Genomic DNA, 115343 nt, shown 5'->3' on the forward strand with positions numbered 1-115343 from the left:
GACTGTTAGAAGGTGTTTTACCAACTATTTTTGACCATTAGATCTGATAAAATTTCAATAATTTTTTTGTTTAACATTTGCCAAAAATCCTGTCTATCCAAAATTTGGTCTGAAGTTCAAAACGAGCATCTGTGGACTATCGACTGTGAACTGATTCCTTATTTCACTCTCTTCCCATGCTTGATCACCATATCTACATTTTGGAGTAAGCTGATGTAGCGCAAAACATCCCCGCGAACAGCGATGATATCGGCATATTTTCCTTCACTGATGGTCCCGTAATCTTGGTCAACGCGCATTGAAACTGCCGGCCAATAAGTAGCGGCTTTGATGGTCAGCATCGGGTCAAATCCAAATTCATTGACCCACACATCCAACTCATTCCATGTACTTTGGCTATGAAATTTCATGGGAATACCCGAATCTGTTCCGATCATCATGACCACCCCGGCATCTTTGAGTTGGTTGATTTTTTTCTCCAATGTCGGCTTGCGAACAGGTGTCAACTGAAAATATGGCATCCTTCCAGGATACCGCAAGGAAGCCCTGATATCTCTAATGATCGAGTCTGGCAAATCCAGGTGCCAAGAGGGGTCATCAAGCTTTTCGGGATTATTGCGCATATACTCGTAGTTGTAAAGACCTTCCACAGTAGGTGTCCAAAACAAAGGTCCCATGTTCATCTTGGCAGTCCGCTCTTTGATCATGGCTATGATGTCCTCAGGATATTCTGGAGCAGAGGAAAGTCCTGTATGTTCAAAACAATCAATCCCGATTTTCAATCCAACCCTGATTTCGTCAGGCCGATGCGAATGCCCAACGACAGGTTTGCCATATTTATGCGCTTCATCAACTACTGCTTTGGCTTCCTCAAAAGTCATCTCGTCCTGATCGATCAGCTTGATGACATCGACACCTGCATCAACCAGTATTTTGACTTTGTTCCGTGCGTCCTGAACCCCATTTACTCCCCATCGGAATTCCTCTGTTCTTGGATATGGCTTTTTTTGAATAAAAGGTCCTGACACATACACTGTCGGCCCGGGGATTTCTCCTTTATTGATCCTGTCTCTGACATTGATACTGGCTTCAAGTGGTGCTCCAAGTTCACGGGCACTTGTGACTCCCGCCATCAGCAATTGGTGTGCTGAAGACGGCATGATGACAGACTCAAAGATATCGATATAGGTACTGTCCCAATGGGTATAATTGCTGTGCCCGTTGAGCATCAGGTGCACATGCATGTCCCAAAGTCCGGGAAGGACTGACATTCCTTCAGTGGAAATCACCTCGGCTCCGCTTGGAATCGCCAAGGTTCCCACCTGCCCGATTTCTTTGATCCGGTCATTTTCGATAATGATCACCGAATTTCGGAGAGGCGGACCACCAAAGCCGTCAATCATAGTTCCTCCGACGAGGGCTTTGATATTTTGAGATTGGACAGCAAAGGAAACAAAAAGCAAAAGGGTTACAGCCCATTTGGCTTTATTCGAAATCATTGTTCTCATTCTAAATTCGGATAGGTTGACGTTTAAAATTTAGAGAATAAAATCGGTTTAAAAATTGCCAACCATGTAAATGAAATGAAGGCCTTGGTAGTCAGTTTTAAGTTTTTCCCCATCTTTGTTGATAGACTCCCAAAAATTATGAGCAAAGGAAAACTGTTTTTGATCCCAACTGTCCTTGCAGAAAACACTGCTGACAAGGTCATCAGCCCCCAGGTAAAAGAAACTGTGAAGAATCTAAGTTATTTTTTGGTTGAAAATGTCCGTACAGCAAGACGGTATATCAGCAGTCTTAGACTTGGAATTACCATTGAGGATTTAAAATTTGAAATTCTCGATAAAAGCACCAAAGGCGCTGAATTGGAGAGAATTATGAAACCTTTGTTTTCAGGACAGGATGTTGGGGTAATGTCAGAAGCTGGCTGTCCAGGGATCGCGGATCCGGGTTCGGCAGCAGCAGCCTACGCCCATGCCAAGGGTATAAAAGTTGTTCCGCTTTCTGGGCCAAGTTCAATGTTTTTGGCTTTGATGGGTTCAGGATTCAACGGACAGTCATTTGCATTTCATGGTTATTTGCCAATCGAGAAGAAGGACAGGATTCTTGCGATTAAAAACCTGGAAACTGAATCTGCAAAAAACAACAGGACTCAGATCTTTATGGAAACGCCTTTTCGCAACAATCACCTCATGGAAGATTTAAAGAATACACTTAATCCAGATACGAAGTTATGTATTGCAAAAAATGTGACAGGTCCAGATGAAATGATCCTAACCAAACCTGTTTCGGAGTGGAGAAAATCCCAACTGGACCTGCACAAAATTCCTGTAGTGTTTGTTCTTTACGCTGGAAATTAAGGTTCTATCAACACCCTATAGGAGTCGTAAAGTGTCAAAATATCTTCTACATATGACACAGCTAGGTGTCCTTTAGCATATCCGCTTCTGACAACGGGGTCTTTGTAGTATTGTGGGTCAGACTTTAAAGTCAGGTAATGGGCAACATTCTTCCAGCTTTTGTTATTGCCGCCATACTTTAATGTTAGGTTCCATGCATCAAGAACGTGACCATGACCGACATTGTAAGAGGAAAGGATAAACTTGATCCTTTCATTGCTTTCGGGCACTTTTTCCTTCCAAAACTTATCTAGGTATTTAAGGTAGTTTACCCCTCCCATTAAGCTTTGAACAGGGTCGTTGGGATTTTCAACGCCAAAGCGCTCCAAGGTTACCGGCATCAACTGCAACAAGCCTGTGGCACCTGCATAGGAGGTGGCTGTTGTATCAAACCCCGACTCTTTATACACCAACGAGGCTAACATTCTCCAATCCCAACCTAGGTTTTCTGCTCCCTTTTTGATCAGGTCATCGTATTGGGAGATTTTATTGCCACCTAGTGAAGAAAAAGAACTGTTTGCCCTGAAATAATGATTTTTAGAATTTTGAAAATACTTGGCATACAAAGTCCTGATATATCCGGATTTATTTTTTTTCTCAATCCACTGATTGACTTCATTTTCAAGATTTGGTGCATTTTTTCTGATTGCCCAAGCAACATCGGCCTTGGAACTGATCTCCACATCTATATCAAGGTCATTGTAATAGGTTTCATTTACCATGGCGACTACCTTATCCACCACAGTGAATTCGATTTCCCCCTTGTTTACTTTATTTACAAGGAAATCACTGCTTCCTTTTTCCTCCAATACAGAAAGTGTAATCCCAAGGTCATTTTGAAGAGAACATAATTGTGATTTAAAAATAGCGTCTTTTTGGATGTATACTACCTTTCCATTCAAATCCTTTGGGTCTTTTACTTTGGAAGGGCCATCCTTTTGGACCAGGACAGTACCCATACTTCCAATCGGTGCAGTGAATGAAGCAAATTTTTTCCTGTCCTCGTTGACAGCAAGGTTCATTGCAACGATGTCTGCCTTTCCCTTGTTTAATAAATAAAATGCTTCTTCTATATCCGATTTGACAATGAGATGAAGTCTCACTCCAAGAGAAGATGCCAAGGACTTCAGCATTTCAAACTCATAACCCATCCTTCTCCCCCTGTAGATATAATAACTGGTGGAAGAATTATCGACAACAGCCCTGATGTAGCCTCTTTTTATGATTTCATCCAAATCCAACTGAACGGGATTATCCCAAAAACTAACCTCTGTCTCGGTTCTTTCAAATAGGGTACATTGAAACCCAAAAATCGTAAATATTATCAAAAACAGTAAATTGATTCCTGTCTTCTTCATTCCATTTGTGTCCCTTTCAGGACTTTGGTTTATACAAAGATCGTTCAAAGCAAATTACATACCAAATTTATTGCGTTATGAAATACATTTTTTTGCATAAAAAAACACCAATGAAAAATCATTGGTGTCATATAACTCTGATTTTCAATTATTTATATTCAAATCGATTAATCAATGGTTAATTGAAAATTTTCTTTCCCTTCTTGGAAAAAAATCCTTCCGGAAAGCCTCATCAACTCAATTTCCATTTCTTTGATGTTAAATATTGCCGTCAACAACCTGTTTTCTGCAGTCAATAAATTGAGCTGTGCATCCCTGAATTGAAGGTAGTCGGAAATACCTAACCTGAACCTTTCCAAAGCAATGTCGGCATTCTCTGTGGCTACCTTATAATTGACGTATTCAATCTCTAGGAGCTCTTTATTGGTAAGGTAAGTATTGTAGGCCCGTTGGATATCTGAATTCATCATGATCTCCATATCCTTTACTGCAAGTTCAGCATTCAGTTTTTGGACTTTGGCATTTTGGATTCTTCTATTGACCGTAAAACCTGTGAATATATTCAAAGACAGTGTGGCTCCATAATTAAATCCTTGCCTCTGGTTTTGAAGCAAGAACCCCGCCTCTGATTTGAGTGTGTTGTTATTGTATGCACCGTTTAGGTTAATGGTAGGAAGTCTCAATGCCTGTGTTTCCTTAAGCGCAAGAAATGCATCATTTTCTTGTCTTTGGGCCAAAAGGAACAGTTTGTTGTTCATGGCAGCATTTTCCATTAGCTCTTCCAATCCCAAATGTGTTTCAATCACAATCGTATCATTGACCACAAAATTGGTAGAAGGGGGTAAGGCCAACAATTCATTGATATTGATTTTGGCATTTTTTATAATCAATTCCTGATTGGTCAACAAGGACGAATCAGCATTGTAATCGACCTGCGCTGTAAGGAAATCACTCCTACCGGCGCCACCAAGTTCATACCTTGCCTTGGCAATATCCAATCTGGCCTGAGAGAGATCAAGTGTCGTTCTCAACACATTGTAACGCTGAGATTCGAGTACCAACCTAAAGTACGCATTTGAAATTGCGGCAACAGTGTTTTCTACCAAAACTTTTGCTTGGAGATCACTCATATCGGCCATGACTCCCAATCTCTTGAGGGTATAAATTGTTTCAGGCCGAAAACCGTAAAAACCAACAATTGAATAGTTTTCGGTATTGGATTTTGCACCATCAATCCTGGTAGGATTATCGGGATTGGTAACAAAAGTCTGCTCAACATCCTCGTTACTGAAAGATCGGATGGCATTGGCATCTATGACTGGCATAAAGAAACTTCCAATACCAATTTTTACGTCCCTTTCGGCAATCACCACATTGTTTGCAGCTATCTTGATCCCATAATTCTTCTCCAGACCCATCAAAACTGCTTTTTCCAAATCAAGTATTTCTCCATCTTGTGCAAACAGAGAAAACGTTGCCCAAGTACTGAGCACCAATAATAAAAGTAACTTTCTCATTAGACTCTTGCTAATCTTCCTTTCTTGGATGTTAAATAGGTATAAATGGCCGGGATAATAAATAGTGTCAGTATCGTTGAAAATGCCAATCCACCGATGACAGCAACTCCCATAGGAACCCTGCTTTCTGCACCTGCTCCAAGAGCCAAGGCTATCGGCAGGATACCCAAAATAGTGGACAAACTCGTCATCAAAATCGGTCTGAACCTGGCAGCAGATGCTCCAATGATTGATTCATCTATAGACATACCTTGAGCTTTTCGCTGGTTGGCAAATTCCACGATCAAGATTCCATTTTTAGTCACTAAACCTATGAGCATGATGATACCTATCTGGCTGAAAATATTTAATGTAAAATCAAATATCCATAAGGAGAACAAGGCACCAAACAATGCCAATGGTACGGTGAACATAATCGTGAGCGGATCCATGAAACTTTCAAACTGAGCAGAAAGGACCAGATAAATCAACACCAATGCAAAAAGGAATGCGAAGATCAAACTGTTTGAACTCTCCCTGAATTCCTTGGAAAGACCCGATACATCAGTGCTGTAAGTATCGTCTAAGACCTCTCCAGCTATTCTGTCCATTTCATCAAGACCAGCTCCTATGGTATATCCATCAGCCAATCCCGCAGAAACAGTTGCACTTACAAATCTGTTGAAACGGTATAATTGTGGCGGAGTACTTTTTTCTTTGATGGTGACCAAGTTGTCCAGTTGGATCAGTTGGCCATTATCAGCCCTTACATAAAGCATTCTCAAATTGATAGGTTCATTCCTGTCAGCGAGCTGCATTTCACCTACTACCTGATATTGTTTCCCATTCATGATAAAGTAGGCAAACCTTTGACCTGAGTAGGATAGTTGAAGCGTCCTGGCTATTTCCTGAACAGAAACACCTACATTTCTTGCCTTTTCTCTATTGATTTCAACTTCGATTTCAGGTTTTGTAAACTTCAGGTTGATATCGGAAAAACTGAATACAGGACTCTGACCGGCTTTTTCCATAAAAGTGGGAATGACTTCTTTCAATTTTTCCAAGGTTGGAGCTTGGATGACGTATTGCACAGGCAATCCACCTCTCCTGTCACCGATTGATTGCGGTTGGGTGACAAAAGCCCGTACTGCTGTATATTTTTTGATCATTCCGGATACCTGACCAAAAACTTCCATTTGGCTTCTCTCTCTATCTGCTGCATCAACCAAAATCAATCTAAGAAAACCCGAATTGGTACTAGAGGTTCCAAAACCCGGTGAGGTGACTGTTGTAATTCCTGCTCTTTCTTCTTCAGGAATCTGATTCATAAAATCAGCTGTCATTTCATCGAGGACTTTGTCCATGTATCCAAACGTCGCTCCTTCAGGACCGGAAATATTGACCCTCATTTCACCCCTATCCTCCACAGGTGCCAATTCAGTAGGGATAACTTTGAAGAAATAATAAATCCCAAACACCATGACGATGATAACGGCAAATGCACTCCATCTCACTTTCATGAACTTATCCAATGCGCCTTCATAAAGATTGTTAAGCCAGACAAAGAAGGGCTCTGTCCAATTGTAAAAGGCATTATGCTTTTCTCTTTTTTTCAAAAGCTTGGCACTTAGCATTGGGGTCATGGTCAATGCGACAAACGAGGAAATAATGACCGCTCCTGCTACCACGATTCCAAATTCCCTAAAGAGTCTACCGGTAGTACCTGTCAAGAAAATAACAGGAAGGAATACCGCTGCAAGGGCAACTGTGGTGGCAATAACTGCAAAGAAAATCTCCTCAGAACCTTTTGCTGCTGCCGTATCGGGATTTTCGCCCTTTTCAATTCTGGAATAAATATTTTCAAGTACGACAATGGCGTCATCTACGACAAGTCCGATAGATAATACAATACCCAAAAGTGTGAGCACATTGATGGAGAAATCCATCAAATACATAATAAAAAACACCCCAATCAACGAAATGGGAATGGTCAAAACCGGAATGAAAGTTGTCCTCCAATCTCTCAGAAACAAGAATATAATCGACACCACAAGTATGAAGGCAATAAAAATAGTTTCCTGAACCTCTTTGATAGAGCTTCTGATAAAAGTGGTGGAATCAAAACCAATATCGACCCTGATATCACTTGGCAAATCTTTCTTGATAGTTTCAAGTCTTTTGTAAAACTCATCTACGATCTCAATATTATTGGATCCGGGAAGCGGTACCAACACTACCCCAACCATGGGCACACCGTCTCTTTTGAGTACAGTCCGTTCGTTTAAAGCCGACATCTCAGCAGCTCCAATATCTTGAAATCTGACGATGTTGTTTTGGTCCTCTTTGATGATCAAGGAATTAAATTCTTGAGGCGTGCTCAGCCTGCTTTTAGTCCTGACAGAAAGTTCGATGGCCTCTCCTTCAATTCTTCCGGAAGGCAATTCGACGTTTTCGCTCTGAACCTTATTCAGTACATCAAGTGGTGTCACACCATAGGAAGCCATTTTTAAGGGATCCATCCGGAGACGGATTGCATACCTTTTTTCTCCCCAAATCTGTACGGTACTCACTCCGGGAATGGTCTGTAACCTTTCCTTAAAAATATTGGAAGCAATATCCGATAGGTCCAATAGGTTTCTTGTCGCACTCTGTACAGCCAAAAAGACAATCGGCTGTGAATCAGAATCCGCCTTGGAAACTACCGGAGGTTCGGTATCTGGAGGTAAGTTTCTTTGGGCACCCGAAACCTTATCTCTAACGTCATTGGCAGCAGCTTCAAGGTCAGCTCCTACATCAAATTCCACAGTAATATTACTTGTACCATCATTACTTGTTGAAGTCAGCGATTTGATACCGGCGATACCGTTGATGGCTTCTTCTAAAGGCTCGGTGATCTGGGCTTCAATAACATCTGCATTGGCACCTACATAAGTCGTCCTTACATTGATAATTGGTGGATCGACGCTTGGAAACTCCCTAATACCCAAGAAACTGATCCCAATAATCCCAAATAGCATTATTGTTAATGACATTACTATGGCAAGAACAGGTCTGCTGATACTGATACTTGATAAACTAGCCATCTTCTAATTGATTTTAGTGTAAGTGACAGGCATTCCTGTTCTCACTTGCAATACTCCGGTGCTCAATACCAAGTCACCTTCTTTCAATCCATCAACAATCTGTACAAAACTCTCCGTACGTGTTCCGATAGATACCTTTCTTTCCTCAATTTTACTTTCTTGGTTGACAATAAACACTTTATATCCTGCAAGTTCAGGAATGACAGATTCCGCAGGAACCATCAATGCATTTTCTTCAACACCGAGGATATATTTGATCCTTACAAACATTCCCGGCAAAAACTTACGCTCTCGGTTTGGGCTTTGCGCTCTGATTTTTAAGGTTCGTGTTCCGGTGTCAATTGTAGGCTCAAAGGCAAATACCGTTCCTTCAACATCCTTTCCTTCTGATTCATTGGAAAAGATAATTTTTGAACCGACGCTCACTTGGTTTGCATAGCGCTCAGGAATGGAAAACTCGATTTTGATCGGGTCAATATTGACAATATTTGCTATGACATCTGATGGTCCGATGACACTTCCTTCTGAAATCATCCTCAAACCCAAAACCCCGTCAAAAGGAGCTCGGATCACTGTTTTTGTCAACTGTGCCTCTACCAATTTGATGTCTGAAAGGTTGGTATTGAACTGGTTAAGGACAATATCGTATTCTTCCTGACTGATTGCCTCCTTGGCCAGAAGTTGCTTTTGCCTGTTTTCCTGACTTTGGAAAAGCTTCCTGGTGAAGTCAAGTCTTTGGTATTGGGCATTCAGTTCATCGTCATTGAGATAAATAAGCGGTGTTCCTTTTTTTACAAACTGCCCTTCATTGAAGGAAATCTTTTTTACCAAGCCTGATATTTCGGCCCTTAAGTTTACACTCTCATTGGGAATAATGGTACCCGTGACGCTGAGGTTGTTCTCCAGTCTTTCCGGACGGATTTCAACTACATTGACCGGGATGGGCTGACCAGACCCCTGCGGTCCACCTGGCTGGGAGGAAGAGGCTACCTCTTTGGTATTTCCCATAATCTGATCCCACCTTGGGTAAATAAAAATCACTGCCAATACTAGTATTATGGCTATAATTAAAACGGTTTTGGTTTGTTTTTTCATTCTATTTAATCTGAAAATCCATTTAAGGCTGGTTGTTGATTTCTTAGAAACTGGAGCGACAATTGATTAAAAACTTCCGGCTGTTCGACATTGACTACATGGCCGCATGATTTGACAATATTGAGAATAGAAAGTTTATGCTCTTTAACGATTTTTTTTACTGCTTCGAGAAACATAATATCCTCCTCACCCATGACGTAAAGCGTAGGGATCGAAAGGTCTTTTTCTTTGAAAAATTTCAACAGGGGATTGATGTCCTTGGTCAATTTAAACCACCTGATAAATTCCTTTTGGCAAAGTCTTTTTGCCTCATTGATGAACAAATTTCGGGACTCGGCATGGTGCCTTCTTGGCATTATGATCCAGGCAAACAAGCTATATAGCCACATGTAAGGAACCACGCTTTTGAATGTATTGCCTAAAGTCACCAGAATTTGAGAGGTGAAGTTCAGCCTAGTAATAGCTCCTGCCATGATCAGGGACTTTACCCGGCGGGGTTCCATTTCTGCCAATTGCCTTGCCAAAATAGTCCCTAAAGAAACTCCCATTACATGTGCCGGTGGCAAATTAAGATGATCAAGGACTTCAATGATGTCTTTTGTCACCGCCGGAAAGGTGTATTCTTCCTTCCAGATATTTCTTATGGATTCAGCGGATTTACCATGGCCTCGCAGGTCAATGAGCAAAAGATTGAATTCCTGTTTGAATTCCCTGATTTGTTTGTGCCAAATTGAGGACGAGCCTCCGGCCCCATGAATGAATACCACCCATTCGTTACTGGTAGAATGCCTGTAAGTTTTGTAATACAACATACTGTTTTTCATCTTGACCAAGTAATAACCGAACAGGTTGAATTAAGTTCCGAACCCGAAAGCTAAGGCCATTATTTGGCGTAAAAAACAAAATAAACACGGATGGCTATTGAAGTCGATTAATGGTTAATTCGACTAAGAACCCGGACCAAGGTGTTTTTTGCCTTGGCCCTATTGCTGATTGGCATCACAATTATATTCAATGAAAACTGGAAAAAGCCAATGATTGGTAAAAACCAATTTATTCGTCTTTTCTTTTCTGAAAAATCTACAAAATTGTATCAACCTTTCTTAAGCTCAAAATTGATTCTATTTAGAGCTTTCTTCTGATAAAATCTGTCATCAGGGAATACAAATGCCATGATGTATTGCCTCCCGAAATCCCGTGATTCCGGTTGGGATAATACATCGTTTCAAACTGTTTGTCAGCTTTGATTAATGCATCGACAAGATCTACTGCATTTTGGTAATGCACATTGTCATCTCCTGTTCCATGAATAAGCAGCAGATTTCCCTTCAGTTTGTCCACATGGGTGATCGGGCTGTTGTCATCATATCCGGCGGCATTTTGCTGAGGCGTCTGGAGATACCGCTCTGTATAAATAGTGTCATAATACCGCCAAGTCGTCACAGGAGCGACCGCAATGGCTGCTTTGAAAACATCATTTCCTTTCATCAATGCAAGAGAGGACATATAGCCTCCATATGACCAACCCCAGATTCCTATCCTCGATTTATCAATAAAGGGAAGTGAACCTAAGTACTTGGCTCCGGCGATTTGGTCCTCAGTTTCCAGTTTACCAAGATTCGCATAGGTAGAATGCTTGAAGTCTCTGCCTCGCGCACCTGTTCCTCTGTTGTCTACACAAGCCACAATGTATCCTTCTGCGGCAAGATGATGATGCCAAAAGTCCCTTGTTCCACCCCATGCATTAGTCACATTTTGGGAACCTGGTCCTCCATACACATACATCAGGACAGGATATTTCTTGTTTGGATCAAAATCCGCCGGCTTGATCATATACCCATTCAATGGAGTACCATCCACTGTATTGAAACTGAAAAACTCCTTACCTGACATTGCAAAAGTCGATAGCTTTGATTTTAGCTCCTGATTATCTTCGAGAACTTTGAGAAGTTTACCGGATGCTTCGTTCAAAGTCACTTTTAGCGGGGTTGTCGAATTTGAAAAATTGGCTATGAAATATTTGAAATCTTTACTCATGTTGACTGAATAAGTACCTTTTTCAGGAGTCAGGATTTTTTTGTTTTTACCATCTAAGCTGATTACATAGAGATTTCTCTCCAGTGGTGACGCCTCGGTTGAGATATAGTAGATTTTTTTTCCTTTCTCGTCTACGCCGACCAGATTGGTCACTTCCCATCTGCCTGAGGTAATCTGCCGGATGAGGTTACCTTGGTTATCATGATGGTAAATATGTTTGAATCCATCATGTTCGGAAGTCCTTATAAAACCTTTATTATCTTCCAAAAACCTCAGGTCATCATTGTAATTGAGATCGACGTAAGTCTCTGATTTTTCTTCCAGGACGACTTTGCTCTGACCTGTTTGAGCATCGGCATATAATAAGTCAATCTGGTTTTGCAATCTATTCACCCTCAAAAATGCCAATGTATTAGCTTCCCCAGTCCAATATATCCTAGGCAGATAAATGTCTGTCTCGGTGCCGGTATCGGCTTTCACTGTTTTTTTACTGGTAAGGTCATAAAAATGGATACTGACTTTGGCATTGGATTCACCTGCCTTTGGGTACTTGAATTTGTAATCCTGAGGGTATAATTTACCCCAAAGCTGCATGTTGAATTCAGGAACTTCAGACTCGTCAAATCGGATAAAAGCAATTTTTTGCCCATCTGGTGACCAAGCAAAAGCCTTTGACATCGAGAATTCCTCTTCATAAACCCAATCTGCTGCGCCATTGATCACGTGGTTCCAATTTCCGTCGTCGGTGATTTGGGTAAGTTGGTCTGAAGACAATTCTATGACAAAAAGATTATTGTCTTTGACAAAAGCGACTTTGTCATTTTCCGGAGAAAGTGTGGCGTACATGATTTTTTCACCATTGAGGAGCTTTTGAGCAGTGCCTTTTTCTAGATCAACTACATGATAAATTCCCTTGCTTGACCTCCTGTAGATACTTTCTACATCAGAAGCGATCAGTGCTTTTGATTCATCGGCATTAAAAGAATAAGTTGAAAAATTCACCCCTAATGATTCTCCATCAATCAATATTGCCGTTTCCTCACCTGTGGCTACATTGACCTTCACCACTTTTGGACCTGCCTGACCCCTTTGAAGCTTGCTGTAAAATTGGCCATCTTTCATCCAATTGATCCCCTGAACTGACTTTTGGGAAAAGGTATTGTTCTTAAAAACATCCTCTAGGGTGACTTTTTGTTGGGCAAATGTCTCAAAGTTACAAACCAGGAAAAATGCCAAAAAAGAAACCAACTTAATTCTCATCATAAATTTCTATGTCTATTGTGGGGTTTAAAAGTATAAAAAAGCGACATAACCGGAAAAAAATTTTACGTTACCGGGAGGACCAAACTGAAGATTTGAAATCGGATCAAGCAAAAAATCAGAGAATTTCTCTGCTGCCGTTTACCCTACCCCTGTATTTTACACCGTTTTCTACAATCAATATTTCTCCTCCTCTTCCGTCTTTTATACTTGAATCCACTCCAATGACCCTACCATCAAAAAGTGGAGTGATGGCTTCGAGCGAGGTATGGCCAACAACGATATGCTTTGATTCAAAAAAGGCCAGTATATCATCCAGATTTTTATTGGAAACAGAGAATTCAATAAAATAGCCACGATACCAAATAGGCCCTTCTTCGCCGGTCAAAAATCTAATGAGGCTTTTGGTGTTCCGGCTTGCGGTAGGTTGTGGAGACAGGACCTCTTCAAAAAACACCTTATTTACTTTTTCAACATTTAATTTCCGCTTAAGAAATTGTGGAGAAATCCCAGCATGGGTAATGAGAAAATCATCAATTTTTATAATTGCAGGCCTTTTTTTCAACCAATTTCCCAATACTGAATTATCCGAATATAATTCAGCAGGATTTATCCCCATGATCTTTGATGCGGCGACATATTTTTCATTCAAGTATCTAAAATCACCTGTCTTTACCATCAATTCATGGTTCCCCAATAAAAAATGAACTTTCCCCCCGGACTTTTCAGCCTGATATGCGAGTTTATAAGCAAGCCAAAGAACCTCTGTCACCATATCTCCACGTCCTAGTATGTCACCGTTGATGACCAAGTGGGCTTTGCCAAATGCCCAATTCATGTTTCCATCGATGATCCCGTGGTTTTTCAAAAGTTCGACCATCAAGGGATATTGTCCATGGATATCAGAGATTACCGCGAAGTTGGGTATGTTTTCATATTCCTGATCAAAATTAGGAACAGATCCCATGGTTTTTTGAAATATTTCAGGACTTAACCCAAAACCAAATTCTCTTTCTAAGAAGTCGGTGCTGAGGTTTTCTGCGGTTCTCATTTCCCCATTTTTTACCCACTTGGCTTTAAACTGGTCCCCCTGAAGGTAAATATAGGGTCCCTCTGAAATGGTGGTTTTTCCTTCTTGGGCAAATATGATTTTTGGAAATGCAAAGCATAATAGGATCAGAATCCAAATCTTATAAAACATTTTATGAAGACTTAGTTTGGAATAATTTGCTGTTTCCATCAATTAACATATTTGCAATGAAAAGCGAAGATTGAATATAACATTTATTAGCCAAATTCACCGAATACAAAAAATCTCAATCCACAATTTTGACTCCTATTTTTTTATGCCAAGCAATGATTAATGCAGATTGATTTTTACTTTTACATGCCATGAAGAAAAAAATTGCCTTAGTGACCGGAGGATTTACCGGAGAATCTGTCATATCCTTAAAAAGCGCAGCGGTGGTTGAAAAAACTCTAGACCGAAGCTTATATGATATCTTCAAGATCATAATCTATCCGGGAAATTGGTATCATGAAACAGCCGCGGGTGAAAAAATTCCCGTCGACCTCAATGATTTTTCCATCATTCTCCAAGATCAAAAAATAAAATTTGACGGGGTATTCAATATCCTTCACGGTTCACCGGGAGAAGATGGAAAGTTGGCTGGATATTTTGACATGATTGGCTTACCCTACACCACCTGTGACGCGCTGACCTCTGCCATCACGATGAACAAAGGCTACACCAAAGCAATAGTACAAGACATTGATGAATTGTTTGTTGCAAGGTCTATCCAATTGTTTGACAACAATTCGGAAAATATCACCCGCATTTTGAAAGAGCTAAGGTTGCCACTATTTATCAAGCCAAACAACGGAGGTTCAAGTATCGGAATGAGCAAAGTCAAAGAACCGAATGAACTTCAAGAAGCTTTGGATAAGGCATTTGCAGAGGATTCGCAGGTATTGGTAGAAGAATTTGTTTCAGGAAGGGAATTTTCGATTGGTGTATATCGGTCAAGAGGGATCACTACTGTCCTTCCTGCTACAGAGATCATCAGCAGTAAGGAATTTTTTGATTTTGAGGCCAAATATTCACCTGGAGTTTGCGAAGAAATTACCCCAGGAAGAATGACTACGGAAGAAGTGGAAAGGGTAAACCGGATCATCGAAAAAGTATATCAAAAATTGAACTGCAAAGGGGCAGTCAGGATTGATTATTTTCTGGAATCTGAAACAGGTAAGTTTTATTTCATTGAAATCAATACGGTTCCGGGTCAGACAGAAACCAGCCTGATCTCCCAGCAAGTGCGTGCATTAGGAATCGATGTCAAGGATTTTTACAATGCGCTGATCGAGGAAATGTTTTCCTGAACTTCCTTTTGGAACTCAAAAACGGATCTGAAAACCAACAAAATCAGGGATGGTGTAATAGGTCAGCCCATCATCAAAGTAAATGGGATCTGGCTTTTTTTCCGAAAAATTATACAAATCCACTGCTTCCCTTGTCAGATTTCTACTGCTTCTCCTATAAAATCCTGAAGCAATCCCAATTCCTACAGTGGCAATCGCCAATGGTAACAAAAGATTGTTTCTCGTTGAATAGGATGCTGATTGAGGAGGAATGAAACTCAAAGCAATTACCCCCATGGAAGTTAAAAATGCACCTCCATCCAGCAATTTGCCGGTTTTCTGCTTTTTCAAGGCCATTTGATATGTCTCAAATGCTTCGGGTTGGGTCTGCATCAATCGGTACACTTCCTCTTTGTTCAGCACTTTGGGTCCATCCAAAATATCGATTCTATCCCCCAAAAAAGTTTGCCTGTAATCAATCCTTAAAAAGGGCTCCTGACCATATACTTCGGAAACAAGACATACCAAAAGCAAAGCAAAGGATAATTTTTTCATAAGTTCAGAAATTGAGGGTTAAGCCTGCAGCCAAGGGCGATAGTTTAAATTGGAGGGAGGGTCGGTCACCAATTCCCCTTACTGCTTTATAGTTATAAATTTCAATCGCATCGGAAGTTTCCCTTTTGCCATTTCTTTTCATAGGAAATGCAATGGTCGTAATTGTCGCTGCTCCCAACATCATTCCTCCCGAAATAAGCACTCGCTGTTGGGTAAAATCGCCTGAAAACAAATATACCAGAGAACCTGCAGCCAAAATCCATCCTCCCAATCTAAGGGTTTCACCGACTGCCATTTTTTGATTGGCTTTGGAAAATGCCTCAGCATCCTCAGGAAAAGCACCCATAATTTTTTCGATTTCTGAGGCCTTTACCTTTTCGCCATCTGCAAGGTAAACATGGTTACCGAATAAATTCTCCCGATAAGAAATCCTTGGATTGTTTTGGGCTTGGATATTATTGTTAACAAATAATAATAGGAGAAAAACTGAGATTGATTTCATGGGTGAAACTTCTAAGAATAACAGCATCAACGAATAGACTCAAATTAAGTTTGGCCGAAAAACGGGAAATTTCACCCATCATCCAACAAAAAAAAGCGGCCCTAAAGCCGCTTCTTCCTATATTCCAAACTCTTTTTTGATCTTATCCACAAAATCAAGCTTTTCCCAGGTAAACAATTCCACCTCTAGGGTTTTTGCCTCCCCATACGGGTTTTTAAAGGTTTTGAAAACTTTTTCATATTCCCTTCCCATGTGGCCATATGCAGCGGTTTCTTCATATATCGGATTTCGAAGCTTCAATCTTTGTTCTATAGCATAAGGTCTCATGTCAAAGATGCCCTCGATTTTTTTGGCAATTTCCCCATCGCTCATACCTACTTTGGAAGTTCCGTAGGTGTTCACATAGATCCCCATTGGTTTGGCTACACCGATGGCGTAAGATACCTGCACCAAAACCTCCTCCGCTACACCCGCTGCCACCATATTTTTGGCAATATGTCTAGTGGCATAAGCTGCCGAACGGTCGACTTTGGATGGGTCTTTTCCAGAAAAAGCACCGCCTCCATGTGCACCTTTCCCTCCATAGGTATCCACGATAATCTTCCTTCCGGTCAATCCGGTATCTCCGTGTGGGCCTCCGATGACAAACTTCCCTGTTGGGTTAATATGGTAGATAATCTGATCGGTGAACAAAGCCTGAATCTCAGGCTTCAACTGCGATTTTACTCTAGGAATCAAGATTTTGATCATGTCTTCCTTGATCTTAGCCAACATTGCAGGTTCCTCATCAAAGTCATCATGCTGGGTCGAAACTACGATGGCATCGATGCGCAAAGGCTGGTTATCATCTCCATATTCGATAGTGACCTGGGATTTGGCATCTGGTCGTAGGTAAGCAATTTCTTTGTTTTCCCTTCTAAGTGCTGCCAATTCCTTCAATATCCTATGCGAAAGATCAAGTGCCAAAGGCATGAAATTATCTGTTTCTTTAGTAGCATAGCCAAACATCATTCCTTGGTCCCCGGCACCCTGTTCTTCAGGATTTGCTCTTTCCACTCCCTGATTGATATCGGGAGACTGCTCGTGGATTGCTGAAAGAACTCCGCATGAGTTTCCGTCAAACATGTATTCACCTTTGGTATAACCGATTCTGTTGATGACGTCTCGAGCTATTTTTTGAACATCAAGATAGATTTCCGATTTTACTTCCCCTGCAAGCACAACCTGACCTGTAGTCACCAATGTTTCACAAGCAACTTTAGAATTTGGGTCGAATGCTAAAAAATTATCGATCAAGGCGTCCGAAATCTGATCAGCAACTTTGTCAGGATGACCTTCAGACACAGATTCGGATGTAAATAAATATGGCATATGGGAAAATATTTAAAGCGTTTTCAATTGGGTCGTAAAAATAAGGTTTCATAGGGAAATAAAAAATCGGAAACGGGCGGTTATGGCTATTGAAAGGTAAGATTATCCAAATGAACCTAAATTATCCCAATTTCAGCTTTTAATATCATTTAGAATGAATTGGAAGTTAGAAAAGAACAATTTTTAATTTTTTGGGACAAATAAGAATAAAGGTATAGAGCTGAACATAGAGAGCCAATTTCAATAAAATTGGATGATCGATCCTCAATCTTCCTGTTTTTCCATCCCTCAATCCCGTTGGAATCCTTAACTTTGCCCAATACAACCAATTCCCAAATTCTCAATGAACGAAAGGTATATGCAAAGGGGCGTATCTGCCTCCAAAGAAGATGTACATCAGGCCATTTCCAAATTGGACAAAGGACTTTTTCCAAAGGCTTTCTGCAAAATAGTGGAAGACACTCTTGGCAATGACCCTGACTTTTGCAACATCATGCATGCTGACGGGGCGGGTACAAAATCCTCCTTGGCTTACATGTATTGGAAAGAAACAGGGGATCTGAGTGTATGGAAAGGCATCGCCCAAGATGCCATCATCATGAATACCGATGACCTGCTTTGTGTCGGTGCAGTCAACAACATCTTGGTATCATCGACGATCGGGAGAAACAAGAATCTGATTCCCGGTGAGGTAATTTCAGCCATCATCAACGGTACCGAGGAAGTCTTGCAGATGCTCCGTGACCACGGTGTGAATGTGGTCCTGACAGGAGGGGAAACGGCAGATGTAGGGGATCTTGTCCGAACGGTAATCGTAGACAGTACGGTGACTTGTAGGATGAAAAGGGAAGATGTCATCTCCAATGACAAAATCCGGCCCGGAGATGTGGTGGTGGGATTGGCCTCCTTTGGGCATGCTACGTATGAAGATTTTTATAACGGCGGAATGGGAAGCAACGGCCTAACTTCCGCAAGGCACGATGTTTTCAACAAACTATTGAAAAGCAAATATCCTGAGAGTTTTGATCCTTCTGTCCCTGCCGATTTGGTCTATACCGGTAAATATAACCTGACAGATCCTGCTCCCGGGCTTTCAGTTGATATGGGTAAATTGGTCCTTTCTCCTACCCGTACCTATGCGCCTATCATGGTCGATGTGTTGAAATACTTAAGGCCAAACATCCATGGCATAGTACATTGCAGCGGAGGAGCGCAGACTAAGGTTCTACATTTTGTAGACAATGTGCATGTGGTCAAAGACAATCTGTTTGATACCCCGCCACTTTTCAAAATCATCCAGGAAGAAAGCGGTACAGACTGGAAAGAAATGTACAAAGTATTCAACATGGGACACAGAATGGAGGTTTATCTTGAAGAAAGGTATGCCGAAGAGGTAATAGACATCGCCGAAGGATTGGGTGTTGAAGCCAAAATTATAGGCCGGGTTTTACCACATGATGGTAAAAAAGTAACCGTGCAAGGTACCCATGGCACTTTTGAATATTAAATAAAAAAAAGCAAGTTAAAAAAATATCCCTTTACAATATGCCAAGACCAATCGCCCAAAGGATTTTCAGAGTTTTTGGTTGGACTTTTGGTATTGTTGTGTTTTTAGCTTTGGCTACTTTGACGAGGATAGATTGGCGTGATTTCAAAGAGATGGAGTATTATCAGGAGACTGTAGCCCGCCTTGATTCCCTGAATTTTGAATCTTCAGAAGGCGAAATATGGCTTGCAGGCTGGTCATCTGTCAATGCAACACCTACTTCTCCGGCAAAATTGGTAGGATATAAACCAAGGGGAAGGTATGAGTTTGTGCTGGACAGCAGTTTTGTCAAAGCGATGGTCATTAGTAACGGAAAATCTACTGTCGCATTTTTGAATTTCGAATTAATGATCGTTCATCCTTACCTACAGGGAAGAATCAATCAGGCAATCAGTGATTCAGGATTGGCATTGGACTATGTATATTTTACCGCAACCCATACTCACAGTGGTATTGGCGGACATATTCCGGGGCTTATTGGAAAATTGGCTTTTGGAGGCTATGATGATAAAATCGTCAAATTCCTGGAAGCCAAAACCTTGGAAGGATTAAAATCGGCCATGGCTAGCAGAGACACTGTGGAAGTTTACTTTAGGAAAACCAAAGCGGATACACTTGTCGCCAACAGGCTGATCGCAGAAGACCCAATCGATCCCTATATCAGGCAATTGATATTCGAAAAGCGAAATGGGAAAAAAGGAACAATCCTGACATACAGTGCCCATCCGACTATTTTGAATTCAAAATTCATGGGTTTATCAGGAGATTATCCCAACTACCTGACCAAATTAATGGAGAAAGGAGAATATGACTTTTCGCTTTTTGCGGCGGGTACAGTAGGAAGCCATCGGCCTGTAGCCACTGGAAATCAAACAAATGATGTCGAATCATATGCCTTGGCACTAAACAGAAATCTTTCTGAAAATATCCATGAAGTATTTCCTGTAGAGGAGCCAAACCTCAAGGTTGGAAATTTGCCGGTTGGCCTCAGAAAAGCGCATTTTAGGATCAGTGAAAAAGTCCGCATCCGGCCTTGGATTTTTAATTCAGTATTTGGTGATACCAATGCCCATTTTGACATCGTGCAAATCGGAAAAACATTGTTTATCAGTTCAAGCGGTGAAATTTCAGGAGTTTTTATGAAGGAATGGGAAGACTATGCCACAGAAAAAGGATTTCATCTCATCATCACATGTTTTAATGGAGGCTATATCGGATATATCACACCGGATAAATATTACAATTATCCGCTATATGAAGTCCGGGACATGAATTGGTTCGGTCCTTATAACGGCGCTTACTTTGATGAAATGATCAGGAAAATGATCGATAAAGCAGCAGAGTAAAAATCAAAATCTATCTGTCCTTACAATAAAAGCAACAAAAACGGCAACAGAAACAATGCTTCTGATTTTCTTCTGATCTGATCTTTGCTTTGGTTTTTGGAGAAAAATAAAATCAGGTGATAACCGATAATCAGTCCCAAAATCATGGATGAGATGTGATAATAGGATGGGAGAATCGCGGAAAAGACTACCAAGACACCGATCCCTGTTAATCCCAAAACTATGATGAGATTCTTTAAAGCGGTTTTTGGGATCAATACCAGCACAGATCCAAAGCCATCTTTTTGATCTACTTCGGCATCCTGATAAGAAAGCATCAAGAGATTGACGAGTGCTGCCAAGAAATAAACAAATGCAAAAACATAGACGCTGATATCGATCAATTCAAAATCAACTTTTGCAATTGGAGCAAATGAAATACCCAAGACGTAAATCAAAGCTGTGGAAATTTCTTTCAACCAAGAATATTTTGGTCCAGCAATTTTCAAGAATCCCATCCAAAACACCGTTACCACTCCTAGCAATATTCCAAGGGTACGGATAAATTCCATTTCTGTCAGCCTAAAAAAAAGGAACGCCCCTATCAGGATACAGCAAATGACCAAAGCGGATAGTACCCGATGATATTTTTGGTGAAGTTGATGCCTAGGGGATTGGGGTTTGCCGATAGCACCCCGGGCATCCATCAGGTGATCTAAAGTATAAATACTCCAAACTGCCAGTCCCAGAAGAAAGTAGACTGATCCTGCAATATTGACTTCTAAAAGGTCCGAAAAAAACAGCATCCCGGCCATTGCACCGAAAACCACATCCAGAGAAAGAAGATTGATATAAAGCAATATTTTCCTAAAAATCTCCATTTGGCTTTAAAGATATCCTCTTGTCATAATTTTCTTTCCAAAAGATCTTAAAGAATCAAAACTTTTTAAATTGAAAGAAAAATCCAACCTATGAAAAATCTGCTTTTCCTTTCAATCCTATTGCTTTCAATCGGTATTTCTGCTACAGCTCAATCCAAAATCAAAGTTGCATGTGTTGGAAATAGCATCACCCAAGGTCCCGGAAGAGACAATCCTGACAGTTATCCACTTCAGATGCAAAAAATTCTTGGTGACAAATATGATGTTAAAAACTTTGGTGTAAGCGGAAGGACCTTACTCAAGAAAGGAGATTATCCTTTTTGGAACGAGCCCCAATTTGAGGAAACCAAGTCATTTGCGCCGGATATCCTAGTCATCAAGCTAGGAACTAACGATTCAAAACCTCAAAACTGGAAATTCAAAGCGGAATTTACTGCTGATTTTATTGAAATGATTGAGACCTTCAAAAAATCAATGCCAAAAACAGGCAAGGTCTACATTTGTCTACCTGTTCCGGTATTTCAAGGAAATTTTGATATCAACGGTGATGTAATTCTAAACGAAATGCGGCCGATGCTTTTGGAAATTGCCAAGAAAACAAAATCAGAAATCATTGATTTATATACCCCACTTTTGGACAAATCACCACTTCTTCCTGACGGAATCCACCCAAATAAAGAAGGGCTTGGAATCATGGCGGCAGAAGTTGCCAAAGCAATCAAATAAAATCACGCAAAACTTTCTCGTTAAGCGAAAACAAAAACCCTCCCTTAAATTCATCCAAGGGAGGGTTTTATATTTTCATCAATCTTTCGAATGGAAGATTTTAGGGGGGTTAGAATTTTTAATCCATTCCTAGGAACTCCACTTCAAACATCAATACGGAGTTTGCAGGAACACCCGGAATCGTTCCGCTGTCTCGGTAAGCCCAAGGAGAAGGTATGATCAGCACTCCTTTGGACCCACTTGTCATTTGCCTGAAGCCAAGGTTAAATCCTTGGATTGTCTCGGATGTACCAAGGGTAAACTGGAAAATTCTATAAGTCCTCGAGGGATCATACACGTCATTTTCTCTCGCTACATCCTCAAGGTTGGTATCGAATACCGTTCCGTCCAATAATTTGCCTGTGTAGTTGGTATAAACCAACATACCTGCTGCAGGCTTTGCCCCTGTCCCTTCTTCCTGAACAATAATGACAACCCCCGTAGGGTCATGGATTCTGTAAAGACTATCAATAGGAGCAGTCCTCAAGAAGTCATCGATTTTAACCCTATCTATAGCAAGGTTTCCTTCGCTATCATACACAGGTCCACCAAAAGGACTGGGCGTACCACAAGATGCTACAAGCAACACGGCAACAAGAAAGGATAAAACAATTCTAAAATTTTTCATTTATCAGTCGTCTGCCAGAGGATTATCCTTGATATCTACCAATTCAATTTCGAAAATTAATGGGGAATTTGGAGGAATGATGGCGTTTGCTTGAGATCCGTAACCATATAATGATGGGAAAATCACTGATGCTTTGTCACCTTTTTCAATGTTGAAAACACCATATTCAAAACCCGGAATTACCATACCCAAACCGATTATAAATTCCAATGGCTCATAAGTCCGATTCGCATCATAGACGTTATTCGCTTTGGCAATCGATTCGATAGAGGTGTCAAATACCAAGTTGCTAAGCAATTTTCCTGTGTAATTCACAAACACCGTGTCTCCTACAGAAACCTTATCTCCACTTCCTGACAATTCAGTCCAGTATATCCTGATTCCTGTCCCCCCATCTATTTCCTCCTTGACAGAAGCAATTGGGTTTTGCGTTATGTATTTTTCAATTTTCTGAATATCCTGGTCAAAAATAATCTGGGCATTTTCCTCGTCAGAAACACAAGAGGAAAATATCCAAACCAATGATAATAATAACGCGCCTGCTTTTTTCATATGTTTATTTTTGTACGTCTGTGATTTCTACGTCGAAGATCAGTACAGAGTTTGCTTTAATTGGACCACCTGAATCTCTATCTCCATAAGCAAGAGTAGAAGGAATAAAGAACTTAGCTTTGTCCCCTTTCTTCAATAGTGCAAGACCTTCGTCCCATCCCGGGATTACCCTTCCTTGACCTACGGAAACTTCCAAAGGACCATAGCCACCTTGCGCATCTCTTTGCTCATTATAGGTATTGTTAGCTTGGGCAATTTCTTTGATACTTGAATCAAATAGTGTCCCGTCCAATAAGTACCCCGCATAATGAACAAAAGCCAAGTCTCCTGACTCTATTTCAGGACCGGTTCCTTCTTTTTCAATGACGTAGTAAAGACCTGATTCTGTCTTGGTAGCTTGAATATTTTTTTCAGCAAGATAATCCTCAATGATTTTGGTATCAATTTCCAACTGCTTCACTGCATTTTCAGCCTGCTTCTTCATTTGAGCTTCCTGAAGTGCATTGAAATAAGCTTCAACGCCCTGTTGGTCAGTGATATCTACAACTCCAATCTGGATTTTTACATTTTTCTCTTTATCAAGGAAGAAAGGCATATTCTGCTCTCCAAATACCTTCATAGAATTAGCTTCAAAAGCAATACTGTCTCCCTTTTTGAGACTTAGAAAAATCTCATCCATTCCACTTTCCTTTGGTAAGGAGTCATTGAAAAGAATATAACCTGGCATGTTTTGATCATATGTAGAGATAAATGTGGAGTCTTTATCCGTTTTTACAATAAGATTGTAAAGGATATACTCCCCGTTTTTGGGAGCAACATCTCCCTCTTTGATGTAAGTATACTCGATGCCATCAGAGGTTGTCTGTTTTTTCTTACAAGACATCAAGCCGGTAGCCAACACCATCACTATGGCGGGCAATAAGTAGAGATTAATTTTTTTCATGAAGGAGTTCAGATTGAATAAATAGGGAATTATAGTTTTCTTTTATGAGTGTTTCGAATTTTTCTGTTGTTTCTAGCAGGGTCAGTTGAGATTTTCCTCCTGAGGCATTTTTATGTCCTCCCCCATCAAAGTAAGATGCTGCGAATTTATTTACTGCAATATCCTCGGTGGACCTAAAAGAGATTTTGATGCCATCTTCGCGCTCTGTAAAAAGTGCTGCAATCTTGATGCCATCTAATGACAATGCATAATTGACCAAGCCTTCAGTATCTCCGGTTTGGGAGGAATATTTTCTAAGATCTTTTTTGCTGATTGCAAAGTAGGCTGTTTGCAAATCCTGCATAATGGTCAACCTTCGTGTTATTGCAAATCCGATAAATTTCAACCTGTTGACACTATTGGTATCATAAATCAGTCTGGAAATTTTGGAATTGTCTGCTCCTATCCCAATCAACTCCGCCGTGATCAAATGGACGTTTTTGGTGGTATTCGGATGCCTAAAACCACCGGTATCCGTCATGATCCCCGCATAGAGGCATTCTGCAATATCTTTGTCAATCAAATCTCGGTGCCCAATCGCCACAATCAATTCATAGATCAATTCGCAGGTGGCTGCAGCAGAAGTGCTCCAATACCTGAAATCAGCAAAATCCTTAGGATCTTGGTGGTGGTCGATATTTACTTTATAGGCATTGGAACTTTCAACCCATGACTGCATATCCTGCATTCTCTTGGGACAAGAGAAATCCAAACAAAAAATCATAGTGGCTTTTTGGATGATTCCAATAGCTTCTGCTCTTTTGGACCTATCCTCAAAATTTATCACATCTTCATTTCCCTTCATCCAATGAAGAAAAGACGGATAATCAGAAGGAGTAATCACCTGAACCTCATGCCCCAGCTTAATTAGGAAGTTTGACATTGCCAGACAAGATCCCAATGCATCTGCATCAGGCTTGTGGTGGGTGGTAATGACTACTTTCTGGGGTGAGGAAATTATATGTTTAAATGACTCTAATTCTCGCATTTGATTGCTTTTGTACACTCCCCTAAAGGAACATAGTCCGCAAAGGTCAGGATAATTTTTGAAAAATCCCAATGACACTAAAAGCCTAAATCTGAATCAGATAATATAGATTTTACAAGCATTATTCGGAGATTCAATGAATTCCTGTATTTTTGCAGCCACATTTAAACCTACAAAAATAATTACAATGGCAGGTAAAAGAACTTTCACAATGATCAAGCCGGACGCATTTGGTGCCGGCAATTCCGGAGCAATTTTAAAAATGATTGAGGGGGCAGGATTCAAAATTGTAGCGCTTAAAGCGACACAACTGACACCTGAATTGGCCGGAAAATTTTATGAAGTACACAAGGAAAGACCGTTCTATGCGGATCTTTGCAAGTATATGTCCTCAGGACCTATCATTGCCGCAATATTGGAAAAAGAAAATGCTGTAGAAGACTTCAGAACATTGATCGGTGCCACTAATCCTGCCAATGCTGCAGAGGGAACCATCAGAAAAATGTTTGCGACTTCGATAGAAGCCAATGCCGTACACGGTTCTGACTCAGACGAAAATGCCCAAATTGAAGGGAATTTTTATTTCAGCCAATTTGAAAGAGTTCTTTGATTCTTTTGCATTTGAGCAAAACGAGTGAATCAAATTACTTCTTAAAAGATAAAGGCCTTCAGAAATCTGAAGGCCTTTATCTTTTCATGCTATTGGAAAACCGTTTTTACCATTCCCAAAGTCCATTCTCAAAATCAAGCAGTTTGTACTCAAATTCCAAAGAATTCAAGAATGCCTGCAATTCGGGATTAGGATGACTTGAATTTACCAAATCCGCAACATAGGCATTATCCGGATTGGTATACCTTCTAACTACTGATCTGAACAATCTCTGATCAAAAACCTGATCATACGTTAAGTTTTTTGCAGTGTTTTGGAAGATCAACCATTTTGCCTCAGGATGGTCTTTGAAGTGATAGTAGAAATCTTTGAACCTAACATATCCTATTGTCTTTTGACCGGCATTTGCATTGGTTTGGGATGGCATTACCAATTCGATGTATTTGACGTCAAATTTGATTTGAGAATGGTGCTTGTCAAATACAAAATCCTCCATAAAATCCAGGTAATATAATTGCTTCACGAAGATACTGTCTCCATTTGCAGCCAACCAGAAATTAGATTGGAAGTCAGAAATGGATAGTGGCTGTGTGAATTTGTCATCTGCAAATACTTCAAGCGCATTGTCTTCAACAATAGCCTTATATATCTGATTGACGATTCCATCATTTTTGGTGTCACCTGAACCATACAATGGCTGGTTGTATTTTTCCCTGAGGTCTATCCTTCTCCAAACAGAGATTTGATACATCTTATCATCTTCCCGGATAGGGTGTGCAGAAAAAACCGTATCCATTTTGAACTGTCTGTCGCCAGTTCCGGATGGGGTCACACTTGTAGCCTGTGCATTGGCGTCAACTCCGAATGCAGTAAGACCAAGTGCAAAAAGGCCAATGATTTTTGAATAAAGTTTCATATTTACTTAGTTTATGATCATGCCAAAGGCATCATCGATCATTTATTTAATTGCCATCCTGATAATTTCAGGCTGGTTATTTGTTATTTTATTGCCTCTGAAGTTAGTTCGGGTTACTTGGGTAACACGGATTACCAATGCATCTCCACTTTTTGCTGATGCCAAGAGGTTTCTGATGGCAACATTTTTACCATTGATAGCAACTTTCTCACGAGGAACCTCATTTCTTAAAAGAATGACTTCACCACCTGTTACTTCAAAGTTAGCGTCTTTAGCCATGGTTCTACCAAAGTTTGCTTCAGGAATAGCTTCTACTATCAAAGAAGATGGTCCCGGTGCAGGATAGGCCTGACTCAAATCTATTGGTCCTCTTCCATCGAATAACCTTACAGTTGGCGCCGGAACCGGTTTAATATCATACGATACATCGCCGATTTTATTGCCTCCACTGCTAACTCCAATCAACACTTTTCCTGAACCACCTGGAATTACTGTCAGCTGGCCAGGCTTGCTTCCTTGGATAGAAGAACCATTAGATACAGTGAAACTTGGTGCGTAGCTATTTCCCAAAGCAGGAACATCAATCAACAACTCGTTGGCGCAATCCGCATAAAGCTGATTGACTACTTCCGAAGTAACTTTGATGACCGGTTGTGCTACGAAATACTCATATTCAACAGGAAGTATTTTGTCTTCACCGCCCACATTGGTCACGATTTCACCTTTCAAAATTCTCTTTGAAAGTCCTCTATCATCATATTGAGAAGCAGGAGTAGCAGTAAATTCAATTTTACCGAATCCGTTTTCTACTGTCACAGTCCTTCCGTCAATAGTCATTTGAGGAGCATCTGAAGAAGAAGAGGAAGCGATGAACATATCTGCCTGGAACTTGGTGCCGGCCGCAACTACGTTTGATTGGGCTGCAATCCTCGCTTCAACAATATCCGCTTTGTAATAGAACGAACCGATTGAAGCTGTGATTGCTCCCAAAGATTCACTTTCAATATTCAAAACTTCATTCTGATACTGCGAAATCAATGCCATAACGGCACCAACAGGAGACTTGACAAAGTTTAAGAACACGAAATTCTTATTTCTGACTTCTTTGTCATTTTGAAATATTTCGATGTCTTTGGCATCTTTGGCGATATCGCCAAAAGTCAATTCAATTCCTGCTTTTTTAAGGATTTCAGATATTTGCTTTGGATAGGCATTTAACCTCTCCTGCATTTCAAATCCCTTTTTGTTGTTATTGAAAATATTGCCAGGGATATCGGTGTTTTTCAAAGCAGAGTTACTGAACTGACCTTGATCATCCTTCGCATTGGAAGTAGTCAAAAGTTCCTGCTTCAGCTCCTCAAGGTAAGCATATACCTCAGAGGTTGCCTTGCGGACTTCCTTTGCTGCATCTACCTTGGGTACATCTTTTTCGTTATTTCCCTGATTCTCTACTGTCGAAGCAATAGAAGAGACCGTAAATTCATTTTTATTGATGAAGTTTTTGGAAGTTCTTTCCAATCCATCATTTAACAACACAAACTTTTGGAGTATCTGGTTGCTTACCTGTAATGCCAACAATGCTGTCAATACAAGGTACATCATACCGATCATCCGCTGCCTTGGTGTTTCTTTTCCTCCAGCCATATTATTTTTCTAAAAGTTTAAACATTTATAAAAACAGGCTTAACCTTTCATGGCTGATAGCATGCCACCGTATACCTTATTCAAAGAACTTACGTTTGAATTGAGTTTTGCCAATTCATTTTTGAATTGCTCAGTTTCTTTTCCTGCCTCGTTCAATCCTTCCATAGCAGTAGATATATTGGAATAGAACTTATTCAGTGTTTTAAGGTGTGATTGGGCATCCAAAAGTTCCATTTCATACACATTGTTCAATGCAGAAAGGTTTTTGGTAACCGTCACCACTTGACTGTGGTACTCTTTTGCATCTGCAGACGCAGAAGAAAGCTCGGTCAACGCCATGGCAGTTTTTCCATAAGACTGGTTGATGTCAACCAAAGTCTTGGAAGCTGTTTTTACATTGCTCGCATATTCATTGGTAGCAACTGCTGCATCAGCAATCGTTCCCATTTTTTCAGCTGAGGTTGCAAGGTTTTGGATTCCCTTGCCCAAGCTATCAAACAATTCAGGTCCAATTTTAGCATTGGACAACATTTCGTCAAATTTCTGGCTAAGATTGTCTTTTGGCTCTTTTTTGGTGGATTTGCGTTCAGCAGGCTCTTCACCGGCTAATTCAGGATAAACTTTTGACCAGTCTACCTCTTCATGTTTGGGCTCAAATGCGGATAAGAAAAATATTGCGGCTTCTGTGGTAAGACCCACACCGATCATCAAACTGGCACCCTGCCAGTCGAGGATTTTGAACATAGCTCCTAAGATAACTACGGCGGCTCCGATACCATAAATTTTCGGCATGATATCCCCGTAGAATGTGTTCATGAATGATTTGTTTTTTGTTGCCATTTTTTTTTAAAAATTTAGAGGTGAGTGAGTGATTAAGATGTTATTCGATTTACTTTTTTCTTCTTCTGTTGTTGCTGATATCCATTGAACCTGATCTACCCAAATAGGTCATCGCAGTTCTGAATCCGATATGTGCTGTTTTCACATCCTGGAATTCATAGGTTCTTGTACTTGTTTCAAGGTAATGAGCGATGTCTTTCCAAGAACCGCCACGTACCACTTTCCTTTTTTCATTAGGATCATCATATCTAGGGTCCAAATCCCAAGTGACAGATCCACTGACTGCATTATAGGAATCCAATACCCATTCTGCTACGTTTCCTGACATGTTGTATAAGCCGAAGCCATTTGGTGCAAAAACATCTACTGGCGCAGTATATGCAAATCCATCATCAATGTAATTACCTCTTCCAGGCTTGAAGTTAGCCATCAAGCAACCTCTTTTGTTTTTGAGATATGGGCCTCCCCAAGGATACTTGGCTACTTCTTTTCCGCCTTTGGCTGCATATTCCCACTCCGCTTCTGATGGTAACCTAAAAGGAGGATAATCAAAATCCGCTTTGTCGTTTGCATTCAAGTGGTACGTTCTCCACTGACAGTACATATTGGCCTGCTCCCAGCTGACACCTACCACAGGGTAATTGTCAAAAGCAGGGTGGTCAAAATAAAACTCCATCAAAGGATCACCATAGTGGTAAGTGAAACTTGTGTTCCAGACTGTCGTATCAGGAAGTACAGCGTTCAGGTCAAAAGTCGGCGCGTCTTTCAAAGTTGTCGGAGTACTGTAAGTGTACTCACCTAACCTGACGGCTTCGATGAACTGTCTGTATTTGTTGTTGGATACTTCATACTTATCCATATAAAATTCGGAGATAGTAATCTGCTTGTTCAACGATGATTGTGAGAAGGCTATATCTTCATCAGCCTGTCCCATCCAAAAAGTCCCGGCTTTGACCGGAACCATTTCTTGAGGAAGGATTTGTTGCCAGATTACCCTCTTGGGAACACCCGTAACTTCACCCCTTCTATTGTCTTTTTCACTGGCAGATCCTTTCTTGCCCAAAAGTCCGCAACTCGGTAGTACTACCACTACCAAAACCGCTAAAATTATGCTCAAAACGCGTGTCTTCATTTTTTTAGACATAAATTACATTAAACCATTTATCAAATTCATGCCACTTTTTGGATAAGCAACAAGAGCGAAAATTAAAGTAAATTCTTAGAAATACACAAATTTAATTGCTGAATTTCCAATAATTTTTTTTTTAGAACCTAAATCTCGGAGTACGTTGGATTGTTCTTTGGAACTCCCGGGTAACATCCGGAAGAACATAGGATAACATGAATTCATGACTCGTCGGAGACTTGGCTTCTATACCTCCGACTACCAAATCAAATGCATATCCTATCCTTAGTGAATTATCTCTAAGTAAACTGTAACCCATCAGTAAGGATACTGATTCTTCACCTCTGAAAGCCAATCCACCACTTACCTTTTGATTGTATGTGGCTATAACGCTGACATCATAAGAAAAATTATTGAAGGAGACTGTTTTCAACAATACACTTGGCTCAAAATTCCATTGCGCAAAGGTCTTTATCCTATATCCGGCTAATAAATAGGAATGGTTTTTCAATTGGTTTTCAAAAGAACCCTCTCCAAAATCAAAAGCCGGTTCATTTAGATGACGGCTGCTTATGCCTACATAATATTTAGTCCTATCATATATGGCTCCTGCCCCAAAATTGAAGTTCATTTGGGTCTCGCTTCCCGTGGCAGGCAGTTTTGGATCTGGATTGACCAAACTCAATTCATCAAAACGAATCGTTGTCGCAAAAACTCCTCCCATTAATCCTAAACTCAAAACACCCCTTCTTAGTTTTTTGTGATATCCTACAGAAATATTGGCTTCCTGATTGGTGCTTGGGCCGATATTGTCATTTACAAAATTTAAGCCAACTCCTAGTTTGAGTTTGTCTATAGAACCAGAGGCTGTCACCAATTGAGTTATTGGGGCCGGTCCGTTAGTGCCTGAATAGTTCAGCCATTGTGACCTATGAAGAGCAGAAAACCTATATCCGGATTCTTTACCGGCAAAAGCAGGGTTAAAATATGCCCCGTTGTACATGTACTGCGTAAACTGCGCGTCTTGTTGACCATTGACGCTTGAAGCAAAAAAACTACCTATCCAAATCAACAGTAGGTATTTCAATATCGTAAAATTACGTTTAACCATGTATCAATAAAACTGATGAAGTAAACTCTATTCTACACAATTAAACTCAATTTTGCCATAAAAGATTAGCATCATCACAAATTATTTGCCTTTTTTATGTAAAGTTCGAGTGCCCCAGTCATACTTGGGGCATTTGGCATTGGAGCTTCAATATCAAGAATTAAATTTTGGTCCCTTACTTCTTTGGCTGTAGTGGGTCCAAAAGCAGCAATCCTTGTGTTATTTTGTTTGAAATCAGGAAAATTCTGCTTCAAAGATTTGATTCCCGAAGGAGAGAAAAAAGCAAGAATGTCATATTTGATATCTCTAAGGTCTGACAAGTCAGCTGCTACCGTGTGGTATATAATGGCCTCAGTGTAGGAGATATTGTTTTTGGCCATGTACTCTGGAATTTCGTCCTTCCGGATATCAGAACATGGGAACAGGTATTTCTCCGATTTATGCTTCTTGAAGTAGTCAAATAAATCTGAAGCTGTTTTTTGACCAACATAAAGCTTTCGCTTTCTGATTACAATATACTTTTGGAGATAATGTGCTGTTTGGTCCGAAATACAGAAATATTTCATATCTGCAGGCATCTCCACTTTCAATTCCTTGCAGATCGTAAAAAAATGGTCGATAGCATTACGGCTTGTGAAAATAATGGCAGTATGCTTTAAAATATCAATCTTTTGTCTTCTGAAATCCTTGACTGATACCGGCTCAACTTGGATAAAAGGCCTGAAATCTATTTTTAAATTATACTTTTCAGCTAATTGAAAATATGGTGATTTCTCATCTGTCGGCTTCGGCTGGGAAACTAAGATGCTTTTTACTTGGTTTAATCTGTCCTTAGTAGATTTAGTCGTCATATTTCACTTCAGCATTTGAACTTTTCCACTTGATTTTACCCGATAATTACCTTTGAAAGGATTAAAAAGGGGACTATTTCCGCGCTGCAAATGTAAACAAATAAATGGTAATTTTTAAAAGACACTCTATTTGACATAATCAGAAACAACATGAACACACCAACCATGTAGATCCAAAAAAAGGCATAAAGCAAATATTTTATCGTAATATCCAATTCGAAGAAGTCATTCAAAACAATTATGCTGACAATGAAGGCCATAACAAATATTGTTATGGAAATAATCCTTAGCATATAAAAAAAATGGGGGACTACTATTTTTTTCAAATCAAACACAAATCCCAAAAATCTTAATAAAGTAAACTTCAAAACTGCTATCAGGATAAGAATGGAAGACCCCAAAAGCCAACTCAGGAAATGTTGGTTGAGATCTCCACTGACTATAAACTGCAAACTTTCATTCCCAACTGCTTTAACACATAGCATCAGCAGTAAAAAAGCCATCATATTCATCAGCAATAAATAAAAGATGACATCCAATGAAAAAAACTTCTGAACAGAATTTGATTCAGAAAAATCCTCCGCCGAGAAAACCGAGGTTGGCATAAGTATCAACTTAAGTACCAAAGGGTAAATCAGCTTATAGACTGAAATCAAAAAGAGGATCCCTATAACTGCGAAAAAGAAAAAATCATTAAAATTATCAACATCTCTTTTCTCCGGAAGCAATTTTTCTGAATCTTCAGTTTTTGATTTGAAAACTTCATTTTCAAAAAATCCTTTTTCTACAGAAACATCACTTGAATTAATACCTGCTTTGATTATTGTCAGCATGGTCCCTGTAGAATCAGACCCGGATGTAAAATTTTTCATCCCTTCCAAAGGAATTATAAATACCGTATCAGTTGCTGTTTGGAACCATAGCTTATCTTCCAAAAACATGGTGGATTTACCGGGAAATGCAAATCTGAAGGTACTGTTAGGAAAAGTTTCCAAATCCAGTTTAACCTGGATTTTTGTATTCGATTTACGAAGGGTTTCAGGATACATTTCCTGGATTGCAGGATTATAATTTTCCAAAACCTGGGAACTACCAACGAAAGAAATTCCGATAAAAAGAAAAATAAGGAAAGCCCTCACATATGCTATATTCATCTGTTAGAATCTACTGGTATATCCAAAGTGAATTTTAGAAAGATTGAGTGAAAATTCTTGGTCATTGGAGCTGCCAAGTCCATAAATGAAATTAAAAACCCCATTTCCTGTCTCTAAACTGAAGCCCATCCCAGCAGAAAAGGTGTTATCAGTCCCAAAATTCTGAACGCTATTCTCCAATCTTCCCATATCGGCAAAAATCATAAAATAAGAGTAGGTATCAAAATAAAACCTCGGCTCAAAATTGAGATAAAGGTATTTGTCTGCAAAAAAGAAATTCTCATTGAATCCCCGGATGCTTTGTAGACCACCAATCCGGTACAAATCATTTAAGAGTAGATTTTTATTTTCTACAGTTCCACCTGCCAATCTGGTGAAAATTCCCCAACGAGGAGAGAGATAAAAATGCTTTTCAATCTTTGCCTCCATATAATATTGAAGGGTTTTTAGAACAATGCCTTCATATAGTTCAGGTGGTAGCCCAGTATTCTGCAAAATGTTTTTATTCCCTATGGCAAATTCCAGTTGGGCTAAAGCACCTCTTCTGGGAAAAAAGACATCATCAAGCCATATATGTCTGTAATTGAGTCCATAATTATTAAACCTGAAATCACCTGCCTCCGGCAATTCAGAACTTTCTTGGAGTCCAAATACCGCTAACAAATCTCCAGCCTGACGCCTTGTAAAGAAACTGAAATACCCGTCAGAATTGAACCTGTAGCCAAAATTGAGCCTGAAATCTCTGTTTAAAAATGTGGTGTCTTCTTTCAACAGGGAAAAGGAAAAACTAGCATCGATGTTTGAGCCCAAAAGCAAAGGTTCAAAACCTGAAATTTTCAAGGTTTGGGAAAGTTGGTTAAACCGCTGCCAATGCAATTCATAATTCCGGCCCGTTCCTGCGATATTATACAAAGCAATATCAAACTGCCCTGTGACCAAAAGTTTGCCCCCCTCATTTTCATTGGGCAAAAAGCCAATAATCCCATCGATGGAATTGATTTTCCTGTCTGAAATCGGCAGGTACAAGGTAGCTTCCTCATTCTGAAAGCTAAGCTCAGGTTCTCCGGACCATTTCAGGTAAGGAAGTCCACGGATTTGCCGGATTCCATCATCAATTTTCCTTTGGGAAAATGCCTGCCCCGGTACAATTTGTAAAAACCTAGAAAGAAACTCAGGCTTTGATTTGGTGTCCCCTGTGATTTTTAAGGTATCAAAAGTAATTCTTGGCCCTGAATCCAAAGCCAGTGCTCCTGAAAATCCTTTTCCGATCCTTTCCATGCTGTCTATTTTGATAGCAGCAAAGGGATAACCCCTGTTCTCGGATTCTTTCAAAAGAGATTCAAAAAGTCTTGAAACCTGCCTGTAATCAAATGGCTTTCCTGAAAACCTCTTCATATCAACTCCAGTTTTGACAAGTAAAACAGGATCGACATTGCCTTGTCTTAATGTCACCCATTCAAACCTGTCTCCGGTATTCACCCTCAGCCAAAGTGAATCCACTGTGGATTTTACCTTGGATTCTTGAGGTGCCAAATATCCCAAACTGTATAGCTCTTGGTATTTCCCTTTGATGAAGTTTGAAAGTGATACCGAATCTCTAAATACCTGATCTTCCTGAACAGACAGTGCTCCCACCAATTCCCAACGGAGCCATTTTCCTCCTTGGGAGTATCCGGGAGAAGAAAATGTACAAAATAATAGAAACAGGAAAATGAGGATTCTTTTCACCTTTGACAGGGAGGTTTGAGTATCTTTGAGGGCTAAAAGTAAATAAATTGTCCGGTATCTACATCCATATTCCTTTTTGTAAGCAGGCTTGTCACTATTGTGATTTTCACTTCAGTACCAGCAAAGTCCTGATCGAGGAGATGGTGGATTCCATTTGTACTGAACTCGTACTGAGGAAAGACTTTTTGCCAAAAAAAACTCCCGTCAGAACGGTTTATTTTGGTGGAGGTACGCCTTCATTGCTTTCTAAAACCCATTTGGAAAAGATTTTGGAAACAATCACCAAGTGGTATTCTTTGGATTTGGAAGAAGTGACGTTAGAGGCAAACCCCGATGACCTCAGTATTTCAAATCTCCAAAACTGGAAAGCTTTGGGAATTGACAGGTTGAGCATCGGAATACAGACCTTCGATCCAGAAATTTTAAAATTCTACAACCGCGCGCACAACGCCGAAGAATCATTAAAAGCCATTGAATCTGCTAAGTCCACAGGATTTGAAAAATTATCAGTGGATTTGATTTATGGGTTTCCATCGAGCAATCATGATGTCTGGAAAAAAGACCTAGAGATCGCATTGTCCCAAAACCCAGGTCACATCAGCAGCTATTGCCTGACCTTGGAGCCAAAGACCGCTTTGGGGAATTGGCACAAAAAAGGAAAGTACCAAGCTGCCTCGGAGGATTTTGCTGCCGAACAGTTTGAAATCCTCATGCAGTCCATGGAAGATTCCGGCTATATCCAATACGAGATTTCTAACTTTGGGAAGCTGGGACAGTTTGCCCTCCATAATACCAATTATTGGCTTGGTGTTCCCTATCTGGGAATTGGTCCGAGTGCTCATTCTTTTGACGGCAAAAGCCGGGGATCGAATATTGCCCACAATGCCCAATACATTAATAAACTGAAAACCGGAGAAAGCATTTACGCCAAAGAAATCCTCAGTGACGAAGATGCTGCCAACGATTACATTCTCACTTCTCTGAGAACCATCTGGGGAACTGACATTAATTATTTGAAAAACTCTTCGTGTTACGATCTGGCATTTTTGAAGCTTGATACCATCAAGATGCTGATGCAGGAAAAACTCATTCTGGAAGAAACCAACAAAATCATCCTGACCAAAAAAGGAAGATTGTTGGCAGACAGCATTGCTGAATCTCTTTTTTTACCTTAAATAAAATTACCTTTGGAAATGATGGAAAAGTACGGCAACAATGGAGGAAGGAAGAAAGAAGCGACACCGCTGAAGGAGGCTTTTGATGATTTGCTGAAAGCTTACCGACTCAAAGATAAGTTTGACGAAAGGTTGCTGTTGCAGGCCTGGCCGGAAATGATGGGCAAAATGGTAGCCTCCCGCACCACAGGCCTATATATCAAGGAAAAGAAACTTTTTGTAAAAATCAGCTCCGGACCTGTCAAGAACGAGCTGAAAATGAACCGGACCAAAGTCATGGACTTGATTGAGGCCAAGTTTGGCAAAGGTGTGATTGATGAAGTTGTGTTTCTTTGAAAATCAATCCTGCTGCGCAAAAACCTTCTTCATCAGGTCTGAAGTCCTTCCCAAGGGATTATCGCGGATATTTTTTTCTTCTTCGGCAATCAGCACAAATAGACCATCTATTGCCTTTTGGGTCACATAAGCATTCAGGTCAGGATTGACTTTTTGCTTGGTAAGCGGGATTTTATTGTAGGAATTGGCTAGGTCTCCATAGTACTTTGTAGCACCCACCTCATCCAAGGAAGCTTGTATTTTCGGTTTGAAGAGTTCCACCAATTGGGCATTGGTTGTCCTTTTCAAATAATCTGTGGCAGCTGTGGCATCTCCTTTCAAGATTCCGAGCGCATCCTGGATATTCATTTGCTTGATGGCATTCACAAAAATCGGCTTTGCCTCGATCGCCGCACTTTCCGCACCACGGTTGATGGCAAGCAAGGCCCTGTCCACTTCGCTGCCAAGCCCCATGTTTCGGAGGGTCTTTTCTACTTTTTGGGCATCCTCAGGAAGCAATATCTTGATCATTTCATTTTTGAAATAGCCATCAGTCTTGGATGCCAAGTCAGTTCCCTTCACTATTCCCTGCTCGAGCGCCTCTTTCAATCCCGCAGCAATTTCATCCTGAGACAATGGGATCTGTCCGGAGGTGACATCTTTGATCAGTTTGTTGATTTGGGCGGAGGAGCAACTGTACATAAAAACAAAAAGTACCAGAAAAGAAATCTTGTAAAATCGCATAGGGTTTTTAACATTTATTTAGACTTATGGCATTTAACGCTTTCAGGAAAATTAAGTTTGTTTCAGTATTATTGTGTTCAAATTCCAAGAATGCTTAAAATCCCTACTCCAAATATCGGTAAAATAAGTATTTTGGTGGCCATCCTGACTTGGTTGGCTTTGCTTTTTGTGGACATTACCAGGATTTTCCAATCTGTCAATCAGATGGATCACAGCCTAGCCCCTGAGATTTCCTACGTGCTCGAAATTCTTTTTTTTATCCTTGTTTATATTTTTTACAACCATTCGATCAACAAAAATGAAAACATTGATTTCCTAAACCTGATCTGGAGAGGGGTTTCCACAGGTCTTTTGGCCACTATCATTTCCTTATCCATCAGTATTTTTTACATGATGCTTGGGGGGAGTAAATTAGGTTCCGATCCTTTGTTGAGCAATTTCTTTTACCATGTCAATTTTGCATTTGTTTCCCTTTTTCTGATTTCCTGTTCTTTGCTCTGGAAACATTTGATCCTATACCAAAAAACCAAAAAGGTTGTGCAGCAATGGCAGGCTTTTGAGGTTTTGTTGCTGATGTGTATGTTTTTTGTTTTCTTCAATGGAAACAATTTTGATTACAGCTTCATCTTTGGATTGGTATTTTTGACCATTTTCTCGGCCTCTCTTTCTATCAACTTGAAATGGATTCCTTATTTGACATTCAAAGAAAAGTGGAAGTCCATCCTGTTTCTGGTGATTATTCTGATCTGCACCATTTACCTTTTCTCAAAGTTTGGGTTCTACAGCGAAAGTGAAATCGCATTTGTAAACCTTAACATCAATCTTTTTTTGATGGGTCTTTTTGCCTTTGTGGCTATCTATACTCTTTTCAGCTTTTTGGTCACGCTATTTAATCTTCCTACCTCCTCCGTTTTTGAGCAAAAACTGGTGGAAGCCATCAATTTTCAGCGACTCAGTCAATCCATTAAACCGGGGCAGGACGAAAACCAGGTCTTGGATATATTGATTGACTCCAGTATGAGTGCCTCCTACGCCGATGGAGGTTGGCTGGAGATCTTGGACAAAGACCAAATCCCCCAATTGATCCAAAAAAGATTCATTGATGAAGAAGTCCGACAGGAAATCATCACATTGTTTCAAACCGTTAAGCCATTTTCGGAGTTTGACTGGACTCAGGATGACAATGACACCAAGAAATTTTATGGAAAAATTCCACACAATATCTTTAAATCTGCCTTTTTGATTCCGCTTGTAGTCAATAAAAAAACAATCGGCCGGATGTACCTGGTCAAAGAAGTGAGAGACGGGTTCAACAAAGAAATGATCAACATCATCACCACATTTGTAGGACAGGCTTCTATTTCAGTAGAAAACTACAGGCTCTTAAATGAAGCCATCAAAACAGAAAGGTATAAAGAAGAGTTAAAAATTGCCCAAAGGGTGCAGCGTAGTCTGTTGCCCAAGGAGCTGCATCATAATGAAAAATTTGAAATTTGTGGATTTTCTGTGGCTGCTGATGAGGTCGGAGGTGATTATTATGAAACCAAAAACCTAGATGAGGGCGTTTTTTCCATCATCATCGGGGATGTTTCCGGAAAGGGTACCTCTGCGGCCTTCAACATGTCGCAGATGAAAGGCATATTCCACAGCTTGGTTCAGCTCAAACCCAGTCCAGGGGAATTTTTGTTTAAAGCAAATACTGCCCTGAGCCAATGCTTGGAAAGAAACCACTTTATCACCACCTCCTATTTTCTCTTGGATACCAACCGACAAACCATCAAATACAGCCGAGCAGGCCATTGTCCCACCTTATTCTATGACCATAGCGAAGACAAAGCCAGCTATCTGAGTGCAGAGGGATTGGGCCTTGGGATAGTGAGGAGTCCAAATTACAGGAAATACATCCATGAGTCGGAATTCCACTATGACAAGGAAGACATCCTTGTGTTGTATACCGATGGAATTATTGAAGCCAAGAATAAAAAAGGGGTAGAATTTGGCTATGACAACCTCAAAGCTGCATTGATGCAACATAAAAATCTGAGTGCGGAATTGATTCAGAAAAGGATTATCGATCAAGTATATCAATTTGTAGGGGAGGGTGGCATACCAGATGATGACTTTTCCATCATGGTAATCAAGTTCAACTCATAACCAATCGTTTACAAACCCGTAATTAACAAGATGCTGAACGTAGAAAAATATTTAGAAAGTGGTAGTAGGGTCCTGGTATTGACAGGAGAGATCGATGCAAGCAACTCGGTCGAATTGGATGCCGCTATCAGCGAAGTAGTGCAGGAGGGAGCAAAAAATATTTTGATAGATTGTTCCGGACTGGAGTATATCTCTTCTGCCGGATTGGGCGTATTCATGTCCTATCTTGATGAATTTGAAGAAAACAATGTCAAAATGGTCATTTTTGGCTTAAAGGATAAAGTCTTCCAGGTTTTTCATATTCTTGGATTAGACCAATTGATCAGTATCAGACCCACAAAAGAACAAGCCTTGGAGGGTTAATTATGAATTCCCAATTAAGATTATATTGTGATACCTCCCAATTGTCTGAACTGAGACAGTTCCTTGAGGAGATTTTGGATGAAACCACGCTGTCAGAAATCGAGCAGCATCAGGTAATCTTGGCTGTGGAAGAAGTATGTGCCAATCTGATTATCCACTCCCACGATTGTAATTCCAAAGAATTCATTGACCTCAATGTAATTTCTACCCAAAGTCTCGTAGTTTTTGAAATACTGGATTTTGGCAAAGGATTCAATATCCTCGAATACCAGGAACCCGAAATCTCACAGGTGATCAAATCCAAGAGAAAAGGAGGACTTGGCATCATGTTGGTAAAAAGGATTATGGATAAAATTGAATTTGAATCCCTTGGAAATAAAAATATCTGCAGGTTATTTAAAATTTTGAAATCCAAATAATTGTTAATTGGGATATCTTAATCGTCCATACGCCCCAAATTTTTCAATTTAATTTGTAACATTGCACTTGTTTTCCGGCATTTTGTCTATGATTAATATAAGTCGATTTCTTTTCCTAATCCTGATTCTAGGGTTTTCATGCAGCCCAAAATCTACTGTCACGAAAGTAGAAACTCAGGAAGTGCTCCCTTCTCCCTTATTATCTATTGGGGACAATGCAGTATTCGGAGATGAATTTTTGCACATGCTTACCAAAAACAGGGAATTTAAAAATCCTGATAGCAAAATATCGGTGGAAGAATTTCAGGAAAATCTGGATCTTTTTATCAATTACAAGCTTAAAGTCAAAGAGGCAGAAAGCATGGGATTGGATAAAACTGAGGAGTTTTCAAGAGAATTCGAAGTTTTCAAAGATGATCTTACCCAGCCGTTTTTGATTAAAAATTCCCTTCAGGAAGGTGAACTGATGAAGGCATATAACAGGATGAAAGAGGTGGTCAAAGCCAGCCATATTTTGTTACAGTTTCCGCCTAATGCCAGTCAGGCAGATACTATTTCTGTTTTGAGAATGGCGTTGAAGCTGAAAGAGGAAGCTGAAAACGGCGCTGACTTCAATGAATTGGCATTTGAGCATTCTGATGACCCATCCGCCAAAGACAATAAGGGAAATCTTGGATACTTTACCGCATTACAGATGGTTTCTTCTTTTGAGGATGCGGCCTATTCCATGCAGGTGGGTCAGATTTCAGATCCTATTTTGACCAATTTCGGTTACCATATCATCAGACTTGAGGACCGTCAGCCCAATCCGGGCGAGGTAAAAGTTTCCCATATTTTGGTAAGGTCTCAAGGAAACGACCCGATCACGGAAGAGCGTATATTAAGAAAGGTAAGTGAAATCTATTCCGAACTGCAAAAACCTGAAAGTTCATGGGAGGAAATCTGTCAGCTTTATTCAGAAGATACCGGCACCAAAAACTCCGGAGGCTCACTGCCATGGATTGGCTTGGGTTCGGTCATTCCTGAATTTGAAAGGGCAGCGTTTTCGCTTCAGGAAGAGGGGGAGATTTCCCCTCCGGTGAAGACACCTTTTGGCTATCATATCATCCGGCTTGAAGGCAAAAAACCCCTTGCAAGCTACGAGGAGATGGAATCCTCCATCAAGTCCAGGATTCTGAGAGACAGTAGGTCTACTTTGATCCAATCGCAGGTCGTGGCTATCCAAAAATCAAAGTATGGTTTTGTGGAAAATGAAATCCTTGTGGATTCCATCAGTGGCATTTTCGCTTCCACTCCAAGACAGGAAATTGCCAAAACCATTGAATCCAAAAATCTCTCCGATTCAGTATTGTTCAATATAAACAGTACACCAAATACCGTCAAGGGGCTCTTGGAATTTATTGCAGAAGACCGTCAGGTGGTCAGAACCAATCCACAGAATTACTTCAAAACATGGTTTGACAAGTTTGTAGAGGTCAAGCTTCAGGAGGCTGAAATCACCGACTTGATGACAAACAATGAAGAATACAGACTATTGATCCAGGAATACAGAGACGGCATCCTTCTTTTTTCTCTTATGAATGAGCAGGTTTGGCAAAAAGCCATCGAAGACAGCTTGGGCCAAGTAAGCTTTTATCAGGAAAACATTAACAGATACCAATGGAATGATCGGGTGCAAGCTTTGATCCTAACTATGGGAAAAGAAGAAAGCATTCCTTCAGTCAGGAGATTTTTGGCTGACAAAAAATACCAGCCCAATCTCGTCGACCGTTTGGAAAACACCTTCTTAATAAACAACCCTTTGGCTTTTACTGTATCAGAAGGGATCTTTGAATGGCAGCAGCATCCCATCCTGAAAAACGCAGACATGAGCAAAAATTTTCAGGAATTGAGGATTGAGGGAAAAGCCTACATGTTGGTATTGGGAGAAAAGGTTTTGCCCGGACCCAAGAAATTTGAAGAAACGAGGGGGAAGGTTATCCAAGATTACCAGGAATTCCTTGACAAAAAACTTATTTCTTCCTTAAAGGAGAAATACGCTGTCCAAATCAATGAGGAAGAGAAACAAAAAATATTTGACCTTGCAGTGCAGAAGTAGTCTTTTGGCGATACTCCTTTTGTTGTTGACAGGGGCATGTGATTTCTTTCGATTCAAATCAGAAACTGAAGCCGGAGCAGACCTTGTAATAGCAACTGTGGGCAATCAAAACCTGCTTCGGTCTGAACTTTCGTTTATCAAGGCCGAAAGCAAATCCGAGGAGGACAGTGCCAATATCGCAAGTAGGTATGTTCAGTCTTGGATAAGAAAACAACTCCTCATCAAAGAAGCCGGCAAATCAATGGCCTTTGATGAAGCAGAAATCAACCGTAAACTTTTGGATTACAAGTATGCCTTGATGGTCTACGAATTCGAAAAGAAGTATGTGGAGGAAAACCTGAACAATAACATCAGTCAGCAGGAAATTGAAGATTATTATCAGGTAAACAAAGTCAATTTCAGCTTAAAAGAAATAATTGTCCGGGTGAATTTTGTGAAGACCGAGAAAGAATCTTCGCAAAACAAACAGCTGGAGCGGATGCTCAGGTCACAGAATCAAAAAGATTCAGATACCTTTAAAGCATTGGCTGCCAATTCCGGCGCCAATTATTTTCTCGAAGATTCTACCTGGATCAAGCTTGATGACATCATCGTAAATACCCCTTTGGCCAATCATCCCAATAAGGTAGAACTGGTTAGAAACAATAAGCTTATAATCACAGATGATGACCGGTACAGGTATTATTTTAAAATATTGGAATACAAATTGCAGGATCAAGTTCCGCCCTTGGAATTTGTCCGAGATGAAATTACCAAAATTCTGATCAACAAAAGAAGGATTGAACTCGTCGATCAATTACAGAAGGAAGTTTATAACCGAGCACTTGAAAAAAATGAATTTAAAATATATGAGTAGATTGAATTATTTCCTGGCCATTTGTTTTTTGAATCTGATCACTTTTCAGTCTTTCTCACAGGCAGAAGAAAAAAAAGAAACAGCAGCTCCCTCAGGTCAGGTAATCGATAAGATAGTAGCCAAAGTAAACAATTATATCCTTTTGGAATCCGAAATCCAAAAGTCCTATATAGAAGCGATCTCCCAATCCCAACAGGATGTACAACCTCCGACGAGATGTGAGGTTTTTGAATCTTTGCTGATCAGTAAACTGATGGTCGCAAAGGCAGAGATAGACTCTGTGATGGTGACAGATGCAGAAGTTATGTTTCAGGCAGACCAAAGGTTTGCAATGGTAATGCAACAGTTTGGGGGAGATGAAAATATGTTGGCTGAGGTCTATGGTAAAACCGCAGACCAACTGAAAACAGAAATCCACGATCTCCTCAAGGAGCAGCTGCTTGTCCAAAAAATGCAGGCAAAAATCACAGAGGGCCTTTCTATATCTCCGGCTGATGTCAGAAAATTTTTCAATGAAATTCCTAGAGATTCATTGCCGTTTTTTTCTGCAGAGGTGATGGTAGGCCAAATCGTCAAAAAACCTGAGGTAAACCAAAAGGTAAAAAACGAAATCACTGAGCTGCTTCGGGGGCTCAAAAATCAGATCATGGACGGAAAAGCTGATTTTCAAACCCTCGCCAAGCAATATTCCCAAGATCCGGGGTCAGCACCTTTGGGTGGTGAATTGGGATTTTTCAGAAGAGGAGAATTGGCTCCTGAATACGAAGCAACCGCGCTTGGACTCGAAGTCCTTGAAATCAGTGATCCTGTCGAAACTGCCTTTGGCTTTCACATGATCCAACTTTTGGAAAGAAGGGGAAATACCTTTAATACAAGACATATTCTAATCCGTCCGGAACCTTCTGATCAGGACATTGTGGATGCCGAAAGGTTTTTGGACAGCATCAGAACGGCTATAATTGATGGAAAAATTGAATTTGCAAAAGCTGCGAAAGAAAATTCCGATGACCGTGCAACTTCTGACAATGGCGGTTTCTTTGTGGACCCAAACAACAATTCAAGCAGGCTTACTTTGAGAACCCTTGATGACCCTGTTTTGTATTTTACCCTCGATAGCATGAAAGTAGGTTCCATCACACCGCCGATCCGGTTCGAAACCGAAAGAGAAGGTGTTCAAGTCAGGATTCTCTTCTACAAAGAGAGATTTCCTGCACACCGTGCGAATCTTGAGGATGATTATGAGAAAATGAAAGCTGCAGCAAGGAGGAGAAAAGAAGAGGCATTGCTCAGTAGGTGGTTTATCACCGCCAAAGAAGATGTCTTTATTGATATTGATCCTGCCTATGACCGTTGCGATGTCTTGAGCAAAAAATAAATCGTGATTATGAAAGAAAAGAGCTTCCAAAAAATGGAAGCTCTTTTTTTAGCTACACTTTTTCCAATGCCTGTTGGATATCCCAAATGATATCGGAATGGTGTTCAACACCAATGGATAATCTTACCAGATTATCGCTGATCCCAAGTAATTTTCGGTCTTCTTCTGATACATCACTGTGAGTCATGGTTGCAGGATGTTCTGCGAGTGACTCTGTACTTCCCAATGAAACTGCTAATTTCATCAGTTTGAGGTTATTCAAAAACAGGAATGCTTCCTTTTCCCCTCCTTTTATATCAAATGACAACATGGCCCCCGCGCAGGTCTGTTGCTTTTTAAAAATATCGTATTGAGGATCACCGGGTTCCAAATGTCCCAAATAGTACACCATTTCCACTTTAGGATGTGATTTTAAGTAATCTGCCACTTCTACTGCATTGCTTGCCTGCTTGGTCATCCTCACCTTAAGGGTCTCTAAGCTCCTCATCAAAAGCCATCCTGTCCATGGCCCTGCCATATTGCCAAGGAATGTTCTCAGGGTTCTTACCCTTTTCATATGCTTTGAGTTTCCTAAAACCGCTCCTGCAATCAGGTCTGAATGCCCACCGATATATTTGGTAGCAGAATACACTATTAAATCCACTCCGTGCTTCAAAGGATGTTGCCAAAGAGGCCCCATGTAGGTATTGTCTACACAGACCACTACTTCTTTGTCTGGATTTGACAATTGGTCTGCGACCTCTCTGCAGACTGAAAGGTCAAAAAGTGCATTGGTGGGATTGGCAGGAGTCTCCACATAGACCATTTTAACTTTGTCGCTTAAACCCCTTTTTGACACCTCTTCCAGAATTTGGGATGAGGACTGCCCTGCGGTAAATCCAAGACCCCTGATGCCATACTTTGGAAGTACTTTATTGATAAAATGGTCTGTCCCCCCATAGACAGGTTTGCTGTATATTAAAGTATCTCCGGGCCTCAAAAATTCTAACATCACCGTAGAGATTGCAGACATTCCACTCTCGAATACCGCACACTCTTCCGCCTGATCCCAAAGACAAAGGCGCTCCTCCAAAATCTGAAGATCAGGGTTATTGAGTCTGCTGTAGATCAATCCCAACTCCTCGTTGGGTTCTTTCTCTCTTTTGCCATAAGCCACCTGAAAAAAGGCTTTGCCCTCTTCGGCGGTTTTAAATACAAAAGTACTTGTTTGGAAAATGGGACATTTTACTGCCCCCTCTGACAATTCAGGTTTGTACCCATGAGTCATCATCAGACTCTCAGGCTGGAAATATCTCTCTTGCATTACATTTGGGTTTATGCAGGCAAATGACAATAAATTATTGATGATTGTCAATAGAGATAAAAAAATATAATTCTGATTTTATAAATAAAACTTTATAATCATTCCTATAAAAAGGAATAAAAATCTGAAATATTTAAAATAAAAAAATATAAATTTGTTTAGCTCGTATTTTGAAGTCTTGCGGTTACTTAATATAGGGAAAAATTACCTCACCAAAACTTTGTGCTTGAACTCCTTTTCGCGGCCCCTGATGGTAATTATATATAAACCTTTTGGCAGGGCTCTGAAAACAACTGTTTCCAAACCCATTTCCGGTTTGATTTCCTCAACCTCTTTCCCCATCACATCTGCTATCTGAATGCGGCTTACCCCATTGATGCCTTCAAAAGAAACCCATACATCTCCTTGAGATGGATTTGGATAGACTTTTGTCCTGGTATTTGAAGGTTCTGATCCTATGCTCGTGATGAAGTTTACATTTACCTCCAATGAAGTCACAGGACCGGAATTGCAACTGTTCATTGCCGTAACAGATACTGTAAAATCACCCTGTTTTTCCCAAAATACTGTTATTTTATTAGTCCCTTGACCTGACAGAATCTTGGCGGCATTGCCACTGATCTGCCACTGGAAATTAATGTCGGGCATATTGGTCACTTCATAGGTCTCCTCTGTCAGACCGACCCTGTCAGGACCTTGGATTTCAGAAGTTTGGCTTGGTGGGGAAATGACCTGTATGGGTTTTGAGAAGAAAGTACCTTCCCCGCATGGATTGGTAGGTTTGATTCTCAGTTCTTTCTGACCAGCTTCTGTCCACTGTACCGTTATTTTAGCCGTCCCCTGCCCTTGCGTAATCGTACCTCCGGTAAGTTCCCATATGAAAACAGTTCCGGGAACATCATTGACCTCATAATCCACTGAACCCTCCAAACAAACTACACCTTCACCCTGAATTTCGGTGATGTTTTTGGGTGTGGTTGACACCAAGACCTCAAGTCCTTTGGTTCCGCCATTTCCGCAGTTGTTTTTGCCCCTCACCAAAACTGCATTTCTTCCGGGGGTATCCCACCTGACTACAATCCTGCTGGTACCTTGTCCTTCCAAAATCGTTCCGCCATCCACTCTCCATTCAAAAACAGCATCAACATCTGTATTTTGAACCTGATAAACCTGCTGACTGATACAAATATTGCCTTCACCAAAAATCACTGTAGGCGTCTCGGGTACCTGACAGCTATAATTGAATAAAGTGCCGTTTTCACCGACAGCGAATCCGCTGCTCAAATCTCCAAAGCTTATCCCTGAGAAATCCTGAAAAGTGCCCGTAGGCATATTTGTCCATGTCAATCCCCCGTCACGGGTCCACATCATCAATCCTTTTTCTCCAGCAATAAAACCCACCGACTCATCAAGAAAATCTACTGCAGTAAGGTTTTTTGCTTCGGACACATTTACTTTGGTCCAAGAGATTCCCCTATTGGATGTCTTCAATACTGTTCCGTTATTTCCGACAACAACTACGGAATTTTGATCAAGAATATCCAAATCAATGAGGTCTTCCGTTGTCGGCACATTGACTTTTTGCCATTGTAGGCCATCTTCAGTCCTTGCCAAGAATCCATTTTGGCCTATCACCAATCCGGTCAACATATCGAAAAAGGTAAGGTCCCGAAGCTTCTCGGTAGTTCCTGCCACTGTCATTTTCTCCCATGTCACTCCCGAATCTATGGTCCTTGCCATAAATCCATCATCGCCTACTGCATAACCTGAGGTATTGTTGAAGAAATGGAGACCATATATGGTGTTTTCCATAGGAAGATTGAGGGATGTCCAATTGGCACCGGAATTGGCTGTTCTAAGCGCTACGCCGTTGTCTCCTGCGATATAGCCAAAAGGATTTGTCGTAAAAGCAATGTCATGAAATGCTCCGGAAACAGGCCTTGACCTGTTGGTCAGTGTGGCACCTCCATTGGTAGTAACCAAAAACAATCCTTTTTCCCCAACAATATAGCCCAAAGTGGCGGTCCTGAACTGGGTAGCTTTATAATCCACATCAAGTCCGGATTGTCTTGTTGCCCAGCTGGAACCCGAATTTGTAGAGGAAATGATGGCGCCATTGTTACCCACAGCATAAACAATATTGGATGACTTCCTGAAACTTACCCCGTAATACGTTTGAATATTGGCAATATTGATTCCATCAAAAGTGGTACCTCCATTGGCTGTTCTGAGCACTGTGCCGTTTTCCCCCAAAATCACCCCGATATTGGGATTGGCTTTGTTGAAAGACAAGGCGGTCAGGTTTCGTTCCGTTCCGCTCGTGACAAGATTCCAAGTGGATCCTGCATCTATTGTCTTGAGGATGGTTCCTGCCTGTCCTACCGTATATCCTATTTTTGGAGAAGTAAAATAAATGTCATTCAATGCGGCGGATTGTCCTGTATTTTGGATTGACCAATTGTTACCGGAATTGAATGTCCTGACGATTTTACCATCAGCTGTGGCTACATAGCCGGTATCTTGGTTGGCAAAAAACAAGCGGTTAAGATCTACTGTGGTACCGACAGATTGCTTTGCCCAACTTTGGCCTCCGTTTGTAGAACGGTATACTTCACCGCCATCCCCGACAGCATATGCCCGTGTCTGGGTCAAAAACTTTACACTGCGCAGGGTTTTGTCAGTCCCGACATTGATCAATTGCCAGTTGGCACCACCATCCGTGGTCCGAAAAATTTCCCCCAGTTCACCCACCATCAATCCTAGGGTTTCATTGAAAAAATCTACCCCCCACATTTTGTTTTTGCTCGGAGGTTCCTGTTCTGTCCAGCTCAAGCCGCCATCTATTGTTTTGAGGATTACTTGGTTGCCGGAAACATAGCCAGTTTCTTCAGTCGCCCAAGAAATTCCTGTCAGTTGGTTTCCGCGGCTACCTACTCTTTTCCATGTCTGGGAATAACAAAAAGAATGGATAAGTATAAAAATCAGAAGAGTTATGAAGCGATTTGTCATCAATTTAGGTGATTCAAGAGATACAAAAATAGGAGATAAAACCAAAAATGAAAGGTTTCGGAATGGTCTGAGAAAGATGAAACCTGTCTGTTTAGTAGTTTTGGAGCACAAACAACAATAAACTTTTTACTAACTCATCTTTTAACCTTATTTTTATACTTTGGAATTATAAAAAAAATGAAAAAAATATTGGGTTTTTTATTGGCAATCATCTTTTTATCATCCTGTGGATCAAATGAAAGGGTGAGCAAAGAGGTTTTTGAAGAAGTGAACAAAAGCATGGAGGTCAAGAAACTCAATGAGGTGGACATCCTTCAAGCGGGAATGGAATGGGGCGATGAAATCAGTACAGAGGCCCAGCAACAATTGGTCAGTGCCTTACAAAAGGCTATAGAAGAAAAAGGGGTTCCCGGGGCCATCGAATTTTGCAATGTACAGGCCTTCCCGATCCTTCAAGAAGTGGGTACAAAATACGGAGTTACTGTCCGCCGGGCATCCAATAAATATCGGAATCCGGCAGATAAACCCACTGAGGAGGAAAAGGGGATTTTGGAGGCTTATGAATACAATGCCGAAAACGAACTTCCCCTTGACCCAAGCATTCAGAAATTTGAAAACGGTGAGGTCTATTTGTATACCAAAGCCATCAAAATCCCGAATGGCATGTGTCTTAATTGCCATGGTGAACCAGGAACTGAAATCAGTGCCGAAACGCAAAAGGCCCTTGCAGAATTGTATCCCGAAGACAAGGCTACAGGACACAAAATCGGAGACCTGAGAGGGATGTGGAGCATCCGGATTCCAAAGAAAGAAGTTGTCAAGAAAATGTAATTGCTTCTATTGTGAGCGGTATGCTATTAGGCCGATTAACTTGTATTCACGGGTGAAAAAAAAGACACTAGACACAGGACGGGAGACGAAAGTAAGAAGTCAGAAATAGAAAGTCGGAAGTCTACCGCCTGTCGTCGGGCAGGGATGTAAGGGATAGCTGAGTTTGCTTCTTTGAAATATAATAGGTAATCCATTTAATGACATCGTTGCCCATCCATATAAGCCTCTCATATCATGAAAAAATTCCAAAATCCTATATTTTTTAAAAATTTGACTGTTGCCTTTTTTTTGACTTTTATTTTTGGCTTCCAACATCTATTTGCCGAGACAAAAAAGCAACATGTCCTGATCGTACTTGCCCATCCCAATCCAGGAAGTTTCAACCATGCCATTTCCAAAACTGTGGAAGAAAGGTTGGTTCACAACGGTCATCAAGTCCGGGTTAGGGATCTTTATAAGATGGAATTCCAACCCGTACTTTCGCTCGAAGAGTGGAAGCGCTACGAATCACAAGCTGGGGAGACCCCTGCCGATGTCCAAGTGGAACAGACCGAAATCCAATGGGCGGATCACCTGATTCTGATTTATCCGACTTGGTGGTGGTCACCGCCGGCGATGATGAAAGGATATTTGGACCGGATATTTACGCCTGTATTTGCATTTGAAGCTGATGTGGAAGGAATCAGAGGAAAATTGAAAGACAAAAAAGTCAGTATCATTCAAACCACCGGTGCTGATGAAACATTTATCAAAGAAAACGGCATGGATGAATCCGTCAGGAAATTAATGGGGATCGGGATTTTTGGGTTTTGCGGCATGCAGGTCGCGCATCATGAGTTTTTGATGGGGATATCAGGGAAATCTTACGATGAACTCAAAGTTGTACTGACAGAGGTAGATGCAATGGTGAGTGAGTGGTTTTAACTAGTCCATAGTCGACAGTCCATGGTCAATAGTCTATGGTAGTCCACGGTCGACAGACCACGGTCAACAGCAAAAGGTCGTTCAATTGAAACACCCTCAATTGGTTAGAGAAGCCATTGCGATGTAATATTCCTCTCCCATTTTTTTTACCAGGAAATACAACTAATCCGGTATTTATATATATTTAACTCTTAAGGGATAGAACTAGGATTCCTCTCCAACACGGTGAAAACACGGTATAAACACGGTCAAAGTGTAAGGGGACTACTAAGGAGGGGTAAGGGAAGGTGTACTTTGATATAACGGAGCTATGGCTAAACTCGTAAGTTGGACCAAGTTTGTAGGTACTCTTGGTGGGATTACATTTTACCTGATGAACGGGAGTTATTTTGCCCGGCAGGCAAGACAAAAAAACAAGAAAAGGTATTGGTTGAGCAGGTTTTTTGTTGGAACCAAAAAGATGAATGATGAATTTGGAAGGGCTTCCACGCTCAGCTCATCATTCAGAAACTTGGCCCATCCTCTTTTGTATCAAATGGATACAGGTTATTTACATTCCCAACTCAGTGGGGCGTTTAGAAAAATTATGCTGACTGACGGCAAACATGGGCCGGGAAAAAGAACCCTTCTTGGTGGAGATGTCAGTCTATTTCGAGGAAAGGAATTTGCCAAGCAAGCCAAACTTCAAAACCTCTTGGGCCAAATGCCGACGATCCAATTAGACCAAGAAGCCGGTATGGTGAAACTTGATTTCTCTCAGGTAGGCTTTCTCAATCCCAAGGCCATACCTGCAGGGGCAAGTCATTTTCAAGTCAAGATTGGGCTTGTCCAAGTCCCCGAGAAACCAAAATTTAAGGGAAAATCCTTCCAAAGTAAATGAATTAAAGTTAAAAATAAATGAATGGGTTAGTATGACAAATTCCAAAATTCCAATTTAAAGGAATGAAAAGTCTAGGTCTTAGATTGGTTTGAATACAAATAAAAAAACACAAGATTGATTGGCAATAAATTAAACCACTGTTTTCTTAAATCAGTAGTTTTTTTATTCTCTTATCTACAATTAGAATATCCTGAGATCTACAAATCTCACTTTTTAGCCCTAGGTATTGGTCTACAAGAAATTCTCCTTTTGAGTTTGGGGATTTTTAAATTAAATTGTTAAATCACTAAATAACCACCGCCCACATGTTCAAAATCTCCTTCTTCCTAGCACTTACATCCTTTACAAGTTGGACACTGGAATGGGCACTCTATGAAATGAGGGAGCCAGTTAAAGTGAATTAAAAAGTTAAAACTAGAATTGACTATGTCAGCTTCAATTAAACCTGAAATTTTGAGAAAAAGAATCAGAATCCAAATACTAAGCTTGCTGCTTTTTATTGGTCTTGCACAGTCTGTTTTTTCCCAAAAACTCTATTGGATCAGAGCAGAAGGAGGAGAAAGAAACGAATATGTTTTTTTTAGAAAAGAATTTCAGTTACAAAATGAGGCCCAGCGGGCAGAAATTCACCTGTATGTTGATTCAAGGTATAATTTATATGTCAACGGACACTATTTGGGATTCGGTCCGGTAAGGTCCTATCATGCCCATCCTTATTTTGATACCTATGATTTATTGCCCTTTTTGAAAAAAGGAAAAAATGTCATTACTGTCTTGGCTATGAATAATGGAATGGAGACCTTCCAACTTTTTGATAATAAAGGAGCGGCGCTGTTTTGGGGAGAGATTCTTGCCGGGTCAGAAAAAATCAGTCTTGATATCAAGTCTTGGAAAGCAAAAAAATCTGCCGGCTATGACCAAACTACCCCAAGATTTTCTTTTGCCAAAGGTCCTATAGAAAGTTGGGATGTAAGCAAAGATAAGGGTTGGAATACCGCAGGAACTTCTTCCGACGGTTGGCAAACCCCGGTACCCGTTGCCAATCATGCCAATTGGGGGCAAATGGCCCCAAGACCAATACCTTACCTCACCAAGGAAGATGTCAGAGCTTTGAGAGTAATGGGTGCTTATCCACTCAAAAATGAAGAAGATATTTACACATTCAGGGTGCCAGCTCCTGATTTGGATATAGAAGAATATTCAATTGGTCATCCGGGCTTGGCCTACACCTATATTTATTCTCCCAAAAAACAAAAAGTAAATGCCGGCTTATGGTGGGGAGAGTATTTTTTGAATGGAAATAAGATCAATCCCAAAAAAACCGAAAATGTGAGCTATCATCGTCAGGAGTTTGATTTGGAGCTCAATCCTGGATGGAATGAATTATTGGTTCGGAATAAAGTCATCTGGGGAACTTGGGATTTTTACCTTTCAATTCCTTCAAATCTCGGTCTTGCGGTTTCTCCTTCAAAAAAAATGGATGATGCTGATTGGTTTCATTCCTTCGTGCCTTTGGAATCTGCCTTGGAAAAAGAAATTGACAAACTTGATTTGAAAATTGGCATTGAAAAAGCAAAAGAAAACTTTCCTAATCAATGGCGATCCCATAATCGGCAAGAAAACACCAATCCGGCAAAGGATTTGGCCTGGATGGAGGCCGATTTGGCAAAACCGCTTTTCCCTTCTAGTGCATTTTTAGAGCCCCTTATATTCGAAGAAAATCCAACCGGAATTTGTTTTTTCTTTGATATGGGGGAAATGCAACTGGGACAGTTTTTTGTAGAGGGGGATTTTCCAGAGGGGAGCATGATCGACATTGGTTTTTCGGAAGAACTCAATCAGGAAGGTTTGCCTTGGTTATATAAAAGGCACCAAGTGGGTGCAGGATTGAGATTTGTGGCAGACGGTGATCAAAAAAGGTATCAATCCTTCAAGCCCTACGGCGCCCGCTACCTGAAAGTCACCGTCAGAAATAATCAGACTCCCTTTCGACTGGAAAATATCGGAATGATCCGGCAAGTGTATCCTTTCGAAACTTTAGGTTCGTTTTCTTCTTCAGACCCTTTGCTTGACCGAATTTGGGAAGCCTCTTGGCGGACATTACTGCTCTGCGCTGAAGATTCTTACACGGATACACCATTCCGGGAAAGAGGGCTCTATGCGGGAGATATGATACCGCAAATGGCAATAACCCAGGCAGTAAGCGGAGATTTACGTTTGGTTAAACATTCCTTAAACCTATTTCAGGACATGTATCGGCCTCAAATGTGGGAGGGTGCTGCCAACAGGCATGAGGATTATGTTTTTTCTTCCCTGATTGCCTTGGATGAATACGCCAAACTTTCCGGAGATTGGGATTTCGTAAAGGAGCATTATAAAAACTATAAATCATTGATCGGTCAATATCAAAACCGATATGAAAATGGATTGGTCAAAACAGACAATGTTTTCATTGAGTGGACCACAATCAATAAAAAAGATGCAGTGATGACTGCCTTCGAAGCGCTTTATTATTACAGTTTGCAAAGATTAGCGGAATGGGCAAATCATTTTGGTTTCCAACAGGATAAAGAAGCCTATATTCAAGAAGCGACTTTACTAAAGGAAAATGTTAATTCCAAGCTTTGGGATTCCTCTCAACAAAATTATGTTGACGGAATCAAAGCAGGTTCAATCTTGGAAGAAAAACATATCACTTCCACGATTTGGCCTACACTGATGGGGGTCACTGAACCGAAAGATCAAGAAGTAATAATTGATTGGTTGAAAGAAGAAATCTTGGATATAGGACAGGATACTAGAAAAGAAAAAATATCTCCATACAGTTCCTTCTACCTTTTTGCCTTGCTGTATAAGTTTGAGCAATCCGAGTCAGTGGAAAATTTTATCCGAAAGCATTGGGGACCTATGGCTCTGCACAATGACAGACCTACCATTTGGGAAAATTTTGATGTGGTAAATTCTGATATCGGTACTTCCAGTCACGCCTGGAGCGGGCATCCTCTATTTTTCTTTGCGACGGAGACGCTAGGCGTTAATCTGGGGTTTTTCAAGGATTTCAATCCTGATCTCATTGAAATACAACCTCAGTCTGAAGCACTTTCATGGGCAAAAGGCACTGTGGTACATCCATTGGGACCTGTGGAAGTGGATTGGAGAATTGAAGGAGAAAACCTTTTTCTGAATTATTCAGCACCTCCGGGAGCAAAGGTTTCAGTAAAACCAAAAGGAAAACTCGGTAAACTTAATCTAGTCCTTAATTCAACAAGGTGATAAACGAAGAAAAGAATTCATCAATTTTTAGATCACAAGTTATCTGCATACCCTCCCAATATGGAGATCCAAAACCGAAGATTCCTATCGCAAATGGCTAAACAGAAAATAAAAACTTTAACTTACCATGAAGACATTTCAACTGCTGAATAAGCTATTTGCAAGATTATTCATCCTCAGTGCAATATTCCTTAATCTTCCGGTTAGGCATGTATCTGCCCAAAATGAAAAACCTAACATTTTGCTTATTGCTATCGATGATCTGAACGATTGGGTTGGGTACTTGGGGGGACACCTCATGGTTCAGACTCCAAATATTGACCGACTGGCAGCAAGTGGAATTGCATTTACGAATGCCCACGTACAAGCCCCATTATGTAACCCATCAAGATCAAGTATTTTGACAGGTTTGAGACCAACCACCACCGGGATATATGCCTTGGGCCCTTGGTTCAGAGACCTGGAAGGTTATAAGGACCTCGTCACGCTTCCACAATATTTTGAGAAGAACGGTTATGAAACCATGGCGACTGGCAAAATCTTTCACGATGCTTTTCCACCAAAGGAAGAAAGAAGAAATGGAACGGAATTTAGTGTTTGGGGATTTCATGGCGGGTTTTTCCCGAGGCCTGAAGAACCATTTGTAAAAAATACAGGGCACCCCTTGGTCGATTGGGGAGTTTATCCCGAAACAGATTCCCTACAGGATGATAGGAAAGTCACAGATTGGGCTATTGAACAATTGGAAAACAGGCCGGAAAACAAACCCTTTTTCCTTTCTGTGGGGATTCGGCATCCGCATGTACCTTTATATGCTTCACAAAAATGGTTTGACCTTTATCCTGAAGAGGAACTGCTTTTGCCGGAAACCAAGGATAAAGACAGAGAAGATATTCCTCCTTTTTCATGGTATCTACATTGGAATCTTCCTGAACCAAGGCTGGCTTGGCTCGAAATGAACCATCAATGGAAACCAAAAGTACGGGCCTATCTGGCAAGCGTAAGTTTTGCCGATATGCTGGTAGGCAGGTTGTTGGATACTTTGGAAAAAGAAGGGTTGACTGAAAATACCTTAGTAGTACTGTTTTCAGATCATGGTTACCATTTAGGTACAAAAGGAATTACAGGAAAAAATTCGCTTTGGCATGAATCAACGAGGGTACCCTTTATTTTTTCAGGACCGGGAATTCCTGAAAAAGGAAAATTAAATGATGCACCGGTGGAACTGCTTGATCTTTATCCCACATTGATCGCCTTTGCTGGATTACCAAATAAAGATGGGCTGGATGGACAGTCCCTTATACCGCTCCTTACGGATATTGGGTATAGGCGTGAATCTCCGGCTATCTGTACCCATGGCCCTGATAATCATGTGATCGTAACTGAGGAATGGCGATTTATCCAATATGCGGACGGTTCCAGAGAACTTTATAACAGAAAAAATGATCAAAATGAATGGCATAATCTAGCTATATTGGAAGAATATATTCCTACAATGGATAAGCTTTCGAATTATTTGCCAAAAAGTGCAAAACCGGCACCTGGCAGCAAGACGAGATTGATAGAAATGATTGATGGAATGCCTTATTGGGAAGGGAAAATAATTCCTCATGGGGCAAATGTTTCAATGAAGAAGGATTAAGGCTTTTTCAAATTTTTAAAACTCAAGGGTTGGACCTATTAAGAAATAATTTAAAACACTTTACTGCTTTCAATTTATTTAATCAGGTGGATATGTTTAAGCTAAATAAAAACCGCATTACAACGACTTGATAAAATATAAATAACAATAGATGGATTGGTATATTATATAACCACTGTTTCAAAGAAGCAGTGGTTTTTTTGATTTATGTGCAAGTGGAGCCACATCTGGGTGTAGAATGGTTAAGTCACCTGCTCTGGGCGTAATCAAATAATCCATCGGGTCTGGTCGTAAAAAGATGTAAATGCCAGACCTAATTTGTAATCTCACCTTCTTATTCAAGTGAATTTGTTATTCAATTCATTCCAGTCTCATTTATTGGTAATTTTAGATTATTCAAGGTAATCTTTAACCTCAGCCTTCCCTGTTTTTAGTTTAAACTCCATTCCATACTTTATCTTTTCGCTCCCAATCCTGATATCAATCCAGACCTGGGACATCGCTTTTTTTTCCCTGGGCGGCGGTGCATGGGAATTAGCATGAGTACGAGAATTGGATAAGCACGTTGCACGGGGTTATTAATATTTCAGTCCGCCGCGGTGGACTGTTGGTCTAAGGGAATCTAAGTATAGAATTTGGAATGGGATACAAATTCTTCCAACTTCCATCAATTTAAAGCACAAAAAAAACATACTATTTCTTGTATCCTTGTAGTAGCAGGAACAGCCCCTATAGCCATCACGGGCCGAATCCCGATTCTCGGGACAGATACTGTGACCTTCGGATCTTTTCATTTTCTAAAATATGGGCATAAAAAAAAACCAAGCATTTCTGCTTGGCTTAGAGTAGCGGGGATTGGACTCAAAACAATGTCCGCCGTGGCGGATATGAGCAGGACGAGCTGAAAGATATAAAAAAAAAGGATACTATTTCTAGTATCCTTCGGTGTAGCGGGAACAGGACTCGAAACAATGTCCGCCGCGGCGGATATGAGCACGACGGGCTGAAAGAAATAAAATAAAAAAGGATACTATTTCTAGTATCCTTCGGTGTAGCGGGAACAGGACTCGAACCTGTGACCTTCGGGTTATGAGCCCGACGAGCTACCAACTGCTCCATCCCGCGATATATGTTTTTCTTAGAGAAATCTATGTGAAAACAGCCTTTTGCCGTAATTGTGGTACAAAGGTAAGGACATATTCTCTAAAATCAAGTACCTTTGCAGAAAAAAATTATTGTCATGACCGAAAACACACACAAAGCAGGCTTTGTAAACATCATTGGGAAGCCCAATGTAGGCAAATCCACGCTCATGAATGTGCTTATCGGTGAGCGACTTTCGATCATCTCTTCCAAGGCACAGACCACCCGTCACCGCATTATGGGACTCATCAATGACGAGCACTATCAGATTGTATTTTCTGATACTCCCGGCATGCTGAAGCCCAAATACGAGCTTCACAAAAGCATGATGAGTTTTGTCCACATGTCATTGGAAGACGCAGATGTGATTCTTTTCGTAACCGATCTATATGAATCCGACGAGGAAATAGAAGACGTAATTGAAAAGATCAACCATTCCGGAGTTCCTGTACTTCTTGTGATCAATAAAATTGACCTCTCCAAAGAAGGCCAACTTGAAAAGGTGACAGAATATTGGACCCAAAGAATCAAAGCAGATACCGTGATCCCCATTTCTGCCACCGAAAGTTTCAACACCGAACGCATTCTCCAGGAAATCCTCGACAGGCTTCCCTATCACGCACCCTTCTATGATAAGGATGAACTTACCGACAAGCCGGAGCGTTTCTTTGCTTCCGAAATCATCCGTGAGAAAATCTTCATCAACTACAAAAAGGAAATCCCTTACAGCACCGAAGTCTCCATCGAAGACTTTTTCGAAGAAGAAAATATCATCCGCATCCGGGCAGTCATCTATGTAGAGCGAGACAGCCAAAAAGGCATCATCATCGGTGAAGGCGGCAAGGCGCTCAAAAGGGTTGGAACCCAGGCGAGGCACGAAATGGAAAAATTCTTTGGCAAAAAAATCTTCCTCGAAACCTTCGTCAAGGTGGAAGATGACTGGAGAAAGGATAAAAATAAATTGAGAAAATTTGGTTACGACCAATAATAAAATAACAAAATGGCAAATATAGTAGCAATAGTTGGGCGGCCGAATGTAGGCAAATCTACCTTTTTCAATAGGTTGGTAGAGGAGAGAAAGGCCATTGAGGACAATGTCAGCGGGGTGACCCGTGATAGGCATTATGGCCATGCACAGTGGGGAGGAAAGTATTTTTCTGTCATTGATACCGGTGGATACGTGATCGGTTCGGATGATGTCTTTGAAGCTGAGATCAGAAAACAAGTGAAGTTGGCCATAGAAGAAGCCAATGTCATTCTCTTTGTGGTAGACTGCCTAGATGGATTGACAGATTTGGATAAGGATTTTGCGGCGGAGCTCCGTGCTTCCAAGAAGCCCATCTATATCGTAGCCAACAAGGCTGACAGCCCGGAGAAATCCATGTTAGCAGCAGAGTTTTATGGTTTGGGTTTGGGAGACAATGATGTCTACCCAATTGCAGCCGTAAGTGGAAGCGGAACAGGTGACTTGCTGGATGAGGTGATCAAACATTTTCCCGATGAGGGCGAAGAAGATCCGGATGCCGGGATACCCAAGATCGCTATTTTGGGTAGACCCAATGTGGGAAAATCCTCTTTCCTAAATGCCCTTTTGGGACAAGAAAGGTCCATCGTGACCGATGAGGCAGGCACTACGAGAGATGCCATCCACACAAGGTACAAACTCTTTGGTCAGGACTTTATCATCACGGATACAGCAGGAATCAGGAAAAAAGCGAAGGTAAAAGAGGACATTGAGTTTTATTCCGTGATGCGCTCTTTGAGGACTTTGGAAGAATCCGATGTGCTGATCATTATCATTGATGCCACGAGGGGTTTGGAAGCACAGGATGTGAATTTGATTTCCTTGGGAATCAAAAACAACAAAGGCATTGTCATCATGGTCAATAAGTGGGATCTGATCGAAAAAGACCACAAGACCATGGACAAGATCAAAAAGGAGATGATCGAAAAGTTGGGTGAAAACAAGTGGATCCCGATCATTTTCACTTCAGTGGAAGAAAAGCAGCGGATCATGCAAGCCATTGAACTGGCGGTAAAGGTCTATGAAAACAAGACCAAAAAGGTGACTACTTCAAAATTGAATGACATCATGTTGCCGGAAATTGAGAAATACCCACCACCCGCTTGGAAAGGAAAATACATCAAGATCAAATATATTACCCAACTCCCTACTAAAAACCCGGTATTCGCATTCTTCTGTAACCTGCCTCAGTACATCAAAGATCCCTATAACAGGTATCTGGAAAACAGGATCCGTGAGAATTTCGATTTTGAGGGTGTTCCGATCAAAATTACTTATAAAAAGAAATAAAATTAATTTTTGATGGATTGCTTGACAATGGGATAAATGGTATTACCTTTGCGTGCTGATTTAAAAATCCAGACAAAAAATTATGAAAAAGGTATTTGCAATGTTCGCTGTAGCAGGTTTGTTATTCACTGCTTCTTGCGGAAACAAAGAAGTTACAGAAGAAGCTACTGAAGAAGTAGAAGTTGTCATCGAAGAAACTGAAGAGGCTGTTGAAGAGACAGTTGAAGAAGCTACTGAAGAAGTAGAAGGTGCAGTTGAAGGTGCTACTGAAGAAGTTAAAGAAGTGGTAGAAGGTTAATTTCTTCTCACTATCAAGAAAGTCCCGCAGAAATGTGGGACTTTTTTTTTGCTTTGTTTTATATTCATGCGATGGATAGAGACTTGAAGTTTTTGGAGGCTTTCAGGAAACACGTACCGGCCACTGCGGCGGAATATTGCTTTCAATTGTGGAAGGAGTTTCCCTTCAACTTTTATATTACAAAAACCCGGCAAACCAAACTCGGGGATTTCAGGTACCGAAGAGATCAAAAAATCCAGACGATTACTATCAATCATGACCTGAACCCATACCAGTTTTTGATCACCTATGTTCATGAGGTAGCCCATCACAGGGCTTTTGATAAATTTGGATTGAATATCAAACCACATGGTAGGGAATGGAAGACGCAATTCCAATCACTCATTTCTCCTATTCTAAATGAGGAGGTTTTCCCAAAAGAAATCCTCATTCCATTGAAAAGGCATATGGCAAACCCAAAAGCGAGTTCTGGGGCAGACCTTTTTTTGAGTAAGTCTTTGAAGAAATTTGAGAATAATATGAGTTTGGAAATTTCTTTATTGGCTGATTTGACTCCGGGTTCTTTTTTTGAATTGCAGGGAAGGGCATTCCAAAAAGAATTGACAAGACGTACGCGGGTCCTCTGCCAAGAGTTAAAAACAGGGAGGAAGTATTTGATTTCAGCCCATGCTGAAGTAAAGAAAATTGAAAAAAGCTAAGATTTTTCTTCTCCAATCTGATTTTCCTCTTGGGAAAAATCCTTAGGCTGTGGCAAGTCCGTCAAGGTGTTGATACCAAAATATTCCATGAATTTTTCACTTGTCCCATAAAGCAAGGCCCGTCCGACACTTTCTGATTTTCCTTTGATGGTGATAAGTTCTTTCTCCAGAAGTTTTTGGATAGAGTAATCACAATTGACGCCTCTGATGTGTTCGATTTCAGTTTTGGTCACCGGCTGCTTGTAGGCAATGATGGACAGCGTTTCGAGTTGGGCGGTAGACAGCCGTTTGTGGGATTGCTGCTTTAGCAGTATTGAAATACTCGCCTGATAGGCAGGTTTTGTCAAGAACTGATACCCTCCGGCAAGATTTTCTAAGGCAAAGGAAAAGTCTTCATGGCTGTATTTTTTCCCCAAAACCTCAATGGCCTCCAAAATATGGGCAACAGGAACCTCAGATTCAAACATCTCCGTCAGGCATTTTTGAATTTCTTCAATACCCAACGGAGACGGTGAACAGAAAATCAGTGCTTCTATATGCTTTGGTAAAAAGTCCAATTATTTCTTGGCAAGCTTGGCTTCAATAGAATGCATCGTGTGAGGAACAGCTCTCAATCTCTCTTTGGAAATCAATTTACCAGTATCCACACAAACCCCATAAGTCCCGTTTTTGATTCTGATCAAAGCATTTTCCAGGTTGATGATGAATTTCTGCTGTCTTGCAGCCAACTGATTCAGATTTTCTCTTTCCAAAGTGTCTGCCCCGTCTTCAAGAAGTTTTGAGGTAGATGCCGTAAAATCTGTACCGCTGTCATTTTTCTTGCTTAAAGTTTCTTTAAGGGAAATAAGTTCTTCTTTGGCGATTGCCACTTTTTTTAAAATAATATCTTCAAACTCCTTCAATTCTTCAGGAGAATATGCGGTCTTTCCTTCTTGATTCATAATTTTCTATTTTGGTTTTTTATCCCAATCAAGGTTGGGGTGATTGAAAAGTTCCCTAAAATACACTTACCTGAGTAAAATCAAAAATTATAAAAAATTAATATGTGTATGATGGTAAATGCACCTACCAGAATTAACATTAAAAATGATCTTAAAGCAAAAGAAAATCGATCCTCATTTTTATAACTGCTTTTTTTCATAGCCAAAAAAAGTACCCAATCCCGAAAGATTTCCGGACAAGACGGCGTAAATCTATACACGCCCAAGGCCGGGGCCGGCCTCAAGAAGGTTCGGAATCGTTCCTCCTTAGCTTGAACAAATGAGGTTCAGATTTAATTAGGGGATTTCGAAATAAGTCCGAAATGTGAAAAGATGCGGATACCCATAAAAATTATATCGCGATTTTTATTGGGTGAGGAGATTACGCAACCTTTTTTCCAATAACTTTTCATCCAAATAAAGGCGGTATTTGATACTCAACAATCTTTGGATTGATTTTAAACTTTTTCCTTTTTGGATAAAATAGGTTTTTAATATTTGGGAGACTATATCAGGCTTCATCTGTTCAGGTTTTTTTGGCTTCTTCTAAATTACTGATTTTGTGGAATTAATTACCACAATCACTGGAATTTTGTACCGACAACCACTGTTTTTCTGATTTGATCCACATTCCCTTCAAGGTCAAATATCTCGACCCAAATAATATATATGCCCGCTCTGACTTTTGCTCCGTTAGATTGGGTGCCATCCCAAAGATAGAACCCATCATTTCCCCAAACTGCATTTTGGACCAACTCCCTAACCAAGGTACCATCTACTCCATAAATCCTTATCGTAGCTAGCTTTCCCGGTTGGTCAGATTTATAACTGATTGTGGTATAAGGTTGTGTTCCTGGAGCGTCCGGCACAAATACTTTTGGATCTACCTCTATTCCCAATTGACTGTTCCCTTCATACACATTGGAATTTTGGTAACCCGGAGTAGCAAATCCCTCTGTGGAAGATGCAGAGTGCCAATTGTTCGGATTATCGATAGGCTGAAAAGGCGAAAGCCTCTCCAAGGAAATCCCTTTGGTCTCCTTCAAGAGTCTGTGATGCATTTTATCTGAATAGCTCAAAACCTCTGAAATGGTTTCATCAGGACTCAGAAATACCACATTTCCTTCAGAAATCGGATAGCTGGGAATCGATGAAAATTCCACAAACCTACCTTCCCTGCTTTTTGGATATTCCTGTTTGAGTTTTTCGGAGTCTGTGGTAAAGACTAGAAAAGAATTCGGTGCGATTAAAAATTCCTCATTGAATAATACGCGCCTGTTGGCCACCTGATTTTCATCATCGAGGTTGGCCAATTTCCAATCCTTCAAATTGATGTATTTTTGAGAGGAATTGTATATCTCTACAAATTTTGGTGCACCTGTTCGGGGATTAAATAGTATCTCATTCAGTACCAAATCTCCAGATTGAGCAAATGAAGGGATAACAAAAAATACTTTTTGGTCTGATTCAAACAGGTTTCCTGTACAATCTCTCAGGTTAGAAACATTGGATTCATAATAAATCCCCTCCTGAATATTTTGCTCAAACTCCAATACCAGTTCATTTGGACTTCCTCCTATCATAAAATTTTTGATTGGAATTGAAGGTTTGAATTCGAAAGCCGTAAGGCTGATATTCTGATTCAGGATTTTGGAAAATTCCAAAACCACAGTTTTTTCTCCCATCACTTTTGATTGTAGAAATTTGAGTGGAATCAAATCCGGTATTTCCTCAAAAACTGAGTTTGGTTTTCCGGGTGTACCTCTCTTTGGATCTATTGAAGGCTTGAGGTTGGTGCTGATATTGCAATCTAAATATGGATTGACTACTTCCAAGCTATATCCTCCCTGCGCGAAAACACTGCTGCCAAATGTAGCGGTACTGTAAGCAAGGCTGTCGATCACATTGTCTTCACCGTCTAGGATTTTTACCTGATCTCCAGAATTTAACAAGGTCGGCCAACTGGTCAATCCCAACACCGGTCCAAAATTCCCGAATTGAGAAGCTGAGGTCCTTGGGGTTAGGATGAGATATTCATTGGGACCAAGGAAAAAGGCCGGAAGTGTCGTTTTCCTTTTGGAATTTGCCAACTGCATCCCTCCCAAATAAATGCTCTGCTCTCCGGGATTGAACAGTTCGATATATTCTACATTCGGTAAGGAATTTCCGGTACGAGGGGCCGGCATGATTTCATTGATGACCAAATCTTTGAAGTTGATCTTGGTAGGTGAATCAAAAAGGAAAGTAAAGGATTGATTGCTTAAAAAATTCCCGTTCAAATCAGCGATTCCATTTATTTGAAAGTTGTATTCTTGGTCTACTTCAAAATCAAAACCCCATTCAATCAATGCTTGGTTGCCGTTTTGAAACAATAAAACTGAATTTGGATTGCTACTTGAGATGGAATAATTGGAAAGGATAGATGCAAAAACCACATCCAATGGCTCTGAAAAAACCCCCAATATTTTGTTTGTGGAAACAGGGATTACATTTACCAATGAAGGGTGTGTTATGTCCCATACAAAATCTCTGGAGGAACCGGGGATAGGATAACCTCGTTCTGTTGACCTTGCGGGAAGGTTCAACGTGTAGACGATACTTTCCTCAAATGGCAGATTGCTTTTTAATTCGATTTCTTTTGACGTAGGAAAACTAGTCTCAAAGGTAAATTCCGGGTTTTCCAAAATCTCATAATCATGATCTTTTTGGCTCAATGAAACATGGTGCTTAATTTGGATGGTCTGATTATCGATCAGCACCATTTCCTCCACAAAATCATCGTAGACCAAACTTTTTAAGTCAATTTCAGGATTTTGGGTACCATTTAAGTTTTGGAGGTTTGAAATTGAGATTTGGAAAATACCCTTCAAAGGCAATTCCTCCGATAAGTCCAACAAGACTTCAAATCCATTGGGTGACAATTCCACATTGGTGGGGTTTTTCCCGTTGATTAAAAAATTGGAAGTTTGGCTTACTGAAGCAGGCAGAAAAAATTGACTGAAGTTGATGGCGATTTGATCTGCCTTGGGAACCCGGACATTTCCCATTTTGATATAGGAATTGTCAAGTTCAAATTCAATCTCCTCAGTAACCCTCCCATCTTTATCCTCCATATTCTCCAAAAGGATGGGGACTTTTGCATTTTCAATCAAAGCATTTGAAAAAACTACAAACGAAGAATCTGTTGGGCTCAATAATTCAGTAATCTGATAAGGACCGATAGTAACCTGTTCTTTGGATATGGATTTTATTTCCCTGTCTAAAATAATTTCAAAGGAAAAAGGCGTTGACAATACGGCTTTCTTGATCTGAATGGGATCAATGATTTCATCCCCGTCAAAAATCCCAAAATCATCCATAAAAAACCTAGCAGAAGAACCTGTTCCCGGACCATATTTCACTTCGATTTTGACGACAAGCTCCGGTAAATCATAATAGTCTTCGGGAATTGGGATTTCGAAGAGCTTGTATTCGGTGTTCTGATTGGGAAATGTCTGGGCGTTTCCAACATTTGTCAGGTTCTGAAATGTATCAAACGCCGATTTGGCAAAAGAAATTTCGACTCCTGCCGGCCTGTTTCCTGTTCCATTTTGTTCCGATTTTGCAAAAAATGCGATTTTCGGCTCAAACTTTCCCTGTGTCTCTGTTTTAAAATATATGATCCCATTGAAGGAACTGATGGGTTGCACAGCCAAGGCTTTTGAGCCAAGACGTCCTTTCCCTGATGCCTGAAAAACCCTTGCAGCAGTACTCCTTACTTCAATAGCAGACCAATTTTCTAAAAATTCTGCAGGATGATTGACTATGGCAAAACTTTCCTCAAAGTCCTGAACTTGGGAATATCCTTTGCCCAAGCCGAACATTCCCTCAAAGAGTGTGGTTAATAGAAGGACTTTGATAAAAAACCGGGATTCCATAAGATTAAAAATAAAGAACCGGCAATAGTCAATCCGATTTGAAACGTTTAAGTCGGATAAATTTCAAACACCGCAAAAAATGATCTGAATTATTGAAAATAAAGCAATTATCTATTGAGTTGCTGTCATTATTGAGAATTCTTGACTTACCTTTGCGGTTCAATTTTAAAAAACAATCCAAAAACAAAATGAAACTAGCCGTTGTAGGAGCTACCGGATTGGTAGGCTCAGAAATCCTCGAGGTGCTGGAAGAGCACCAATTTCCATTTGATGAATTACTCCTTGTCGCGAGCGAAAGATCCGCTGGCAAAAAGATGACTTTTAAGGGTAAGGAATACACGGTAATTGGATTGAAACAGGCTGTTTCTGAGAAGCCGGACGTTGCGATCTTTTCCGCCGGAGGAAGCACTTCTTTGGAATGGGCGCCGCAATTTGCCGAAGTCGGAACGATCGTGATCGACAACTCTTCTGCATGGAGAATGGATCCGAGCAAAAAATTGGTGGTTCCTGAAATCAACGCCAAAGACTTAAGAATTGACGACCGAATCATTGCCAATCCAAACTGTTCTACGATACAGATGGTGTTGGCTTTGAATCCATTGAGGTTGAAATATGGTATCAAAAGAATCGTGGTATCCACTTACCAGTCAGTAACCGGAACAGGCAAAGCAGCTGTCGACCAAATGATGGCTGAGCGTGCGGGAGTTCCTGCGGAAATGGTTTATCCACATAAAATTGACCTGAATGTATTGCCTCATATTGATGTCTTCCAGCCAAACGGTTATACCAAGGAAGAGATGAAGATGATCAATGAGACCAAAAAAATCTTCAATGACAACAGCATCCAAGTGACTGCCACCACAGTAAGAATCCCGACGATGGGCGGACATTCTGAAGCAGTCAATGTGGAATTTCATAATGACTTTGATTTGAATGAGGTGAGGGCAATCCTTTCCAATACGCCTGGAGTCATTGTTCAGGACGATCCTGCCAACAATGTCTATCCGATGCCATTGACTGCGCATAAAAAAGATGAGGTTTTTGTGGGAAGGTTAAGAAGGGATGAATCCCAACCGAATACATTGAACATGTGGATCGTGGCCGATAACCTGAGAAAAGGCGCGGCTACCAATGCTGTTCAGATAGCAGAATACCTGATGGAACACAGCATGGCGTAATTGATTAATTCGTCTCATGATTTTGAGGCATGGTATGAATTCCACATTTTTGTCAGGCTATGGCCATTGAGAATTATACAGATGCATTGAAAAAATTTGTGCAGGACCACCAATCGGAGGATCCTGCACAATTGCTTTTTGCCTATTCGGGAAAGACCGATTTTGACCTCAAAGCGGCTGTACAGCAGATCCAGTCCCGGCAGAAAGCCAAACACAAACTCCCTTCCTGGTCCACCAATCAAGACCTTCTTTTTCCTGTCAGTCTTTCTTTGGAGCAGGCTTCTTCGGAAGAAACCGCCAGATATAAATCTGCTTTGGTCAAAGGGAAAACAATGATTGACCTGACCGGAGGATTTGGCGTAGACACTTTTTTCCTTTCTGAAAACTTTCAAAAAGCCGTTTATTGTGAGAGAAACGGAGAATTGGCAGCCATCGTCAAGTACAATTTTGACGTGCTCAAACCAAGAAAATTTGAGATTGTAGAAGGTGATTCTTTGGCATATTTTTCCAAATCAGGTGAAGTCTTTGACTTGACCTATGTCGATCCTGCGAGAAGGGGTGAACATAATCAGAAGCTGTACAAACTGGCTGACTGCGAGCCGGACATTGTGGGCAATTGGCGCCTCCTCCAATCGAAGTCCATTGGCATTATGATCAAAGCGTCCCCGATGTTGGATATCAAGCAGGCGTTGCATGAAATTCCTGAGATACAGAAAGTATGGGTTATTTCAGTCAAAAATGAAGTCAAGGAAGTTTTGCTCCATTGGGAAAAAGGAAAAGAAGCCGCGGAAAGAATTATCAATGCGGTCGATTTGCAGTTCGATGGTCCAAAGGGATTTTCCTTTACTTACGAAGAGGAGGAATCAAGCGAGAGCATATTCGGAGATGTGGGTAAATTCCTGATCGAGCCCTATGCTTCGGTTTTGAAAGCCGGGGCATTCAGGAGTTTTGGAAAAAGGTTTGGACTGAAAAAGCTTCATCCCAATTCCCATCTGTATACCTGTGAGGATTTACCTGAGAAAATTCCTGGAAGGATATTCGAAGTAATCCAAGAAATCAGCAATCCCAAAAAAGAGCTGAAGCAACTATTCCCTGTAGGAAAAGTCAATGTCATTACTAGAAATTACGCTTTATCTGCCGATGAACTCAAGAAAAAATACAAGCTCCAAGACGGCGGAAAGGAATTCCTGATCGGGACAAGAGTGGGAGAAAAGTTTGGGTTGTTTTATTGTAGGACAATTTTTTAAAAAAAGGTTTCACAATTGGATGCAAAGGATTTAGAACTTCCCTGTTTTTGGCGAAAACATTAATTTTCTCTAAGCATTTTCTCGGCCAAAAACCGGAACCACTGTTTTGGTTTCTGACCCCGAGTTTCGTGCCTCACTCGGGGCTACACAAATTTGATCCCTATGGGATCATTCGCCCCAAGGTTGGTGAAGTGAATGAGATAATCAACTTTGCCAAGAAACTTAATTATCTGTGTCCATCTGTGAAATCTGTGGTTAAAAAACTCTTAAACTCTTGAAAGCTATTGCCCATCTCCAAAACTTGCTTTTTGCCTTTCATAAAGGCCATCAATCTCTCAGGGATAGGCAAGTCAATACCCAAAGTTTCATCGACCACGGATTTGAATTTAGCAGGATGGGCGGTTTCCAAGAAAATGCCGACATATTCACCAGGATTCATTTTCATGTAATTCCTCAATCCCAAATAGCCCACAGCACCATGTGGATCCATGATATATCCCGTTTCTTCCTTGATTTGGACCATGGCTTTTTGGGTATCCACGTCATCAAAATAGAAGCCTTTTACTTTCTCCCGAAACAACTTTTCATCATTGCCATACAGTGCCAAAAGCCTGTTAAAGTTACTTGGATTACCGACATCCATGCTGTTACTGATGGTGGCAACTGAAGGCTTGGATTGAAATGGGTTTCCCTCCAAAAAATCGGGGACAACCCGGTTCACATTGGTAGAAGCGATAAATGTGTCTATCGGCAAACCCATTCTTTCAGCCAAAATCCCTGCTCCGAGATTTCCAAAATTCCCACTTGGAACGGAGATAGCTAATTTTTTATTGTTCTTTGGAAGTCGGGAAAAGGCATAGAAATAATACAGACACTGTGGAATCCACCTAGCCACATTGATGGAATTGGCGGAAGTTAGGAGCATTTTTTGGTTGAGTTCGACATCGGAAAAGGCCTGTTTGACCAAAGTCTGACAGTCATCAAATACACCATCCACCTCAAGGGCGGTCACGTTTTCTCCCAAGGTGGTAAACTGCATTTCCTGCAATTTGCTCACTTTCCCTTTTGGATACAGGACAATGACCTCAACTCCATTTACTTTAAAAAATCCATTGGCAACAGCACTTCCCGTATCCCCAGATGTCGCCACCAAAACTCGGATTTTCCTTTCTTCCCCTTCCATCAGGATTGCCATCAACTTGGAGCAAAACCTCGCCCCAAAATCCTTGAATGCCAATGTCGGTCCGTGAAACAATTCCAATGCGTATACATCCTCCTCCACTTTTACCAATGGCGCATCAAAAGCCAAGGTATGGTCAACCAATTCTTTGATCTGATCCCTGGTCAAATCACCAATGAATAGTGCTCCGATCACTTCAAATCCGATTTCCCGGAAAGACATTTTCGGCAAGTTCTCAAAGAACTCCTTTGGCAAAACCGGAATTTCCGTAGGCATATACAATCCCTGATCCGGAGCAAGTCCTTTGACCACGGCATCTTTGAGGCTGACTATATGGTTGGGGTTGTTGGTGCTGTAGAAGTGCATAAAGGGTTGTAATTGTTGTAGTGGTTGTAATTGTTGTCAGGCTGTCTGCTACGCGTTATCAGATTGGGGATCCGTCATTCTGAGTGGAGCGAAGAATCTCTTGGTTGTAATTGTTGTCTGCTGCGCGTTGTCAGGTTGTCGGGTTATCGGGTTAGGTTGGTTGTATTGTTATCTAGTCCCGTCATTCTTCATTACGAATTCACCATTCTGAAATTATCAGCTCTCGTTTCTCGCTTCTCGCATCTCGCTTCTTGATACTTGATACTTTTATCTTGATACTATGAATGCTCCCCGCTTATTCACTTCCGAGACATACACATCGACACCAAGGCCGATTTTTTGGAATACTTCTTTGGCTTTTTCACCTGCCTCATGTGCGATGTCACCATTTGGAGAAAGGACAAATATGGTCGGTCCTGAACCTGATATTCCCGAGCCCAAAGACCCGATGGACTTGATTGCATCCCGCAATTCATAAAATCCCGGAATCAGCAATGCACGGGAAGGCTCTGCGATGACATCTTTCAATGACCTGCTGAGCAAAGCCAAGTCTGACTTATACAATGCCGCTATAAACCCGGCAATATTTCCTGATTGCATCACGGACTCTTTTAAAGAAATCTGTTTGCGCAGTACACTTCTCGAATCGGATGTTTTCAATTCAATATGGGGATGTACCAAGGTACAGAAAATGCCTTCGGGAACCGGAAGCTTCACCATATCCAATGGATCATAATCCCTGATCAACACAAAACCTCCCAAAATAGAAGGTGCAACATTGTCCGCATGGGCCGAACCGCAAGCGATCCGCTCTGATTCCATTGCAAATGGAACCAACTCTTCTTTGGTAAATGGATTGCCCAAAAGCACATTCGCAGCTTCCAATGCCGCTGCAGCACTTGCAGCCGAGGAACCCATTCCTGAACCAAGCGGCAATCCTTTTTCAAGGAAAATATCAATGCCTTGCTTCGAACCCAATTTGTTGAGCATGGCCTGAATGGCTACAGAACAGGTATTCTTCTCCGGTTCCAAAGGAAGTTTTCCTTCATCCCCTTCGATTCCTGTTACTCTCAATATCCCCTCCTGATTGAATGAAACCGACACCTTGTCGCCCAATCTATCGATGGCAAATCCCAGGATATCAAATCCGCAGGACACATTGGCGACAGTTGCCGGGGCGAAAGCAGTTACGGATTGTCCCATTATCTGGAGAAATTACCCAACCGTATCACATCTGCAAATACACCGGCGGCTGTCACATCTGCACCTGCACCCGGACCTCTGATGATCATCGGGAAGTCATGGTAGCGCTCTGTGGTAAACAAGATCATATTGTCAGATCCTTTCAAAGTATAAAAAGGATGCGTGCTGTCAAGAGAATTCAAACCCACTTTTGCTTTGCCGTTTTCCAAAGTTGCCATAAACCTGAGCTTCTCACCTTTGGATTTGGCGGTTTCCAGCATTTGGGCAAACTCACCATCGTGCGCTTGAAGTTTGACAAAAAACTCGTCTATTGAGGCTGTTTCCCTGCAATCTTCCGGTACCATACTTTGAATAGTAATATCTTCAAAGTGTAAGTCCTGCTCGGCTTCCCTTCCCAAAATCAGGATTTTTCTACCCACATCCATGCCACTCAAATCATCCCTTGGATCCGGTTCGGTATAGCCTTTTTCCTTGGCAACTTTGACCACTTCCGAAAAAGGCGCTCCTTTTTCCAATTCGCTGAAAATATAATTCATCGATCCGCTCAGCACTGCTTCTATCCGCAACACCTTGTCTCCGCTCAGCATGAGGTCCTGAAGGGTGTTGATGACCGGAAGGCCTGCAGCCACGTTGGTTTCATAGAGAAACTTCACTCCCCGCTTGTAAGCGAGTTTTTTCAAGGATTTGTAATTCTCCAATGAACCTGAGTTGGCTTTTTTGTTTGGAGTGACAATGGCTACTTTGGCTTCCAAAACCTGTTCGTAAGTATCTGCCACTTCCTGACTTGCAGTACAATCCACAAAAACCGTGTTGGAGAAGTTCATGTCCTCCATCTGTTTGATGAACTTCTGCAAATCCATTGGCTGTGCACCTTTGGCGTCTTCAGGTGCAGGGCAATTAGCCAGGTCAAAACCATCTTCATGGAAAGCCATGAATCTTGAATTGGCAATGCCGTGGATCTGCACATCCAAATCGTTTTCTTTTTGAAGTTTCTTTCTTTGCAGGGAAATCATCTTGATCAAAGCCTTTCCTATCAATCCAACTCCCACCAAAAAGACGTGCAACACTTTGTTTTCTGAAAGGAAAAATGCCTCATGGAGCGCGTTAAGGGCTTTTTGAAGGTCAGCTTGGGAGACTACCGCAGAGATATTCAATTCTGAGCTTCCCTGAGCAATGGCGTATACGTTGACATTGTTTCTGCCCAAAGCCATAAACATCCTGCCACTCGCACCGGGATTGTGTTTCATGTTTTCTCCCACTGCCGCTACTACCGCCATCTCAGAAACCACCACAACAGGATCCATTTCCCCGTTTCGGATTTCATTGATAAATTCCTTTTCTATTCCTTCTTTGGCCAAAGCCACTTCATTGGTTTTGATCGCTACGCAAATGCTATGTTCGGAAGAAGCCTGACTGATCAAAATAATATTGACTCCTGCGTCTGCCAAAGCCCCAAAAACCCTCCTGCTTACGCCTACCACCTCCATCAACCCCGCTCCCTGAATATTCAAAAGCGATATTCCTGCCAAAGAAGAAATCCCCTTGATCAGTTTTCCGGTTGGCGCGTCACTGTTGATCAGGGTTCCAGGATGCTCTGGTTCAAAGGTATTTTTGATATAAATCGGAATTCCCTTGCGCATCGCAGGTTGCATGGTAGCCGGAAAAATCACTTTAGCCCCAAAGTGGGAAAGCTCCATGGCCTCGTTGTACGTCAACTGTGGAATAGTGAAAGCGGAATATACGAGCCTTGGATCCGAAGTCATCACGCCGGACACATCTGTCCAAATCTCCAATGTATCTGCAGTAAGCGCTGAGGCAAAAATCGCAGCAGTATAGTCCGAGCCACTTCTGCCTAGCGTGGTGGTTTCGCCTTTTTCGGTTGAGGCCACAAAGCCAGTGATGATTTTCATCCCGGGATGGGAATGAAAGTAATCCTGAATTAAGTCATTGGTGACCGGAAAATCCACCTTGGCATTCCCAAAGCGGTTATTGGTACGGATGACCTCTCTTGCATCAAGGTAGTGGGTATTCAAACCTTCGACTTTCAAGGCTTCTGCCAAAACAAAAGCCGACAGCCTTTCGCCAAAACTCCCCACATAATCCAAAGTCTTTGGAGAACATTCTTTGATCAGGTAAATACCGTGGAAAAGGTCCTCCAATTCATTGAAGCGAACTTTGACGTAAGTCAGGACTGTGGATTGCTGCTGAATTGGTATCAGTTGCCTGACCAAATCATAATGCCTGTCTTCCAAAACCTTGATCTCATCGGTGTAGGATTTGTCACCTTCGCGGGCCTTGACCGCACTGCGGAGCAAAACTTCCGTGACGCCTCCCAATGCAGAAAAAACAACTGCAATTTCATCCTTTTTGGCCTGTTTCTTAATGATCTGAAACACCTTCCGGATATTTTCCTGATTGGCTACTGACGATCCTCCGAATTTTAAGATTTTCATAAAAATGAATTTTTTGATTTTGGCGTATATAATATGCTGTTGAGGTCCAAAATGGACCTAAAGATAAGGGGTCTATATGGATTTGAAAACGGGAATTAACCCGTAATGGTGGTGGTGGTAAAAAACATGGAGGTACATCCACCCAAAACACAGCTGTCTCCTGCAAGGGAGAGGTTCAAATTGATGAGTTCATTTGCTGTGAAAAACATAGAATGCTTTTTTTGATGCGGCAATCTTAAGGACAATTTCCCGAAATGCAAAAATGTTTTGTTGTTATTTTAAAGAATTGAGACTTTTATTACCATTTTATCAGTCAAAATGAAAAAATCTTAATATAAATTTAACCATAAAGCCAGAATAATATTTGGAAAAGGAAAACAGCTAGGTCTGCAGGTAAGCGCTATTTTTATTTCGTCCCAAAAAAATCTTCCCGAAAGGGACTGAACACATCGATCAACACCCCCGGCTCGATGCACACCACTCTATGCATCACATGTGGCTTGACATAATACCCTTCCCCGGTTTTGATCCTTTTGGTTTCCGTACCAATGGTCATATCAAAAACACCGCTTTCCACATACGTCACCTGACTATGAGGGTGGCTGTGTAGCTTACCGACCGCGCCAGCCTCAAATTTGACTTTGACCATCATGACCTGCTCATCATGACCATACATTTTCCTTTGGATTCCCTGATCGGCCTCCTCCCAAGGTAATTCGTTTTCAATTTGAAATGGCGTAATTGTCATCAGGTTAAAATAAAGGATTGAAATTTGATTTTTTTGGAATTCCGTCACTAAATTAGGTCAACTCTTCACATGTAATCTTATGAAAAAATTATCAGGTATCCTTATTTTGACGATTTTATTGGGTTTATCTTCCTGTAGCTCGGTTGGAAATTTGAACCCGCTGAGTCTTTTGACCGGAAACAATTGGGTGCTGAACTCCATGTTGGGAAAAGCATTGGATCCTGCAAAGTTTGCCGGAGGCTTACCTTTTCTCAATTTTCAGGAAGGTGGAAAATTGGCAGGGTTTGCCGGATGCAATAATTTCAACGGCAACTTCAACCTTGAGGGAACTTCCCTCAAATTAGATCCAGGAGCCATGACCAGAAAAGCCTGTCCGGGAGATGGAGAAAAAGATTTCACCTCCGCCCTGTCCCAAGTGGCCAACTTCAAAGTCAACAAAAACAAACTAACCTTACTCGACGGGGCCGCCAAAGAACTGATGAGTTTTATTCCGCAGGCGAAACCCTAAAGAAAAAGATATTGATGGATATTTGATATTTTGGTGGATATTGGACCGAAGTGGAAGTTAAAGTAGAATTTGATGTTTTCCGAGCAAGAAAGGGAATAACAAAAAAATCGGAGATGGATTTTATTTCGTCTTCGATAACCTTATAACCTTCCAACTTTTTAACCTTCTAACATTTTCAACCTCTACTTCCTCACCCTACTCCACACCTTCGTGGTAAATCTCGGTCTGTCTTCCATCACATTGAGGTCGTCTTCACTGATTCTTTTGACGCTTTCGATGGTGTAGAATGCTTTGTCGTTGATCGACTTTACTTTTCCGATAAAGCCAGTGAGGTCATCCCGCTTCATGACCGTGAAGAGTAAATTCACTTTTCCATAACGTCCTTCAGCACCCACAGAGGTAAACCTGAAATTCTTTTCTTTCATGTATTCAATCAAAGCCGGCATGGGTTCAGGAGTAATCACACGAACCAAAACTCTTCCCAAAGCGAGTTTTTCTTCGATGGTCATCCCAACGAATGTTCCCATCGCAAAGCCTCCTGCGTAAGCCACATAGGACATGGGATTGTTGACATTCTGAAAAATCTGCCCAATAGCCAAAAGCCAGATCAAGGACTCGAAAAAACCCAAAATTGGCGCGATTTTCTTTTTGCCGTTCATGACAAACATGATCCTGAGCGTATTGATAGACACATCCATCACCCTAGCGCAGAATATCAGGAAAGGCATAATCAGGTAATTGAATACTTCAGGTGGAATTCCCATTGAAGTAAAGTACTCTTGCATCGCAATTTATTTTTATTTACAAAGGTAACAGCTTCACAAGTTGGAAACGTTGGAAACCAAAGAATATTCTTTGATTTTTGTCCACTGTCCACAGACCACGGACGACAATAGGCTAAACTGAACACCAAGCCATTAAACTTTAAAGGAGATTTTGACAATTCGCTTTTTCGAAATCAGATGACTTTGGCAACTCCAGATTTTGATCCAAAATAGATAAACAGAACCGAACAGGTAAGCATCAGGTAAATCAAAAAATCCCAATCGTGAAAAATATCGAAAGTAATCCCAAAAACTAGCGGCCCCAAAGCTGCAAGGTAATAGCCGGTGGATTGGACCATTCCTGAAAGTGAGGCGGTGGTTTTTTGATGGTGGGTTCGCAATCCGATCAGGGTATAGGCAAGGGAGACACTTGAACCCAATCCCAATCCCGCCAAGGCAAGTCCGGCATAATTCACCCAATGTGTTTGACTGAAAAGTGAGGAAAAACCGATCAGATACATGCAACCTATCACCACGACGATGCCGACTTGGTCCTTGAACCGAACCGCAATCATCGGAGCCAAAAATGATCCGATCAGTCCGATCATCTGCATGATAGAAAGAATCAATCCAGCCTCAACTGCTGAAAACCCCCTCGAAACCAGCATGTCAGGAAGCCAGGCAATGATGGTGAAATACAGCAAAGACTGCACGCCCATAAATAGGCAGATGTTCCATGCCAAGCTCGATTTCCAGACATTTACCTTTGCATGGGTATCTGCAGTCTTTTTGTTTTTGGGATGAAGCTTGACCTGAGGCCACCAAATCAAAATCCCCAATACCAATAATCCCGCCCAAGTCAACAGCGATCCTCTCCATCCCCAACCCAAGTCAATGGCCATCGGGGCAGAAATTCCGGATGCCACGGCAGCAAATAAACTCATACCTGTGGTATAGGATGCAGTAATCAGCCCGATCTGGGTTGGCAAAAGGTGCTTGATCAAGGGAATCAACAACACATTGCAGATGACAATCCCGATTCCGGTCAGGCCTGTTCCGATAAAAAGCAATTCCGGTCCGCCCTGAACCCTTATGACTGTTCCTAAAAGGATCAGGACCAAGGCATAAAGGATGGCTTTTGAATTGCCGAGTTGCTTTCCTATGGCTGCCGAAAAAAGAGAAAAAGTCGCAAAAGTAAGCAGCGGCAAGGTGGTGAGAAATCCTGCCCAACCATTGGAAAGGCCCAAATCCTCCCGGATCATTGGAATCAATGGTCCGACGGCGGTGATCGAAGGCCTCAGATTAAAGGAAACCAACAAAATCCCCAAGATCAGGAACCAAGGTTTTTTGTAGAAGGGTTGGGGTTTGGGAGTCAACTAAGGCAGATATTATTGGTGGTTCCTTTTTTTCAATAAAGCCAAGATACGAGAACCGAGAGCCAAGACAATGTGATAGAAGGAATCTTAAAATTTTGCAATCTTTCACGAATTTTCCTCCACTAAATCCTTGACACAGGCTACCCAAGTGTCCCGGGAGTTTAAGCTGGGCACTAGGTCCCATTTTTCACCGCCAAGCTCTTCAAATTGCTCCTTGTATTCTTCTCCTACTTCCACGGTAGTTTCCAAACAATCCGCCACAAAAGCCGGTGAGAAAACGAGTACTTTTTTTACTCCTTTTGAAGATAATTCCTTGATCAGGTCTTCGGTATAGGGTTTGATCCAAGGGTCTTTGCCGAGCCGGGACTGGAAGCAGGTGACTACTTTATCTTCCGGCAAACCCAATTTGGCAGCGATCAATCTTGTGGTATGGAAGCACTGACCGCGGTAGCAGAACTGGTTTTTCTTGGTATAGTTGCCACAGCATTTGTCACTGAGTTGGCAGTATCCATCCACAGAACCTTTTCGGATCTGTCGCTCGGGCAGTCCATGGTAAGAAAAAAGGTAAGTATCGTATTCTTCCTTTTCCATCATTTCTTTTCCCAATTCGGCCCAAGCCTCCACAAAAAGCGGGTGATCGACGAAGTTGTTGATAAAAGTGATGTTTGGGATGATCTGCCAGGTACGGGCGATTTCCATGACCTTGTCTACGACAGAACCGTTTGTAGCGGAAGCGTATTGCGGAAAAAGAGGCAGTACGATGATTTTTTTAACATTGGCTTTGTTCAGCTTTTCCAGGCCTTGTTCGATACTTGGCGTCTGATAGCGCATGGCAAATTCCACATGGTATTTTTCAGGGTCTAGGACTTTGATGAGTTTCTCGGTCAGGTCTACTGTATGGTACATCAGCGGTGAACCCCTTTCGGTAAAAAGTTTGCGGTATTCATGTGCGGATTTTGGGGCACGGAAAGGTGCGATGATGAGGTTGACCAATGCCCATCTTGGAATAAATGGAAAATCGATCACCCTTCCATCCATCAAAAATTCCCTTAAATATTTTCTGACATCGCCGGTGGCTGTACTGTCGGGAGTCCCGAGGTTGACCAATAGCACACCGATTTTTGCTTTATTTTTACTCATTTCTGTTTTGAATTCTTTATAATTTTAAAGAGAACCAAATTACAGGCTTTTGGTTGGAATTTGCCAATGGATTTGGATAAAGAGTGGATGGGATATGGCACTAGTACAGGGTGTAATTTGAAATTGCACCCTTTTATCCTTACCTACTTGCAATTGGGTTCAAATTAGAATCTCCCATTTGAAAGATAATTCTCGGTAAATTGAATTAAAATTCATTTTAAATGAAGGCTTAATTACAAACGCCTAGAGTCAATGCCAATCTTCGCCCAATTAGGCTACCTCCATTCTTATGCAATAAACTTATGTAATGACTCAGGAAGACGCTTTTTTAGAATGTTTAACACAATTGTTTTCGGTGTATTTGAGTCTAGAATCAACAACTCTTCCTTGATGTACTCTACCGAATTCCCTTTCGGGCTAATATCTCTTTCAACACTAAAATCCTCAACATTGATTTTGAAAACTACCTCCCCGTTTAATCCGATGATAGATACCAATGTGTCATTTATCCATTCGATTTTTTTTGACAATATTGAGTAATCAAATTCAGTTGTATCAAGCTTAAAAAGCAAAACTTCCTTAATCGATTCCTTTCCCTTAAATATTTCGGCAAAAATATCATTTGAATTCAGTCCTGGATTTAAGGTTACTCGCGCTCTTAGCTTTCGGTTTGGAGAACTTTTTTCTTTTATCAGTTCGAAACGATGCTCGAACCCAGAAGATAACAAAGCCTTTTCAGCGTCTCTGATCACCTTGGTTTCCCAATCGTTTTTTTGAAATATCTCCTTCAAGACTTTCGACAATTCCCTTGTTATTGAATGCCACCTTTTTAATTCGTTGGTTTCATCCAAATCCTCTTCTGGATGGAAAGGCCAATAAACTGATAAAACCGAGTACATTAATGGGTCAATACGCGTTTTTTCGAATTTAGGTGAGAATTCAATATTTATCCTATTGACACCCTTGATACCGGCATTTCTCATCAACATGGTATATAACCTGGAAATAAGGAGACCCTCGTTTTTTAGAGTTGCATAAAAATGTGAGTTTTCAGACTGTAAGGTGATTGCAAGAACTATGTGCATAAAGAATTAGGTTTACTGAGGTCGAATATTCAAACGCAAATTTCAAGGTCAATCAATCCTTCTTTGGTCGTAGTCAAACGTCTGATGCTAGGACTGGGTGTATCCAGCGGGCCATCACGGATGAAATTATTATCCTTTATCCATCCATCCAAGAAAATTCTCGGGATGCAATTGGACTATTCAACCATACGTTCAAACGAAAGATAGTTCCAGGTCATTTGAATTACAAATTCAAAAAAATAAAAAGGTGCATGTAATTACGCTTGGTGCCATCGCCATTCTCCGCAAAGGGAGGAAAGTCAGTATTTTTTCCACCTGAAAAAAAGGATATAAATTTTATTTTTTGTAATTTTATTTTGAAATTTAGAACATTTTGTTTTACTTTTATACATGCGTATAATAACTTTTAAAAGGATCAAAGAATTTTCTGAGACACATGCAGACGCTGATATTCCCTTACGCCTTTGGTATTCAGTGAGCAGTAAAAGAGAATGGAAATCACTGTTGGATATAAAGAAAGACTTCAATTCTGTAGACTATGTTGGCAATCAAAGATTTGTATTCAATATCAAAGGCAACACCTATCGTTTAATTGCGATCATTTCATTTAATGCACAGAAGATTTACATCAGATTTATTGGTACCCATGCGCAATACGACAAAATAAAGGACATTCAAAATATCTGAATCATGATCAAGACAGAAAAAGAATATAATGCCATTATTGAAAGAATTGAGGAGCTTCTTTCCGTTCCCGAAAATATAGAAAATCAGGATGCTAAAGGATACTTGGAATTAAACCTACTTTCGGATTTGGTGGCGGATTACGAAGAAAGAAACTATGCTATTGAAGCCCCGCCACTTTCTGAAATTATAAAGCTTCGAATGAATGAGAGGGGCTTAAATCAAAAAAATCTTTCAGAATTACTCGGTGTCAGTACCTCAAGAATCAGCGAATATCTCAATGGGAAGAGTGAACCCACTTTAAAAATAGCGAGGGAAATAAGTCGGAAATTGGATATCGATGCTTCTATTGTATTGGGGGTTTGACAAATAAAAAAAAAGGGAAGCAGATTGAATACCTGCTTCCCTTTCATTTTTCTTTTTGGTCAACTGAACATTTCCTAATGAGATCCTTCAGTCGTGCCTCATTCAGGATGACGCTATCAAAAACTGATTACTGCAAACTGAGACTGCTTACTTCTTAGAAGCCGCTTTCTTCATTGGATTGTCTCCAGCAGAAGCGCCTCTCACTCTTCCTCCTCCTTTGAACATCTCAAACCTGCTTGGCGCATACTGTCTTGGCCAGGTATTGTTGGATTCGTCGATGTCAGCGGTCTCACGGTATGGATCGAGGACGATGCTTTTCACCTCTTTTTTCTTGGCAAATACCTTGCTGACCCCTGATTCATTCAATCTCCAGATTTCGGCAGGGATTCTTTCCACTTCAGAAGTTCCGTCTGCATAATTGAATTGGATGATCAATGGCATCACCAATCCACCTACATTCTTGAATTTCATTTCGTAGAAATTCATGCCTGAGTTGACCAACTCTTTTTCCTTTGGATTGAGGCTTGCCATGAAATCCTTATAGGCTTTTTCATCCTCCGGCGTTACAGAAAAGGGATTGTATGAATTGTAAAAGTCTTTGGTACTTGGATCCGCTTCCACCACAGTTTGCGGAATGTCTTTTTGGTTGTACTCTTTGCTGATGTAAGTTTCCTCTTTGTCAAAGGCTTTCTTTTGGTCTGCCTTTTTCTCTGCAGGAGTTCTGTTATCGAGTTTGTACCAGTTTACTGTTTCCAAAGAAATGTCAACCGGCTCGGTACCATAGAACCAACCTCTCCAAAACCAGTCCAAATCTATTCCTGAGGCATCTTCCATTGTCCTGAAGAAATCATCCGGAGTCGGGTGCTTGAACATCCAACGAGTCGCATATTCCTGATAAGCAAAGTCAAAAAGCTCTCTGCCCATGATGGTTTCTCTCAGGATGTTCAATGCCGTTGCAGGTTTTGCGTACGCATTTGGTCCGAATTGGATGATATTTTCTGAGTTGGTCATGATCGGCTCGAGGGTGCTTTTTTCACTCGCCATATAAGGAGCAATTTTGTGGGCAGGACCTCTTCTTGATGGATAGTCTCTGTCCCACTCCTGCTCGGCTAGGAACTGCATAAATGTGTTCAAACCCTCATCCATCCAAGACCATTGTCTTTCGTCTGAGTTGACGATCATCGGGAAGTAATTGTGTCCCACTTCGTGAATGATCACCGAAATCATGCCGTATTTGACTGCATCAGAATAAGTGCCATCCGCATCGGGACGTCCATAGTTGAAGCAGATCATCGGGTATTCCATACCGTTGGTCGCCTCCACGGAGATTGCCACTGGATAAGGGTAATCGAAAGTTCTTGAAGAATAAGACTTCAAAGTATGGGCAACCACTTTGGTAGAATATTGTCCCCAGAGCGGATTGGCTTCTTTTGCATAGTAAGACATAGCCATTACTTCGTTACCACCTTGCTTCACAGCCATGGCATCCCAAATGAATTTTCGGGAAGAAGTCCAGGCAAAATCCCTCACATTTTCAGCATGGAATTCCCAGGTTTTTTTGTCTTTGGCTTTGGTCTTTTCTAATTTCTCTGCTTCAGCTTGGGTACGGATGACAACAGGCGTGTCAAAAGTCTTCTGTGCAGCCTTCCAACGGTCGAGTTCTGTTGCGCTAAGCACTTTGTCTGCATTTTGCAAAACCCCGGTAGAACCCACCATGTGGTCAGCAGGAACGGTGATCTTCACTTTGTAATCTCCAAATGTCAAAGCAAATTCCCCTCTTCCGACGAATTGCTTGTGTTGCCATCCCTGGAAATCTGAATAAACAGCCATTCTTGGAAACCATTCCGCCATGGTGTAGAGGTAGTTTCCGTCTTTTTCAAAATATTCATATCCGGGACGTCCGCCGATGAAGCTCATCCTGTCATGGATATTGAAAGTCCAGTCCATGGTAAATTCTGTCTTCTGACCGGGCATCAGCGGCTGCGGCAAATCAACACGCATCATGGTTTTGACAATGGTGATCGGAATGTCTTTTCCGGAAAGGTCTTTCACAGAAAGGATTTTGTAACCCAAATCCAGGTCATGCCAAAGAATTCCTTCCAATTGACGGAGATTCATCCTGTTATTGATATTGCTTTGTGCAATTTTTGGAGTATTGGAATCTTTGGCTCTTTCGTTTTGGTCGAGTTGGATCCAAAGGTATTTGAGCGGGTCAGGGGAATTGTTGTAGTACGTTACTTTCTGCCAACCTTTGATGGATTGGTTTTCGTCATTCAGTTCCACTTGGATTTCGTGATCGGCTTTTTGCTGCCAATACTGATGTCCCGGAGCACCGGATGCAGTGCGGTACACATTTGGGCTGCGAAGCATGGGACCGAGTTGCTCAAAACGCTCTGCATGGTTTTGCTCTGACCATTGTGCCAAAACAGGCAGGGAGAGCATTAAGCTAAAAGCAATAATTGCTGCTGATAAGATTCTTTTCATATTGATTTTTGTACTGAAATGGGCGAAACCTAGATACCAATGAGGCCATAATCGGAGCCGTCACTCTGAGTGAAACGAAGAGTCTCTCTTTTAGAGATTCTTCACCTTCGCAAGCTACGGTTCAGAAAGACGTAACACCATTTGGTAATCCAAACTCCAATTAATACTTTTTTTATAAATGATGTGTTCAATTTTTTACAAAAGGTGATAATTAGTTTCTTACCAAAACTTGGTGTCAATCATCATCATGATCGCCATCCCCAAAACTATGGAAGAGATAACCAATGCCCAATCTTTTCTGTTTACGCCGACAATACCAACAAGCAATCCTGCCACTACCACTGTAATGGTCACAATAACCAATTGACCGACTTCTAGACCTAGGTTAAACGCTAACAGCGGTTGGAAAATCGATGCTTCTTTCCCCAACAGTGACCTGAGGTAATTGGAAAAACCAAGTCCGTGAATCAGTCCGAAGAAAAGCGCGAAGACATAATTGATCTGAATGCCTCTGCCCGAACTTGGTTTTGGGCTGAAAATATTGCTCACTGCAGTCACTGCAATGGTAACCGGAATCAGAAATTCGATCCAATCAGAATTGACTTTTACCAACTTCAGCGTTGCCAAAGCCAAGGTAATCGAGTGACCAATGGTGAATGCGGTAACCAAAATCAAGATTTTTTTCCAATCCCTCGTCACGTAGATCGCGCAAAGCGCCACCACGAAGAGGATATGGTCAAATCCTTTTATGTCTAATATATGTTGAATTCCTAATTGAAAATACAGCTGAAACTGTCCCATTTGCGTTTTTTGATTATTGTGCCCAAAAGGCGCACAAGACTATTTGATTTCTGTCTAATTTGCAAAGAAAATAAAATATGGTGACCCAAATGCAATTCAATTACATTTTCATAATCATTTTAGGCTTGAAGGCTTTATTTCATCCTTTCTATATCAGTCTGACCGAGATCCGCTATAATCCTACTGACCAAAGTCTTGAAATTGCCCAAAAGATTTTTTGGGATGATTTGGAAACTGCTTTGGGAGAAAAATTCAATACCAAAGTGGATTTCCTAAATCCAAAGAATAAAGCTGACCTGGAGAAAATGGTACAAGTTTATCTTTTGGAGAAAAACGAAATCAAGGTCAATGGCCAAAAAGCCAGCCTCACTTATTTGGGTTATGAAATAGAGGAGGAAGCGGCTTGGTTCTATTTGGAAGCAACAGGTGTACCTGTTCCCAAAAAAGTGGAAATCAAAAATGATGTCCTGATTTCAAATTTTGAAAGCCAACAAAATATCATAAACTTTTATGTAGAAAAAAGTCCCAAAAGTTTGATTTTATATAAGGACAATGAAAGGGGAGAATTGAATTTTTAGGATGTACCTTTCACCATGAATTTAGAAATTGGGTCAATTATTTTTGCATCACCGTCCCACATTTCTTGCAGGTGGTATTCTCGGGGTTGCTCCAAAACCGCTCCATGATTGGTGGAAGTTGGCTGACGATATCGGTGATCTCGGCATACTCCTCATAGAGCTTATTTCCGCAGTTTTCACAATGCCAGATAAAACCATCTTTTTCGCCCGCTCTTCGGTACCGCTCAAAAACCAACCCGATCGTATTCGCAGGTCTTCTCGGAGAATGGGGCATTCTAGCCGGAAGGAGGAACATTTCACCTTCTTTAATAAGCACATCTTTTACTTCGCCTTCATCGACGACTTTGAGTGTAATGTCACCTTCGATCTGGTAAAAAAATTCCTCGCCAGCATCATAGTGGAAATCTTTTCTCGAATTTGGTCCGCCGACTACCATGACTATAAAATCGTCATTGCCCTGATAGATTACCTGATTTCCGATAGGTGGCTTGAGCAGGTGACGGTTTTCTTCGATCCACTTTTTAAAATTGATAGGTTTGGAAATTGGCATTTTTATATTGGTTTTTAAATATGGATTCGATTTGGCTGCAAATTAGTTTTGAACTTGAATCTTTTTCAACCAGATACTCATTGATATTGGATATTGGTTGATACTAAGCTGGAAGTCGACTCTAAAATGGAAAGAACTCCGATCGATCAGTATAGTTTTTCAATTTGAATGAATTTTAAAAGTATAAAAAAACTCTCATTTTATGCCTTACTTTGAGGTTCAATCCTTCTGATTTATGAATCTTCCCATCATCGATACCCATTGCGACATCCTATCCTACCTGGCCAAAATCCCAAATGCAGCTCCTGACAAATCCAGCGACATTGCCTGTGCGCTGCCTTTGTTGAAAAAAGGAAATGTCAAAATGCAGGTCTGTGCCATCTACACCGATGTAGCTGCAGGTAGCATGGAATCCGCAACCCGCCAAGCAGAAAAGTACAGGATGATGCTCAAAGATTTCGCAAAGGACGTTTCTCAGGTTGACAAAGTTTTTTTGGAAAGCATGGATTTGGACAGTAAGATCGGTCTGATCGCAGCGGTGGAAAATGCTGCAGGATTGGCTGACGAAAAAGCACCGATTGCGGCAGCTTTTGAGCAATTGGAAAACCTGATCAAGCTGACTTCTAAAATTGTTTACATCAGCCTGACTCACCATACCGAAAACAGGTTTGGAGGCGGCAATTACACCGAAGGCATCGGCTTAAAAGATGACGGAAAGAAAATCTTGGATTATATCTCAGACAGGAAAATCGCCATCGACCTGTCGCATACTTCTGATCTTTTGGCGGAAGGAATTCTAAACCATATCGATACCCACAAGCTTCAAATTCCGGTCATTGCGAGTCATTCCAATATGAGGAGTATCTGGAACCACAAGAGAAACCTTACGGATGAATTTGCCCAAGAGGTAATCAGGAGGAAAGGAATTATCGGCATCAACTTTCTGAGGTCATTTTTGGATGATCAAAATCCCGAAACAATCATCGACCATATCCTACACGGAATCGAAATCGGCGGGGAAGATTGTCTCTGTTTCGGTGCAGATTTCTTTTATACCAAGGATTTCCCTGACAAAAAGCGCCATCCGTTTTATTTTCCATTGGTAGAGGACGCCTCCAAATATCCCTCCTTTTTGGATGAACTTTCAGATCTTCTTCCTAAAGGGCAATTGGAAAAATTAGCTTACAAAAACTGTCAGCGGTTTTTTAAAACCATTGTTTAAAGACCCAAGCGAATTCTTCGGGCAAAAGTGAGTGTCCTCACTCACTTCCTTTTTCGGTTGGATAAAGGTTGAGGTTGAATTGTGGAGGCCGTCAGTGAAGACACTGACGACGGCAACAGATGTTATTGACAGATTGACATTTATAAAATTTTATCCTTTGGGTTGTTGAAGTTTTGGTTTTATCAACTTAAAAAGTATTTTTACTATAAAGAGGAATCCTTAATATTTTTACTATGAAGAAATTCTTTAGAATTATTCCAGTCATTTTTCTCCTCGCTTGTAATCAAATAGAAGACCCGATTGAATCCCCCTTGGAGCTTAAAGTTTTCCATTCTTTGGAAGAAGCATTGAAAAATCCTAAGTCCGCAAGACAATTAGCAATCTATGTAGAAAATGAGGGTGACCTCACTACTTTACCAGAGGAGATCGGGAAAATGGAAAATCTGGAGGGTTTATGGATCGTACTGCCGAATTTGACAAAGTTGCCGGAGTCGATTGGTGAATTGCGAAACCTTCAAACACTTGCAATAACAACCGAAAATTCTTTAATAGAAATTCCTGAAAGTATTGGAAACCTTTCCAAACTGCATTCGCTGATAATTTGGGGTGGAAATTTTAGGGATTTCCCGGAAAGTTTGGGAAACCTTTCAAGCCTCTCTTTACTTCAAATCTGGGAATCAAATCTGGTTGGATTACCAGGGAGCATCGGAAATTTGAAGGCACTTCGGGAATTGGGAATATATAGGTCAAATTTGGAAAGTTTACCTTCCCAAATTGGTGGGCTGGTAAACCTTGAACTGCTAACAATTAACGAATGTAAATTGGAATCTATACCAAAAGATTTTGGATTGTTAAAGAATCTGAAAGATGTCAGTTTTAGGGGAAATTCAATCACGTCATTTCCCATTGATTTATCAGGAATGGAATCACTAGAGCGCTTGGATTTATCAACGAATAACCTGACTGAATTTGGAGCAGACCTAAGCCAGCTCCCCAAATTGTTTATTATCTCTTTAAATTATAATAACCTCTCACTATTTCCCGTTGGCATCAAGGATTCCAGATCCCTAAACATAATTGAATTGGCATACAATCCAATCGCAGAAATTCCTCAAACATTCTCGACAAATAAAGAATTAATAATTATTAACCTTTCGGGAAGTAGATTAAAAAAATTACCCGATCTGAGTTCAATACCCCGTTTGTGGCAGCTATGGCTAAATGATATCCAGGGACTCCAATTGGAAGACCATATCTTTGAAAATAAGAATTTGCAAATCCTTTCGATGAATAATATTGGTCTAAAAGAACTCAGTCCAAAAATCGGTGATCTTTCAAATCTTAGTACACTTTATGTTTCAAATAACAAATTGACCACCTTACCTGAATCCATCAAAAATCTTCAAAAATTAGGAACATTGGTTCTTGAGAACAATAACTTTGATTGTGAAGAAATAAAACGTATCAGGTCGCTAGTTAATGTTCCCTTCAGATATGAATCTTGTAATTAATTAGTAAATTTTTAATCTAAAAAAATGGGTTATAAAATCTGTCATCAATTTTTTAAATGTTCAAACCAATTCTCCATGCCAATTGAGTGTCCTTATCTAGTTCCACTTTTGGATTGATTGATGAAAAAATTGCGATTCTTTAAAATTCAAGCCAATAATTTTGGCCAAAGTGAGTGTCTTCACTCACTTCAATTTTCGGTTAAATGAAGACGTCAGTGAAGACACTGACGAAAGCGACAGAGTAAGAAAGTTCTGATTGAAAAAATGAGTTTATTTTTCTTTAAAAATCAGAATTATAGGGTTATCGCCATCTTTGACATTAAAAATAGATTGGGAATCCCCCAAAACACTTGATTCAGAAGGCAATACCATATATCCTTGATTATTCCCGATACTGCCAAATGAAACCTCTTCTGAAAAATCAACCAATACAGTTGTATCTTGGTAACTAAACAAGATTTTTTGGCCTGAACTTAGTTGATCCGAGCCTTTATCAAAGAGAGATAAAAAAGAACGTCCCTGATTGAAAAAATTGTATAGGAGTATTTTCTCCAGATTAACAATATTACCCACATTGAATGATTTCTCTGACGAGTTGATATATTGAAATACATCGACGATTGAAGTATAATCCTTTCCTACCAATTCCTCCTCTGTAACTTTCTTATTCCCAAAATCAATATAAAATTCCGGTGCAACACTAAAGTCTGGACTGATTTTATAAATAGTATCGTTAAAAGAATTCACAAAATTAACTCCGCCAATGGTTTTTGAAAAAAAATCATGTCTGTTGATATGCAGGTATTTGGCTTTTTCCGGATTAAAGTTCAATTCACTTTTGGAAAATTCGTAACCTGTTGACAAGTTACTTCCTGCAAAAAAGTGCAGACCAGAAAATTTATCCAAAACATTCAAATACCCACCTGTCCCAACTAATCCACTCTCAAGTAGCTCCAATCCCAAAAGTGGATAAGATAAGGCATAATCAAACTCGTATTCAAAGTCATAGGTATATTGAAAGATAGCCCGCTGATTGGAATCATATACCCAAATTTTTTTTTGATCCGGCAAAATGATTAAATCTGTTAGGTTAGTATATTCATCTGGCCCACCTCCCTTTTTTGAAAGTTTACCCAGAAAGTTCCCCTGCTTGTCAAACTTGAAGACGGAACTTCCTCCCTTAATAAAAACCAAATCCTCATCGATAAGAACCTTATTTACAAAATCAATTATTGACGAATCAGTCGTATTGAGTTTTATTACCTCGGTAATTTCCAAAAAATTCGTAAGGTCAACTGACGAAGTGCTACTGGGTAAATTTTGAGTAATTGTTTTTAAATTGGAAGTTGTGGACTCATTACTTGAAGACTTACATCCAAACAAGATAAAAATAAATACAGGAAACAAAACTATTTTCTTCATTTCGAAATTTATAACTTTTCTATTGGAAACAAAATCGCAAATCATTCAAACCAACTCCGCTCCGATACCATTTCCCGTAGGAAAAGTCACGCTATCGGGAGTAATGGCCACGCCTTTGGCAATGTCCTCTGCGAGCAACATCGCCCCATCCATGTCCACATAATCCAACAGCGGTGCAATATGGGCAATAGCCGTGATGCCAATCGATGATTCGGTCATACAGCCGACCATTGTTTTCATGCCCAATGACTTGGCCTCCTTGATCATCCTCAAGGCCGGCGTGATTCCTCCAGCTTTTACCAACTTCACATTGATTCCGTGAAAAAGTCCGTAACATTTTTTGACGTCTGATTCGACGATGCAGCTTTCATCCGCCATCACAGGCAGTTTGGAATATTTAAAAACTTCCTTCATTCCTTCGAGGTCATCTTTTGCCAAAGGCTGCTCCATAAATTCGACACCGAGTCGGGCGAGTTCCTCCGAATAAGCAATCGCCTGTTGCGCAGTCCAAGCACAGTTGGCATCAATCCTGAATTTTGAAGTGGTATGCTTCCTCAGTTCACGGATGATTTCAAGGTCATTGCCTGTTCCAAGTTTGATCTTATACAGCGGCCAATCGACTTCTTTCATCTTAGCTACCATTTTTTCTAGGGAATCAATCCCGATGGTAAAATTGGTCAAAGGAATATCATGAGGGTCCAAACCCAAATACTCGTACAATTTCTTTCCTTTTTTCTTGGTAAAAATATCCCAAGCGGCCAAGTCTAAAGCACATTGGGCGAAAGGATTGTCTTTGAAAACAACTTTGCCCATCTCCCAAAGTTTTTCAGGTGAAGACCAATTGCCATTTTCTACCATGCTTCTGCTTTCTTCGAGTTTGCTGCAGATATTCTCCGCCGTCATCCCATAAAAAGGGTTGGTCGTCGTCTCTCCCAAACCATAAAAATCCCCATCTTCCAGCTTGACGATGATGGTATCCTGCACATCACGGCTTTGGTGGGCGATGGTAAAAGTATGTTTGAGAACTAAATCGCGGACAAAGAAAGAAAGCTTCATTTCGGTTTATTTTGGAATATGGGCAAAAGTAAATTTATTTTTTTGGCTAAGTTTATAACTTAGACAATTAATTTCAATCACTAAGATACCATGCAAATACACCAGAAATCCATTTCCCTGATTGCCTTTTTCTCAATTTTATACTTCAGCATTTCTTGTCAGCCAAAAGAATCGGAAACAGCATCGACGCCTGTTGACGTGACCGAATTGGATCTTGCCTATGAGAAATACCAGGAAAAAAGCATCACAGAACGCAGGTTTAAGCATGCGGATGTGATCCATTTGGTCAAAGACAGAAAAGGTAAATTCGCTGTGGAAGAAATCGGCAAGTCCGTAGAAGGAAAGGAAATCTTTCAGATGACCATTGGCACAGGCGAAACCAAAGTCATGCTTTGGTCCCAGATGCACGGCAATGAAAGCACGGCGACGATGGCCTTGTTTGACCTCTTCAACTTTTTTGAAGGGGAAAATGATGGCTTGGATGAGTTGAGAAATAAACTGTTGGAAAAGCTGACCATCCGCTTTATTCCCATCGTCAATCCCGACGGTATGGATAATTGGATGAGGAGAAATGCGTTGGACATTGACCTCAACAGAGATGCTGTAAAACTTGCTTCGCCTGAGGCAGTAATCCTGAAAAACGCCAGAGACACATTTTCCCCGGCATTTGGTTTTAACCTTCATGACCAACAGACTTACTACACGGCAGGTGAAGTAGCCACACCTGCGACAATATCGGTTTTGGCCCCTGCCTACAATTTCGAAACAGAGATCAATGATGTCCGCAAAAAAGCCATGCAGGTGATCGTCGGGTTGAACAGGATGATGGAAGCTGTCGCTCCCGGTCATGTGGGCAAATATGACGATGCTTTTGAACCAAGGGCTTTTGGGGACAATTTCCAGAAATGGGGAACAAGTACCATCTTGATAGAATCAGGTGGCTATCCCAACGATCCTGAAAAGCAATATATCCGCAAGCTGAATTTTATGATCATGCTGCATGCCATGGAAGAAATCGCCGATCAGTCCTATGAGAATTATTCTTTGGACGAATATGACTCCATTCCCGAAAATGCGACAAGGCTGATGGATGTCGTAATCAGAAACCTTCCGATGGAAAAAGATTCATTGTCCTACCCAATTGACTTGGGTATTCGCAGAAGGGAAATAGACGCCAATGGCGCTTTCTATGTGAGTGGAGGAATTGACGACTTGGGTGATTTGTCGATTTTCTATGGCTATGAAGAATTGGATGCAAGCGGAATGGAAATCACAGAAGGTAAAATTTATGAAACTGCTTTTGCGAAAGTCTCCGATATCAGTGCAGAAAAAGCCTTGGAATTGTTGAAATCCGGTTATCTAGCCGTCAAAGTAAAGGAATCGGAAGCCAGAGAATTACATGGCTTGCCGATTTTGGTATTTAAAAACGCCACTTCAATACCTTTTGGGATCCGTACAGGAGGAAGTCCCAACTTCTTCCTTTCAAAAGACGGCGTATTGAAATACGCTGTGGTGAACGGATACCTAGTGGATCTTGAAAAGCCAATTGAGAAAAATTATAGAATGAGTGTCAATTGAAATCATTTGACTTAATTGAAGTTAATCATCCTGTTTTATTCTAAATTTAAGAATCACTTTCTTATTATTTCCAAACTATGCAAACCATGAGAAAACACCTGACCGCAATCATCTTTGCTACTGCCATCATTGTTTCCGCTGCAATTCTTGGTAATTCGATCGTAAACAGAAACAAGAAATCAGGAACTGTCGATGTCACCGGTTTGGGTGAAAAGAATTTTACCTCTGACTTGGTAGTTTGGGAGGGAAATTTCAGCAGGGACAATTTTGATATCAAAACAGCTTATTCTGATCTAGAGAAAGACAGAAAGGCTGTCACAGATTATTTGGTTTCCAAAGGCATTCCCAAGGAAAAAATCATTTTTCAAGCAGTGAACACCAACCCACTTTACCAACAAAACTACAGCAGCAGCGGAAACTTCACAGGACAGACTTTCTTGGGATACCAACTCAACCAAACCCTCTCGATAGAATCGACTGAAGTGGATAAAGTAGAAAAAATCAGTAGGGAAATTACTGAACTCTTGCTTCAGGGAGTGAAATTCTATTCCCAACCTCCCCGCTATTACTATACCCAATTGGAAAGCCTCAAGATCGAAATGATATCCAAAGCCACGGAAGATGCACGTGTCAGGGCTGAAAAAATAGCCGAAAACTCAGGTTCCAAACTCGGAAACCTGCTTTCAGCCAACATGGGAATCTTCCAGATTACCGGTCAAAATTCTGCCGAGGACTATTCTTGGGGCGGTACTTTCAATACCTCTTCCAAAGAAAAAACCGCTTCGATTACGATGCGATTGAGTTATGGGGTGAGGTGAAATGTTTTGAATTAAGAATCATAAATTAACAAATGGTTTAATGTTTGGAAAAATCGTAGAATATGAACTATCAAGAATATATTGAAATTCGGGCAGAAAAAAGATTTGGCAAACCTTGTATCAAAGGGACTAGGATTACTGTTTATGATGTTTTGAATTGGATGTCAAATGGCATGAGCAAAGAAGAAATTATGAATGATTTCGAGGAGCTTAACGAACAGATGATCAATGCCTGCTTGGCATTTGCGGCGGATAAGGAAAATAAAATCCGGATTGCATCTTGAACTTTTTGATTTAATTATGTCTCTGAAAATATTTAGGCAAGTCACAATTTGAAATACTGGTATGTCAGTGCAGACACTGCAAAAGGCGGGCAGAACAAAGGCGAAGTAAGTTTAGACTTCTTTCTGTCAAACTTTATTTTTAATATTCCGTGAAAATTGATATATTTTTAAGGTTGCAAAAGCATCTAAATATGAAAAGACTAATCGTAATTTTTGTTTTCATCTTACTTGCTTCTTGTACAGGCCAAAAAAAATTAATGAACAAGTGGGTAGGTTCATCCAAAGAAAATCTGATTTCGGAATGGGGAATGCCATCAAAAACTGTAGAAGTTGAACCGGGCGGAGAAATTTTGGTATTTGCACAAGAGGTAAATTTCCGGCACTCTTCCGCAAATGTGGGATCTACATCAGGTGGTCAAATGGGAAGTGTTACGCAAAATAATATCGAGGTTAAAAAGTGGCAATACACCCTATTTTTGGTTGATCCGGAAGGCATCATCTATCATTTGACTCAAAAATTCTATTCGATTTCTCCTGAGAAAATAAATTTTCAGCTTAGTCAAAAAAAAGAAGAGAAAAATTTATAAAAAGACCATTAATGGATCGGCAATCCATTTTTTAATTTTTCGACTACTATTAAAAGTTGATTTCCACTTAATAAAAGTTGATAAAAAAAAGCGGGACCTATTCGGTCTCGCTTTTTACGGTTAGTTCTATTTCTTCTCCTGAGTCGTCCAGGAATTTGTACTCCGTCACCGGGAGTGAAGAGTCTTTTGTCAGCTTTACCCACTTAAAGTATTTGAAAAACCACCTTACTCTCTGAGAGATGACTCCATGCGTGAAGTACGCATACAGGTAAGGGTGTAATCCGATCTGGATATTGGAAACATTCTGGATAGTGGCAATATGCTCGAGGTCTTTTTCCAATTGATCTGCCACCAAAATGGAGGCCTGGATCTTACCTGTTCCGTTACATGCCGGACAGGTTTCTTTGGTGACAATGTTGACTTCGGGTCTCACACGCTGCCTTGTAATCTGCATCAGACCAAACTTGGTCAATGGCAATACGGTATTTTTAGACCTGTCATCTTTCATTTCCTCCCTCATGGCATCATAAATGGCCTTTTTGTTATCGGCCTTTTTCATGTCGATGAAGTCAATGACAATGATACCTCCCATATCTCGGAGGCGAAGCTGTCGTGCAATTTCTTTTGCTGCGACCAGGTTGGTTTTTAATGCTGTTGTTTCCTGATCACTTTCTTGGTTTGACTTGTTTCCACTGTTGACGTCTATGACGTGAAGGGCTTCGGTATGCTCGATAATGACATAACCGCCCTGTGGAAGACTTATCGTCTGACCAAACAAGCTTTTGATTTGCTTTTCTATTCCAAAACTTTCAAAGAGCTTCGCTTTACCGTTGTAAAGCTTCACAATTTTTTCCTTTTCAGGGGCAATGGATCTGATGTAAGACCTGATTTGATCATAGGTCAATTCATCCTCTACGGTGATTGCATCGAATGATTCGTTGAGCAGGTCTCTGATGATAGAGGAAGCCATGCTCATTTCTCCAATTACTTTGTCGCGTCCTTTGGCTTTAGCCAGTTTTTTCATGCCTTCTTCCCAGGTCGTCAGCAGATTTCTGAGGTCTTTGTCAAGTTCTAATACTGACTGACCTTCTGCTACAGTTCTGATGATGACACCAAAATTGGCCGGCTTGATAGAGGTAATTAAGCGTACCAGCCTTTTTCTTTCTTCGGCACTGCGTATCTTTTTGGATACGTTGACTGTGTCAGAAAACGGGACTAATACCAGGTAGCGACCTGCGATGGAGAGCTCGCACGATAGTCTTGGGCCTTTGGTGGAGATGGGTTCTTTGACCACCTGCACCAGCACCTGATTTCCTTTAGTCAATACATTGGAGATTTTTCCAAGCTTTTCTATATCAGGTTCTTTCTCAAATCCTTTAAGATTCAAGTTGGGATAATTATTGTTGCGAACGAGTTTTGTAAATTTGTTAAGGCTTGTGATTTGGGGACCCAAATCCTGATAATGCAGGAAAGCATCCTTTTCATAACCGACATCAATGAAGGCGGCGTTGAGACCATTGACAATTTTACGGACTGTACCCAAATAAATATCCCCGACTTTAAACTGGTTTTCTCCACCTTCTGAGTGGATTTCGACCAGGTTTTTGTCTTTGAGAAGGGCAATGCGACTACCGTTCTGAGCAGAATCGATTAATAATTCTGTGCTCAATCGTGTCTGTTTTTATATGATGTAAATGAACGTTTAGTGTAAAAACTCAAAAAGAAGAAGTGTATTACTTCTTCTTATGTCTGTTTTTTCTAAGTCTTTTCTTACGCTTGTGCGTAGCGATTTTGTGTCTTTTTCTTTTTTTACCGCAAGGCATAATTTTAAGGATTTAAAGTTGAATAATAATTTATAACCTCTCAAGGTAACCCTCCACACTTGCCAAAACCATAGGTTCTTTGCTCATGCTTTGAACCAACTCGAATTGCTGTTTTGCTTTGTTGTTTTGCTTTGATTCGAAGTAGCTTACGCCTAGATAAAATTGCCCCTGTACATTTTCAGGGTGGTGTTTTACCAATTCTTCAAACCTTTCTGCAGCTCTTTTGTACTGACCGGACTGCATCGACAAAACTCCCATGTTGAAGAGTCCATCCTCATTGGTCGGATCCTCCTCCAATACTTCCCTCAGCATGGTGATACCTTGCATCGGGTTGGCTGAAGATACGTAAGTCATCGCCATTTTTGTTTTCAGGTCCAGTCTTTTTGGATCTTGCTCCAAAACTTTGGTAAGGTAAGTACGGGTTTTTTCTGCAAGAAGAGAAACTTTTTCTTGATCTAAGGCAAAAGTGTAGGCTTCATAATAGGCAGCCCCTGCTTTTTCCCAACTTTGAGGTGTTTCTAGTTTTACTGCAGCCCTATCAAGCGTGTAAGCCGCACTGTCAAATTTTCCTGCTTTGATATAAATCGATGCGATTTGATCAGACAATGCTGCAATTTTTTCCTTATTTTCCTGGGTATCGAAATTTTTCAATAATCCACTCAAAACTTCCCTGTCCTCAGCTTCCATGGGCGCATCATGCAATTCTTCGGCCTTTTGGGCAGAAGAAGGCTGATCTTCGGTGATCTGGGTACTGCCCTCTTCATTGTCTACAACCACACGTGGAAGAGAATACAGTATACCGATCGTCGCTACCCCAAGGATTAGAACTAGAATTTGGGATTTTTTCATAAGGAAAAAAGCACTCAGGATTAATCCTGAGGTGCTAGTTCTTTGATTTTTTTACTGTTTTTAATTTTTTCAATAAACACTTTAGAAGGTTTGAAAGATGGAACAAAATGCTCATCGATCACGATCGCTGTGTTTTTGGAGATGTTTCGAGCAATTTTTTTAGCTCTCTTTTTATTTACAAAGCTGCCAAAGCCTCTTACGTAAATATTATCTCCCTCCGCCATGGAATCTTTTACCACTTTGAAGAATGCCTCAATTGTCTGAGTAACATCGTCTTTTTGGATTCCGGTTTTGTCCGAAATCTTGGTGATTACTTCTGCTTTAGTCACTGTTTAATGAATTTAATTTATTACGGAATAAGCTTAACGACCTATTAACCAACTATTTTTGGGACTGCAAATTTAAAGGAAGCATTCCAATATAAAAACAAAATGTCCAAAATTAGATTGAAATGTTTAACATTGTCTTAACACCTTAAATGCTTTGATTTTGATTTCTGATCCGTTTGTCCATACTTTATTAGAGTGGTACCCCCATAACAAGCGTGATTTGCCATGGAGAAACACCAATAACCCATATATCATTTGGTTGTCTGAAATTATTCTCCAACAAACAAGAGTGGCCCAAGGCCTGCCTTATTTTGAAAAATTTTTGGAAAATTTTCCAAATGTGGAAGATTTGGCAAATTCTTCAGAGGAAATGGTAATGAGACTTTGGCAGGGCTTGGGATATTACAGCAGGGCACGTAACCTCCACCGCTGTGCCCAAGACATCCGGGATTTCCACTCAGGCATATTTCCTGACTCCTATCAATCTCTACTTCAATTGAAGGGAATAGGTAGCTATACCGCTGCGGCAATTGCATCTTTTGCTTTCAATGAACCTGTTGCGGTAGTGGATGGAAACGTGTTTAGGGTTTTGGCAAGGTATTTTGGTATTGCCACCGATATTGCAAGTAACACAGGGAAAAAAGAGTTTGAAGCCTTGGCAAATGCAATAATTCCAAAAGACAAACCTGCAGAATTTAACCAAGCCATCATGGAATTCGGGGCTTTGCAATGTGTCCCAAAAAACCCAAACTGCGATCAATGCCCCATGAAAGCTGGTTGCTTTGCATTCAATAATGATTTAGTACATTCGCTACCTGTCAAAATCAAAAAGCTGAAAATCAAGGAACGGTATTTCAGGTATGCTTTTATCCTATGTGAAAATGAAGTAGTGGTACGCAGGAGAGGGGAAGGAGATATTTGGCAGGGGTTACATGATTTTCCAATGGATGAGCTATCGAGTCAAAATGAAAGTGAAAGACAAATCGGCTTTTTGAAAGAAATTCAAGGTTTCATGACAATCTATGTCAATGAATCAGAAAAGTGGTATAAACACATCCTTACCCATCAAAGAATTTTCGCCAACTTTGCCACAGTCATTGTCCAAAAGGAGTACAGGTCTATTTTAAAGGAATGGGCTGACAAAAAGGGATTTCAACTAATAGACTTCGAAAAACTGGAGGACTTGGGAAAACCGAGATTGATAGTGAAGTTTTTGGACGACCAAAAATTATCATTAAATTAAAGACAAAGTTTTCGTTAACAATATAAACAAACAACAATATGGCCGGAGTAAACAAAGTAATATTGGTAGGCAACTTAGGAGCAGATCCTGAAGTAAAGCATTTGGAGGGGGATAAAGTGGTAGCCAATCTGAGGCTTGCGACCACAGAGGCCTACAAAGACAAGTCAGGAAACCGAGTTGAAAATACGGAATGGCATGATTTGGAGCTTTGGGATGGGCAGGCACGTATTGCAGAGCAGTACCTCAAAAAAGGAATGCAGCTGTTTGTAGAAGGAAAAATCAAATCCGATACATGGCAGGACGACCAAGGTCAAAACAGAAAAAGAACTAAAATCAGGGTGTTGAGTTTTACTATGCTCGGAGGCAAACCTGAAGGCAGTGGTGCACCTTCCAGCCCACCAAGTTATACTTCAAACTCCGCCTCCAATCAGCCTTCCGCAGTGAGCGAACCTCCAATGGAAGATGATGATTTACCCTTCTAAATCAAATTGTTGAAAAATTTCTGAGTATTTGATTAATTTTGCATTGATCATATTCTGGAATTAATGGACGACCCCTACCCGAGTCTTATATTACTGGCTGAAATCGTCGAGGTTTCAGCCGGTTACATTTTGTTTAATTCATTGACTTTTATTTTGCTTTTAATCGCCTCAGGGTTGGTTTCAGGCTCAGAGGTGGCATTTTTTTCTTTGAATTCGGATGATATCGCATCTTTTGACGAGAAAGCAGATCCAAGAGCTACCAAAGCGATTCTTCTTGTTGAATCCCCCAAAAAACTTCTAAGCACGATCCTGATTCTCAACAATCTTATCAATATCGGAATCGTGACCTTGACAACTTTTGTCGCATGGAAGTTTTTTGGTTCTAATGCTACCGGAATAATCATCATCTTGGTACAGACGATCGGTGTAACGTTTGCCATTGTTTTTTTCGGAGAAATCGTTCCAAAAGTTTATGCCACCAAAGCCAAAATAGAGTTTTCTCTCATGATGGCCCCCTACATTCACTTTTTTTCAGTTGTGCTGCGTCCGGTATCTGCCTTTTTGATGGCAATCAGCAACGTTGTCGAAAAAAGAATCGTCAGGAAAGGATATTCTTTGTCAGTGGATGAACTTAATCAGGCTCTGGAAATCACCACAGAAGACACATCTGATGAAGAAAAAGACATCTTAAAGGGTATCGTAAACTTTGGGACATTATCGGTCAAACAAGTGATGCAGTCGAGAATGGACATCACAGCCATTGAAATCGATATGGATTTCCATGAATTGATGGATAGAATCAACAAAAGCGGCTATTCTAGAATTCCTGTTTACAGGGAGACGATTGACAATGTAGAAGGGATTCTTTACATCAAAGACCTACTTCCCCACATCGATCAGGATGAAAATTTTGAATGGCATGCATTGATACGCAAAGGCTTTTTTGTACCTGAAAACAAAAAAGTGGATACCCTTCTGAAGGATTTTCAGAAGAAACGAGTCCACATGGCTATTGTCGTAGACGAATATGGGGGAACTTCCGGGCTAGTGACTTTGGAAGACCTAATTGAAGAAATCATAGGCGAAATCAATGATGAATTTGATGATGTAGAGGATTATTATTTCAAAGAAATTGACCCTTCCACATTTATTTTCGAAGGAAAAATTTCATTAAACGACTTCTGCAAAAAACTGGAATTGGACCAACAGATGTTTGATGAAGTCAAAGGAGAAAGCGAATCTTTGGGTGGGCTCTTGTTGGAAATCAATTCGAGTTTTCCCAAAAACGGTACTAAGATAACCTTTGAACAATTTGAATTTACCATCTTGGCAGTGGACACCAAAAAGATAAAGAAGGTGAAAGTCAGGATTCTTGGCAATGAAAAGGAGAATGGTGGTCACAATGTAGATTAATGTAATTTTTTTAACAGAATATTATTCTGATAAATTTTATAAACATTTATTTTTATTCTTCACATTAACCATTCCATGATTTTTACTGGATTCACTTCTATTTTTTACGATATAAAAAATTTAAAAAAAATTTCACTTTTTTGGAAATTAACCAAAATTCCAAATATCTCCTGAATTTTTTGAGATTTGGGGTAAAAAAGACACTTACTTCCGGATAATTTTTGTTATTTTAGAAAAATAAGATTTAATTTTTTATCAAATTATAATTTTTGCAAAGTGTAAACAATGCTTCATTTAAGTACAAACTATGTATTATAAAGCCCGTTTCGTTGCCTCAATTTTAAAAAATACAAAATTTTTTGTAATATTCGCAACTATTTCTTAAACCTATTAAACCTGATTATAATGAATAACGGACTTTATCATGAGGAATTCGAACATGATTCCTGCGGTATAGGAGCTGTAGTGAATGTCAAGGGGACAAAAAGCCATGAGACAATCAGTGATGCGCTCTTCATGCTAAGCAACATGGAACATAGAGGCGGTCGGGGAAGTGATCCAAAAACAGGAGATGGGGCAGGCATTTTAATACAAATCCCCCATTCTTTTCTCAGAGAAGTAACAGCAAGAGCAGGTTTTCAATTGCCTGAACAGGGAAGCTATGGTGTCGGCATGACCTTTTTCCCAAAAAACAGACAGCTTTACAAAAAATCCAAAGAGCAGCTTAACCAAATCATAGATGAATTGGGTTTCAACCTTATCGGATATAGGAATGTACCTGTAGATGAAACCGTACCGGGTTCAGGTGCTTTAGATGTGATGCCAAATATTGAGATGGTTTTTGTCACTCACAAAAACGGGCTCAAGGGATTAGACCTGGAGCGAAAACTATATGTTCTGAGAAATTATTCCTCGAAGACAATCAATCTTTCTATTCCCGGAGTCAATTCAGCATTTTATTTTGCAAGTTTTTCTGCATTTACATTGATCTATAAAGGTCAGTTGAGAACGGACCAAGTCCTTCCATTTTACAAAGACCTCCAAAACAAAAACATTACTTCCGGATTGGCAATCGTCCATTCTAGGTTTTCGACCAATACTTTCCCAAACTGGAGATTGGCACAACCATTCAGATACCTCTCCCACAATGGGGAGATAAACACCATTCGGGGAAACCTCAATAAGATGAAGTCTAAAGAGACTTTGATGCGCTCAATCTTCTTCAGCGACGATGAACTTTCAAAGTTGATGCCTATCACCAATAAGAAAAATTCGGATAGTGCCAACCTTGATGCCATGGTGGAATTGCTGACTTTGAGCGGTAGAACCCTTCCCCATGTGATGATGATGATGGTGCCTGAGGCTTGGCAGGACAATCAAATGATGGACAAAGACCGCAAGGCATTCTATAAATTCCATGCTTCATTGATGGAACCTTGGGATGGGCCGGCAGCGCTATTGTTTACGGATGGAAAATCTCTTGGAGCGACTTTGGACAGAAACGGTCTGAGACCTCTCCGGTATTTTATCACCAATGATGACAGGTTGATTCTTTCTTCAGAAGCCGGTGCTTTGCCAATCCGTGAAGCTACCATCAAGGAAAAAGGAAGAATCAGTCCCGGTAGAATGCTCTGGGCAGACTTGGAAAAAGGAAAAATTTCTTTTGATGATGAAATCAAATCCACTGTCTGCGACAACAAACCTTATGAAGCTTGGGTAAGAGAAGAGCGTCTAAAACTCAGAATGATGCCGGATCCGGTTAAATTGGAGTATCCTTATACCACGGATGAAATCAAAAAACGACAGACTATATTTGGTTATACCTCTGAGGAACTGAAAGTAATCTTAACTCCAATGGGTGAAGCAGGATATGAGGCTGTGGGTTCAATGGGAGCCGATACGCCTTTGGCAGTGCTTTCAAAACAAAGTCAGCATATCTCCAATTACTTCAAGCAATTATTTGCCCAAGTCAGTAACCCGCCGATCGATCCGATCAGAGAAAGGTTGGTCATGTCTTTGTTTACAAGGATCGGAGAAAGCCACAATATACTCGCCGAGAGTCCCCGACATACTAGACAGATCCACATTTCGCAGCCAGTTTTGCTCAATGAGGATTTGGAGAAAATCAAACACCTTGAGGATCAGGGATACCGAACGGTGACTTTATATGCCCATTTTGAAACTGATCACCAACCCGGTAGATTGTTAGAAGCATTGAATCAGCTTTGCAAAGAAGCTGAAGGTGCGATATATGCGGGTAAAAATATCATCATTATTTCTGACCGCAACAGTACTGATTCCAAAGCGCCAATTCCAACTTTGCTTGCAATAGGCGCTGTACACCACCACTTGGTAAAAAAGAAACTCAGAACCCGTGCAGGTTTGGTGGTGGAAGCCGGAGACATCCGCGAAACACACCATTTTGCAACAGTGATCGGCTATGGTGCTTCAGCGATTAACCCGTACTTAGCTCTCGAATCATTGATTCATCTGAATGAAAAAGGAGCCTTTGCGAAAGATATTCCCCAAAACCAGCTTTTCTATAATTTCCAGAAAGCGGTTGGAAGTGGACTTTTGAAAGTCCTTTCTAAAATGGGGATCAGTACTTTACAGTCTTACCAGGGTTCGCAGATTTTTGAAGCCATCGGCCTTGGACCTGAAGTTATTGACAGGTGCTTTAAAGGAACAGTTAGCAGGATTTCAGGAATTTCGTTTGATGAATTGGCGGAAGAAGTCCTCATCCGTCACCATGCTGCTTATGAAACCGAAAGCCCGATTTTGGAAACCGGGGGCGTGTACCAGTGGAAAAGAAGGGGAGAAAAGCACATGTTCAATCCTGAAACTATCCACTTGTTACAGAAGTCAACCAAGCTGAATGATTATGGGATGTACAGGAAATTTGCCCAGAAAATCAATGAGCAGACCAAAGATGCGTTGACCCTTAGAGGGTTATTTGAATTTAAGAAAAGGATTTCAATTCCTATAGATGAAGTAGAACCTGTTGAATCCATCCTAAAGCGATTTGCAACTGGCGCAATGTCATTCGGATCGATTTCACATGAAGCCCATTCCACTTTGGCTATCGCTATGAATAGGATCGGAGCCAAAAGCAACAGCGGGGAAGGTGGAGAAGATGAAATCCGATTTGAGAAAAAAGAAAACGGTGATTGGGAAAGGTCTGCCATCAAGCAGGTAGCCTCAGGGAGATTTGGCGTCACAAGTAATTACTTGACCAATGCCGCAGAGCTTCAGATCAAAATGGCCCAAGGTGCAAAACCGGGAGAAGGTGGACAGCTTCCCGGACATAAAGTCGATGACTGGATCGGAAGGGTAAGACACTCAACTCCTGGGGTTGGCTTGATTTCGCCACCTCCGCACCATGATATCTATTCTATCGAGGATTTGGCTCAGCTGATTTTTGACCTCAAAAATGCAAACAGAAAAGCCAGAATCAATGTCAAGCTTGTTTCTCAAGCAGGCGTTGGAACCGTAGCTGCAGGTGTGGCCAAAGCGATGTCAGACGTCATTCTGATTTCAGGGGCCGATGGTGGTACTGGGGCTTCACCATTGAGTTCGATCCGTCACGCAGGGTTGCCCTGGGAACTTGGATTGTCTGAGGCCCATCAGACTTTAGTCAAAAATAATTTACGTAGCCGTGTGGTATTGCAGACGGACGGACAATTGAGAACGGGAAGGGATATAGCCATTGCGACCTTGTTGGGGGCTGAGGAATGGGGTATTTCTACTGGAGCATTGGTAGTGGAAGGCTGTATCATGATGCGTAAATGCCATCTGAACACTTGCCCTGTCGGAGTTGCAACCCAAGATCCGGAATTGAGGAAATTATTTACCGGTAATCCTGACCACGTCGTCAATTACTTTATGTTCTTGGCCCAAGATCTGAGAGAAATCATGGCTTCGCTTGGATTCAGCAGTGTCTCGGAAATGGTCGGACAAAGTGATGTCCTGAAAGCAACCGGACACATGAACCACTGGAAATGGGACAAGATAGATTTAAGTCCGATTTTCCATAAAGTAGAAGTACCTGACCATGTCGGTATCCACAAGCAAATTGATCAGGAATTTGACCTGAAAAATGTGTTGGACAGAAAATTGATAGAAGCGTCGATCCCTGCTTTGGAACAGGCAAGTCCTGTGACGGGAACCTTCAAGATCAACAACATAGACAGAACAGTTGGTGCCATGCTCTCCAATGAAATTTCCAAAATTTATGGAAGTCCCGGATTACCAGAAGATACCATCCATTTCAATTTCTCAGGATCAGCAGGACAGACATTCGGCGGATTCCTTACCAAAGGGGTCACTTTTGAACTTGAAGGAGAATCCAACGATTACTTTGGAAAAGGACTTTCGGGAGGAAAATTGATCGTTTATCCTAGCCGTAATGCCAATTTCCTAGCCCATGAAAATATCATTATCGGCAATGTTGCTTTTTATGGAGCGACATCCGGTGAGGCATTTATTAATGGAAAAGGAGGCGAAAGGTTCTGTGTAAGAAACTCCGGAGTAAAGGCCGTAATCGAAGGGATAGGAGACCATGGCTGTGAATACATGACAGGCGGTCTCGTAATCAATCTCGGTGAAATCGGAAGAAACTTTGGTGCAGGTATGAGTGGCGGTATCGCATACATCCTCAAGGATTATATCCACCTGATCAATCAGGAAATGGTGGATTTGGACCCGCTTAATGAAGACGATTTTGTAACTATCAAGGAACAGCTAAACAAACACTTATCCTTAACCAATAGCCAATTGGCTGATGAATATCTCGGCAATTGGGATGATCACAGGGAACGTTTCATCAAAGTGATTCCTAGAGACTACAAAGAAGTATTAAGAAAGAAAGCATTGGAAAAATCAACAACATTGGTGTAAGATGGGAGCTAAAGAGGGATTTATTTTATTCAAAAGAGAACTTCCGGAAACCAGAAAACCGGAAGAAAGGATTCACGACTACAAAGAAATATACAAGCCTTTTGATGGGGAAAAACTTAATCATCAGGCTGCTCGATGCATGGATTGCGGAATACCTTTTTGTCATCAGGGATGTCCTTTGGGAAATATTATCCCAGATTTCAATGATGCAGTATATAGGAATGAATGGGAAGAAGCCTTCCAGATTTTGAGAAGTACAAATAACTTTCCAGAATTTACAGGAAGAATCTGTCCTGCACCCTGTGAGGGTTCTTGTGTACTTGGTATCAACAAAGATCCTGTTGCAATCGAACTTATCGAGAAAAACATCGCAGAAAAAGCCTATGAGCTTGGTTTTGTGAAACCAAAAATGCCGACAGTGAAAACAGGTTTCAAAGTGGCAGTGATCGGTTCGGGCCCTGCAGGTTTGGCAGCCGCCGACCAACTCAATCAGGCTGGACATGAAGTCACACTTTTTGAAAAAGACAAAAAAGTGGGTGGATTGTTGAGATATGGCATTCCTGATTTCAAGCTAGAGAAATGGGTCATTGACCGTAGAGTCGAGATCATGGAAAAAGAAGGAGTAATTTTCAGTACCGGAACTGAAGTGGGTTTCAATATCAAAGCGGAAAACATTTTGAGAAACTTTGATGCTGTGGTTTTATCCACCGGGGCACAGCAGCCTCGTGAACTGAAAATCAAAGGATCCGATCTAAAAGGAGTCCATTTTGCTATGGAATTTCTCGGAAAACAAAATCAAGTCATCGCAGGAGAAATTCTTTCAAATCCGATTTCTGCTGAAGGAAAGCATGTATTGGTCATTGGCGGTGGGGATACGGGAAGTGACTGTATCGGTACTTCCAACAGGCATGGAGCTGCGAGCATCACCCAATTGGAATTGCTGCCCAAACCTCCAAAACAAAGGACTGTACTCAATCCCTGGCCGGAATGGCCTATGACTTTGAAGACCTCAAGTTCTCACGAAGAAGGTGCAGATCGGGTATTTTCTGTGTTGACAAAGGAGTTTGTCGGCAATGAAAAAGGAGAAGTCACAGGGTTGGTATTGGTAGATCTGGAATGGAAAGAGCAAAACGGCAGGATGCAGTTTGTGGAAATTCCTGGCACAAGCAGGACCATTCCATGCGACCTGGCATTTATCGCAATCGGCTATGCCGGACCTGCTCAGAATGGATTATTGGAAGCTTTTGGTGTACAAACCTTTGACAATTCACTACCAAAATCGAAAGACTATCAAAGCACAAACAAAAAAGTATTCCTCGCAGGAGACATGAGAAGAGGCCAATCTTTGGTGGTTTGGGCGATTTCCGAAGGCCGTGAAGCAGCATTCAAAGTAGATGAATTCCTTCAAGGAAGTTCGGCATTGCCAAGAAAAGACGAGGGATATTATGAGGTGGAGCAACACATCCATTATTGAATAAAAGGAAGCAATAAGCCTAAAATAAGAGTAAGCGTGATAATAAGTTTAGTTTGTGATTGTTATGATTTTTTAGCAATCTAATCAGAAAGAGCAGGTCGGTGGCCTGCTCTTTTTGGTTTTTTACATTTAAAAATTTTGGTAAAAACTCAATGATGCCATCTTGCAAACCACTCTATATAAGCATTTTCAAAAAAATGAACTTCAATCAGGACATCCTTTTAATTGACTACGTCCTTACAAAAAACCATAACTTTTAAAACCTATGAAATTATCATCTTCACTTGTTATAGCTACTATCCTCTGTTTTACATTTTCCTGTAATATGGATGACAACGATTTTAGCCAAGAAAATCTTCATGGAACATGGGAACTGAGTTCCTATTGGGAGGAATCAGAACTCTTCTTAGTTCAGGCATATGAATTCAATGAAGACGGCACATTTGAACATAGGGTGACCGCACGACAACAGGATTCCAACATTGATTTTGGATATAATTCTCTCACTAGCGGAACGTATTCATTGGCAGGGAATAAGCTATCTCTTGAAGAAAAAGAGTTTTTAACAATTCCTGAAGAAAGTACGGTTTGGTATACTGGAATGGATAAACTTGTCGGAGGAGACTGGAACAGGGAAACAGAAATAACAATATCTCTAAAAGAAAGAAAGTCTCAATTGGTGTTGGATTTTCCATGCCCTCCCTTTGCTCAGTGCACCGGTCCAATCACTTTTTATCGCAAATAATTAAGTTAAAATAAAACCTCAAATTCATGAGAATATTTTCCAAACTAGCCTTAATCTCAATCCTATTCATTACTTTTTCTTGTAATCTTATCGAAAAAGATGACAAGAATTTTAGTCTCCAAGATCTGCATGGAACTTGGGAATTGATTAGATATCAACAAGAGTCACAACTGTTTTATGTCGATACCTATGAATTCAAGGAGGATGGAACTTTTGAAAACAGAAGTACGGCCCGACAGCAAGATAACAACATGGACCTTGGGTATAATTCAATCACAAACGGGACATACCGGTTAATAGGAAATGTTTTGACTCTTACAGGAGACCAATTTTTGACGCTTCCTGAAGGGAGTACGGTATGGTATACAGCACCGGATAACCTTATCGGATCGGACTGGAACATAGAAAGAGAATACACCATAGCCCTAAAAGAAAGGAAGTCACAATTGGTGCTTGATTATAAATGCGCACCCAATGAACTTTGCTCGGGTCCAATCACTTATTTCCGCAAGTAGACAATGAATAAACCAGAAAAAGCAGACCATTGGCCTGCTTTTTTCTACAAATAAACCCAATCAATCTGTTTTAAATATTGCTTCCGGAGCTGCCTTTTCCTCCTGATGAACCTTTGCCTCCACGGTGACCTCTTCCGCTTCCACTACGTTCTCGAATTTCTTTTCGGTTTTCTTTTTTGACTTCCTCCCACTTGGTTTTTTGTTCAGGAGTCAAAATAGCCTCAATCTGTTCATTTTGAAACTGGTTTTGAGCCTGCATCTCTGTTCTTTTTGCTTTTCTTTCCTCCTCCATCGCCGCTCTCTGTGCTTCTCTTTTCTGGGCATTTTCGAGATTGATTTGGTAGATCTTTTGTTTTTGATCTTCAGAAAGTCCCAACTCTTCTGTCATTTTCGTGGTAATCTTTTCGGCCCTCTGTTCGGGGGTCAACGATTCTTTTTGCTGTCCACCTCGAGGTCCACCCTGTCCTCTTTGGGCAAATGCCCCTGCAAATGTCAAGGTGAATATTGCTGCAATCATCAATAGCTTTTTCATGTCTTTATTTTGTTTTTAGAATTTTATTAAAAGGATAATCTTAGAAATTTCGATTTCCCGGACAAATCATTGGAATCTCTAAGCTGTGAATTTGAAGATTAGACTTAGGTTAGGTCTGATGGTTTAATCCGGTTTTTGGAAAATACTGTTAACAAATCTTAAATTGGGAAATGGGAAGTTTCTATTATTTCGGGTATGCCAGCAACCTGGATTCAAGCACCTTGGAAGGAAGATTGCATACCAACCCATTAAAAATCGGTATCGGTGTTTTGCCGCATCATGGATTTCGCTTCAACCATCCTAATCCGGATGGATCAGCAAGGGCTAATATTGTAAACAGTGAAAATGAATCCGTTTATGGCCTAATTTACAAAATCCAAAATGAGGATAAAGCATATTTCTTGACCTCCGAACCTGGATATGATTTTGTTGAAAAAGAGATTTTTAAAAAGAATGGAAAAATCAATGCTTTTGTTTTTATATCCAAAAACACTCAGGAAGACCTATTCCCTAAAGAAGAATATTGGAAGGTGATTCTCAAAGGAGGCAAAGAGTCAGGAATACCTGATTCCTATCTTGCCCAAATCATCAATAGGGTCGGAAAAATCTGATTTTCAGAAGATTCAAATCCGAGGATAACTTACCAAAAAAATATCACTTTTTACATCCCGTGGCCTCACTTGCATAATACCGCTCGTCGCCGACAAAAAGTTCTTCATCCTTTAGTGTAAGTGGAACAGTCAACGGACTCAATCCCTTTTTGTCAAAAGTAAGGTTCAATATCGCTTCAGGACCTTTACCTTCTACTGTCCAACTTCCCCTCATTCTGTTTTTATATTCTGGATTGACATTCCTCATGATGCCTCTTTTTTTGACATTGGCAGAAAAGGTTCCGTTTTCGCAAAGGTTGATCTGTGTTTGCCTTGCACCTCCCAAAACTTCATCATAGGTAATCATCAGTTTGTTGGAAAGAAATTCCTTCCAGTCAAAATTCTCATAGGGAGACTCAAAAGAAGGGCGTTCAAAAGTACCTTTCTGTAATAATTGCAGGGCCGCTTTCGAAACATTGTCATAAGATTCCTCAGACCCTACTGCTAATACAGTGATACAGGTGCCCTGATTTCCACATTTGGTTGCAGCAAAGGCCCTTGATTGTCTTTGTACATAATTCCCATCCGCTACAACTTCAGACTGCAATATCTGATCTGAAATTTTTGGATCAATGGCTTTCAATCTTAACTTATCTGTGACATCCACCCCTTCCTTCCATAGCTCAGAAAGCTGTTGAAGGTCTACTGCGGCCCTACCAAAGACATAAATTTCGCCAAAACCTCCATTGCCGGTGGTCAATAAAAAAACCTCAGTTTCCCGCGGCAAGGTTCCTACCCATCCCACAGGTACCTGGGAAGTAAATCCATATGTCGGCGAAAAAAGCGTATCCTGAGAATTATACATTCTACCCGGTTGGATTCTTTTTTTGGCTGATTGGCCTACTGTCGGGTTATTGAAACTTGCACCGATAAGGATTGCGGCTAGGATAAGTATGTTTCTCATAAAAAAGAGGTTTTATGTTTTAAATATAACCATCAAAAAGGAAGACCGAATCAGCTTCGGTGAAAATGATTTGGTATTGGGAAAAAAGAAAAGCATTTTATTCTGCCATCAATCTTCATAATCCTTTTCTTCAAGCATCCATTGTCTTTTAAATTCCTTGACATAACGGGGCCTGATCAAAAGCCTCAGGCTTGGGTCAAAAGAGAGGTATTTCCAAGACCAAGTAAGGAAAACCATAAGCTTGTTTTTAACTCCCAAGATTGCCATCAGATGGACAAACAGCCATACCAGCCAAGCAAAGGACCCTTGAAAACTCACAAATGGCAAGTCCACCACGGCCATCTTTTTACCTATCGTTGCCATGGATCCAAGGTCATTGTATTTAAATGGTATCCAAGGTTTGCCTTTCAGTTCATTTTTGAAGTTTTTGGCAAGATTGGCAGCTTGCTGTATCGCTACCTGCGCTACTTGAGGATGTCCATTTGGAAATTTTTCTTCCTTCTGCACACATTGGTCGCCAACTACATAAATGTCTTGTTCATTGACCATCCTATTGAATTCGTCGACCAACAATCTCCCATTTGGCGCTTTTTGATCGTCTTCAACACCAATAAGCGAATTGGCTTTTATGCCGGCGGCCCAAAGTAAAGTCAAGGTTTTGATTGGTTCTTTGTCAAGAAGTTTAACAATAAACCCATCGTAATCCTCAACCCGCGTATTGAGCATGACTTCTACACCGAGCTCCTGAAGGTATTGAAGTGCTTTTTCCCTGGATTTTGGCGTCAAACCACTGAGCAAAGAACCACCGGACTCGACAAGGATGACACGCATGTTTTTAAAGGATAACTGGGGATAGTCTTTGGGTAGGACTTTATTTCTCAATTCCGCTATAGATCCCGCAAGCTCCACCCCTGTGGCCCCGCCGCCCACAATGACGACATTCATGATCGGCTTTCGTTCATCTTCATCAGCAATATTGACCGCTCGCTCATAGTTGGAGATGATTTTATTTCGGATATATAAAGCCTCAGAAGTGGACTTCATGGGAGCACAGAATTTTTGGATATTCTGGTTGCCGAAATAATTGGTATTGGCACCTTGAGACAAGACTAAATAGTCATATTGTATTGTTCCCAGGTTGGTATAGATGGTTTTCTTTTCTTTATCTATTTCCCTCACTACTGCCATTCTAAAGACCACATTATCTATTTTGTGAAAAATCCTTCTCAGGGGAAATGAAACAGCACTTGGTGAAAGTGCCGCCGTCGCGACCTGATAAAGCAAGGGTTGGAATTGGTGATAATTGTTTTTATCAAACAACACTATCTGATAATCGGTATGGGCAAGCTTTTGGGCGATTTTAAGTCCGGCAAATCCAGCTCCGACGATTACAATCCTTTTATGTTTCGGTTGTGGAATATTGGGAATGGGCAGGTTTTCAGATTGGCTCATGATAAAAGTTATTGGATTCAAAATATCAGTAAATCTATTAAATTTTGACTTAGGATTACCGTTCTAAGAAGATTTGTTGGCATTGGTTTTCTTTGTTTTAGGCACTTTAAAAAGATTTATTAATTTTACCCACCTTTTAGAACAGATCAGCAATGGGAAGAGCATTTGAATTTAGGAAAGAAAGAAAATTTAAACGTTGGAGCCAGATGTCCAAGGTATTTACCCGCCTTGGAAAAGAAATTGTAATGGCCGTCAAAGCAGGCGGTCCGGATCCGGCAAATAACACAAAGCTCCGAACCGTCATCCAAAACGCAAAAGGCGCTTCGATGCCAAAGGATAGGATCGAGGCTGCTATCAAAAGAGCTTCCAACAAGGATGAAAAAAACTATGAAGAGATTGTCTATGAAGGTTATGGACCCTATGGCGTAGCTGTAATCATCGAAACCTCCACAGACAATATCAACAGGACTGTAGCCAATATCAGAAGTTATTTCACCAAATCAGGAGGATCATTAGGGACATCAGGTTCAGTCAGCTTTATGTTTACAAAAAAGGCGGTTTTCCGATTTGCACAAAAAGACCTTGACATAGAAGAGTTGGAGCTCGAACTGATCGACCATGGATTAGAAGAAATTGCTGAAAATGAGGGTGAAATTTTTGCATACACAGAATTTGAGGATTTTGGAAAAATGCAAAAAGCACTTGAAGACAAGCATATTGAAGTAATCAACGCAGACTTCCAATGGTTCCCCTCCACCACTGTCGACCTCACCGAAGAACAGGAAGAGGAAATAAACAAAATGATAGAAAGACTTGAGGAAGACGATGATGTCAACCAAGTATTTACCAACGTTGCTTAAAACTATACCTTCACCACCAATTCACATAATTTTAATCTTTACCGCTGATCATCCATGACTGGACCAATGAGTTTTCCAAAAAGAAAGAATATCCAAGATCAACAAAGGCAGAATTTAGTAATTGTAGGAAGTAGAAATCCAGTTAAAATCAATTGCACCAATAGTGGTTTTCACCAAGTATTTGAAGGAACTTATCTCGTAGAAGGGTTAAATGTAAGCTCAGATGTGGAAGCACAGCCAGTAGGCGATGAACAGACTTACAAAGGGGCATTTAACCGTGCAAAAAATTCTAAAGCAGTGTTTCCAGAGGCAGATTTTTGGGTAGGTATTGAAGGTGGAGTGGAAAAATTCCAGGGAGAAATGGCTGCTTTTGCATGGGTTGTGGTCTTGGATAGGAATGGAAAAATAGGTAAAGCAAAAACTTCCATATTCTTCCTTCCAAAAGCCATTGCCGATATGGTAGATAGCGGGATGGAACTTGGAGCAGCTGATGATGCTTTTTTCAACAGGGAAAATTCCAAGGAAAATGATGGTGCAGTGGGTATTTTGACAAAAGGGGCGCTTGATAGGAAAAATTATTACCAACAGGCAGTTATTTTGGCTTTGATACCTTTTGTAAAAGAAGATTTATATTAAAATTTCCTAAATGTCTGATAGATTTTTTCAATTGGATTTAGGAAATGATTACGACTAGATTTGTTAAAAAGTTTTACTCTTGTACACATAAACTTCTCTTGAGTTTATTGAAAAAGGATAAAATTGTTGCACAATTAAATTTGCCAAAAAGACTTACAGATTTAAAAAATAAAAACTTGAATCCAATCAACCGAAGAATTTCAAGTCAAATAGATAAATAGCAGAGAGTGTTTGGTCACCACTACAGTCATCTGTAATTTTTAAAGAGCCCTTCGAAGGGCTCATTTTATTTTCAGGTTATTTAGAAAATTGCCCAATGAAACCCTCCAATCAGGGTCTGCGTCCCATACAGGACCGATATATAATTCATTTCTTACCAAGAATCGGATGTAATATTTGACCACAATCCTGTCTCCATCAGTAAGACTATCTGTGGGTAAACCCATATTCTGCATCAGGTCACTTTCTCTTGCTTCTATCCTCATCAGGACAAACTGTACCTTGTCTTTGATCAAGTCTGCATCGGTCCTGGGACTGCTGAGAAACTCCCCTTGATGAGGATACAGTTGTGTGAAAATCGCCTGCAAACCATTCCTTTCCTCATTCTGCTCCGCAAGTATACTCTCCTCGGATTTTCCCAAAAGGTCATATCTAAATGTATTTAAGTAACCACTTTCGCCTGCAGCTCCAGATAATGGAATTCCCAACTTGAAAACATCAAGGTTCAGTGGATTTCTATTAAGGTATCTTTGGGCAGCGGATGCCGTGGCATTAGCGCCTGACGGAAACTCCGGAACTTCCAAAACCATCAGGTTTTTGGATTTAATATTTAGGCCAATTGCGGCCAAAGACTCCTTCATCTGACCTATTTCCTTTGCTTCCATACTCCACATACCGTTGGTAGGGATCATGTTTTTATTATTGGTAAAAGGTCCAATGTTCAACACTGTGTTTCCATTAGCTTTACGGGTAAGGATCACGATAGAAGAAATCATCCTTTTGGAAAACATGGCAGCAAAACCTGCCTGTACCTCTTCAGAAATCGCAACATCTTCTAATTCATAATAGGCTACCGGATCTCCACCGGCTAATACCAAAGCCGGATGGATTTCATTTGCCAATGTTTCCCAAGAAAAGGAAGGTCGGGCTTGGGGTGAATTTGAAATAAGAACAATGGATTTCCCATCCAAAAAGGTTTCAGGAAGGGCATTTTGAGCCATACTTGGTCTTACAAAAGCAAAAACCATCAGCAAGGCAAAAAGATATTTCATAGGTGTTAAGATTCGAGCGATTATATCTTACTATTTTTACGAATATACATAACGGACCAATTTAAAAAGACATATGCTTAATTTATTGAAATTTTTGATGTTATTTTTTCTCATAGCCCCATTGGGATTGAGAGCACAAAAAATCGACCAAAGCAAATTGCTCAATGACATTGAATACCTTTCTTCCGATGAACTCGGTGGGAGAAAACCACTCTCAGAGGGCAGTTTGAAAGCCAGGAAGTACATTCAGGAGAGGTTCAGGGAATTGGGACTGAAATCTCAGTATCCTGATTTTATCCAATATTTTGATTTTCAAAACAACAGAGAAGGCAAGCTTTATGAGAATGCTGCCAATATTGTTGGCTTCGTTGGAGGCAAAGAAACAGAGAAGCTAATTGTTATTATGGCCCATTATGACCATATTGGTAAGAATGGGGAACAAATATTCAACGGCGCCGATGACAATGCCTCGGGAACAGGTGCTGTATTGGCATTAGCCGAGTACTTTTCCAAAAACCGACCTAACCACTCTATGTTATTTGTCGCTTTGGATGCTGAAGAAATGGGTCATCAGGGAGCAAAAGCTTTGGTGGATGATTTCCCTTTTCCAATTGAACAGACTGTTCTGAATATCAACATGGATATGATCAGCAGAAATGTTGACGGCGAAATATATGCTGTAGGGACTTACCATTATCCCCAACTGAAGCCTATAATAGAAAATGTTGCGGAAGGACGGTTTCCAAAATTATTATTTGGACATGATGTTCCCGGTCAAAAAGCTGATTGGACCAATGCATCGGACCATTCCCAATTTCACAAAAACAGGATCCCTTTCATTTACTTTGGTGTAGAAGACCATGAAGATTATCACAAAGTGACTGATACATTTGAAAGGATTCAGCCGGAATTTTATATTGGAACAGTTGAATTGATTTTGGATATTATCATTGCTTTTGACCGAAACTTGAATAAAGAATAAAATGAAATGGATACATTTAATTGAAAATCAATAGATAGGATTGGCAAAAACTGATTACATAACACGATTTTTAATTTGGAGGATCCGCCACCTCAGTACAAAAAACTTTGTTTTAATCGTAAGTGGGGTAATCGGCATAGTTTCCGGCGTGGCTGCAGTGATTCTCAAAGGCTTGGTACATGCAATACAGCACTTTCTCACCAACAGTTTTTATGAGGAATATGCCAATTTTTTCTATATCGTTTATCCTATCATCGGAATTTCTCTTGCTTACCTCATAGGCACCTACGTCCTCAAAGACAAGGGTGGGCATGGAATCCCCGATATCCTGCATATCATTTCCAAAAAAGGAAGTTTAATCCCGAGGGTCAAAATGTACAGCCGGGTAATTACTTCTGCACTGACGGTTGGGTTTGGAGGTTCAGTGGGACTGGAAGCGCCAATCGTTGTTACGGGATCTGCAATTGGTTCAAATATTGGAGTATTGATGCACCTAAATGCCAAAAAAAGAACCCTTTTGATTGGATGTGGCGCAGCCGGAGCGATATCCGCAATCTTCGGGGCTCCTATCGGTGCGGTAATATTTGCAATTGAAGTTATACTTATGGAAGTAAGTATCGGCAGCTTTATTCCCCTATTGATAGCTTCGGTTACCGGAGCTCTCACCTCAATTCTTTTACAGGGTAATGAGAGTATGTTCAACTTTTCGATATCCGAAGAATTTGTGGCCTCTCATGTACCATATTACTTTGGCTTGGCTGTTTTTACCGGTTTTGTTTCGTTATACTTTAGTAGGACCATCTTAAGTACAGAGGGATATTTGGATAAATTCGATGAACCATTTTTAAAACTTCTCTATGGCGGAGCATTTTTGGGGCTGATCCTATTTATTTTCCCTCCTATTTATGGGGAAGGATATGATACCCTCAATCATCTTGTCTCCGGCCAGCCCAATAATATCCTTTCGAAGAGTCCATTTTTCTCAGAAATTGATAATCCATATTTTATTATTCTCTTCTTATCAATGATCATTTTGATCAAGCCCATTGCATCTGCCATCACAATCGGTACAGGAGGAAGTGGTGGTGTTTTTGCTCCTTCTTTGTTTGTAGGTGGAATTGCAGGTTTTCTATTCGCTTATTCTGCCAACCTTTTGAACCTGCCGATTGAACTTCCATTGGCTTCATTTACATTGGTCGGCATGTGTGCGGTGATGAGCGGGGTGC

At 40.7% G+C, this 115343-nt stretch carries 98 protein-coding genes and 1 tRNA gene (1 of these 99 running past the window's edge); 48 read left to right on the forward strand and 51 right to left on the reverse strand.

Features of this window, described 5'->3' with window-relative positions; genetic code table 11:
- Positions 1-158 precede the first annotated feature (158 nt).
- On the reverse strand, positions 159-1508 hold the full coding sequence (locus NU887_RS03885; RefSeq protein WP_258422054.1) for an amidohydrolase family protein: 1350 nt from the start codon (positions 1506-1508) through the stop codon (positions 159-161).
- Positions 1509-1646: 138 nt separating this feature from the next.
- Here NU887_RS03885 and NU887_RS03890 point away from each other — a divergent pair, with 138 nt between their 5' ends.
- Positions 1647-2360: an SAM-dependent methyltransferase gene (locus NU887_RS03890; RefSeq protein WP_258422055.1), complete on the forward strand. Its 714-nt coding sequence runs from the start codon at positions 1647-1649 to the stop codon at positions 2358-2360.
- On the opposite strand, the gene NU887_RS03895 is transcribed toward NU887_RS03890, so the two are convergent.
- The 7 genes from NU887_RS03895 to NU887_RS03925 all read right to left on the reverse strand — a co-directional run bounded on the left by NU887_RS03895 (position 2357) and on the right by NU887_RS03925 (position 13968).
- Complete coding sequence (locus NU887_RS03895; protein ID WP_258422056.1) at positions 2357-3757, reverse strand: MltF family protein; 1401 nt, start codon at positions 3755-3757, stop codon at positions 2357-2359. The two genes, NU887_RS03890 and NU887_RS03895, sit on opposite strands and share 4 nt — an antisense overlap.
- Before the next feature lie 167 nt (positions 3758-3924).
- A complete protein-coding gene (locus NU887_RS03900) occupies positions 3925-5274 on the reverse strand; it encodes a TolC family protein (protein WP_258422057.1) in 1350 nt (449 codons plus the stop codon).
- On the reverse strand, positions 5274-8336 hold the full coding sequence (locus tag NU887_RS03905) for an efflux RND transporter permease subunit (protein ID WP_258422058.1): 3063 nt from the start codon (positions 8334-8336) through the stop codon (positions 5274-5276). Before NU887_RS03905 ends, NU887_RS03900 begins: the two co-directional genes overlap by 1 nt.
- A 3-nt stretch (positions 8337-8339) precedes the next feature.
- Positions 8340-9431: an efflux RND transporter periplasmic adaptor subunit gene (locus NU887_RS03910; protein WP_258422059.1), complete on the reverse strand. Its 1092-nt coding sequence runs from the start codon at positions 9429-9431 to the stop codon at positions 8340-8342.
- A gap of 5 nt (positions 9432-9436) precedes the next feature.
- Complete coding sequence (locus tag NU887_RS03915) at positions 9437-10243, reverse strand: alpha/beta fold hydrolase (RefSeq protein ID WP_258422060.1); 807 nt, start codon at positions 10241-10243, stop codon at positions 9437-9439.
- A gap of 313 nt (positions 10244-10556) precedes the next feature.
- Positions 10557-12728 (reverse strand): S9 family peptidase, encoded by a 2172-nt coding sequence (locus tag NU887_RS03920; RefSeq protein WP_258422485.1) that lies wholly within the window; start codon positions 12726-12728, stop codon positions 10557-10559.
- Between the two features lie 118 nt (positions 12729-12846).
- Positions 12847-13968: a metallophosphoesterase gene (locus NU887_RS03925; protein ID WP_258422061.1), complete on the reverse strand. Its 1122-nt coding sequence runs from the start codon at positions 13966-13968 to the stop codon at positions 12847-12849.
- A gap of 152 nt (positions 13969-14120) precedes the next feature.
- On the opposite strand from NU887_RS03925, the gene NU887_RS03930 reads away from it, so the two are divergent.
- Positions 14121-15107 carry a D-alanine--D-alanine ligase gene (locus tag NU887_RS03930; RefSeq protein ID WP_258422062.1) on the forward strand — a complete coding sequence of 329 codons (987 nt, stop codon included), beginning with the start codon at positions 14121-14123 and terminating at the stop codon, positions 15105-15107.
- A 15-nt stretch (positions 15108-15122) separates the two neighbouring features.
- Here the strand turns inward: NU887_RS03930 and NU887_RS03935 are convergent, their stop codons facing one another.
- From NU887_RS03935 to metK, 3 genes are all read right to left on the reverse strand, one after another.
- Positions 15123-15641, reverse strand: coding sequence for a hypothetical protein (locus tag NU887_RS03935; protein WP_258422063.1), 519 nt, complete (start codon positions 15639-15641; stop codon positions 15123-15125).
- A 4-nt stretch (positions 15642-15645) separates the two neighbouring features.
- Entirely contained in the window at positions 15646-16143 is a 498-nt protein-coding gene (locus NU887_RS03940; RefSeq protein WP_258422064.1) for a hypothetical protein, read from the reverse strand.
- Between the two features lie 117 nt (positions 16144-16260).
- On the reverse strand, positions 16261-17514 hold the full coding sequence (metK, locus tag NU887_RS03945; RefSeq protein ID WP_258422065.1) for a methionine adenosyltransferase: 1254 nt from the start codon (positions 17512-17514) through the stop codon (positions 16261-16263).
- Positions 17515-17857: 343 nt separating this feature from the next.
- Here metK and NU887_RS03950 point away from each other — a divergent pair, with 343 nt between their 5' ends.
- Positions 17858-19021: an AIR synthase related protein gene (locus NU887_RS03950; protein ID WP_258422066.1), complete on the forward strand. Its 1164-nt coding sequence runs from the start codon at positions 17858-17860 to the stop codon at positions 19019-19021.
- Positions 19022-19059: 38 nt separating this feature from the next.
- The gene (locus NU887_RS03955; protein WP_258422067.1) at positions 19060-20406 is read left to right on the forward strand and encodes a neutral/alkaline non-lysosomal ceramidase N-terminal domain-containing protein; all 1347 of its coding nucleotides are present in this window, start codon (positions 19060-19062) and stop codon (positions 20404-20406) included.
- Positions 20407-20426: 20 nt separating this feature from the next.
- Here NU887_RS03955 and NU887_RS03960 read toward each other — a convergent pair whose 3' ends face one another.
- Positions 20427-21266 (reverse strand): UbiA prenyltransferase family protein, encoded by an 840-nt coding sequence (locus NU887_RS03960; RefSeq protein WP_258422068.1) that lies wholly within the window; start codon positions 21264-21266, stop codon positions 20427-20429.
- A 90-nt stretch (positions 21267-21356) separates the two neighbouring features.
- Between NU887_RS03960 and NU887_RS03965 the strand changes: the two genes are divergently transcribed.
- Positions 21357-21992 (forward strand): GDSL-type esterase/lipase family protein, encoded by a 636-nt coding sequence (locus NU887_RS03965; RefSeq protein ID WP_258422069.1) that lies wholly within the window; start codon positions 21357-21359, stop codon positions 21990-21992.
- A 118-nt stretch (positions 21993-22110) separates the two neighbouring features.
- Here NU887_RS03965 and NU887_RS03970 read toward each other — a convergent pair whose 3' ends face one another.
- Genes NU887_RS03970 through NU887_RS03985 form a run of 4 tightly spaced genes read right to left on the reverse strand, consistent with a single transcriptional unit; the run spans position 22111 to position 25181 of the window.
- A complete protein-coding gene (locus NU887_RS03970) occupies positions 22111-22659 on the reverse strand; it encodes an FKBP-type peptidyl-prolyl cis-trans isomerase (protein ID WP_258422070.1) in 549 nt (182 codons plus the stop codon).
- 3 nt (positions 22660-22662) lie between these two features.
- Entirely contained in the window at positions 22663-23211 is a 549-nt protein-coding gene (locus tag NU887_RS03975; protein ID WP_258422071.1) for an FKBP-type peptidyl-prolyl cis-trans isomerase, read from the reverse strand.
- Between the two features lie 4 nt (positions 23212-23215).
- A complete protein-coding gene (locus NU887_RS03980; RefSeq protein WP_258422072.1) occupies positions 23216-24154 on the reverse strand; it encodes an FKBP-type peptidyl-prolyl cis-trans isomerase in 939 nt (312 codons plus the stop codon).
- Entirely contained in the window at positions 24141-25181 is a 1041-nt protein-coding gene (locus NU887_RS03985; protein ID WP_258422073.1) for a DHH family phosphoesterase, read from the reverse strand. The genes NU887_RS03980 and NU887_RS03985 overlap by 14 nt, the downstream gene beginning before the upstream one ends.
- Before the next feature lie 187 nt (positions 25182-25368).
- Here NU887_RS03985 and NU887_RS03990 point away from each other — a divergent pair, with 187 nt between their 5' ends.
- Entirely contained in the window at positions 25369-25791 is a 423-nt protein-coding gene (locus NU887_RS03990; protein WP_113923648.1) for a nucleoside-diphosphate kinase, read from the forward strand.
- 106 nt (positions 25792-25897) lie between these two features.
- Here NU887_RS03990 and porN read toward each other — a convergent pair whose 3' ends face one another.
- The 8 genes from porN to NU887_RS04030 all read right to left on the reverse strand — a co-directional run bounded on the left by porN (position 25898) and on the right by NU887_RS04030 (position 35161).
- Positions 25898-26707 (reverse strand): type IX secretion system ring subunit PorN/GldN, encoded by an 810-nt coding sequence (gene porN, locus NU887_RS03995; RefSeq protein ID WP_258422074.1) that lies wholly within the window; start codon positions 26705-26707, stop codon positions 25898-25900.
- Between the two features lie 42 nt (positions 26708-26749).
- A complete protein-coding gene (gene porM / locus NU887_RS04000) occupies positions 26750-28351 on the reverse strand; it encodes a type IX secretion system motor protein PorM/GldM (protein ID WP_258422075.1) in 1602 nt (533 codons plus the stop codon).
- A 39-nt stretch (positions 28352-28390) separates the two neighbouring features.
- Positions 28391-29191 (reverse strand): type IX secretion system motor protein PorL/GldL, encoded by an 801-nt coding sequence (porL, locus tag NU887_RS04005; protein WP_258422076.1) that lies wholly within the window; start codon positions 29189-29191, stop codon positions 28391-28393.
- Positions 29192-29240: 49 nt separating this feature from the next.
- On the reverse strand, positions 29241-30335 hold the full coding sequence (porK, locus tag NU887_RS04010; RefSeq protein ID WP_258422077.1) for a T9SS ring complex lipoprotein PorK/GldK: 1095 nt from the start codon (positions 30333-30335) through the stop codon (positions 29241-29243).
- Positions 30336-30456: 121 nt separating this feature from the next.
- The gene (locus NU887_RS04015; RefSeq protein WP_258422078.1) at positions 30457-31428 is read right to left on the reverse strand and encodes a PorP/SprF family type IX secretion system membrane protein; all 972 of its coding nucleotides are present in this window, start codon (positions 31426-31428) and stop codon (positions 30457-30459) included.
- 74 nt (positions 31429-31502) lie between these two features.
- Positions 31503-32279, reverse strand: a complete 777-nt coding sequence (locus tag NU887_RS04020; protein WP_258422079.1) for a uroporphyrinogen-III synthase — start codon at positions 32277-32279, stop codon at positions 31503-31505.
- A 35-nt stretch (positions 32280-32314) separates the two neighbouring features.
- Positions 32315-33433, reverse strand: coding sequence for a DUF4271 domain-containing protein (locus NU887_RS04025; RefSeq protein ID WP_258422080.1), 1119 nt, complete (start codon positions 33431-33433; stop codon positions 32315-32317).
- A gap of 3 nt (positions 33434-33436) precedes the next feature.
- The gene (locus NU887_RS04030) at positions 33437-35161 is read right to left on the reverse strand and encodes a BamA/TamA family outer membrane protein (RefSeq protein WP_258422081.1); all 1725 of its coding nucleotides are present in this window, start codon (positions 35159-35161) and stop codon (positions 33437-33439) included.
- 47 nt (positions 35162-35208) lie between these two features.
- On the opposite strand from NU887_RS04030, the gene hemW reads away from it, so the two are divergent.
- Together hemW and NU887_RS04040 are read left to right on the forward strand one after the other, a co-directional pair.
- On the forward strand, positions 35209-36336 hold the full coding sequence (hemW, locus tag NU887_RS04035) for a radical SAM family heme chaperone HemW (RefSeq protein ID WP_258422082.1): 1128 nt from the start codon (positions 35209-35211) through the stop codon (positions 36334-36336).
- 21 nt (positions 36337-36357) lie between these two features.
- Positions 36358-36672 carry a DciA family protein gene (locus tag NU887_RS04040; protein ID WP_258422486.1) on the forward strand — a complete coding sequence of 105 codons (315 nt, stop codon included), beginning with the start codon at positions 36358-36360 and terminating at the stop codon, positions 36670-36672.
- A gap of 3 nt (positions 36673-36675) precedes the next feature.
- Here NU887_RS04040 and NU887_RS04045 read toward each other — a convergent pair whose 3' ends face one another.
- Positions 36676-37395, reverse strand: coding sequence for a DUF4197 domain-containing protein (locus NU887_RS04045; protein ID WP_258422083.1), 720 nt, complete (start codon positions 37393-37395; stop codon positions 36676-36678).
- Positions 37396-37485: 90 nt separating this feature from the next.
- Here NU887_RS04045 and NU887_RS04050 point away from each other — a divergent pair, with 90 nt between their 5' ends.
- From NU887_RS04050 to NU887_RS04075, 6 genes are all read left to right on the forward strand, one after another.
- On the forward strand, positions 37486-39549 hold the full coding sequence (locus NU887_RS04050; RefSeq protein ID WP_258422084.1) for a GAF domain-containing SpoIIE family protein phosphatase: 2064 nt from the start codon (positions 37486-37488) through the stop codon (positions 39547-39549).
- A 30-nt stretch (positions 39550-39579) separates the two neighbouring features.
- The gene (locus tag NU887_RS04055) at positions 39580-39912 is read left to right on the forward strand and encodes an STAS domain-containing protein (RefSeq protein WP_258422085.1); all 333 of its coding nucleotides are present in this window, start codon (positions 39580-39582) and stop codon (positions 39910-39912) included.
- Positions 39913-39914: 2 nt separating this feature from the next.
- On the forward strand, positions 39915-40331 hold the full coding sequence (locus tag NU887_RS04060; protein WP_258422086.1) for an ATP-binding protein: 417 nt from the start codon (positions 39915-39917) through the stop codon (positions 40329-40331).
- An 88-nt stretch (positions 40332-40419) separates the two neighbouring features.
- Positions 40420-42429, forward strand: coding sequence for a peptidylprolyl isomerase (locus tag NU887_RS04065; protein ID WP_258422087.1), 2010 nt, complete (start codon positions 40420-40422; stop codon positions 42427-42429).
- Positions 42383-43285: a peptidyl-prolyl cis-trans isomerase gene (locus tag NU887_RS04070; protein WP_258422088.1), complete on the forward strand. Its 903-nt coding sequence runs from the start codon at positions 42383-42385 to the stop codon at positions 43283-43285. The genes NU887_RS04065 and NU887_RS04070 overlap by 47 nt, the downstream gene beginning before the upstream one ends.
- A complete protein-coding gene (locus tag NU887_RS04075; protein ID WP_258422089.1) occupies positions 43278-44660 on the forward strand; it encodes a peptidylprolyl isomerase in 1383 nt (460 codons plus the stop codon). Before NU887_RS04070 ends, NU887_RS04075 begins: the two co-directional genes overlap by 8 nt.
- A gap of 52 nt (positions 44661-44712) precedes the next feature.
- On the opposite strand, the gene NU887_RS04080 is transcribed toward NU887_RS04075, so the two are convergent.
- A complete protein-coding gene (locus NU887_RS04080; RefSeq protein WP_258422090.1) occupies positions 44713-45963 on the reverse strand; it encodes a cystathionine gamma-synthase family protein in 1251 nt (416 codons plus the stop codon).
- 204 nt (positions 45964-46167) lie between these two features.
- A complete protein-coding gene (locus NU887_RS04085) occupies positions 46168-48972 on the reverse strand; it encodes a YCF48-related protein (RefSeq protein ID WP_258422091.1) in 2805 nt (934 codons plus the stop codon).
- Positions 48973-49149: 177 nt separating this feature from the next.
- Here NU887_RS04085 and NU887_RS04090 point away from each other — a divergent pair, with 177 nt between their 5' ends.
- The 6 genes from NU887_RS04090 (at position 49150) to NU887_RS04115 (ending at position 57427) form a co-directional block, all read left to right on the forward strand.
- Positions 49150-49803: a c-type heme family protein gene (locus tag NU887_RS04090; RefSeq protein WP_258422092.1), complete on the forward strand. Its 654-nt coding sequence runs from the start codon at positions 49150-49152 to the stop codon at positions 49801-49803.
- Positions 49804-50037: 234 nt separating this feature from the next.
- Positions 50038-50727 carry an NAD(P)H-dependent oxidoreductase gene (locus NU887_RS04095; RefSeq protein ID WP_258422093.1) on the forward strand — a complete coding sequence of 230 codons (690 nt, stop codon included), beginning with the start codon at positions 50038-50040 and terminating at the stop codon, positions 50725-50727.
- 310 nt (positions 50728-51037) lie between these two features.
- Complete coding sequence (locus NU887_RS04100) at positions 51038-51607, forward strand: hypothetical protein (RefSeq protein ID WP_258422094.1); 570 nt, start codon at positions 51038-51040, stop codon at positions 51605-51607.
- 426 nt (positions 51608-52033) lie between these two features.
- A complete protein-coding gene (locus NU887_RS04105; protein WP_258422095.1) occupies positions 52034-54880 on the forward strand; it encodes a family 78 glycoside hydrolase catalytic domain in 2847 nt (948 codons plus the stop codon).
- A gap of 127 nt (positions 54881-55007) precedes the next feature.
- A complete protein-coding gene (locus NU887_RS04110) occupies positions 55008-56522 on the forward strand; it encodes a sulfatase (RefSeq protein ID WP_258422096.1) in 1515 nt (504 codons plus the stop codon).
- A 635-nt stretch (positions 56523-57157) separates the two neighbouring features.
- On the forward strand, positions 57158-57427 hold the full coding sequence (locus NU887_RS04115) for a hypothetical protein (protein ID WP_258422097.1): 270 nt from the start codon (positions 57158-57160) through the stop codon (positions 57425-57427).
- Between the two features lie 147 nt (positions 57428-57574).
- Here the strand turns inward: NU887_RS04115 and NU887_RS04120 are convergent.
- Positions 57575-57647: transfer RNA gene (locus NU887_RS04120), tRNA-Met, on the reverse strand.
- Positions 57648-57762: 115 nt separating this feature from the next.
- Here NU887_RS04120 and era point away from each other — a divergent pair.
- The 4 genes from era to NU887_RS04140 all read left to right on the forward strand — a co-directional run bounded on the left by era (position 57763) and on the right by NU887_RS04140 (position 60975).
- Entirely contained in the window at positions 57763-58653 is an 891-nt protein-coding gene (gene era / locus NU887_RS04125) for a GTPase Era (RefSeq protein WP_258422098.1), read from the forward strand.
- A 12-nt stretch (positions 58654-58665) separates the two neighbouring features.
- The gene (gene der, locus NU887_RS04130) at positions 58666-59979 is read left to right on the forward strand and encodes a ribosome biogenesis GTPase Der (protein ID WP_258422099.1); all 1314 of its coding nucleotides are present in this window, start codon (positions 58666-58668) and stop codon (positions 59977-59979) included.
- 82 nt (positions 59980-60061) lie between these two features.
- Positions 60062-60277: a hypothetical protein gene (locus NU887_RS04135; protein WP_241143828.1), complete on the forward strand. Its 216-nt coding sequence runs from the start codon at positions 60062-60064 to the stop codon at positions 60275-60277.
- A 32-nt stretch (positions 60278-60309) separates the two neighbouring features.
- Complete coding sequence (locus NU887_RS04140; protein WP_258422100.1) at positions 60310-60975, forward strand: SprT-like domain-containing protein; 666 nt, start codon at positions 60310-60312, stop codon at positions 60973-60975.
- Here the strand turns inward: NU887_RS04140 and scpB are convergent.
- The 3 genes from scpB to NU887_RS04155 all read right to left on the reverse strand — a co-directional run bounded on the left by scpB (position 60972) and on the right by NU887_RS04155 (position 65872).
- The gene (gene scpB / locus NU887_RS04145; protein ID WP_258422101.1) at positions 60972-61532 is read right to left on the reverse strand and encodes an SMC-Scp complex subunit ScpB; all 561 of its coding nucleotides are present in this window, start codon (positions 61530-61532) and stop codon (positions 60972-60974) included. The genes NU887_RS04140 and scpB overlap by 4 nt on opposite strands.
- Positions 61533-61916 (reverse strand): TraR/DksA family transcriptional regulator, encoded by a 384-nt coding sequence (locus NU887_RS04150; protein WP_258422102.1) that lies wholly within the window; start codon positions 61914-61916, stop codon positions 61533-61535.
- A gap of 620 nt (positions 61917-62536) precedes the next feature.
- Positions 62537-65872: a lamin tail domain-containing protein gene (locus NU887_RS04155; RefSeq protein ID WP_258422103.1), complete on the reverse strand. Its 3336-nt coding sequence runs from the start codon at positions 65870-65872 to the stop codon at positions 62537-62539.
- A gap of 188 nt (positions 65873-66060) precedes the next feature.
- On the opposite strand from NU887_RS04155, the gene NU887_RS04160 reads away from it, so the two are divergent.
- Positions 66061-67050: an aspartate-semialdehyde dehydrogenase gene (locus tag NU887_RS04160; protein ID WP_258422104.1), complete on the forward strand. Its 990-nt coding sequence runs from the start codon at positions 66061-66063 to the stop codon at positions 67048-67050.
- 59 nt (positions 67051-67109) lie between these two features.
- A complete protein-coding gene (locus NU887_RS04165; protein ID WP_258422105.1) occupies positions 67110-68297 on the forward strand; it encodes a class I SAM-dependent methyltransferase in 1188 nt (395 codons plus the stop codon).
- A 226-nt stretch (positions 68298-68523) separates the two neighbouring features.
- Here NU887_RS04165 and thrC read toward each other — a convergent pair whose 3' ends face one another.
- From thrC to NU887_RS04185, 4 genes are all read right to left on the reverse strand, one after another.
- The gene (thrC, locus tag NU887_RS04170; RefSeq protein WP_258422106.1) at positions 68524-69843 is read right to left on the reverse strand and encodes a threonine synthase; all 1320 of its coding nucleotides are present in this window, start codon (positions 69841-69843) and stop codon (positions 68524-68526) included.
- Between the two features lie 267 nt (positions 69844-70110).
- Complete coding sequence (locus NU887_RS04175; RefSeq protein WP_258422107.1) at positions 70111-71046, reverse strand: homoserine kinase; 936 nt, start codon at positions 71044-71046, stop codon at positions 70111-70113.
- Positions 71046-73499 carry a bifunctional aspartate kinase/homoserine dehydrogenase I gene (thrA, locus tag NU887_RS04180; protein WP_258422108.1) on the reverse strand — a complete coding sequence of 818 codons (2454 nt, stop codon included), beginning with the start codon at positions 73497-73499 and terminating at the stop codon, positions 71046-71048. The genes NU887_RS04175 and thrA overlap by 1 nt, the downstream gene beginning before the upstream one ends.
- A gap of 406 nt (positions 73500-73905) precedes the next feature.
- Positions 73906-74247 carry a cupin domain-containing protein gene (locus NU887_RS04185; RefSeq protein ID WP_258422109.1) on the reverse strand — a complete coding sequence of 114 codons (342 nt, stop codon included), beginning with the start codon at positions 74245-74247 and terminating at the stop codon, positions 73906-73908.
- A gap of 79 nt (positions 74248-74326) precedes the next feature.
- On the opposite strand from NU887_RS04185, the gene NU887_RS04190 reads away from it, so the two are divergent.
- Entirely contained in the window at positions 74327-74755 is a 429-nt protein-coding gene (locus tag NU887_RS04190) for an META domain-containing protein (protein ID WP_258422110.1), read from the forward strand.
- Positions 74756-74937: 182 nt separating this feature from the next.
- Here the strand turns inward: NU887_RS04190 and NU887_RS04195 are convergent, their stop codons facing one another.
- The 4 genes from NU887_RS04195 to NU887_RS04210 form a co-directional block, all read right to left on the reverse strand.
- On the reverse strand, positions 74938-75540 hold the full coding sequence (locus NU887_RS04195; RefSeq protein WP_258422111.1) for a DUF2179 domain-containing protein: 603 nt from the start codon (positions 75538-75540) through the stop codon (positions 74938-74940).
- A gap of 173 nt (positions 75541-75713) precedes the next feature.
- Positions 75714-76895, reverse strand: a complete 1182-nt coding sequence (locus NU887_RS04200) for a CynX/NimT family MFS transporter (protein ID WP_258422112.1) — start codon at positions 76893-76895, stop codon at positions 75714-75716.
- A 105-nt stretch (positions 76896-77000) separates the two neighbouring features.
- Positions 77001-78035 (reverse strand): ferrochelatase, encoded by a 1035-nt coding sequence (gene hemH, locus NU887_RS04205; protein WP_258422113.1) that lies wholly within the window; start codon positions 78033-78035, stop codon positions 77001-77003.
- A gap of 287 nt (positions 78036-78322) precedes the next feature.
- A complete protein-coding gene (locus NU887_RS04210; protein ID WP_258422114.1) occupies positions 78323-79120 on the reverse strand; it encodes a hypothetical protein in 798 nt (265 codons plus the stop codon).
- A 390-nt stretch (positions 79121-79510) separates the two neighbouring features.
- Here NU887_RS04210 and NU887_RS04215 point away from each other — a divergent pair, with 390 nt between their 5' ends.
- Entirely contained in the window at positions 79511-79807 is a 297-nt protein-coding gene (locus tag NU887_RS04215; protein ID WP_241124888.1) for a type II toxin-antitoxin system HigB family toxin, read from the forward strand.
- Positions 79808-79810: 3 nt separating this feature from the next.
- A complete protein-coding gene (locus tag NU887_RS04220; RefSeq protein ID WP_241124887.1) occupies positions 79811-80170 on the forward strand; it encodes a helix-turn-helix domain-containing protein in 360 nt (119 codons plus the stop codon).
- A 147-nt stretch (positions 80171-80317) separates the two neighbouring features.
- On the opposite strand, the gene NU887_RS04225 is transcribed toward NU887_RS04220, so the two are convergent.
- Complete coding sequence (locus NU887_RS04225; RefSeq protein ID WP_258422115.1) at positions 80318-82654, reverse strand: M1 family metallopeptidase; 2337 nt, start codon at positions 82652-82654, stop codon at positions 80318-80320.
- Between the two features lie 219 nt (positions 82655-82873).
- Positions 82874-83455 carry a HupE/UreJ family protein gene (locus tag NU887_RS04230; protein WP_258422116.1) on the reverse strand — a complete coding sequence of 194 codons (582 nt, stop codon included), beginning with the start codon at positions 83453-83455 and terminating at the stop codon, positions 82874-82876.
- Positions 83456-83544: 89 nt separating this feature from the next.
- On the opposite strand from NU887_RS04230, the gene NU887_RS04235 reads away from it, so the two are divergent.
- Entirely contained in the window at positions 83545-84033 is a 489-nt protein-coding gene (locus NU887_RS04235) for a DUF6702 family protein (RefSeq protein WP_258422117.1), read from the forward strand.
- Positions 84034-84070: 37 nt separating this feature from the next.
- On the opposite strand, the gene NU887_RS04240 is transcribed toward NU887_RS04235, so the two are convergent.
- Positions 84071-84583, reverse strand: coding sequence for a 3-hydroxyanthranilate 3,4-dioxygenase (locus NU887_RS04240; RefSeq protein WP_258422118.1), 513 nt, complete (start codon positions 84581-84583; stop codon positions 84071-84073).
- Positions 84584-84818: 235 nt separating this feature from the next.
- On the opposite strand from NU887_RS04240, the gene NU887_RS04245 reads away from it, so the two are divergent.
- Together NU887_RS04245 and NU887_RS04250 are read left to right on the forward strand one after the other, a co-directional pair.
- Positions 84819-85805, forward strand: coding sequence for a dipeptidase (locus NU887_RS04245; RefSeq protein WP_258422119.1), 987 nt, complete (start codon positions 84819-84821; stop codon positions 85803-85805).
- A 335-nt stretch (positions 85806-86140) separates the two neighbouring features.
- A complete protein-coding gene (locus tag NU887_RS04250) occupies positions 86141-87316 on the forward strand; it encodes a leucine-rich repeat domain-containing protein (protein WP_258422120.1) in 1176 nt (391 codons plus the stop codon).
- Between the two features lie 270 nt (positions 87317-87586).
- On the opposite strand, the gene NU887_RS04255 is transcribed toward NU887_RS04250, so the two are convergent.
- Both NU887_RS04255 and NU887_RS04260 read right to left on the reverse strand, forming a co-directional pair.
- Positions 87587-88783: a 6-bladed beta-propeller gene (locus tag NU887_RS04255; RefSeq protein WP_338080965.1), complete on the reverse strand. Its 1197-nt coding sequence runs from the start codon at positions 88781-88783 to the stop codon at positions 87587-87589.
- On the reverse strand, positions 88784-89794 hold the full coding sequence (locus NU887_RS04260; RefSeq protein ID WP_258422122.1) for a dipeptide epimerase: 1011 nt from the start codon (positions 89792-89794) through the stop codon (positions 88784-88786).
- Positions 89795-89884: 90 nt separating this feature from the next.
- Between NU887_RS04260 and NU887_RS04265 the strand changes: the two genes are divergently transcribed.
- The 4 genes from NU887_RS04265 (at position 89885) to NU887_RS04280 (ending at position 93061) form a co-directional block, all read left to right on the forward strand.
- Entirely contained in the window at positions 89885-91372 is a 1488-nt protein-coding gene (locus tag NU887_RS04265) for a M14 family zinc carboxypeptidase (RefSeq protein ID WP_258422123.1), read from the forward strand.
- An 86-nt stretch (positions 91373-91458) separates the two neighbouring features.
- Complete coding sequence (locus NU887_RS04270; protein ID WP_258422124.1) at positions 91459-92190, forward strand: SIMPL domain-containing protein; 732 nt, start codon at positions 91459-91461, stop codon at positions 92188-92190.
- A 62-nt stretch (positions 92191-92252) separates the two neighbouring features.
- Entirely contained in the window at positions 92253-92474 is a 222-nt protein-coding gene (locus NU887_RS04275) for a DUF433 domain-containing protein (RefSeq protein WP_258422125.1), read from the forward strand.
- Positions 92475-92665: 191 nt separating this feature from the next.
- Positions 92666-93061 (forward strand): hypothetical protein, encoded by a 396-nt coding sequence (locus NU887_RS04280; protein ID WP_258422126.1) that lies wholly within the window; start codon positions 92666-92668, stop codon positions 93059-93061.
- A gap of 97 nt (positions 93062-93158) precedes the next feature.
- Here NU887_RS04280 and NU887_RS04285 read toward each other — a convergent pair whose 3' ends face one another.
- The 3 genes from NU887_RS04285 to NU887_RS04295 form a co-directional block, all read right to left on the reverse strand.
- Positions 93159-94730: an Rne/Rng family ribonuclease gene (locus NU887_RS04285; protein WP_241124873.1), complete on the reverse strand. Its 1572-nt coding sequence runs from the start codon at positions 94728-94730 to the stop codon at positions 93159-93161.
- 184 nt (positions 94731-94914) lie between these two features.
- Positions 94915-95733, reverse strand: a complete 819-nt coding sequence (locus tag NU887_RS04290; protein ID WP_258422127.1) for a tetratricopeptide repeat protein — start codon at positions 95731-95733, stop codon at positions 94915-94917.
- A 20-nt stretch (positions 95734-95753) separates the two neighbouring features.
- Positions 95754-96062 carry an HU family DNA-binding protein gene (locus tag NU887_RS04295; RefSeq protein WP_241124871.1) on the reverse strand — a complete coding sequence of 103 codons (309 nt, stop codon included), beginning with the start codon at positions 96060-96062 and terminating at the stop codon, positions 95754-95756.
- 154 nt (positions 96063-96216) lie between these two features.
- On the opposite strand from NU887_RS04295, the gene mutY reads away from it, so the two are divergent.
- The 7 genes from mutY (at position 96217) to NU887_RS04330 (ending at position 106830) form a co-directional block, all read left to right on the forward strand.
- The gene (gene mutY / locus NU887_RS04300; RefSeq protein ID WP_258422128.1) at positions 96217-97305 is read left to right on the forward strand and encodes an A/G-specific adenine glycosylase; all 1089 of its coding nucleotides are present in this window, start codon (positions 96217-96219) and stop codon (positions 97303-97305) included.
- Positions 97306-97343: 38 nt separating this feature from the next.
- Complete coding sequence (locus tag NU887_RS04305; protein ID WP_258422129.1) at positions 97344-97787, forward strand: single-stranded DNA-binding protein; 444 nt, start codon at positions 97344-97346, stop codon at positions 97785-97787.
- A gap of 63 nt (positions 97788-97850) precedes the next feature.
- Positions 97851-99200, forward strand: a complete 1350-nt coding sequence (gldE, locus tag NU887_RS04310) for a gliding motility-associated protein GldE (protein WP_258422130.1) — start codon at positions 97851-97853, stop codon at positions 99198-99200.
- A 405-nt stretch (positions 99201-99605) separates the two neighbouring features.
- Entirely contained in the window at positions 99606-104096 is a 4491-nt protein-coding gene (gltB, locus tag NU887_RS04315) for a glutamate synthase large subunit (RefSeq protein ID WP_258422131.1), read from the forward strand.
- A 1-nt stretch (position 104097) separates the two neighbouring features.
- Positions 104098-105570, forward strand: a complete 1473-nt coding sequence (locus NU887_RS04320) for a glutamate synthase subunit beta (protein ID WP_258422132.1) — start codon at positions 104098-104100, stop codon at positions 105568-105570.
- A gap of 265 nt (positions 105571-105835) precedes the next feature.
- On the forward strand, positions 105836-106315 hold the full coding sequence (locus NU887_RS04325) for a lipocalin family protein (RefSeq protein ID WP_258422133.1): 480 nt from the start codon (positions 105836-105838) through the stop codon (positions 106313-106315).
- Positions 106316-106341: 26 nt separating this feature from the next.
- Positions 106342-106830, forward strand: coding sequence for a lipocalin-like domain-containing protein (locus tag NU887_RS04330; protein ID WP_258422134.1), 489 nt, complete (start codon positions 106342-106344; stop codon positions 106828-106830).
- A 70-nt stretch (positions 106831-106900) separates the two neighbouring features.
- On the opposite strand, the gene NU887_RS04335 is transcribed toward NU887_RS04330, so the two are convergent.
- The gene (locus NU887_RS04335) at positions 106901-107362 is read right to left on the reverse strand and encodes a DUF4890 domain-containing protein (RefSeq protein WP_258422135.1); all 462 of its coding nucleotides are present in this window, start codon (positions 107360-107362) and stop codon (positions 106901-106903) included.
- A 170-nt stretch (positions 107363-107532) separates the two neighbouring features.
- Here NU887_RS04335 and NU887_RS04340 point away from each other — a divergent pair, with 170 nt between their 5' ends.
- Positions 107533-107973 carry a gamma-glutamylcyclotransferase gene (locus tag NU887_RS04340; protein ID WP_258422136.1) on the forward strand — a complete coding sequence of 147 codons (441 nt, stop codon included), beginning with the start codon at positions 107533-107535 and terminating at the stop codon, positions 107971-107973.
- 43 nt (positions 107974-108016) lie between these two features.
- Here the strand turns inward: NU887_RS04340 and NU887_RS04345 are convergent, their stop codons facing one another.
- On the reverse strand, positions 108017-108916 hold the full coding sequence (locus NU887_RS04345) for a hypothetical protein (protein WP_258422137.1): 900 nt from the start codon (positions 108914-108916) through the stop codon (positions 108017-108019).
- A gap of 108 nt (positions 108917-109024) precedes the next feature.
- Complete coding sequence (locus tag NU887_RS04350; RefSeq protein ID WP_258422138.1) at positions 109025-110368, reverse strand: NAD(P)/FAD-dependent oxidoreductase; 1344 nt, start codon at positions 110366-110368, stop codon at positions 109025-109027.
- A gap of 152 nt (positions 110369-110520) precedes the next feature.
- On the opposite strand from NU887_RS04350, the gene NU887_RS04355 reads away from it, so the two are divergent.
- Both NU887_RS04355 and yjjX read left to right on the forward strand, forming a co-directional pair.
- Positions 110521-111228: a YebC/PmpR family DNA-binding transcriptional regulator gene (locus NU887_RS04355; RefSeq protein ID WP_258422139.1), complete on the forward strand. Its 708-nt coding sequence runs from the start codon at positions 110521-110523 to the stop codon at positions 111226-111228.
- Between the two features lie 66 nt (positions 111229-111294).
- Positions 111295-111864 carry an inosine/xanthosine triphosphatase gene (gene yjjX, locus NU887_RS04360; protein ID WP_258422487.1) on the forward strand — a complete coding sequence of 190 codons (570 nt, stop codon included), beginning with the start codon at positions 111295-111297 and terminating at the stop codon, positions 111862-111864.
- Between the two features lie 281 nt (positions 111865-112145).
- Here yjjX and NU887_RS04365 read toward each other — a convergent pair whose 3' ends face one another.
- On the reverse strand, positions 112146-113135 hold the full coding sequence (locus NU887_RS04365) for an NTPase (protein ID WP_258422140.1): 990 nt from the start codon (positions 113133-113135) through the stop codon (positions 112146-112148).
- Positions 113136-113232: 97 nt separating this feature from the next.
- Here NU887_RS04365 and NU887_RS04370 point away from each other — a divergent pair, with 97 nt between their 5' ends.
- Together NU887_RS04370 and NU887_RS04375 are read left to right on the forward strand one after the other, a co-directional pair.
- Positions 113233-114117, forward strand: a complete 885-nt coding sequence (locus NU887_RS04370) for a M28 family peptidase (RefSeq protein ID WP_258422141.1) — start codon at positions 113233-113235, stop codon at positions 114115-114117.
- Positions 114118-114157: 40 nt separating this feature from the next.
- A protein-coding gene (locus tag NU887_RS04375; protein WP_258422142.1) for a chloride channel protein crosses the window boundary here: on the forward strand, positions 114158-115343 show its 5' portion. It continues 593 nt past the right edge of the window; only the first 1186 of its 1779 coding nucleotides appear in the window; it begins with the start codon at positions 114158-114160; the stop codon falls past the right edge of the window.

It is taken from the genome of Aquiflexum gelatinilyticum (assembly GCF_024741135.1).
GTDB classification, from domain to species: domain Bacteria; phylum Bacteroidota; class Bacteroidia; order Cytophagales; family Cyclobacteriaceae; genus Cognataquiflexum; species Cognataquiflexum gelatinilyticum.

Excerpts from the sequence above, each read along its gene's own strand:
- NU887_RS04015 (WP_258422078.1), bottom strand. The coding sequence starts at position 31,428 with ATGGTTAAACGTAATTTTACGATATTGAAATACCTACTGTTGATTTGG.
- NU887_RS04230 (WP_258422116.1), bottom strand. The coding sequence starts at position 83,455 with ATGGGACAGTTTCAGCTGTATTTTCAATTAGGAATTCAACATATATTA.
- NU887_RS03900 (WP_258422057.1), bottom strand. The coding sequence starts at position 5,274 with ATGAGAAAGTTACTTTTATTATTGGTGCTCAGTACTTGGGCAACGTTT.
- NU887_RS04165 (WP_258422105.1), top strand. The coding sequence starts at position 67,110 with ATGGCCATTGAGAATTATACAGATGCATTGAAAAAATTTGTGCAGGAC.
- NU887_RS04190 (WP_258422110.1), top strand. The coding sequence starts at position 74,327 with ATGAAAAAATTATCAGGTATCCTTATTTTGACGATTTTATTGGGTTTA.
- NU887_RS04095 (WP_258422093.1), top strand. The coding sequence starts at position 50,038 with ATGAAAAAATTCCAAAATCCTATATTTTTTAAAAATTTGACTGTTGCC.
- hemH (WP_258422113.1), bottom strand. The coding sequence starts at position 78,035 with ATGAGTAAAAATAAAGCAAAAATCGGTGTGCTATTGGTCAACCTCGGG.
- NU887_RS04025 (WP_258422080.1), bottom strand. The coding sequence starts at position 33,433 with ATGAATATAGCATATGTGAGGGCTTTCCTTATTTTTCTTTTTATCGGA.
- NU887_RS04355 (WP_258422139.1), top strand. The coding sequence starts at position 110,521 with ATGGGAAGAGCATTTGAATTTAGGAAAGAAAGAAAATTTAAACGTTGG.
- NU887_RS03990 (WP_113923648.1), top strand. The coding sequence starts at position 25,369 with ATGGCAGGTAAAAGAACTTTCACAATGATCAAGCCGGACGCATTTGGT.
- NU887_RS04100 (WP_258422094.1), top strand. The coding sequence starts at position 51,038 with ATGGCTAAACTCGTAAGTTGGACCAAGTTTGTAGGTACTCTTGGTGGG.
- NU887_RS04370 (WP_258422141.1), top strand. The coding sequence starts at position 113,233 with ATGTTATTTTTTCTCATAGCCCCATTGGGATTGAGAGCACAAAAAATC.
- NU887_RS04065 (WP_258422087.1), top strand. The coding sequence starts at position 40,420 with ATGATTAATATAAGTCGATTTCTTTTCCTAATCCTGATTCTAGGGTTT.
- NU887_RS04245 (WP_258422119.1), top strand. The coding sequence starts at position 84,819 with ATGAATCTTCCCATCATCGATACCCATTGCGACATCCTATCCTACCTG.
- porL (WP_258422076.1), bottom strand. The coding sequence starts at position 29,191 with ATGGCAACAAAAAACAAATCATTCATGAACACATTCTACGGGGATATC.
- NU887_RS04070 (WP_258422088.1), top strand. The coding sequence starts at position 42,383 with ATGAGGAAGAGAAACAAAAAATATTTGACCTTGCAGTGCAGAAGTAGT.
- porM (WP_258422075.1), bottom strand. The coding sequence starts at position 28,351 with ATGGCTGGAGGAAAAGAAACACCAAGGCAGCGGATGATCGGTATGATG.
- NU887_RS04265 (WP_258422123.1), top strand. The coding sequence starts at position 89,885 with ATGCAAATACACCAGAAATCCATTTCCCTGATTGCCTTTTTCTCAATT.
- NU887_RS04040 (WP_258422486.1), top strand. The coding sequence starts at position 36,358 with ATGGAAAAGTACGGCAACAATGGAGGAAGGAAGAAAGAAGCGACACCG.
- NU887_RS04240 (WP_258422118.1), bottom strand. The coding sequence starts at position 84,583 with ATGCCAATTTCCAAACCTATCAATTTTAAAAAGTGGATCGAAGAAAAC.
- NU887_RS04350 (WP_258422138.1), bottom strand. The coding sequence starts at position 110,368 with ATGAGCCAATCTGAAAACCTGCCCATTCCCAATATTCCACAACCGAAA.
- NU887_RS04060 (WP_258422086.1), top strand. The coding sequence starts at position 39,915 with ATGAATTCCCAATTAAGATTATATTGTGATACCTCCCAATTGTCTGAA.
- NU887_RS03890 (WP_258422055.1), top strand. The coding sequence starts at position 1,647 with ATGAGCAAAGGAAAACTGTTTTTGATCCCAACTGTCCTTGCAGAAAAC.
- NU887_RS03935 (WP_258422063.1), bottom strand. The coding sequence starts at position 15,641 with ATGAAAAAATTATCCTTTGCTTTGCTTTTGGTATGTCTTGTTTCCGAA.
- NU887_RS04270 (WP_258422124.1), top strand. The coding sequence starts at position 91,459 with ATGAGAAAACACCTGACCGCAATCATCTTTGCTACTGCCATCATTGTT.
- NU887_RS03970 (WP_258422070.1), bottom strand. The coding sequence starts at position 22,659 with ATGAAAAATTTTAGAATTGTTTTATCCTTTCTTGTTGCCGTGTTGCTT.
- NU887_RS04155 (WP_258422103.1), bottom strand. The coding sequence starts at position 65,872 with ATGGAATCCCGGTTTTTTATCAAAGTCCTTCTATTAACCACACTCTTT.
- NU887_RS04075 (WP_258422089.1), top strand. The coding sequence starts at position 43,278 with ATGAGTAGATTGAATTATTTCCTGGCCATTTGTTTTTTGAATCTGATC.
- NU887_RS04080 (WP_258422090.1), bottom strand. The coding sequence starts at position 45,963 with ATGCAAGAGAGATATTTCCAGCCTGAGAGTCTGATGATGACTCATGGG.
- NU887_RS04345 (WP_258422137.1), bottom strand. The coding sequence starts at position 108,916 with ATGAGAAACATACTTATCCTAGCCGCAATCCTTATCGGTGCAAGTTTC.
- NU887_RS04365 (WP_258422140.1), bottom strand. The coding sequence starts at position 113,135 with ATGAAATATCTTTTTGCCTTGCTGATGGTTTTTGCTTTTGTAAGACCA.
- thrC (WP_258422106.1), bottom strand. The coding sequence starts at position 69,843 with ATGCACTTCTACAGCACCAACAACCCCAACCATATAGTCAGCCTCAAA.
- NU887_RS04150 (WP_258422102.1), bottom strand. The coding sequence starts at position 61,916 with ATGAATCAAGAAGGAAAGACCGCATATTCTCCTGAAGAATTGAAGGAG.
- yjjX (WP_258422487.1), top strand. The coding sequence starts at position 111,295 with ATGAGTTTTCCAAAAAGAAAGAATATCCAAGATCAACAAAGGCAGAAT.
- NU887_RS04260 (WP_258422122.1), bottom strand. The coding sequence starts at position 89,794 with ATGAAGCTTTCTTTCTTTGTCCGCGATTTAGTTCTCAAACATACTTTT.
- NU887_RS03985 (WP_258422073.1), bottom strand. The coding sequence starts at position 25,181 with ATGCGAGAATTAGAGTCATTTAAACATATAATTTCCTCACCCCAGAAA.
- NU887_RS03975 (WP_258422071.1), bottom strand. The coding sequence starts at position 23,211 with ATGAAAAAAGCAGGCGCGTTATTATTATCATTGGTTTGGATATTTTCC.
- NU887_RS03925 (WP_258422061.1), bottom strand. The coding sequence starts at position 13,968 with ATGGAAACAGCAAATTATTCCAAACTAAGTCTTCATAAAATGTTTTAT.
- gltB (WP_258422131.1), top strand. The coding sequence starts at position 99,606 with ATGAATAACGGACTTTATCATGAGGAATTCGAACATGATTCCTGCGGT.
- NU887_RS04290 (WP_258422127.1), bottom strand. The coding sequence starts at position 95,733 with ATGAAAAAATCCCAAATTCTAGTTCTAATCCTTGGGGTAGCGACGATC.
- era (WP_258422098.1), top strand. The coding sequence starts at position 57,763 with ATGACCGAAAACACACACAAAGCAGGCTTTGTAAACATCATTGGGAAG.
- porK (WP_258422077.1), bottom strand. The coding sequence starts at position 30,335 with ATGTCTAAAAAAATGAAGACACGCGTTTTGAGCATAATTTTAGCGGTT.
- NU887_RS04195 (WP_258422111.1), bottom strand. The coding sequence starts at position 75,540 with ATGCAAGAGTACTTTACTTCAATGGGAATTCCACCTGAAGTATTCAAT.
- NU887_RS04335 (WP_258422135.1), bottom strand. The coding sequence starts at position 107,362 with ATGAAAAAGCTATTGATGATTGCAGCAATATTCACCTTGACATTTGCA.
- NU887_RS04305 (WP_258422129.1), top strand. The coding sequence starts at position 97,344 with ATGGCCGGAGTAAACAAAGTAATATTGGTAGGCAACTTAGGAGCAGAT.
- NU887_RS03980 (WP_258422072.1), bottom strand. The coding sequence starts at position 24,154 with ATGAAAAAAATTAATCTCTACTTATTGCCCGCCATAGTGATGGTGTTG.
- NU887_RS04225 (WP_258422115.1), bottom strand. The coding sequence starts at position 82,654 with ATGAAAAGAATCTTATCAGCAGCAATTATTGCTTTTAGCTTAATGCTC.
- NU887_RS03910 (WP_258422059.1), bottom strand. The coding sequence starts at position 9,431 with ATGAAAAAACAAACCAAAACCGTTTTAATTATAGCCATAATACTAGTA.
- NU887_RS04325 (WP_258422133.1), top strand. The coding sequence starts at position 105,836 with ATGAAATTATCATCTTCACTTGTTATAGCTACTATCCTCTGTTTTACA.
- NU887_RS04220 (WP_241124887.1), top strand. The coding sequence starts at position 79,811 with ATGATCAAGACAGAAAAAGAATATAATGCCATTATTGAAAGAATTGAG.
- thrA (WP_258422108.1), bottom strand. The coding sequence starts at position 73,499 with ATGAAAATCTTAAAATTCGGAGGATCGTCAGTAGCCAATCAGGAAAAT.
- NU887_RS04235 (WP_258422117.1), top strand. The coding sequence starts at position 83,545 with ATGCAATTCAATTACATTTTCATAATCATTTTAGGCTTGAAGGCTTTA.
- NU887_RS03895 (WP_258422056.1), bottom strand. The coding sequence starts at position 3,757 with ATGAAGAAGACAGGAATCAATTTACTGTTTTTGATAATATTTACGATT.
- NU887_RS04085 (WP_258422091.1), bottom strand. The coding sequence starts at position 48,972 with ATGACAAATCGCTTCATAACTCTTCTGATTTTTATACTTATCCATTCT.
- porN (WP_258422074.1), bottom strand. The coding sequence starts at position 26,707 with ATGAAACTTTATTCAAAAATCATTGGCCTTTTTGCACTTGGTCTTACT.
- NU887_RS03930 (WP_258422062.1), top strand. The coding sequence starts at position 14,121 with ATGAAGAAAAAAATTGCCTTAGTGACCGGAGGATTTACCGGAGAATCT.
- gldE (WP_258422130.1), top strand. The coding sequence starts at position 97,851 with ATGGACGACCCCTACCCGAGTCTTATATTACTGGCTGAAATCGTCGAG.
- NU887_RS04255 (WP_338080965.1), bottom strand. The coding sequence starts at position 88,783 with ATGATTTGCGATTTTGTTTCCAATAGAAAAGTTATAAATTTCGAAATG.
- NU887_RS03950 (WP_258422066.1), top strand. The coding sequence starts at position 17,858 with ATGAACGAAAGGTATATGCAAAGGGGCGTATCTGCCTCCAAAGAAGAT.
- NU887_RS04090 (WP_258422092.1), top strand. The coding sequence starts at position 49,150 with ATGAAAAAAATATTGGGTTTTTTATTGGCAATCATCTTTTTATCATCC.
- der (WP_258422099.1), top strand. The coding sequence starts at position 58,666 with ATGGCAAATATAGTAGCAATAGTTGGGCGGCCGAATGTAGGCAAATCT.
- NU887_RS04185 (WP_258422109.1), bottom strand. The coding sequence starts at position 74,247 with ATGACAATTACGCCATTTCAAATTGAAAACGAATTACCTTGGGAGGAG.
- NU887_RS04105 (WP_258422095.1), top strand. The coding sequence starts at position 52,034 with ATGTCAGCTTCAATTAAACCTGAAATTTTGAGAAAAAGAATCAGAATC.
- NU887_RS04135 (WP_241143828.1), top strand. The coding sequence starts at position 60,062 with ATGAAAAAGGTATTTGCAATGTTCGCTGTAGCAGGTTTGTTATTCACT.
- NU887_RS04110 (WP_258422096.1), top strand. The coding sequence starts at position 55,008 with ATGAAGACATTTCAACTGCTGAATAAGCTATTTGCAAGATTATTCATC.
- NU887_RS04050 (WP_258422084.1), top strand. The coding sequence starts at position 37,486 with ATGCTTAAAATCCCTACTCCAAATATCGGTAAAATAAGTATTTTGGTG.
- NU887_RS04340 (WP_258422136.1), top strand. The coding sequence starts at position 107,533 with ATGGGAAGTTTCTATTATTTCGGGTATGCCAGCAACCTGGATTCAAGC.
- NU887_RS04330 (WP_258422134.1), top strand. The coding sequence starts at position 106,342 with ATGAGAATATTTTCCAAACTAGCCTTAATCTCAATCCTATTCATTACT.
- metK (WP_258422065.1), bottom strand. The coding sequence starts at position 17,514 with ATGCCATATTTATTTACATCCGAATCTGTGTCTGAAGGTCATCCTGAC.
- NU887_RS03960 (WP_258422068.1), bottom strand. The coding sequence starts at position 21,266 with ATGGAGATTTTTAGGAAAATATTGCTTTATATCAATCTTCTTTCTCTG.
- NU887_RS03915 (WP_258422060.1), bottom strand. The coding sequence starts at position 10,243 with ATGTTGTATTACAAAACTTACAGGCATTCTACCAGTAACGAATGGGTG.
- NU887_RS03905 (WP_258422058.1), bottom strand. The coding sequence starts at position 8,336 with ATGGCTAGTTTATCAAGTATCAGTATCAGCAGACCTGTTCTTGCCATA.
- NU887_RS04160 (WP_258422104.1), top strand. The coding sequence starts at position 66,061 with ATGAAACTAGCCGTTGTAGGAGCTACCGGATTGGTAGGCTCAGAAATC.
- NU887_RS04280 (WP_258422126.1), top strand. The coding sequence starts at position 92,666 with ATGAAAAGACTAATCGTAATTTTTGTTTTCATCTTACTTGCTTCTTGT.
- NU887_RS04055 (WP_258422085.1), top strand. The coding sequence starts at position 39,580 with ATGCTGAACGTAGAAAAATATTTAGAAAGTGGTAGTAGGGTCCTGGTA.
- NU887_RS04320 (WP_258422132.1), top strand. The coding sequence starts at position 104,098 with ATGGGAGCTAAAGAGGGATTTATTTTATTCAAAAGAGAACTTCCGGAA.
- NU887_RS04175 (WP_258422107.1), bottom strand. The coding sequence starts at position 71,046 with ATGGGACAATCCGTAACTGCTTTCGCCCCGGCAACTGTCGCCAATGTG.
- NU887_RS04020 (WP_258422079.1), bottom strand. The coding sequence starts at position 32,279 with ATGACGACTAAATCTACTAAGGACAGATTAAACCAAGTAAAAAGCATC.
- NU887_RS04215 (WP_241124888.1), top strand. The coding sequence starts at position 79,511 with ATGCGTATAATAACTTTTAAAAGGATCAAAGAATTTTCTGAGACACAT.
- NU887_RS04045 (WP_258422083.1), bottom strand. The coding sequence starts at position 37,395 with ATGCGATTTTACAAGATTTCTTTTCTGGTACTTTTTGTTTTTATGTAC.
- NU887_RS03940 (WP_258422064.1), bottom strand. The coding sequence starts at position 16,143 with ATGAAATCAATCTCAGTTTTTCTCCTATTATTATTTGTTAACAATAAT.
- NU887_RS03885 (WP_258422054.1), bottom strand. The coding sequence starts at position 1,508 with ATGAGAACAATGATTTCGAATAAAGCCAAATGGGCTGTAACCCTTTTG.
- NU887_RS03920 (WP_258422485.1), bottom strand. The coding sequence starts at position 12,728 with ATGAGAATTAAGTTGGTTTCTTTTTTGGCATTTTTCCTGGTTTGTAAC.
- NU887_RS04210 (WP_258422114.1), bottom strand. The coding sequence starts at position 79,120 with ATGCACATAGTTCTTGCAATCACCTTACAGTCTGAAAACTCACATTTT.
- NU887_RS04140 (WP_258422100.1), top strand. The coding sequence starts at position 60,310 with ATGTGGGACTTTTTTTTTGCTTTGTTTTATATTCATGCGATGGATAGA.
- NU887_RS03955 (WP_258422067.1), top strand. The coding sequence starts at position 19,060 with ATGCCAAGACCAATCGCCCAAAGGATTTTCAGAGTTTTTGGTTGGACT.
- NU887_RS04275 (WP_258422125.1), top strand. The coding sequence starts at position 92,253 with ATGAACTATCAAGAATATATTGAAATTCGGGCAGAAAAAAGATTTGGC.
- NU887_RS03965 (WP_258422069.1), top strand. The coding sequence starts at position 21,357 with ATGAAAAATCTGCTTTTCCTTTCAATCCTATTGCTTTCAATCGGTATT.